Source organism: Pseudomonas lalucatii (assembly GCF_018398425.1).
Taxonomy (GTDB): Bacteria; Pseudomonadota; Gammaproteobacteria; order Pseudomonadales; family Pseudomonadaceae; genus Aquipseudomonas; species Aquipseudomonas lalucatii.
In genome coordinates this window covers 1056225-1168923 of the sequence record NZ_JADPMV010000002.1, presented here as the reverse complement: position 1 = coordinate 1168923, position 112699 = coordinate 1056225, and the positions used below count along the sequence as shown (strand labels likewise).

The 112699-nt window shown below is 66.8% G+C and carries 97 protein-coding genes, 3 tRNA genes and 3 pseudogenes (1 of these 103 running past the window's edge); 66 read left to right on the top strand and 37 right to left on the bottom strand.

The genetic code is table 11. From position 1 onward, the window contains the following. Together I0D00_RS18870 and I0D00_RS18865 are read left to right on the top strand one after the other, a co-directional pair. Positions 1 to 46 carry the final stretch of a type II secretion system F family protein gene (locus tag I0D00_RS18870; protein ID WP_213641347.1) on the top strand. 797 nt of this gene lie to the left of the window's left edge, so only the last 46 of its 843 coding nucleotides appear in the window; the start codon falls outside the window, past its left edge; its stop codon occupies positions 44 to 46. 42 nt (positions 47 to 88) lie between these two features. Beyond that, positions 89 to 1249 (top strand): hypothetical protein, encoded by a 1161-nt coding sequence (locus tag I0D00_RS18865; RefSeq protein WP_213641345.1) that lies wholly within the window; start codon positions 89 to 91, stop codon positions 1247 to 1249. A gap of 398 nt (positions 1250 to 1647) precedes the next feature. Here I0D00_RS18865 and I0D00_RS18860 read toward each other — a convergent pair whose 3' ends face one another. Then, a complete protein-coding gene (locus I0D00_RS18860; protein ID WP_213641344.1) occupies positions 1648 to 3762 on the bottom strand; it encodes a putative bifunctional diguanylate cyclase/phosphodiesterase in 2115 nt (704 codons plus the stop codon). A gap of 293 nt (positions 3763 to 4055) precedes the next feature. On the opposite strand from I0D00_RS18860, the gene I0D00_RS18855 reads away from it, so the two are divergent. From I0D00_RS18855 to I0D00_RS18840, 4 genes are all read left to right on the top strand, one after another. Beyond that, positions 4056 to 4931: a phosphate/phosphite/phosphonate ABC transporter substrate-binding protein gene (locus I0D00_RS18855; protein WP_213641343.1), complete on the top strand. Its 876-nt coding sequence runs from the start codon at positions 4056 to 4058 to the stop codon at positions 4929 to 4931. Beyond that, on the top strand, positions 4928 to 7525 hold the full coding sequence (locus I0D00_RS18850; protein ID WP_213641342.1) for a response regulator: 2598 nt from the start codon (positions 4928 to 4930) through the stop codon (positions 7523 to 7525). The genes I0D00_RS18855 and I0D00_RS18850 overlap by 4 nt, the downstream gene beginning before the upstream one ends. 12 nt (positions 7526 to 7537) lie before the next feature. After that, positions 7538 to 8977 carry a sigma-54-dependent transcriptional regulator gene (locus tag I0D00_RS18845; protein ID WP_213641341.1) on the top strand — a complete coding sequence of 480 codons (1440 nt, stop codon included), beginning with the start codon at positions 7538 to 7540 and terminating at the stop codon, positions 8975 to 8977. 242 nt (positions 8978 to 9219) lie between these two features. Further along, positions 9220 to 11727, top strand: coding sequence for a response regulator (locus I0D00_RS18840; protein WP_213641340.1), 2508 nt, complete (start codon positions 9220 to 9222; stop codon positions 11725 to 11727). Positions 11728 to 11748: 21 nt separating this feature from the next. Here I0D00_RS18840 and trmA read toward each other — a convergent pair whose 3' ends face one another. Next, positions 11749 to 12837, bottom strand: coding sequence for a tRNA (uridine(54)-C5)-methyltransferase TrmA (gene trmA, locus I0D00_RS18835; RefSeq protein ID WP_213641339.1), 1089 nt, complete (start codon positions 12835 to 12837; stop codon positions 11749 to 11751). Positions 12838 to 12913: 76 nt separating this feature from the next. Next, positions 12914 to 14206 (bottom strand): NCS2 family permease, encoded by a 1293-nt coding sequence (locus tag I0D00_RS18830; protein ID WP_213641338.1) that lies wholly within the window; start codon positions 14204 to 14206, stop codon positions 12914 to 12916. A 184-nt stretch (positions 14207 to 14390) separates the two neighbouring features. Here I0D00_RS18830 and I0D00_RS18825 point away from each other — a divergent pair, with 184 nt between their 5' ends. Further along, on the top strand, positions 14391 to 14945 hold the full coding sequence (locus I0D00_RS18825; protein ID WP_213641337.1) for a DJ-1 family glyoxalase III: 555 nt from the start codon (positions 14391 to 14393) through the stop codon (positions 14943 to 14945). Here the strand turns inward: I0D00_RS18825 and I0D00_RS18820 are convergent. Beyond that, the gene (locus tag I0D00_RS18820) at positions 14942 to 15634 is read right to left on the bottom strand and encodes a glutathione S-transferase family protein (RefSeq protein ID WP_213641336.1); all 693 of its coding nucleotides are present in this window, start codon (positions 15632 to 15634) and stop codon (positions 14942 to 14944) included. The genes I0D00_RS18825 and I0D00_RS18820 overlap by 4 nt on opposite strands. Beyond that, the gene (locus I0D00_RS18815) at positions 15631 to 16047 is read right to left on the bottom strand and encodes a DoxX family membrane protein (RefSeq protein WP_213641335.1); all 417 of its coding nucleotides are present in this window, start codon (positions 16045 to 16047) and stop codon (positions 15631 to 15633) included. The genes I0D00_RS18820 and I0D00_RS18815 overlap by 4 nt, the downstream gene beginning before the upstream one ends. Positions 16048 to 16155: 108 nt before the next feature. On the opposite strand from I0D00_RS18815, the gene I0D00_RS18810 reads away from it, so the two are divergent. Continuing rightward, complete coding sequence (locus I0D00_RS18810) at positions 16156 to 17031, top strand: LysR family transcriptional regulator (protein ID WP_213641334.1); 876 nt, start codon at positions 16156 to 16158, stop codon at positions 17029 to 17031. Here I0D00_RS18810 and I0D00_RS18805 read toward each other — a convergent pair. Continuing rightward, positions 17028 to 18275, bottom strand: a complete 1248-nt coding sequence (locus tag I0D00_RS18805; RefSeq protein ID WP_213641333.1) for an MFS transporter — start codon at positions 18273 to 18275, stop codon at positions 17028 to 17030. The two genes, I0D00_RS18810 and I0D00_RS18805, sit on opposite strands and share 4 nt — an antisense overlap. Before the next feature lie 210 nt (positions 18276 to 18485). Here I0D00_RS18805 and I0D00_RS18800 point away from each other — a divergent pair, with 210 nt between their 5' ends. From I0D00_RS18800 to I0D00_RS18790, 3 genes are read left to right on the top strand one after another with little or no spacing between them, the layout of a single operon-like run. Further along, a complete protein-coding gene (locus I0D00_RS18800; RefSeq protein ID WP_213641332.1) occupies positions 18486 to 19919 on the top strand; it encodes a cytochrome ubiquinol oxidase subunit I in 1434 nt (477 codons plus the stop codon). 2 nt (positions 19920 to 19921) lie between these two features. After that, entirely contained in the window at positions 19922 to 20929 is a 1008-nt protein-coding gene (cydB, locus tag I0D00_RS18795) for a cytochrome d ubiquinol oxidase subunit II (protein WP_213641331.1), read from the top strand. A gap of 10 nt (positions 20930 to 20939) precedes the next feature. After that, entirely contained in the window at positions 20940 to 21083 is a 144-nt protein-coding gene (locus I0D00_RS18790; RefSeq protein ID WP_213641829.1) for a DUF2474 domain-containing protein, read from the top strand. An 80-nt stretch (positions 21084 to 21163) separates the two neighbouring features. On the opposite strand, the gene I0D00_RS18785 is transcribed toward I0D00_RS18790, so the two are convergent. Continuing rightward, positions 21164 to 22288, bottom strand: a complete 1125-nt coding sequence (locus I0D00_RS18785; RefSeq protein WP_213641330.1) for a methyltransferase — start codon at positions 22286 to 22288, stop codon at positions 21164 to 21166. A gap of 70 nt (positions 22289 to 22358) precedes the next feature. On the opposite strand from I0D00_RS18785, the gene I0D00_RS18780 reads away from it, so the two are divergent. Further along, the gene (locus tag I0D00_RS18780) at positions 22359 to 23135 is read left to right on the top strand and encodes a ferredoxin--NADP reductase (RefSeq protein ID WP_213641329.1); all 777 of its coding nucleotides are present in this window, start codon (positions 22359 to 22361) and stop codon (positions 23133 to 23135) included. 11 nt (positions 23136 to 23146) lie between these two features. Here I0D00_RS18780 and mscL read toward each other — a convergent pair whose 3' ends face one another. Then, positions 23147 to 23554, bottom strand: coding sequence for a large-conductance mechanosensitive channel protein MscL (gene mscL, locus I0D00_RS18775; protein ID WP_213641328.1), 408 nt, complete (start codon positions 23552 to 23554; stop codon positions 23147 to 23149). Positions 23555 to 23725: 171 nt separating this feature from the next. Here mscL and I0D00_RS18770 point away from each other — a divergent pair, with 171 nt between their 5' ends. Both I0D00_RS18770 and radA read left to right on the top strand, forming a co-directional pair. Next, positions 23726 to 23974 (top strand): HP1242/YdcH family protein, encoded by a 249-nt coding sequence (locus I0D00_RS18770; RefSeq protein WP_213641327.1) that lies wholly within the window; start codon positions 23726 to 23728, stop codon positions 23972 to 23974. A gap of 242 nt (positions 23975 to 24216) precedes the next feature. Continuing rightward, complete coding sequence (gene radA / locus I0D00_RS18765; protein WP_213641326.1) at positions 24217 to 25581, top strand: DNA repair protein RadA; 1365 nt, start codon at positions 24217 to 24219, stop codon at positions 25579 to 25581. A gap of 58 nt (positions 25582 to 25639) precedes the next feature. Here radA and I0D00_RS18760 read toward each other — a convergent pair whose 3' ends face one another. From I0D00_RS18760 to I0D00_RS18750, 3 genes are all read right to left on the bottom strand, one after another. Then, positions 25640 to 26014, bottom strand: a complete 375-nt coding sequence (locus I0D00_RS18760) for a PilZ domain-containing protein (protein WP_213641324.1) — start codon at positions 26012 to 26014, stop codon at positions 25640 to 25642. 140 nt (positions 26015 to 26154) lie between these two features. Beyond that, entirely contained in the window at positions 26155 to 27408 is a 1254-nt protein-coding gene (glyA, locus tag I0D00_RS18755) for a serine hydroxymethyltransferase (protein WP_213641323.1), read from the bottom strand. A gap of 122 nt (positions 27409 to 27530) precedes the next feature. Beyond that, positions 27531 to 31778 carry a sensor domain-containing protein gene (locus tag I0D00_RS18750; protein WP_420850823.1) on the bottom strand — a complete coding sequence of 1416 codons (4248 nt, stop codon included), beginning with the start codon at positions 31776 to 31778 and terminating at the stop codon, positions 27531 to 27533. 309 nt (positions 31779 to 32087) lie between these two features. Here I0D00_RS18750 and ettA point away from each other — a divergent pair, with 309 nt between their 5' ends. Then, positions 32088 to 33752, top strand: a complete 1665-nt coding sequence (gene ettA, locus I0D00_RS18745) for an energy-dependent translational throttle protein EttA (protein ID WP_213641321.1) — start codon at positions 32088 to 32090, stop codon at positions 33750 to 33752. A gap of 74 nt (positions 33753 to 33826) precedes the next feature. On the opposite strand, the gene I0D00_RS18740 is transcribed toward ettA, so the two are convergent. Next, on the bottom strand, positions 33827 to 35047 hold the full coding sequence (locus I0D00_RS18740) for an RtcB family protein (protein ID WP_213641320.1): 1221 nt from the start codon (positions 35045 to 35047) through the stop codon (positions 33827 to 33829). Between the two features lie 159 nt (positions 35048 to 35206). On the opposite strand from I0D00_RS18740, the gene I0D00_RS18735 reads away from it, so the two are divergent. The 6 genes from I0D00_RS18735 (at position 35207) to I0D00_RS18710 (ending at position 40476) form a co-directional block, all read left to right on the top strand. Beyond that, a complete protein-coding gene (locus I0D00_RS18735; protein WP_213641319.1) occupies positions 35207 to 35527 on the top strand; it encodes a TraR/DksA family transcriptional regulator in 321 nt (106 codons plus the stop codon). A gap of 111 nt (positions 35528 to 35638) precedes the next feature. Then, complete coding sequence (locus tag I0D00_RS18730) at positions 35639 to 38098, top strand: Lon protease family protein (RefSeq protein ID WP_213641318.1); 2460 nt, start codon at positions 35639 to 35641, stop codon at positions 38096 to 38098. A gap of 205 nt (positions 38099 to 38303) precedes the next feature. Further along, positions 38304 to 38645 (top strand): PA4575 family protein, encoded by a 342-nt coding sequence (locus I0D00_RS18725; protein WP_213641317.1) that lies wholly within the window; start codon positions 38304 to 38306, stop codon positions 38643 to 38645. A 198-nt stretch (positions 38646 to 38843) separates the two neighbouring features. Continuing rightward, positions 38844 to 39338, top strand: a complete 495-nt coding sequence (locus I0D00_RS18720; protein ID WP_213641316.1) for a TIGR00645 family protein — start codon at positions 38844 to 38846, stop codon at positions 39336 to 39338. Positions 39339 to 39477: 139 nt separating this feature from the next. Continuing rightward, positions 39478 to 39777, top strand: coding sequence for a DUF6482 family protein (locus I0D00_RS18715; RefSeq protein ID WP_213641315.1), 300 nt, complete (start codon positions 39478 to 39480; stop codon positions 39775 to 39777). 81 nt (positions 39778 to 39858) lie between these two features. Then, positions 39859 to 40476, top strand: coding sequence for a BamJ family beta-barrel-assembly machinery protein (locus I0D00_RS18710; RefSeq protein WP_213641314.1), 618 nt, complete (start codon positions 39859 to 39861; stop codon positions 40474 to 40476). An 85-nt stretch (positions 40477 to 40561) separates the two neighbouring features. On the opposite strand, the gene I0D00_RS18705 is transcribed toward I0D00_RS18710, so the two are convergent. After that, positions 40562 to 40789, bottom strand: coding sequence for a PA4570 family protein (locus tag I0D00_RS18705; RefSeq protein ID WP_213641313.1), 228 nt, complete (start codon positions 40787 to 40789; stop codon positions 40562 to 40564). A 130-nt stretch (positions 40790 to 40919) separates the two neighbouring features. Then, positions 40920 to 41888, bottom strand: a complete 969-nt coding sequence (locus tag I0D00_RS18700; protein WP_213641312.1) for a polyprenyl synthetase family protein — start codon at positions 41886 to 41888, stop codon at positions 40920 to 40922. A 245-nt stretch (positions 41889 to 42133) separates the two neighbouring features. Between I0D00_RS18700 and rplU the strand changes: the two genes are divergently transcribed. From rplU to I0D00_RS18675, 5 genes and pseudogenes are all read left to right on the top strand, one after another. Beyond that, the gene (rplU, locus tag I0D00_RS18695; RefSeq protein ID WP_213641311.1) at positions 42134 to 42445 is read left to right on the top strand and encodes a 50S ribosomal protein L21; all 312 of its coding nucleotides are present in this window, start codon (positions 42134 to 42136) and stop codon (positions 42443 to 42445) included. A gap of 39 nt (positions 42446 to 42484) precedes the next feature. Next, positions 42485 to 42742, top strand: a complete 258-nt coding sequence (gene rpmA, locus I0D00_RS18690; RefSeq protein ID WP_213641310.1) for a 50S ribosomal protein L27 — start codon at positions 42485 to 42487, stop codon at positions 42740 to 42742. Positions 42743 to 42912: 170 nt separating this feature from the next. Next, positions 42913 to 44130, top strand: coding sequence for an Obg family GTPase CgtA (gene cgtA, locus I0D00_RS18685; RefSeq protein WP_213641309.1), 1218 nt, complete (start codon positions 42913 to 42915; stop codon positions 44128 to 44130). A gap of 77 nt (positions 44131 to 44207) precedes the next feature. Continuing rightward, a pseudogene (gene proB / locus I0D00_RS18680) lies at positions 44208 to 45324 on the top strand (glutamate 5-kinase). Positions 45325 to 45334: 10 nt separating this feature from the next. Further along, on the top strand, positions 45335 to 45799 hold the full coding sequence (locus I0D00_RS18675) for a CreA family protein (RefSeq protein ID WP_213641308.1): 465 nt from the start codon (positions 45335 to 45337) through the stop codon (positions 45797 to 45799). Between the two features lie 87 nt (positions 45800 to 45886). On the opposite strand, the gene rpsT is transcribed toward I0D00_RS18675, so the two are convergent. After that, positions 45887 to 46165: a 30S ribosomal protein S20 gene (gene rpsT, locus I0D00_RS18670; RefSeq protein ID WP_213641307.1), complete on the bottom strand. Its 279-nt coding sequence runs from the start codon at positions 46163 to 46165 to the stop codon at positions 45887 to 45889. Positions 46166 to 46357: 192 nt separating this feature from the next. Between rpsT and murJ the strand changes: the two genes are divergently transcribed. The 6 genes from murJ (at position 46358) to ispH (ending at position 53742) form a co-directional block, all read left to right on the top strand. Further along, positions 46358 to 47896 (top strand): murein biosynthesis integral membrane protein MurJ, encoded by a 1539-nt coding sequence (gene murJ, locus I0D00_RS18665; protein WP_213641306.1) that lies wholly within the window; start codon positions 46358 to 46360, stop codon positions 47894 to 47896. A gap of 82 nt (positions 47897 to 47978) precedes the next feature. Next, positions 47979 to 48917 carry a bifunctional riboflavin kinase/FAD synthetase gene (gene ribF, locus I0D00_RS18660; RefSeq protein WP_213641305.1) on the top strand — a complete coding sequence of 313 codons (939 nt, stop codon included), beginning with the start codon at positions 47979 to 47981 and terminating at the stop codon, positions 48915 to 48917. Positions 48918 to 48927: 10 nt separating this feature from the next. Continuing rightward, positions 48928 to 51759, top strand: coding sequence for an isoleucine--tRNA ligase (gene ileS, locus I0D00_RS18655; RefSeq protein WP_213641304.1), 2832 nt, complete (start codon positions 48928 to 48930; stop codon positions 51757 to 51759). Next, complete coding sequence (gene lspA / locus I0D00_RS18650; protein ID WP_213641303.1) at positions 51752 to 52261, top strand: signal peptidase II; 510 nt, start codon at positions 51752 to 51754, stop codon at positions 52259 to 52261. Before ileS ends, lspA begins: the two co-directional genes overlap by 8 nt. Further along, complete coding sequence (locus tag I0D00_RS18645; protein ID WP_213641302.1) at positions 52254 to 52691, top strand: FKBP-type peptidyl-prolyl cis-trans isomerase; 438 nt, start codon at positions 52254 to 52256, stop codon at positions 52689 to 52691. Before lspA ends, I0D00_RS18645 begins: the two co-directional genes overlap by 8 nt. Positions 52692 to 52797: 106 nt before the next feature. Beyond that, entirely contained in the window at positions 52798 to 53742 is a 945-nt protein-coding gene (gene ispH / locus I0D00_RS18640) for a 4-hydroxy-3-methylbut-2-enyl diphosphate reductase (RefSeq protein WP_213641301.1), read from the top strand. A gap of 12 nt (positions 53743 to 53754) precedes the next feature. Here the strand turns inward: ispH and I0D00_RS18635 are convergent, their stop codons facing one another. After that, positions 53755 to 54270, bottom strand: coding sequence for a GspH/FimT family pseudopilin (locus I0D00_RS18635; protein ID WP_213641300.1), 516 nt, complete (start codon positions 54268 to 54270; stop codon positions 53755 to 53757). Positions 54271 to 54574: 304 nt separating this feature from the next. Here I0D00_RS18635 and I0D00_RS18630 point away from each other — a divergent pair, with 304 nt between their 5' ends. The 13 genes from I0D00_RS18630 to thiO all read left to right on the top strand — a co-directional run bounded on the left by I0D00_RS18630 (position 54575) and on the right by thiO (position 68773). Beyond that, the gene (locus I0D00_RS18630; RefSeq protein WP_213641299.1) at positions 54575 to 54967 is read left to right on the top strand and encodes a type IV pilin protein; all 393 of its coding nucleotides are present in this window, start codon (positions 54575 to 54577) and stop codon (positions 54965 to 54967) included. A 7-nt stretch (positions 54968 to 54974) separates the two neighbouring features. After that, positions 54975 to 55541 carry a type IV pilus modification protein PilV gene (pilV, locus tag I0D00_RS18625; protein WP_213641298.1) on the top strand — a complete coding sequence of 189 codons (567 nt, stop codon included), beginning with the start codon at positions 54975 to 54977 and terminating at the stop codon, positions 55539 to 55541. Next, on the top strand, positions 55538 to 56740 hold the full coding sequence (locus I0D00_RS18620) for a PilW family protein (RefSeq protein WP_213641297.1): 1203 nt from the start codon (positions 55538 to 55540) through the stop codon (positions 56738 to 56740). Before pilV (I0D00_RS18625) ends, I0D00_RS18620 begins: the two co-directional genes overlap by 4 nt. Positions 56741 to 56796: 56 nt before the next feature. Next, a complete protein-coding gene (locus tag I0D00_RS18615) occupies positions 56797 to 57234 on the top strand; it encodes a hypothetical protein (RefSeq protein WP_246533310.1) in 438 nt (145 codons plus the stop codon). A 25-nt stretch (positions 57235 to 57259) separates the two neighbouring features. Next, positions 57260 to 60301 (top strand): pilus assembly protein, encoded by a 3042-nt coding sequence (locus I0D00_RS18610; RefSeq protein WP_213641295.1) that lies wholly within the window; start codon positions 57260 to 57262, stop codon positions 60299 to 60301. Beyond that, positions 60298 to 60873: a GspH/FimT family pseudopilin gene (locus I0D00_RS18605; protein WP_420850822.1), complete on the top strand. Its 576-nt coding sequence runs from the start codon at positions 60298 to 60300 to the stop codon at positions 60871 to 60873. The genes I0D00_RS18610 and I0D00_RS18605 overlap by 4 nt, the downstream gene beginning before the upstream one ends. A 389-nt stretch (positions 60874 to 61262) precedes the next feature. Then, a complete protein-coding gene (locus tag I0D00_RS18600; protein WP_213641827.1) occupies positions 61263 to 61727 on the top strand; it encodes a GspH/FimT family pseudopilin in 465 nt (154 codons plus the stop codon). Continuing rightward, positions 61727 to 62164 (top strand): type IV pilus modification protein PilV, encoded by a 438-nt coding sequence (gene pilV / locus I0D00_RS18595; RefSeq protein WP_213641294.1) that lies wholly within the window; start codon positions 61727 to 61729, stop codon positions 62162 to 62164. Before I0D00_RS18600 ends, pilV (I0D00_RS18595) begins: the two co-directional genes overlap by 1 nt. A gap of 10 nt (positions 62165 to 62174) precedes the next feature. Next, a complete protein-coding gene (locus I0D00_RS18590) occupies positions 62175 to 63206 on the top strand; it encodes a PilW family protein (RefSeq protein ID WP_274611298.1) in 1032 nt (343 codons plus the stop codon). A gap of 11 nt (positions 63207 to 63217) precedes the next feature. Next, positions 63218 to 63736, top strand: a complete 519-nt coding sequence (locus I0D00_RS18585; RefSeq protein WP_213641292.1) for a pilus assembly PilX family protein — start codon at positions 63218 to 63220, stop codon at positions 63734 to 63736. Between the two features lie 16 nt (positions 63737 to 63752). Beyond that, the gene (locus I0D00_RS18580; RefSeq protein WP_213641291.1) at positions 63753 to 67211 is read left to right on the top strand and encodes a pilus assembly protein; all 3459 of its coding nucleotides are present in this window, start codon (positions 63753 to 63755) and stop codon (positions 67209 to 67211) included. Next, positions 67208 to 67624 carry a type IV pilin protein gene (locus I0D00_RS18575; RefSeq protein ID WP_213641290.1) on the top strand — a complete coding sequence of 139 codons (417 nt, stop codon included), beginning with the start codon at positions 67208 to 67210 and terminating at the stop codon, positions 67622 to 67624. The genes I0D00_RS18580 and I0D00_RS18575 overlap by 4 nt, the downstream gene beginning before the upstream one ends. Before the next feature lie 57 nt (positions 67625 to 67681). Then, a complete protein-coding gene (thiO, locus tag I0D00_RS18570) occupies positions 67682 to 68773 on the top strand; it encodes a glycine oxidase ThiO (RefSeq protein ID WP_213641289.1) in 1092 nt (363 codons plus the stop codon). Positions 68774 to 68826: 53 nt separating this feature from the next. Here thiO and I0D00_RS18565 read toward each other — a convergent pair whose 3' ends face one another. From I0D00_RS18565 to I0D00_RS18555, 3 genes are read right to left on the bottom strand one after another with little or no spacing between them, the layout of a single operon-like run. Further along, positions 68827 to 70164, bottom strand: coding sequence for a sigma-54-dependent transcriptional regulator (locus I0D00_RS18565; RefSeq protein WP_213641288.1), 1338 nt, complete (start codon positions 70162 to 70164; stop codon positions 68827 to 68829). Positions 70165 to 70166: 2 nt separating this feature from the next. Further along, entirely contained in the window at positions 70167 to 71759 is a 1593-nt protein-coding gene (locus tag I0D00_RS18560; RefSeq protein WP_338050438.1) for a two-component system sensor histidine kinase NtrB, read from the bottom strand. After that, on the bottom strand, positions 71749 to 71985 hold the full coding sequence (locus I0D00_RS18555; protein WP_213641286.1) for a PP0621 family protein: 237 nt from the start codon (positions 71983 to 71985) through the stop codon (positions 71749 to 71751). The genes I0D00_RS18560 and I0D00_RS18555 overlap by 11 nt, the downstream gene beginning before the upstream one ends. A 178-nt stretch (positions 71986 to 72163) precedes the next feature. Here I0D00_RS18555 and I0D00_RS18550 point away from each other — a divergent pair, with 178 nt between their 5' ends. Then, positions 72164 to 73795 carry an NAD+ synthase gene (locus I0D00_RS18550; RefSeq protein WP_213641285.1) on the top strand — a complete coding sequence of 544 codons (1632 nt, stop codon included), beginning with the start codon at positions 72164 to 72166 and terminating at the stop codon, positions 73793 to 73795. A 69-nt stretch (positions 73796 to 73864) separates the two neighbouring features. Here the strand turns inward: I0D00_RS18550 and I0D00_RS18545 are convergent, their stop codons facing one another. Then, entirely contained in the window at positions 73865 to 74857 is a 993-nt protein-coding gene (locus tag I0D00_RS18545; protein WP_213641284.1) for an outer membrane protein assembly factor BamD, read from the bottom strand. Positions 74858 to 75270: 413 nt separating this feature from the next. Between I0D00_RS18545 and rluD the strand changes: the two genes are divergently transcribed. The 3 genes from rluD to clpB all read left to right on the top strand — a co-directional run bounded on the left by rluD (position 75271) and on the right by clpB (position 79667). Beyond that, positions 75271 to 76245, top strand: coding sequence for a 23S rRNA pseudouridine(1911/1915/1917) synthase RluD (gene rluD / locus I0D00_RS18540; protein WP_213641283.1), 975 nt, complete (start codon positions 75271 to 75273; stop codon positions 76243 to 76245). Then, the gene (gene pgeF, locus I0D00_RS18535; protein ID WP_213641282.1) at positions 76242 to 76979 is read left to right on the top strand and encodes a peptidoglycan editing factor PgeF; all 738 of its coding nucleotides are present in this window, start codon (positions 76242 to 76244) and stop codon (positions 76977 to 76979) included. The genes rluD and pgeF overlap by 4 nt, the downstream gene beginning before the upstream one ends. Positions 76980 to 77102: 123 nt before the next feature. Continuing rightward, positions 77103 to 79667 carry an ATP-dependent chaperone ClpB gene (clpB, locus tag I0D00_RS18530; protein WP_213641281.1) on the top strand — a complete coding sequence of 855 codons (2565 nt, stop codon included), beginning with the start codon at positions 77103 to 77105 and terminating at the stop codon, positions 79665 to 79667. Between the two features lie 102 nt (positions 79668 to 79769). Here clpB and I0D00_RS18525 read toward each other — a convergent pair whose 3' ends face one another. From I0D00_RS18525 to I0D00_RS21690, 3 genes and pseudogenes are all read right to left on the bottom strand, one after another. Next, positions 79770 to 80102, bottom strand: a complete 333-nt coding sequence (locus I0D00_RS18525) for a PilZ domain-containing protein (protein ID WP_213641280.1) — start codon at positions 80100 to 80102, stop codon at positions 79770 to 79772. 10 nt (positions 80103 to 80112) lie between these two features. Continuing rightward, complete coding sequence (locus I0D00_RS18520; protein WP_274611303.1) at positions 80113 to 81921, bottom strand: DUF1631 family protein; 1809 nt, start codon at positions 81919 to 81921, stop codon at positions 80113 to 80115. Further along, a pseudogene (locus I0D00_RS21690) lies at positions 81831 to 82370 on the bottom strand (DUF1631 family protein); the annotation flags it as partial. The gene I0D00_RS18520 and the pseudogene I0D00_RS21690, both read right to left, overlap by 91 nt. A gap of 319 nt (positions 82371 to 82689) precedes the next feature. On the opposite strand from I0D00_RS21690, the gene I0D00_RS18515 reads away from it, so the two are divergent. The 3 genes from I0D00_RS18515 (at position 82690) to I0D00_RS18505 (ending at position 82932) form a co-directional block, all read left to right on the top strand. Continuing rightward, positions 82690 to 82765: transfer RNA gene (locus tag I0D00_RS18515), tRNA-Asn, on the top strand. A gap of 9 nt (positions 82766 to 82774) precedes the next feature. Continuing rightward, positions 82775 to 82851, top strand: a tRNA-Pro gene (locus I0D00_RS18510). 5 nt (positions 82852 to 82856) lie between these two features. Further along, positions 82857 to 82932, top strand: a tRNA-Lys gene (locus tag I0D00_RS18505). A gap of 18 nt (positions 82933 to 82950) precedes the next feature. On the opposite strand, the gene I0D00_RS18500 is transcribed toward I0D00_RS18505, so the two are convergent. From I0D00_RS18500 to I0D00_RS18480, 5 genes are all read right to left on the bottom strand, one after another. Next, on the bottom strand, positions 82951 to 83673 hold the full coding sequence (locus I0D00_RS18500; RefSeq protein WP_213641279.1) for a substrate-binding periplasmic protein: 723 nt from the start codon (positions 83671 to 83673) through the stop codon (positions 82951 to 82953). A gap of 49 nt (positions 83674 to 83722) precedes the next feature. Next, positions 83723 to 85024 (bottom strand): NAD(P)/FAD-dependent oxidoreductase, encoded by a 1302-nt coding sequence (locus I0D00_RS18495; RefSeq protein ID WP_213641278.1) that lies wholly within the window; start codon positions 85022 to 85024, stop codon positions 83723 to 83725. 63 nt (positions 85025 to 85087) lie between these two features. After that, positions 85088 to 85261 (bottom strand): DUF3094 family protein, encoded by a 174-nt coding sequence (locus I0D00_RS18490; RefSeq protein WP_213641277.1) that lies wholly within the window; start codon positions 85259 to 85261, stop codon positions 85088 to 85090. A 78-nt stretch (positions 85262 to 85339) separates the two neighbouring features. Then, complete coding sequence (locus I0D00_RS18485) at positions 85340 to 85834, bottom strand: MOSC domain-containing protein (RefSeq protein WP_213641276.1); 495 nt, start codon at positions 85832 to 85834, stop codon at positions 85340 to 85342. Then, on the bottom strand, positions 85831 to 86460 hold the full coding sequence (locus tag I0D00_RS18480) for a DUF1780 domain-containing protein (protein ID WP_213641275.1): 630 nt from the start codon (positions 86458 to 86460) through the stop codon (positions 85831 to 85833). The genes I0D00_RS18485 and I0D00_RS18480 overlap by 4 nt, the downstream gene beginning before the upstream one ends. Positions 86461 to 86574: 114 nt before the next feature. Between I0D00_RS18480 and I0D00_RS18475 the strand changes: the two genes are divergently transcribed. Beyond that, a complete protein-coding gene (locus I0D00_RS18475) occupies positions 86575 to 87264 on the top strand; it encodes an energy-coupling factor ABC transporter permease (RefSeq protein WP_213641274.1) in 690 nt (229 codons plus the stop codon). Between the two features lie 68 nt (positions 87265 to 87332). Here the strand turns inward: I0D00_RS18475 and yacG are convergent, their stop codons facing one another. The 5 genes from yacG to pilB form a co-directional block, all read right to left on the bottom strand. Further along, positions 87333 to 87533 (bottom strand): DNA gyrase inhibitor YacG, encoded by a 201-nt coding sequence (gene yacG, locus I0D00_RS18470; RefSeq protein ID WP_213641273.1) that lies wholly within the window; start codon positions 87531 to 87533, stop codon positions 87333 to 87335. Then, on the bottom strand, positions 87530 to 88138 hold the full coding sequence (gene coaE, locus I0D00_RS18465; protein ID WP_213641272.1) for a dephospho-CoA kinase: 609 nt from the start codon (positions 88136 to 88138) through the stop codon (positions 87530 to 87532). Before coaE ends, yacG begins: the two co-directional genes overlap by 4 nt. A 164-nt stretch (positions 88139 to 88302) precedes the next feature. Further along, positions 88303 to 89172, bottom strand: a complete 870-nt coding sequence (locus I0D00_RS18460; RefSeq protein ID WP_213641271.1) for a prepilin peptidase — start codon at positions 89170 to 89172, stop codon at positions 88303 to 88305. A gap of 3 nt (positions 89173 to 89175) precedes the next feature. Continuing rightward, complete coding sequence (locus I0D00_RS18455) at positions 89176 to 90396, bottom strand: type II secretion system F family protein (RefSeq protein ID WP_213641270.1); 1221 nt, start codon at positions 90394 to 90396, stop codon at positions 89176 to 89178. A 3-nt stretch (positions 90397 to 90399) separates the two neighbouring features. Next, entirely contained in the window at positions 90400 to 92103 is a 1704-nt protein-coding gene (pilB, locus tag I0D00_RS18450; RefSeq protein WP_213641269.1) for a type IV-A pilus assembly ATPase PilB, read from the bottom strand. Positions 92104 to 92339: 236 nt separating this feature from the next. Here pilB and I0D00_RS21685 point away from each other — a divergent pair, with 236 nt between their 5' ends. The 5 genes from I0D00_RS21685 (at position 92340) to I0D00_RS18425 (ending at position 95853) form a co-directional block, all read left to right on the top strand. Further along, positions 92340 to 92525 (top strand): prepilin-type N-terminal cleavage/methylation domain-containing protein, encoded by a 186-nt coding sequence (locus tag I0D00_RS21685; protein ID WP_213641268.1) that lies wholly within the window; start codon positions 92340 to 92342, stop codon positions 92523 to 92525. Positions 92526 to 92543: 18 nt separating this feature from the next. Next, positions 92544 to 92990, top strand: a complete 447-nt coding sequence (locus I0D00_RS18440; RefSeq protein WP_213641267.1) for a hypothetical protein — start codon at positions 92544 to 92546, stop codon at positions 92988 to 92990. A gap of 258 nt (positions 92991 to 93248) precedes the next feature. Further along, positions 93249 to 94058 (top strand): ABC transporter permease, encoded by an 810-nt coding sequence (locus tag I0D00_RS18435; RefSeq protein ID WP_338050437.1) that lies wholly within the window; start codon positions 93249 to 93251, stop codon positions 94056 to 94058. A 2-nt stretch (positions 94059 to 94060) separates the two neighbouring features. Continuing rightward, positions 94061 to 94903: a hypothetical protein gene (locus tag I0D00_RS18430; protein WP_213641265.1), complete on the top strand. Its 843-nt coding sequence runs from the start codon at positions 94061 to 94063 to the stop codon at positions 94901 to 94903. Continuing rightward, on the top strand, positions 94900 to 95853 hold the full coding sequence (locus I0D00_RS18425; RefSeq protein WP_213641264.1) for an ABC transporter ATP-binding protein: 954 nt from the start codon (positions 94900 to 94902) through the stop codon (positions 95851 to 95853). The genes I0D00_RS18430 and I0D00_RS18425 overlap by 4 nt, the downstream gene beginning before the upstream one ends. An 88-nt stretch (positions 95854 to 95941) precedes the next feature. On the opposite strand, the gene nadC is transcribed toward I0D00_RS18425, so the two are convergent. Next, positions 95942 to 96790, bottom strand: coding sequence for a carboxylating nicotinate-nucleotide diphosphorylase (gene nadC / locus I0D00_RS18420; RefSeq protein ID WP_213641263.1), 849 nt, complete (start codon positions 96788 to 96790; stop codon positions 95942 to 95944). Positions 96791 to 97198: 408 nt separating this feature from the next. Here nadC and I0D00_RS18415 point away from each other — a divergent pair, with 408 nt between their 5' ends. The 5 genes and pseudogenes from I0D00_RS18415 (at position 97199) to I0D00_RS21905 (ending at position 103217) form a co-directional block, all read left to right on the top strand. Next, entirely contained in the window at positions 97199 to 99490 is a 2292-nt protein-coding gene (locus I0D00_RS18415) for a DUF1631 domain-containing protein (RefSeq protein ID WP_213641262.1), read from the top strand. Positions 99491 to 99563: 73 nt separating this feature from the next. After that, the gene (gene ampD / locus I0D00_RS18410) at positions 99564 to 100127 is read left to right on the top strand and encodes a 1,6-anhydro-N-acetylmuramyl-L-alanine amidase AmpD (protein ID WP_213641261.1); all 564 of its coding nucleotides are present in this window, start codon (positions 99564 to 99566) and stop codon (positions 100125 to 100127) included. Next, positions 100124 to 100960, top strand: a complete 837-nt coding sequence (ampE, locus tag I0D00_RS18405) for a regulatory signaling modulator protein AmpE (protein WP_213641260.1) — start codon at positions 100124 to 100126, stop codon at positions 100958 to 100960. Before ampD ends, ampE begins: the two co-directional genes overlap by 4 nt. 259 nt (positions 100961 to 101219) lie before the next feature. Continuing rightward, positions 101220 to 102359 (top strand): annotated as a pseudogene (locus I0D00_RS21910) (HAMP domain-containing protein); the annotation flags it as partial. Between the two features lie 144 nt (positions 102360 to 102503). Continuing rightward, positions 102504 to 103217: a methyl-accepting chemotaxis protein gene (locus I0D00_RS21905; protein WP_420850835.1), complete on the top strand. Its 714-nt coding sequence runs from the start codon at positions 102504 to 102506 to the stop codon at positions 103215 to 103217. A 48-nt stretch (positions 103218 to 103265) separates the two neighbouring features. On the opposite strand, the gene I0D00_RS18395 is transcribed toward I0D00_RS21905, so the two are convergent. Together I0D00_RS18395 and cra are read right to left on the bottom strand one after the other, a co-directional pair. Beyond that, positions 103266 to 104048 (bottom strand): TatD family hydrolase, encoded by a 783-nt coding sequence (locus I0D00_RS18395; protein ID WP_213641826.1) that lies wholly within the window; start codon positions 104046 to 104048, stop codon positions 103266 to 103268. Between the two features lie 45 nt (positions 104049 to 104093). Next, positions 104094 to 105098, bottom strand: coding sequence for a catabolite repressor/activator (gene cra / locus I0D00_RS18390; protein ID WP_213641258.1), 1005 nt, complete (start codon positions 105096 to 105098; stop codon positions 104094 to 104096). 166 nt (positions 105099 to 105264) lie between these two features. Here cra and ptsP point away from each other — a divergent pair, with 166 nt between their 5' ends. Genes ptsP through I0D00_RS18375 form a run of 3 tightly spaced genes read left to right on the top strand, consistent with a single transcriptional unit; the run spans position 105265 to position 110830 of the window. Beyond that, positions 105265 to 108135 carry a phosphoenolpyruvate--protein phosphotransferase gene (gene ptsP / locus I0D00_RS18385; protein ID WP_213641257.1) on the top strand — a complete coding sequence of 957 codons (2871 nt, stop codon included), beginning with the start codon at positions 105265 to 105267 and terminating at the stop codon, positions 108133 to 108135. Continuing rightward, positions 108135 to 109070 carry a 1-phosphofructokinase gene (gene pfkB, locus I0D00_RS18380; protein ID WP_213641256.1) on the top strand — a complete coding sequence of 312 codons (936 nt, stop codon included), beginning with the start codon at positions 108135 to 108137 and terminating at the stop codon, positions 109068 to 109070. Before ptsP ends, pfkB begins: the two co-directional genes overlap by 1 nt. Positions 109071 to 109090: 20 nt before the next feature. After that, positions 109091 to 110830, top strand: coding sequence for a fructose-specific PTS transporter subunit EIIC (locus tag I0D00_RS18375; protein ID WP_213641255.1), 1740 nt, complete (start codon positions 109091 to 109093; stop codon positions 110828 to 110830). Between the two features lie 62 nt (positions 110831 to 110892). Here I0D00_RS18375 and I0D00_RS18370 read toward each other — a convergent pair whose 3' ends face one another. Beyond that, positions 110893 to 112476 carry a peptide chain release factor 3 gene (locus I0D00_RS18370; RefSeq protein WP_213641254.1) on the bottom strand — a complete coding sequence of 528 codons (1584 nt, stop codon included), beginning with the start codon at positions 112474 to 112476 and terminating at the stop codon, positions 110893 to 110895. Between the last annotated feature and the right edge of the window lie 223 nt (positions 112477 to 112699).

Genomic DNA, 112699 nt, shown 5'->3' with positions numbered 1-112699 from the left:
GGTGCAGCTCTACGACACCGTGCAGATTCTCAAGCACCTGCTGTGAGCGGCGTGCCGCAGCGGCCGATCAATGGAGAGGAGAATGATCATGTCGAGCCCGAATGCCGCGAACCGCCCGCATGCCACGGGGCCGCGCAAGGCCCAGGGCGGCTTCGTCATCACCGTCGAACTGCTGTTACTGGTCACCATCCTGGTGCTGGGCAGCCTGGTCGGCATAGTGGCGATTCGCGACGCCCTGGTTAAGCGCTATGTCAGCCAGCAGGCGCAGAAGGCCATAGTCGTCGATGCCCAGGGCAAGGTACTGGGCGAGGCGGCCGACTTCGACGAGCACGACGCGCCCCGGCTGTTCTATATCGACCGCAGCCAGGCGCGCAACTACCGCACCCTGATCGGCATCCGCGACGATCGCTTCACCAGTCGCGAGCCGCTCTACTACGCCGGCAACAGCTGCGAGGGCGAACCCTGCATCAAGCGCGTCAGCGACGAGTCGAGCGACAACGATGGGGTCGACGGTATCTCTGGGTCGGGTAGCGTCAGCTATTTCAACGCCCTGCAGGGCCAGCCCAACTATGCCGTCGGCCAGGGCGCCGGCGGCTTGCCCGGCGCCCTGTACCGCGAGACGGCGCAGAGCTGCCCGATAGCGGTCGCCGACATAGGCTCGCGCTGGATTTCGCAGAAGGTGGTGGCGGGCTCGCCCTGCGAGGCCATTGCCCTCGAGGCCACAGGCACCGAGCCGGCCTACAGCGCCTGCCTGGTCAGTGTTCCGGAGCCCTGCGACTGCCCGGCCGACTACGAGGACGAGGGCGACGTGCTGGATAACTACCTGCCGGCGATCAACGACCGTATGGACAGCATCCGCACCGGCATCAATCTGCTGCTGCCGCCGGGTCAGCGTCTCGACCCCGTGGAGGTGGGCAGCCTGTGTTGCCCCCAGGCCCTGTCCCTGCAGACCGAAGAGCTGGTCGATGCGGCGGTCTTCGTGGCGATCAACCGGGTGTTGGCGGAGTCGAACGTCAACGACAACGTCAAGCCGCTGATCGATGAGATCCTCGCGCCGCTGCAAGGCGAGATCCTCTGCGAGGCGTTCGTCCAGCTGCAGGCGACCGCGCCGGTCGCCGACCCCAACGATCCCACGCGGAACGCCCTGGAGGCCTTCGCCGCGCCGTTCCGGGTGAACCTGCCAGCGGCAGCTGGCGACAGCGCCTGGCGCACCGTTGCGCCGACCGGCGAGGGCAGCTTCGCCCCCTGAACCCACCCTCGCCAAGGGGTGCCCGAGTTCGTGGCGGGCACCCCGACGGCCTCAACTCGCGCGATTGCTCAGCTCCTTTCGCCCTTCCCGCCGCAGCGTCCGTACGCCTCCCCCTCACTGCCGTATCCAAGTCGGCGTAACGCGCCTTGGTGTTCCGGCCTTGCCAGGTCGTGAGGCCGAGGGCCGGCGTCATCGACGAGACAGATCTGTTGGCGGGGCGAACTTGGGCGCAGGCGTGCGGCGCGTGCAGGCGAGTCCGCTAGAAACGCAGGGAGCGATAGGGGAGAGGGGCGCTGTCGCCGGGAAGATCCGGCGCGGTATTGCGCCATATGCGCGCGGCTGGAACGAGGTTGAAACGCCCGGTGTATCGGCAACCCGGGCGCTGCGGCGAGGGCCCGTCAGAGGACCTGCCGTGGCAGGAGGAACCGCTGTTCGATGTCGTCGGCGCTCATCGGCCGGCCGGTGAGGTAGCCCTGGATCAGCTGGCAACCGCGCTCGCGCAGGTAGTGCAGCTGGTTTTCGGTCTCGATGCCTTCGGCCACCAGGGTCAGCTCAAGCGCATGGCCGAGGGCGATGATGGTGTCGACGATGCTGTAGGTCTGCCGCGCATCGCCGATCTCGCTGACGAAGGCGCGGTCGATCTTCAGGATGTCGATCGGGAAGGACTTGAGCATGCTCAGGGACGAGTGCCCGGTGCCGAAGTCGTCGATGGCGATGCGCACGCCACGGGCCCTGATCCGTTCCAGCAACGCCAGCACATGGCTCTGCTCCACCAGCACGCTCTCGGTGATCTCCAACTCGATCGCCTCAGCCGGCACGTCGCAGCGCTCGAGCAGGCTGAACAGCTGCCGGTCGACCTGGCGCTGGTTGAGTTGGTGTCCCGAGACGTTGACCGCGATCGGCACCTGGGCGTGTCCTGCCTGGCGCCATGCGCGGCTCTGCTGGCAGGCCCGCTCCAGCACGAACTCGCCCAGCGGCAGGATCAGGCCGCTCTCCTCGGCCAGGGGGATGAACTCCGCCGGCGAGATGGCGCCGAGCTCCGGATGGGTCCAGCGGCACAATGCCTCCAGGCTCTTGAGCTGGCCGTTGTGGGCGCAGACCTTGGGCTGGTAGAGCAGCTCCAGTTCACCCTGGGCGATGGCCCGGCGCAGGGCGGACTCCAGCAGCAGGCTGCGCTGGCTTTCGCGCTGCAACGCCGGGGAGTAGACCAGCGGCTCGCTCAACTGCCGCTGGCTGGCCTTCTGTGCCGCCAGCCCGCTCATCTTGAACAGTTCATCGACGTTGCCGTTCGCCGCCTCGGTGCTGACGATGCCCGCGCGCAGAGGCAGGCGGAACTCGTACTGGTCGACCTGGATGGGCTCTTCGACCGCCTGGCACACCCGCCGCAGCAGGGCGTCCAGCGCCTCGCGTTCGTCGCCGAGCAGCAGATGGAAGTCCGCCTCGCCGGTGCGGGCGATAAAGGGCAGGTCGCCGGCGCCGCTGGGATCGAGCTGGCGACTCGCGCCGCTGGCCTCGACCAGGGTGTCGGCCAGCACGCGGATGAGCTGGTCGGCGGTCTTGCTGCCGACGCTTCTGCTGACGCTCGGGTAGCTGGCGAAGCTCAGTTGCAGCATGCACAGGGCCTGCTCCGGCGCGGCGTCCAGCTGGCGCTGGGCCATCTGCAGGAAGCAGGCGCGGTTGGCCAGGCCGGTCTGGCCGTCGCTCAGCGACAGCTGTTCGATGCGGCGCTGCTGGCGCACCTGGCGGCTGATGTCGCGCAGGATGCACATCACGTCGTTGGCGGCACTGGCGACGAAGCGGACCTCGTAGATGCTCTCCTCGGCCCCCGGCCAGGCGATCTGCAGTGCCGTGGTATCGCCGTGCAGGGCCCGCTGCAGGGCCTGGGCGGGGTCGAACCGGGGCACTCCGGAGAAGATCTCGCGGATGCTGCTGCCGATCGCCGAACGCATTCGCAACAGACTCGGACAGGCCTCGGGGAATTTCGAGGCCAGCAGGATGCCCTCGGCATCGAAGCGCAGGATGGTATCGGGGATCGCGTGCAGCAGGGCATTCTGGCTGGCGCGCTGGTTATCCAGCTCGGCGTGGTTGCGCTGCGCCTGGACGATATGGCGCACGCGCTTGGCCAGCACCGTGGCGCTCAGCGGCTTGGTGACATAGTCGATGGCGCCGACCTGGGTGGCGCGGCGGATCGACTCCTGATCCTCCATGCCGGTGAGCATCACCACCGGCGTCGAGGCATGGCCGGGCAGTTGCTTGAGCCGCTCGCAGGCGGCGAAGCCGTCCATGCCGGGCATGCGCACGTCCATCAGCACTATGTCGAAGGCCTGCCGGCTGGCCAGTTCCACGGCCTGCTGGCCGTTGGCCGCCTCGCTGATCCGCAGGCCCTCGTTGGACAGGGCCAGCTGCAGGTGCATGCGGATCAGCTCGTCATCGTCGACCACCAGCACCGACAGCGGCCTTTCCGCGCCCTGTGCCGGCTGCCACAGCCTGGTTTGCGCGTCCGATTCAGCCATGGTCCTTCTCCCGTTCGATAGCTGGACTTGGCAAGGCTTCCAGCGAGAACCATGCCAGGCACTACCGGCAAAGCATAAACCACGACGGAGCGGGGCCAGGTCCTGGCGAGGCGCAGGAGGCGGCCGCAGTTTTTTGCAAAATGGGTCTAGAGTTGCAGGGCCTATTCGCAAAATGCAAAGCAAAGTGCGAAAAATCACGGCTCGGCCGGCCCTTTACGGCGAAAGGCGAGGCGTTCTGCGGCTGGTCCTGAATTTGCTTCGTACTTTTCGACACCGCCATTCGAGCCCCGATCATGAGCAAGCCACGCGTGACCTCCCGCCACCCCTTCCTGCCTCGTGCCGTGCTGCTGCTCGGCCTGGGCCTGGCCCAGACCAGCGGCGCGCAGGTGCTGACCCTGGGGGTGGTGCCACAGCAGCCGGCGGCCAAGCTGTACTCCCTGTGGCAGCCGCTGATCGAGCAGGTCCGCAGCGCCAGCGGGATCGAACTGGTGTTCAAGACCGCAGCGGACATCCCGGCCTTCGAGGATGCCCTGCACCGCGGCGACTATGACCTGGCCTACATGAACCCCTACCATTACTCGGTCTTCAGTCGGGCCAGCGGCTACAACGCGCTGGCGGCGCAGTCGCCGGGGCGGCTCAAGGGGCTGATCGTGGTGCGTCGCGACAGCCGCTTCAAGCGCCTGGAGGACCTGGCCGGCGAGCAAATGGTGTTTCCCTCGCCGGCGGCCTTTGCCGCCTCGCTGCTCACCCGCCGGGAGCTGGCCGCCCGCGGTATCCCGGTCGCGGTGAAGTTCGTGCGCAGTCACGATTCGGTGTACTTCAACGTGCAGCGCGGTTTCGCCGCGGCCGGTGGCGGCGTGCGCCGCACGCTCGATAGCACCAGCCCGGCGGCGCGCGAGTCGCTGCGGGTACTGTGGCAGTCGCCGGGCTACCCGCCCCATCCCATCGCCGCGCACCCCCGCGTAGGGCCAGCGCGCCAGCTGCAGGTGCAGCAGGCGCTGATCGACCTGAGCGCATCGGCGCGAGGCCGGCAGCTGCTGAAAAAACTGAGGATCCACGCCTTTGCCGCGGTCGACCACGGCGATTACGCGGCGATAGGCGCGTTGGACTGGCAGGGCCTGCCGGGCACGCTGGAGGCGCAGGACGGGCCGGGAGGCGAGACGCCATGATCTCCTTCCGGCTGAAGGTCATCCTCGGGATCGCCCTGGTCGAGACCCTGATCCTGATCGGTCTGGTGTGGACCAGCCTGTACTTCCTGCGCGTGTCCAACGAGCAGTCCTTCACCGAGCGTTTCGACGCCGAGGCGGAGGAGTTGGCGGTGCTGGTGCGCGACGCCGTGGTGTCGTCGGACCTGGCGGCGCTGGAGGCGGTGGCCGAGAGCGTGATGGCCAACAGTGACAGCCTGTACCTGCGCATTCGCGACAACCAGCGGGTGCTGGTGGACCGCGGCTCCAGCCCGCAGCATCCGCTCGGCCGGGAGCCGGACCTTAGGGTGGCGGCGGTGGCCGATGGCGTGTTCGATGTGCAGAAGGTGATCTACGTCGACGAATTCCCGGTCGGCTACCTCGAACTGGGTATGGCCACCACCGCGTTCGAGCGGTTGTTCGGCGAGGCCCGCGACCGCCTGATCGTGATCGCCGTGCTGGCGTTGTTGCTGGTGGTGGCGACCTCCTGGCTGATCGGCGTGCTGCTGACCCGGGACCTGAGCAGTCTGCGCGCCGGTCTCAACCGGATCGAGCGGGGGGAAACCGATGCGCCCCTCGGCGTGGTCACCAGTCGCGAGTTCCACGACCTGGCCCTGGCTTTCAATCGTATGTCCCGCGCGCTGAGCCAGCGCGAACAGGAGCGCCAGCAGGCCGAGCAGGGTCTGCTGCAGGCCAAGGAGGCGGCGGAGAAGGCCAACCAGGCCAAGTCCGACTTCCTCGCCCACGTCACCCACGAGATCCGCTCGCCGCTCAACGCCATGATGGGCTGCGTCGATCTGCTGGCCGAGAGCGCGCTTAACGACAGCCAGCAGCTGTACATCGAGTCGGCGCAACAGTCGGCCAGCGTGCTGCTGGCGCTGATCAACAACATCCTCGACTTCGCGCGCATCGAGTCCGGGGCCCTGGACCTGGTCAGCGCGCCTTTCGATCTGGTGGAGCTGTGCGAGTCGGCCCTGGCGGTCAAGGCGCTGCAGCTCAGCGACCGGCAGATCGACCTGGGCATGCTCTACGAGCCCGACCTGCCGCGCCGCTGCCTGGGCGACGAGGCGCGTCTGCGCCAAGTGCTGCTGAACCTGATCGACAATGCCATCAAGTTCACCCGCGAGGGCGGGGTTATCCTGCGCCTGCAGCTGGCCGAGCGCGAGGGCGAGCGCTTCACCCTGGAGTGTTCGGTCAGCGATACCGGGATCGGCATTCCCGCGCTCAAGCAGGCGGCGATCTTCGAGGCCTTCACCCAGGTCGACAGCACCGACGCGACCCTGCATGGCGGCGCCGGTCTGGGCCTGTCGATCTGCAGCCGCCTGGTCGAAGCCATGGGCGGCTCGATTCGCCTCGACAGCAGCCTGGGGCAAGGCTCGACCTTCAGCTTCCGCGTGCCGCTGGGCATCGTCGAAGACGGGCCGGCGCCGCGGCCGTTGTCGGGGAACGCCTGGGTGGTGTCGTCGAATTCGGTGCTGGCCGATGTGCTGGTGCGCCAGCTGAACCTGTTCGGCCTGAGCACGCAGGCGTGCGCCGGTGTGAGCGGGGCGCCGGAGACAGTACCGGGCTGGCTGTTCCTCGACGCCGCCGAGGCGCTGGATGCGCCCGCCCGGCACCGGCTCGAGAGTGTCCAGCGCGCCGGCGCGCGGCTGGTACTGATGGCGGACCGCAAGCGTCTCGCCACCTCGGTCATGGGGCCGGGCAGCGGCAGCTGCGAGGTGATCGAGAAGCCGGTGTGCTACTCGCGGCTGTTGCAGCTGTTGGAACTGGCCCCGCGCCCTTCGCGCTCGTCCGGCACCGCCGCCCCGGCACCGCGCCGGCAGGGGCGGATTCTGCTGGCCGAGGACAGCCCGGCCAATCAGCTGGTGGCGGTCACCCAGCTCGAGCAAGCCGGCTACCAGGTCGCGGTCGCCGAGAACGGCCATCAGGTGCTGGAGCTGCTGGGGCAGGCGTCTTTCGACCTGGTCCTGATGGACGTGCGCATGCCGTCCATGGACGGTCTCGAGGCCACCCGGCGCATCCGCGAGGGGCAGGCGGCCTATGCCGCCATCCCGATCATCGCCCTCACCGCCAACGCCATGCGCGAAGATACCCAGCGCTGCCGGGCGGTGGGCATGAACGGCTTCGTCGGCAAGCCGTTCACCCGCGAATCCCTGCTCCAGGCCATCGACGGCTGCCTGGTGCAGGCCGACCCATCCCACACAGAGGCGGATACCATGTCTGGATTGAAACTGATGGACGAGGCCATTCTCACGCGCCTGGCGGCGGAAACCTCCGATGCGATGCTCGAACGGATGATCGGGCTGTTCGTCAACGAGGCGCAGCGGCGCATGGACGCCATTCACGAGCACCTGGCCCGGCTGGACTGCCACGGCGTGGAGGACGAGGCGCATACCCTCAAGAGCAATGCCGCCACCTTCGGCGCCAGCCAGCTCTCGGCGCTGGCTCGGGAGATCGAGTCGGCGTGCAAGCGCATGGATCGGGAGCGGGTGGCCCAGCTGCTGCCGGAAACCAGCGATACCCTGCGCATTACCCTGGCGGCCTACCGCCAGCGCTTCAATATCAGCCAACCGGCCTAGTGGAGAACATCGATGCGCGAGAGTGGAGCAAACACCTCGGTGCTGTTGGTCGAAGACAGCCTGCCCCTGGCCACCCTGTACCGCGAGTACCTCGACGCCAAGGGCTATGACGTGGTGCACGCGGCAAGCGGCAAGGACGCGCTCCTGGCGCTCGGCGAGGCGCGCTTTCAACTGGTGCTGCTGGACCTCAGCCTGCCGGACATGCATGGCTTCGAGGTCCTGCGTTTCATCAACGAGAAGGCCATAGACGTGGCGGTGGTGGTGGTCACCGCCAACGACTCGGCCAGTGTGGCCATGGACGCGGTGCACCTGGGCGCGGTGGATTTCCTGACCAAGCCCATAGATGCCAGCCGCCTGCTGGTCACCGTCAACAACGTGCTCAAGCAGCACCGCCTCGAGGACATGCTCGACAGCTACCAGCAATGCTACGAACGTGAGCAGTTCGAGGGCCTGGTCGGCGCCTCGCCGGTAATGCAGGGGGTCTACCGGGTCATCGAGAGTGCGGCGTCCAGTCGTGCCAGCATCTTCATCACCGGCGAGAGCGGCACCGGCAAGGAGCTGTGCGCCGAGGCGGTCCATCGCCTCAGTGACAGGGCCGGGCAGGCCTTCCTGACCATCAACTGCGCCGCCATTCCCCGCGACCTGATGGAGAGCGAGATATTCGGCCACGTGAAGGGCGCGTTCACCGGCGCCCACAGCGAGCGCGACGGCGCGGCGACTCTGGCCGACGGCGGCACGCTGTTTCTCGACGAACTCTGCGAGATGGATCTGGACCTGCAGAGCAAGCTGCTGCGCTTCATCCAGTCCGGGACCTTCCAGAAGGTCGGTTCCAGCGTCAGCCAGCAGGTCGATATCCGCTTCGTCTGCGCGACCAACCGCGATCCGCTGGAGGAGGTGCGAGCCGGGCGCTTTCGCGAGGATCTGTACTATCGCCTGCACGTGATCCCCTTGCGCCTGCCGCCGCTGCGCGAACGCGGCGGCGACTGCCTGCTGATCGCCCGCAAGCTGCTCCAGGACATCTGCGCCCGGGAGAACAAGGCGTTCCAGGGCTTCTCCAAGGAGGTGGAGGCGATCATGCGTGCCTATCCCTGGCCCGGCAATGTGCGCGAGCTGGAGAACGTCATCATGAACATGGTGGTGCTCGGCGAGGGCGAGCAGCTGACCGTCGAGATGCTGCCCGAGTCGTTGCACGCCATCCTGCAGAAGGGGGTGGTGGACACGCAGGGCTCGAGCCCCGCGGCCCGCACGCGTCCGGCCGCCTCCGCCGCGGAACGCGAGGACCAGGAGATCAGCCCCCTGTGGCTGGAGGAGAAGCGCATCATCGAGCGCGCCATCGCCATCTGCGGCGGCAACTTGCCGAAGGCGGCGGCGCTGCTGGAGGTCAGTGCCTCGACCCTGTACCGCAAGCGCCAGGCCTGGGAAAAGGCGGCGGTGGACGCGGTGCTTGGCTAAATGCCCAGCAATTTGCTTTGCATTTTGCGAAGCAAATTGCCTGAGGCGCGGTAATGCCGCGCGAAGGGCGCCGCGCGAGATTCCCGCCGGTTATTCGGTTTGTTTAAATAAATTCATATATTTCAGTTGCTTGTCTTGGATGGATAAGGCGTGCGAGGGGACTGGCATTTTGCTTCGCGCGCCTGCGTAGGGCTGGCCTGGGTTTTGCGAAGTACCACTGCATGACAGAGGAGACTTCGTTCATGAGCAGAAACGCCAACGACCCGCTAGCCACACCGCCAGCACGCGCCACGCGCCGTCGCTGGTGGCAGCAATGGTTGGCCGCCGCCTGCCTGGCGGCGTTGCTTGGAGCGGTCAACCTGGTCGCTTTGCAGGCCTATTTCCAGGAGGACGCCCGGGCCAGCCGCCTGGCCGAGGAGCAGGCGGTGCTGCAGCAGTTGTCGATCGTGCGCGCCCAGCTGGAGTCCTACCTCAATGGCGACCTCTACCAGGTGAAGGGCTTGATCGGCCTGCCGATGGCCAGCGCGCAGGTCGACGAGCGCCTGTTCGCGCGCATCGCCGCGGAGCTGGCCGGCAACGACGAGCACATCAGGAGCCTGCAGCTGGCGCCCGACGGCATCGTCACCCATGTCTGGCCCTACGAGGCCAACCGGGGGGCCATCGGTCACGACCTGCTGGGCGACCCGGCCCGCCGCGAAGCCGCGCAACGGGCGATCGACTCGCGGCAGCTGTGGGTGGCCGGGCCGGTCGAGCTGATCCAGGGCGGCACCGCGATCATTGGCCGCTACCCGATCTTCGTCAACGACGACGCCCGCGAGCAAGAGCGTTTCTGGGGCTTCGCCACGGTGCTGATCGACTGGTACTCCATCGTCGAGCGGGCCCGTCAGGCGGCGGGCGACGCCGGCGACATCGAGATCGCCATCCGCGGCAAGGACGGCCTGGGTGCCGACGGCGAGCAGTTGTACGGTCAGCCCGAGGTGTTCGCCGACTCGCCGATCACCATGGACGTGGTGCTGCCCGGCGGCATCTGGCAACTGGCCGGGGTGCCGGCCTCGGGCTGGCTGGCCACGGCGAGCCACCGGCTGGAGTTGCGCGTGCTGCTCTATGTCCTGGCGCTGCTCCTGGCGGGCGGTTTCTATGCCCTGCTGCGTCTGCCGGTGCGCTTGCGGCGCATGGTGGACGAGGCCACCGACAACCTGCGCCGCAGCGAGAACCGTCTGGTCGATGCCATCGAGGCCATTCCCGACGCCTTCGCCATCTTCGACGCCGAGGACCGGCTGGTGCTGTGCAACGCCAACTTCCGCCGTACCTACCAACTCAGTGCACCGGTCATCCAGGCAGGCACCTCGGCCAGCAATATCATCCAGTACGGCATCGAGCAGGGCCAGTTCGCCGCCGTCGAGGGCGAGGGGGCCATGGCCGGGCAGCTCAAGGTCAAGCTGGACCAGCATGTCCGTGGCGAATCCTATGAGGAGCAGCTGAGCGATGGCCGGGTGCTGCGGGTCATCCAGCGGCGCATGCGCGACGGCGGCCTGGCCGGCATCCGCGTCGACATCAGCGACCTCAAGGCCAAGGAGCGCGAGCTGACCGAGGCCAAGCGCCGCGCGGACGCCTCCAACGAGGCGAAGAGCGCCTTCCTGGCCACTGTCAGCCATGAGCTACGCACGCCGCTCAACGTGGTGATCGGCATCCTCTCCGCTTTCGAGTCGAGCCCCCGTCTCTCGTTCGAGGAGCGGGGGCGGCTGTCGGTGGCCAACCGTTCCGGCAAGCATCTGCTGTCGCTGGTCAACGAGATACTCGACCTGGCCCGCATCGAGTCCGGCAAGCTGGAGCTGGAGGTCGCGCCGTTCCGCCTGCTCGACCTGGTGAAGCCGGCGCTCAACTACGCCGAGTCCAGCTGCGAGCGCAAGGGCCTGGCCTTCGACTACCAGGCCGGAACAGGGCTGCCGCTGCAGTGCCTGGGCGATACCGTGCGCCTGCGCCAGATACTCTTCAACCTGTTGGCCAATGCGGTGAAGTTCACCGCGGCTGGCTTGGTGCGCCTGTCCGTCGCTGCCGCGCCGGCGGCAGAGGGGCGGCTGCAGCTGCGCTTCTGCGTCGATGACTCCGGGCCGGGTATCGAGCCGGCGCAGCGCGGCCAGCTGTTCCAGGCCTTCGCCCAGGGCGATGATTCCCTCACCCGCGAGCATAATGGGGTCGGCCTGGGGCTGGCGATCTCCCGCCGCCTGGCGCGAATGATGGGCGGCGATATCGAGGTCGACGACTCGCCGCTAGGCGGCGCGCGCTTCATCGTCAGCCTGACCCTGGCCTGCTCGGCCGTCGAGCCTGTCACCAGGGCGGCGCAGGACCGCGCGCCGGTAACGCACGAACAGGCGAGCCGGCGCATCCTGGTGGTGGATGACTCGCCGAGCAACCAGCTGGTGGTCGAGTGCCTGCTCGAGGGCCAGGGGCACGAACTGCACTATGCCGACAGTGGCACACAGGCCATCGAGCTGGTCCAGCAGCAGACGTTCGACCTGATCCTGATGGACATCTCGATGCCGCAGATGACCGGGGTGGAGGCGACCCGGCGCATCCGCACCCTGCTGGGCGAGCATTGCCCCAAGGTGGTGGCGGTCACCGCACACACCATGGCGGGGGACAGGGAGCGCTATCTGGCCGAGGGGCTGGACGGTTTCATCGCCAAGCCGATCGACAAGCCGGAGCTGCTGCAGGCCATCGCCACTTGCCGGCCTGGCGCCGAAGTCTGAGTCCCTGCTGTCCGGAGCGCCTCAGCGCCGCTCCAGCAGCACCCCGGCTTCCATGTGGTGGGTGTAGGGGAACTGGTCGAACAGCGCGCAGCGCGTCACCTTGTGGGTGTCGCCGAGCTGGGCGATGTTGGCGGCCAGGGTCTCGGGGTTGCAGGAGATGTACAGAATCCTGTCGAAACGCCGGGTCAGCTCGCAGGTGTCCGGGTCCATGCCGGCGCGCGGCGGATCGACGAACACGCTGCCGAACTGGTAGCTCTTGAGATCGACGTCGGCCAGGCGGCGGAACGGTCGCACCTCGTTGAGCGCCTCGGTCAGCTCCTCGGCGGACAGGCGCACCAGGGTGACGTTGTCGACGCCGTTGTCGGCCAGGTTGGCCAGGGCGGCATTCACCGAGCTCTTGCTGATCTCGGTGGCCAGCACCTTGCGCACCCGGGTGGCCAGGGGCAGGGTGAAGTTGCCGTTGCCGCAGTACAGCTCCAGCAGGTCGTCGTCGCGTTCGCCGAGCGCCTCGAAGGCCCAGCCGAGCATCTTCTGGCACACCTCGCCGTTGGGCTGGGTGAAGGCGCCCTCCGGCTGGCGGTAGCGGTAGCTGCGCCCGGCCACCTGCAACTCTTCGAGGACGTGGTCGCGGCCGATGACGATGCGCTTGCCGCGCGAGCGGCCGACGATACTCACCTGTAAATCCGCCGCCAGTTTCTCCGCCTCGGCCTGCCAGGTTTCGTCAAGCGGGCGGTGGTAGCACAGGGTGATCAGCGCGTCGCCGGCCAAAGTGGTGAGGAACTCGACCTGGAACAGCTTGAAGCTCAGCACCTTGCTGGCCTGCCAGGCGCTTTTCAGGCGCGGCATCAGCTCGTTGATCCGGGCGCTGGCGATGGGGAAGTCGTCCAGCAGGATCGGCGCGTGCTTGTCGCCGGCCTCGAACATGGCGTAGTGGCGATCCTCGCCCTCGCGCCACAGGCGGAACTCGGCGCGCAGACGGTAGTGCTCGCGGGGCGAGTCGAAGACCTCCGGTGCCGGTGCGGCGAACGGCGCCAGCAGCTCGATCAGGCGCTGCTTCTTCTCGTCTAGCTGGGCGGCATAGGTGGCGGGATCGAACTGGGGACGGCTCATGGACTACTCGACATTGCTTGCGGCTGAAACGGACAGGAGCGGGACTGGCCCGCTCCTGGAGGGCTGGCTGGGGGGATCAGGCGAAGAAGCCCAGCTTGATCACGAACAGCGCCGAGAGTATCACCAGCGCCGGGTTGAGGTCGCGCCAGCGGCCGGCCAGGACCTTGACCAGGGTCCAGGTGATGAAGCCGAAGGCGATGCCGTTGGCGATGGAGAAGGTCAGCGGCATGGCCAGGGCGGCCGCCGCCACCGGCGCGGCGACGGTCAGGTCGTCCCAGTCGATCTGCGCCAGGCTGCTCATCATCAGCACCGCGACGAACAGCAGCGCCGGGGCGGTGGCGTAGGCCGGCACGGCGCCGGCCAGGGGGGCGAAGAACAGGCTGAGGAGGAACAGCAGGGCGACCACGCAGGCGGTCAGGCCGGTGCGCCCGCCAGAGCTGATGCCGGCCGCCGACTCGATGTAGCTGGTGGTGGTGCTGGTGCCCAGGGCCGCGCCGGCCATGGTCGCGGTGCTGTCGGCCAGTAGGGCGCGCCCCAGGCGCGGCATCTTACCGTCCTTGTCCAGCAGGTCGGCCTTCTGGGCCACGCCGACCAGGGTGCCGGAGGTGTCGAACAGGTCGACGAACAGGAAGGCGAAAATCACGCTGAGCAGGCCGATATCCAGGGCGCCCATGATGTCCAGTTGCAGCAGGGTCGGCATCACCGAGGGCGGCATGGACACCACGGCGTCCAACTGCGACAGGCCGAGGACGATGGACAGGCCGGTGATCAGCAGGATGCCGATCATCACCGCGCCGGTGACGCGGCGGTAGGCCAGGGCGGCGATGATGAAGAAGCCCAGGCAGGCCAGCAGCGGCCCGCCTGCGGTCATGTCGCCGAGGGTTACCAGGGTGGCCGGGTGGTCGATGACGATGCCGGCGTTCTTCAGGGCGATGATCGCCAGGAACAGGCCGATACCGGCGGCGATGCCGGCACGCAGGGCCAGGGGGATGCTGTTGATGATCCATTCGCGGACCTTGAAGATCGACAGCAGGAAGAAGATCACCCCGGAGAGGAACACCGCGCCCAGGGCCACCTGCCAGGTATGGCCCATGGTCAGCACCACGGTATAGGTGAAGAAGGCGTTGAGGCCCATGCCCGGCGCCAGGGCGATCGGGTAGTTGGCCAGCAGGCCCATGATCGCCGAGCCGATGGCCGCGGCCAGGCAGGTGGCGACGAACACCGCGCCGCGGTCCATGCCGGTCTCGGCGAGGATGCTGGGGTTGACGAAGAGGATGTAGGCCATGGTCAGGAAGGTGGTGAGACCGGCGAGGATCTCGGTGCGCACCGTGGTGTTGTGCGCTTTGAGTCGGAATAGGCGTTCCAGCATGGCGTCTCCCTGTGGCGCGGATGGCGCCGTTGATGTGCAGACCGCAAGCAAAGCACATCCGCCCAAGGGCGGCGGTTTTTGCGGGGGGTTCTGGAAAAGGCGCGCATCATATCAGCTAGGCTTTAGCCGGTGAATTTGTGACCGGAAGGTCAGCGGATTTCCCTTCCCTGTCGAGGAGAACAGCATGAGCACACGCGCCGTAATCACCGTAGCCGATGGTGTCGAGGACCTCGAATGCGTGACCCTGATCGACGTGCTGCGCCGCGCCGAGATCGAGGTGGTGGTGGCCAGCATCGAGGGCCGGCGGATGATCACCTGCGCCCGCGGCACGCGCCTGACCGCCGATGCCATGCTGGTCGACGTGCTGGCCCAGGAGTTCGACCTGATCGTGCTGCCCGGCGGCATGCCCGGCGCCCAGCGCCTGGGCGAGCATGAGCCGCTGGCCGAGCGGGTGCGCCAGCAAGCCAAGGCCGGCAAGTTCTACGCCGCCATCTGTGCGGCGCCGGCCATGGCCCTGCAGCCTTTCGGGGTGCTCAGGCAGCGGCGCATGACCTGCTACCCCAGCTTCAGCGATCGCCTGTCCGGCTGCAGCTTCGTCGACGAGCCGGTGGTGGTCGACGGCAACTGCATCACCAGCCAGGGGCCCGGCACCGCCCTGGCCTTCGCCTTGACGCTGGTGGAGCAGCTGCGCGGGCGCGGCCCCCGCCAGCAGGTGGCCGAGGCGATGCTGGCGTCCTAGGCCGGCGTCGCCGCAGCCGCCGTGCGCTGGGCGCGCAGGGTCGCCAGCTGGCTGTCGCGGCGGGCGATGAACTGCCACAGCCGCTCGGGGTAGTCCGCCGGTGCCGCGCCGCGCACCGAAGGCCGCTCGGCCAGGACCCGGCGCCAGCGCTCGACCCCGGCCAGGCCGGCGAAGGTGGCGAAGTCGGCGATGCGCTCGAACACCTGCCAGTAGCGGAACACCGGGGCGAAGGCCGCATCCACCAGGGAGAAGGTCGCCCCGGCGAACCAGGGGCCCTCGCCCAGTGCGTCCTCCAGCTGTTCGAAGCGCCGGCGCAGGGTCTGGTGCTGGGCCTCCAGTTGGGCCGCGTCGGCGGCGTTGTAGAAGCGCGCGACGTCGTTGAGCACGGCCGAGGCGAACTCGATCCAGGCGCGGTGGCGGGCGCGTTCGAAGGCGTCTTCCGGGTGCAGGCGCGGCGCCAGGGTCTCGTCGAGGTACTCGGCGATTACCGCCGACTCGAACAGCACGCCGCGTTCGCTGCGCAGCAGCGGCACCTTGCCCAGCGGCGACAGGGCGAGGAACCAGGCCGGCTTGTCGCCCAGGTCGACGTCGCGGCGACGGAAGGCCACGCCCTTCTCGGCGAGGACGATGGCCGCCCGTTGCACGTAGGGGCACAGCGGGTGACTGATCAACTCCAGGGATGTGTTCATGGGGTGGCTCCTTCGGCTTTCAGGGCCAGCGGGCCGTCGCCGAGCAGGATGTGGACCAGGGACATGGCGGCGAGGAACAGCGGGTATTCCCAGCCGCCGTCGGGGTTGCTGAACACCCAGCCATTGGGCGCATGGATCAGCAGTGCGCCGAGCAGGATCGGCAGCAGCGCCAGGGATACCCAGCGGCCGTAGAAGCCGAGCAGGATCAGCAGGCCGCCGAGGGTCTCGGCGACGATCAGCGGCAGGGCCAGGGCGGACGGCAGGCCGATTCCGCTCAGCCAGCTGCCGAGGCCGTCGACGCCGAAGGTCAGCAGCTTGAGCACCAGGCCGTGGCTGATCCACATGGCGGCCAGGCCGATGCGCAGCAGCAGGCGCGCGGCGGCGGGGGCATAGGGCAGGTCTAGGCTGGGCATGATCGGAACTCCGGTCTGTTGGCTGAGGTGCCGTGAGTCCAGGCTATGCTTTGCAAATCAGCGGATAAATTCTCAATATCCGCAAAATCATTATGCGGATTTGCAGAGATGGACTGGAGCGACCTGCAGTACTTCCTCGCCGTCGCCCAGGGCGGCTCGATCAGCCGGGCGTCGCGCACCCTGCGGGTCAACCACAGCACCGTGCTGCGGCGCCTGCAGCGCCTGGAGGAGCGGCTCGGCGTCGCCCTGTTCCAGCGCCTGCCCGGCGGCTACCAGCTGACCGTGGCGGGGGAGGCGCTGGCCGCCCAGCTGGCCGGTGTCAGCGAGCAGATCGAGCGGGCCGAGCGCCAGCTGCTGGGGCAGGACCTGCAGATTCGCGGCAGCATCCGCCTGACCTCCACCGACACCCTGTTCGCCGGCCTGCTGACCCCGTTGCTGGCCGAGTTCCGTGAACAGCATCCGGGCGTCCAGCTGCAGCTGGTGATCAACAACAGCTTTCTGCGCCTGACCCAGCGCGAGGCGGACATGGCGGTGCGCGGCACCAACCGGCCGCCGGAAAACCTGCTGGGGCGCTGCGTGGGGCGTATCCAGACGGCGCTCTATGCCTCGTCCGCCTACCTGGCCGGGCGGCCGGCGGCGCTGGCGCTGAGTGAGCACCTGTGGGTGGCCCCCGACGAGAGCCTGGCGCACCTGGAGCAGGCTGCCTGGCTGGCCGCGCGGGTGGCCAATGAGCAGGTGGTGGCGCGCAGCGACAGCCTGGTGGGCATGGTCGAGTGCGTGCGCCAGGGCATGGGCGTCGGCCTGTTGCTCTGTCCGTTGGCCGAGGCCCACGACGAACTGGTGCGCCTGGCCGAGCCCGACCCGGCGCTGGACACCCGGGTCTGGGTGCTGACCCATCCGGACCTGCGCGGGGTGGCGCGCATCCGCGCGCTGGGCGAATTCCTCTACCAGCGCCTGAGCGCCGACCCGCGCCTGCTGCACTAAGGGCGCAGTGCCTCGGTCGGCTCCTCGGGCTCCTGCAACCGGTCGCGCCGGGCCAGGCTCGGGAACAGCCTGATCCAGGCGCCGGTCACCAGCAGGGTGCCGACCCCGCCCAGGACCACCGCCGGCACCGTGCCGAACCAGTGGGCGGTGAGCCCCGACTCGAACTCGCCGAGCTGGTTGGAGGCGCCGATGAACAGGCCGTTCACCGCGCTGACCCGGCCGCGCATGGCGTCCGGGGTCTGCAGCTGCACGAAGGCGCCGCGGATCACCATGCTGATCATGTCCGCCGCGCCGAGCACCACCAGCACCGCCAGGCTGAACCAGAAGGAGGTGGACAGGCCGAAGGCGATGGTCGCCACGCCGAACACCGCCACCGCGCTGAACATGGTCCTGCCGACCTGGCGTTCGATGGGAAACCGCGCCAGCCAGAAGGACATCAGCAGCGCGCCGACCGCCGGCGCCGAGCGCAGCAGGCCCAGGCCCCAGGGGCCGGTGAGCAGGATGTCCTTGGCGAACACCGGCAGCAGGGCGGTGGCGCCGCCGAGCAGCACGGCGCACAGGTCCAGGGAGATGGCGCCGAAGATGTCGCGGCGGCTGCGGATATAGCGGATGCCGGCCAGCAGCGAATGCAGCGTCGCGCGCTCCTTGCGTAGCGGCTCCTGGCGTGGCGGCAGGCCGAGCATCAGGGCGCAGGCCAGGCCGTAGAGCAGGGCGGTCGGCGCGTACACCCACAGGCTGCCGAAGGCGTAGAGGAAGCCGCCGAGGGCCGGCGCGGCGATCGTTGCCGTCTGCATGGCCGAGGCCGAGGCGGCCACCGCGGCGGGGAACAGCGCCGGCGGCACCAGGCTGGGCAGCAGCGCCTGGGTCGCCGGCATCTCGAAGGCGCGGGCGGCGCCCAGGAGGAAGGCCAGGACGAAGATCAGCTCGCGGGTCACCTCGCCGCTGCTGCTGCCCAGCACCAGGGCCAGGGCGATCAGCAACTGTCCGGCCTGGCACAGCGCGGCCACCTGGCGGCGGTCGTAGCGGTCGGCGACATGGCCGGTGTGCAGCATGAACAGCACCCGCGGCAGGAACTCGACCAGGCCCACCAGGCCCAGGTCGAGCACGCTGCCGGTCAGCTGGTACATATGCCAGCCGATGGCCACGGTGAGCATCTGGAAGCCGCTGGCGGTGCACACCCGTGCCAGCCAGAAGGCGATGAAGGGGCGCTGATGGCGCAGGAGCAGCTGGCCGTGGACGGACATGGCGAATTCTTTAGCAGGCTAACGATGGCCGCCACAGCCTAGCACGGGCGCCCCGGCGCATGCCCGAGGCGGCGGCCCGTCGCGCGACAAATAACCACAGCGGCGGGCGCCTGGCCGGCGAGTACTCTTTGAGCAGTGCCTGACCCAGGTCAATACCGGTTGCGCACTCGCACGGGGTCGTGCGCCGACTCATCTGATGGAGAACGTTCCATGTTTGGCCTCGAGGCGCTCGATCTCGCCCGCATCCAGTTTGCCTTCACCATCTCCTTCCACATCATCTTCCCGGCCATCACCATCGGCCTGGCCAGCTACCTGGCGGTGCTCGAGGGGATGTGGCTGAAGACCCAGCAAGAGGTGTACCGCGACCTCTACCACTTCTGGTCGAAGATCTTCGCCGTCAACTTCGGCATGGGCGTGGTCTCCGGCCTGGTCATGGCCTACCAGTTCGGCACCAACTGGAGCGCCTTCTCCGACTTCGCCGGGGCGGTCACCGGGCCGCTGCTGACCTACGAGGTGCTCACCGCGTTCTTCCTCGAGGCGGGTTTCCTCGGCGTCATGCTGTTCGGCTGGAACCGCGTCGGCCCGGGGCTGCACTTCTTCTCCACGGTCATGGTGGCGATCGGCACGCTGATCTCGACCTTCTGGATCCTCGCCTCCAACAGCTGGATGCACACCCCCCAGGGCTTCGAGATCGTCGATGGGCGGGTGATCCCGGTGGACTGGCTGGCGGTGGTGTTCAACCCCTCGTTCCCCTATCGCCTGGCGCACATGGCCACCGCCGCCTTTCTCGCCACCGCCTTCTTCGTCGGCGCCTCGGCGGCCTGGCACCTGCTGCGCGGGCGCGACAACCCGGCGATCCGCACCATGCTGTCGATGGCCATGTGGATAGCCCTGATCGTGGCGCCGATCCAGGCCATGATCGGCGACCTGCACGGCCTCAATACCCTCAAGTACCAGCCGGCCAAGATCGCCGCGATGGAGGGCCACTGGAACAACAGCAGTGGCGAGCCGACTCCGCTGATCCTGTTCGGCTGGCCGGACATGGCGCGCGAGGAGACCCGCTTCAAGCTGGAGATCCCGGCCCTCGGCAGCCTGATCCTGACCCACAGCCTGGATCAGCAGGTGCCGGCGTTGAAGGACTTCGCCCCCGAGGACAGGCCCAACTCCACGGTGGTGTTCTGGACCTTCCGCATCATGGTCGCCCTGGGCCTGCTGATGATCGCCACCGGCCTGTGGAGCCTGTGGCTGCGCAGGCGCGGCGCGCTGTACCGCAACCGCGCGTTCCTGCACCTGGCGGTGTGGATGGGGCCCTCGGGCATAGTCGCCATCCTCGCCGGCTGGTTCACCACCGAGGTCGGCCGCCAGCCCTGGGTGGTGCATGGGCTGATGCGCACCGCCGACGCCTCCTCCGGCCACAGTTTCGCGCAGATGAGCCTGACCCTGGCGCTGTTCGTGGTGGTGTATTTCGCCCTGTTCGGCGCGGGCCTGGGCTACATGATGCGCCTGGTGCGCAAGGGCCCGATCACCGACGAGGGCAAGGAAGTGGCCCATGGCGGGCCGGGCCAGCCGCGCACGCCGTCGCGGCCGCTGTCCGCCGCCGAGGACGACGAGGATGGCGACCACCTGCAGACCGAGAGGAGCTGAGCATGGGTATCGATCTTTCGCTGATCTGGGCGGTGATCATCGCCTTCGGGGTGATGATGTACGTGGTCATGGACGGCTTCGACTTAGGGATAGGCATCCTCTTTCCCTTCGTCGGCGACGAGGGCGAGCGCGACGTGATGATGAACACCGTGGCGCCGGTGTGGGACGGCAACGAGACCTGGCTGGTGCTCGGCGGCGCGGCGCTGTTCGGCGCCTTCCCGCTGGCCTATGCGGTGGTCTTGAGCGCCCTGTACCTGCCGCTGATCCTGATGTTGCTGGGGCTGATCTTCCGCGGCGTGGCCTTCGAGTTCCGCTTCAAGGCCAAGGCGGCCAAGCGGCATCTCTGGGACAAGGCCTTCATCGGCGGCTCGCTGACCGCGACCTTCTTCCAGGGCGTGGCGCTGGGCGCCTATATCGACGGCTTCGCGGTGGTCGACCGCGCCTATGCCGGCGGCGCCCTGGACTGGCTGACGCCGTTCTCGCTGTTCTGCGGCCTGGCGCTGATCGCCGCCTACGCGCTGCTCGGCTGCACCTGGCTGATCATGAAGACCGAGGGCCGCCTGCAGCGGCAGATGCACGACCTGGCGCGGCCGCTGGTGTTCGTGGTGCTGGCGGTGACCAGCATCGTCAGCCTGTGGACGCCCCTGGCCCATGCCGAGATCGCCCAGCGCTGGTTCAGCCTGCCCAACCTGTTCTGGTTCATGCCGGTGCCCGTATTGGTCCTCGTCTGCACCTGGGCGCTGCTGCGGGCGGTGGCGCGCAACGCCAACTACTCACCGTTCCTGCTGACCCTGACGCTGATCTTCCTCGGCTACAGCGGCCTGGGGATCAGCCTGTGGCCGCACATCATCCCGCCTTCGGTGAGCCTCTGGGACGCCGCCGCGCCGCCGCAGAGCCAGGGCTTCATCCTGGTCGGCGCGCTGTTCATCATTCCCTTCATCCTGATGTACACGGCCTGGAGCTACTACGTGTTCCGCGGCAAGGTGCGGGTGGAAGATGGCTACCACTGAGGGCGCGGACATGGCTCGGCGCGAGGAGAAGAAACCCCTGTGGCAGCGCCTGGCCTGGCTGGCGCTGATCTGGGGCGCCAGCGTACTGACCCTGGCCGCCGTGGCCGGGCTGCTGCGCCTGTTCATGAGTGCGGCGGGGCTGGGCACGCCGTAGGGTGGATGACGCTTTTTTCATCCACCCACCAAGCACGGGGGAAAACGCTGCGCGGTTTCCCCCCCTATGCCTGATCGACGCTATTTGCTCGCCTTGAGCACCACGAACTTCGGCGTGGCCGCCACCTGCTCGACGCCGCGGAACAGCCGCCCCAGCTTGGCGTGGTAGCCCAGGTGGCGGTTGCCGACTATCCACAGCTCGCCGCCCTTGACCAGCGCGGCGCGGGCCTGCTGGAACATGCGCCAGGCGAGAAAATCCCCCACCACCTGCTGCTGGTGGAAGGGCGGGTTGCACAGCACCAGGTCGAGGGAGTCGGCGGCCTGGTCGGCCAGGCCGTCGCCGGCGCGAAGGCTCACCGGCCGCCCGCCCAGGGCCGCGCGCCAGTTCTCGGCCGCCGACTGCACCGCCATGTAGGACTCGTCCACCAGGCACAGTTCGGCCTGGGGGCTGGCCAGGGCGTAGGCGATGCCGAGCACGCCGTTGCCGCAGCCCAGGTCCGCCACGCGGATGCGCCCCAGGTGCCTGGGCAGGTGCGGCAGGAAGGCGCGGGTGCCGATGTCCAGGCCTTCGCGGCAGAACAGGTTGGCGTGGTTGAGCAGTTCCAGGGCGGGTTTATCCAGGCGGTAGCGGGTCGGGTAGGGCGATACCGGGGCGGCCTTGGTTTCGGGCGTGGCCAGCAGCAGGCGCGCCTTCTTCACCGCCAAGGAGGCCTGCACCGGGCCGATGTATTTTTCCAGCAGGTCGCCGGCGGCCCGCGGCAGGTGCTTGACCATGGCCGCGGCCACCACCCTGGCCCCGGGGGTCAGCTGGCCGTGCAGGCGGATCAGCTGCTCCTCCAGCAGCGCCAGGGTCTTGGGCACGCGGACCAGCACCCAGTCGAACGGCCCCTGGGGCGTCTCGCTGGCCGGGACGAAGGTCACCGCCTCGGCCGGCAGCTGGTTGCGCGCCAGGTTGACCCTCAGCCCCAGGTGCCCCAGGTAGGAGTCGCCGCTGCTGGTCACCCGGGCCCGGCCGACCAGGCTGGCGGCCAGGGCACCGAAGCTGTCGTTGAGCAGCAGTACCCGAGCATCGCTCGCCAGACCCTGCTCGTGCAGGTGGCCCAGCAGGTATTCGTCGGCGGCATCGAAGGCCTGCAGGGGTTCGTTGGCCTGGTCGGGCTGGCGGATCAGGTCGAGTTGGGCGAAGGGCGTCGTCAGAATAGGCATGGAAACCGTCGGTGTTTGCCGGGTGCGCTTTGCGCGACACTGGAGGCAGGGATGAAACGAGGCGAAGATTATGACCGTCAGCGAAGAGAAGTTCACCCGCCAGACCCTGAGCGACGTGCACGTCTGGTCGCCGAGCCTGTTCAGCCTGCGCTGCTCGCGCGCCCCGGGCTTCCGCTTTCGTGCCGGGCAGTTCGCCCGCCTCGGCGTGCAGAAGGCCGATGGCAGCCTGGTCTGGCGCGCCTACTCGATGGTCTCGGCGCCCCACGACGACTTCCTCGAGTTCTTCTCCATCGTCGTGCCGGGCGGCGAATTCACCTCGCAGCTCAGTCGCCTCAAGGCCGGCGACAGCCTGCTGGTGGACAAGCAGGCCTTCGGTTTTCTCACCCTGGACCGCTTCATCGATGGCCGCGACCTCTGGCTGCTGGCCAGCGGCACCGGCCTGGCGCCGTTCCTGTCGCTGCTGCAGGACTTCGAGGCCTGGCAGCGCTTCGAGCGCATCATCCTGGTCTACAGCGCCCGCACCGCCGGCGAGCTGGCCTACCAAGAGCAGATCAGGGGCCTCGGCCAGCTGGAGCACCTGGCCGAGTTCGCCGACCGGCTGACCTATTTGCCGCTGGTGACCCGCGAGCAGGCGCCGGGCTGCCTGACCGCGCGCATCACTACCCTGCTCGAAAGCGGCGAGCTGGAGCGCGCCGCCGGCGTCGAACTGAGCCCCGAGCATTCGCGGCTGATGCTCTGCGGCAACCCGCAGATGATCGACGATACCCGGGCCCTGCTGAAGCAGCGCGACCTGCACCTGAGCCTGACCCGCAGGCCGGGCCAGGTGGCGGTGGAGAACTACTGGTAGGCCTGGAGCCGCTACTTCTGCTGGGCCTTGAGCAGGTCGCGGATCTCGCCGAGCAGTTGTTGCTCCTTGGTCGGCGCCGGCGGGGCGGCGGGGGCGGCCTCTTCCTCGCGCTTGAGGCGGTTGATGACCTTGACGCCCATGAAGATGGCGAAGGCGACGATGGTGAAGTCGAGAATGGTCTGGATGAACTTGCCGTAGGCCAGGGTCACCGCCGGCAGGTCGCCCTCGGCGGCCTTGAGCACTATGGCCAGGTCGGAGAAGTCCACCCCGCCGATCAGGATGCCCAGCGGCGGCATCACCATGTCGCCGACGAAGGAGGACACGATCTTGCCGAAGGCGGCACCGATGATGATGCCCACCGCCATGTCGACCACGTTGCCCTTGACCGCGAATGCCTTGAATTCACCGAGTATGCTCATGCCGTCGTTCCCTGGAGGTTGGTCGACTGAGTGTAATCCAGGCTCGCGCCCCCGCCAGGAAACCGCCGCAGGCGTTCTCGCCGGCCTGCGTGGCGCTGGTCCGGGCGGCCTGTGGAAAGCCCGCAGCTGAGCTAGGCTGATGGTAAATACACCCATCCAGAGGATGCCGCCATGCCACTGCAATATCATCCGCTCAGCCGTGAATTCCCGCAGTTCGAGGCGCAAATGCGTGCCCTGTTCCAGGCTGACGGACATTTCGCCCGGCTGGCCCGGGAGTATGAGGAGCTGGACAAGCGCATCTACGAAGTCGAAGACGGCCGGGTCGCCATGGACGAGATGGAGCTGCTGGGGCTGAAGATGCAGCGGGTCAGCTTGAAGGACGAAGTCGCCGCCATGCTGAGCAACGGTGTCAGCAAATGAGGGGCCGGCCGGGGGCGGCGCCCGGCGCAGGGGATGGGTCGCCCGCCGCCATGCGGTGAGACGGCGCTACGGCTCGCGACGCGCAACCCCCGGTTGCGGACAATTCCACCTACTCGAAGCTTTTCCAGAGTCCTGCCCGCGTCCGCGTTCGGGCGCGGCGGCTAGGTTGCTGGCGGCCGCGGGCGTGCCGCTCGGCCGGCGCGACAGGCTATGATGCGCGTTTTCGTCCGACGGAGTTCGTGATGGCCAAGGCCAAGCGCATGTACGGCTGCACCGAGTGCGGCGCGACCTTTCCCAAGTGGGCCGGCCAGTGCGGCGAGTGCGGGGCCTGGAACACCCTGGTGGAAACCATCCTGGAGGCCAATGCCGTCACCCCCAGCGGGCGCACCGGCTGGGCCGGCCAGCAGGCGCAGATCAAGACCCTGGCCGAGGTCAGCGTCGAGGAGATGCCGCGCTTTTCCACCGCCTCGGGCGAGCTGGACCGGGTGCTCGGCGGCGGCCTGGTGGACGGCTCGGTGGTGCTGATCGGCGGCGATCCGGGCATCGGCAAGTCGACCATCCTGCTGCAGACCCTGTGCAACATCGCCAGCCGCTTCCCGGCGCTGTACGTCACCGGCGAGGAGTCGCAGCAGCAGGTGGCCATGCGCGCCCGCCGTCTGGGCCTGCCGGAAGACCGCCTGAAGGTGATGACCGAGACCAATATCGAGGCGATCATCGCCACCGCGCGCCTGGAAAAGCCCAAGGTGATGGTGATCGACTCGATCCAGACCATCTTCACCGAGCAGCTGCAGTCGGCCCCCGGCGGCGTCGCCCAGGTGCGCGAGAGCGCCGCCTTGCTGGTGCGCTTCGCCAAGCAGAGCGGCACGGCGATCTTCCTGGTCGGCCACGTGACCAAGGAGGGCGCCCTGGCCGGGCCGCGGGTGCTCGAGCACATGGTCGACACCGTGCTGTACTTCGAGGGCGAGTCGGACGGTCGCCTGCGCCTGCTGCGGGCGGTGAAGAACCGCTTCGGCGCGATCAACGAGCTGGGCGTGTTCGGCATGACCGACAAGGGCCTCAAGGAGGTCACCAACCCCTCGGCGATCTTCCTCACCCGCGCCCAGGAGGAGGTGCCGGGCAGCGTGGTGATGGCCACCTGGGAGGGCACCCGGCCGATGCTGGTGGAGGTGCAGGCGCTGGTCGACACCAGCCACCTGGGCAACCCGCGCCGCGTCACCCTGGGCCTGGACCAGAACCGCCTGGCCATGTTGCTGGCGGTGCTGCACCGGCATGGCGGTATCCCGACCTACGACCAGGACGTGTTCCTCAACGTGGTCGGCGGGGTCAAGGTGCTGGAGACCGCCTCGGACCTGGCGCTGATGGCGGCGGTGATCTCCAGCCTGCGCAACCGGCCGCTGGCCAACGATTTGCTGGTGTTCGGCGAAGTCGGCCTGTCCGGCGAGATCCGCCCGGTGCCCAGCGGCCAGGAGCGCCTCAAGGAGGCGGCCAAGCACGGTTTCAAGCGCGCCATAGTGCCCAGGGGCAACGCGCCCAAGGAGGCGCCGGCCGGCTTGCGGGTCATCGCGGTGACGCGCCTGGAACAGGCGCTGGACGCGCTCTTCGAGTAGCGCCGGGCAGAGGCACAAAAGGGCGCCGCGGCGCCCTTTCTTCTGCACGGACTGTCGCTCAGTCCGGTGCTTCGCCCAGCGCCGCCAGCTCGCGTTCCAGCAGGGTCTCGTCGCCGAGGTTGAGCTCGACCAGACGGCGCAGGTGACTGATCGAGTCGAGGTCGATATGGCGGCAGGTGAACCCCAGCAGGTCGCCCTGGCTGCGGGCCAGCTCGACCTCCATCTGCACCTGGATGCCGCCGCCCAGGTCGACAGCGGCGACGAAGGGCTGCTCGCCGTCGCCGTCCCACTGCGCCGGGCGCTTGATCAACAGGCCCTTGAGGGACAGGTCGTGCAGCTCGACCGTCCAGCGCTGGGCACCCTGGGCGATCTCGGTGGGGGCGTCGAAGTCGATGCGCTGGAAGCGTCGACGCTCTTGGCTGATTTCACTCATCTACAGACTCCTGGACGGTTGCGTCCACTATAGCTAAGGCCCGGGCGGCTGACGCGGCATTCTTCGACGTGCGGGCGCGGGGCTGGGGCGGATCAAGAAAAAGCCCGCCGGGTGGCGGGCTCTCGGGCGTGGCGCGTGGCTTAGCGGCCGTACACCGGGAACTGCGTGCACAGCGCCTTGACCTGCTCGCGCACGCGGCCTTCCACGGCCTCGTCGCCCAGGTTGGCGAGGATCTCGCAGATCCAGCCGGCCAGCTGGCGGCACTGCTCTTCCTGGAAGCCGCGGGTGGTCACGGCCGGGGTGCCGATGCGCAGGCCCGAGGTGACGAAGGGCGAGCGCGGGTCGTTCGGCACCGAGTTCTTGTTCACGGTGATGAAGGCGCGACCCAGGGCGGCGTCGGCGTCCTTGCCGGTGATTTCCTGCTTGATCAGGCTGAGCAGGAACAGATGGTTCTGGGTGCCGCCGGAGACCACGTCGTAGCCGTTGTCGATGAACACGCCGGCCATGGCCTGGGCGTTCTTCACCACCTGCTGCTGGTAGGCCTTGAACTCGGGCTGCAGGGCCTCCTTGAAGCACACCGCCTTGGCCGCGATCACGTGCTCCAGCGGGCCGCCCTGGCCACCGGGGAAGACCGCGGAGTTGAGCTTCTTCTCCAGCTCCTCGTTCTTGCGCGCGATGATCAGGCCGCCGCGCGGGCCGCGCAGGGTCTTGTGGGTGGTGGTGGTGACCACGTCGGCGAAGGGCACCGGGTTGGGGTAGACGCCGGCGGCGACCAGGCCGGCGACATGCGCCATATCCACAAAGAGATAGGCACCGACCTTGTCGGCGATGGCGCGGAAGCGCGGGAAGTCGAGGACCTGGGAGTAGGCGCTGAAGCCGGCGATGATCATCTTCGGCTTATGCTCGAGGGCCAGGCGCTCGACCTCGTCGTAGTCGATCAGGCCATTGCCGTCGATGCCGTACTGCACGGCGTTGTACAGCTTGCCGGAGAAGCTGACGCTGGCGCCGTGGGTCAGGTGGCCGCCGTGGGCCAGGCTCATGCCCAGCACGGTGTCGCCGGCGTTGAGCAGGGCCATGTACACGGCGGCGTTGGCCTGGCTGCCGGAGTGCGGCTGGACGTTGGCGTAGTCGGCGCCGAACAGCTGCTTGGCGCGGTCGATGGCCAGCTGCTCGACCACATCGACGTACTCGCAGCCGCCGTAGTAGCGCTTGCCCGGATAGCCTTCGGCGTACTTGTTGGTCAGCACCGAGCCCTGGGCCTCCATGACCGCCGGGCTGGTGTAGTTTTCCGAGGCGATCAGCTCGATGTGTTCTTCCTGGCGCTGGGCTTCCTGCGCCATCACGGCGGACAATTCGGCGTCGAAACGGTCGAGGGTCAAATCACGGCTGAACATATGGCAATCCCCTGGGCAATCGGCTGGGCGGTTGAAAGAGGGGGCGGATTCTACCCTATAGCGGCCGGGGCGGGGGTGAGCGGCGGTCATGGGCGGCGCGAGCGGGATTCATCCAGGCGCTGCTAGCCCAGCATGAACAGCGCGGCGCCGCCGAACTGGGCGGCGAATTGCGCGGCGGGCATGGGCCGGCCGAGCAGGTAGCCCTGTACCTCGTCGCATTCGTGCTCGCGCAGGAAGTCCAGTTGCGCCTGGCTCTCCACGCCCTCGGCGATCACCGCCAGGTTCAGGCTGTGGGCCATGGCGATGATGGCGCGGGCGATCTGCGCGTCCTGCTCGCCGTCGGGCAGGCCGTCGACGAAGCTGCGGTCGATCTTCAGCACGTCGATGGGGAACTGCTTGAGGTAGTTCAGCGAGCTGTAGCCGGTGCCGAAGTCGTCGATCGCCAGGCACAGGCCCAGGCGCTTGAGGTCGGCCAGGGTGCCCAGGGCGCCGGTCACGTCCTGCATCAGGATGCTCTCGGTCAGCTCCAGTTCCAGGCAGGCCGGGGCCACGCCGCTGTCCTCGAGGATCGCGGCGATGCGCCGGCCCAGGTCGCCATCGGCGAACTGCCGCGCCGACAGGTTGATCGACACCTTGGGCACGCGGATCTTCGCCAAGTGCCAGCTCCTGAGCTGGCGGCAGGCCTCGGCCAGCACCCAGTCGCCGACCTGCACCACCAGGCCGAGCTCTTCGAGCACCGGGATGAAGTCGTCCGGCGGCACCAGGCCGCGGCGCGGGTGCTGCCAGCGCAGCAGCGCCTCGACGCCGGTCAGGCGCTGGCCGTTGCCGGCGAACTGCGGCTGGTAGTGCAGCACGAACTCGCCCTGCTCCAGGGCGTGGCGCAGGTCGCTCTCCAGCTCCAGGCGCTCCAGGGCGCTGGCGTTCATGTCGGCCTGGTAGAACTGGAAGTTGTTCTTGCCGCGCTCCTTGGCGTGGTACATGGCGGTGTCGGCGTTCTTCATCAGCTGGCTCAGCTCGTTGCCGTCCTGGGGGCTCAGGGCGATGCCGATGCTGGCGGTGACGAAGAATTCGCGGCCCTCGAGGAGGAAGGGTCGCGCTAGGCTGGCGAGGATCTGCTCGGCCACGTGGACCGCCCGGTTCAGCGCGACGTCCCGGCTGGCGGACGACTGCAGCAGCAGGGTGAACTCGTCGCCGCCCATGCGCGCCACGGTGTCGTCGCCGTCGACGCAGGCGGCCAGGCGCACGGCCACGTCCTTGAGCATGCGGTCGCCGGCGGCATGGCCGAGGGAGTCGTTGATCGGCTTGAAGCGGTCGAGGTCGAGGAACATCAGCGCGACCCACTCCTGGTGCCGTTCGCCATGCTGCAGGGCGGTGTGCAGGCGGTCCTGGAACAGGGTGCGGTTGGGCAGCTGGGTCAGGGCGTCGTAGTAGGCCAGGCGGTGGATGCGCTGCTCGCTGGCCTTGCGCTCGCTGATGTCGCTGAAGAAGCACACGTAGCTGACCAGGTCGCCGTCCTCGTCCTGCACCGCGGTGATGCCGACCCAGGCCGGGTAGGTCTCGCCGTTGCGCCGCTTGAGCCAGACCTCGCCCTCCCAGCTGCCGCGCTGGTTGAGCTGGCCGAGAATGTACTGCAGGTGGCTGGCCTGTTGGCGGTCGGCGGTGAGCATGCTCGGCAGCTGGTCGAGCACCTGGGCCGAGCTGTAGCCGCTGACCCGGCTGAAGGCCTTGTTGACCTGGACGATGTAGCCGGCCGGGTCGGTGACCAGGATCGCCGCGGTGGAGTGCTCGAACACCGTGGCGGCCATGCGCATGTCCTTCTCCGCCCGGCGTTGCTGGGCGACGTCGCGGCCGACCCCGAGCAGGCCCTCGAAGCCCCCGTACTCGTCCCACATCGGCACCAGGCGCACCTCCACCGGCACCTTGCGGCCGTCGGCGCGCAGGCAGTCGAAGACGAAGAGCTGCGGCTGCAGCTGCTGGCGCAGCTCGGCCAGGTGCCGCGGCGTGGCGAGGGCCCCGCGAATCCGTTCGAGCAACTGGTCCAGGCCCACCAACTGTGCCGGGTTGGTGGTCAGGCCGCGGAAGCCGTTGGCCAGCACCCAGTCGCTGCTGTAGCCCAGGGCCGCCTGCACCGAGGGGCTGACGTAGTTCAGGTGCAGGCCGGCGTCGGTGGAGAAGATCATGTCGCTGATGCTCTCGGCCAGCAGGCGGTAGCGCTGTTCGCTGTCGCGCAGCGACTCGCTGCTCTCGATCTGTTCGGTGATGTCCTTGGCGATGCCGAGCAGGCGGCTGACCCGGCCGCTGTCGTCGCGGCGCAGCGCCTGCTCGCGGATGCTGAACCAGCGCCAGGCACCGTCCCGGCGTTGCCAGCGCAGCTGTGACTCGAGCAGCACGCCGTCGCCCACCACCTGCTGCAGGTTGCGGATACGCCAGTAATAGTCGTGGTCGTCCGGGTGCAGGATCTGCTCCCAGAAGGCCTCGCCCATGTCGCTCAGCTCGGCCTGGCTGTAGCCCAGCTGCAGGCCCAGGTGGTGGTTGCTGAACAGCACCTGGCGGTTCTTCACGTCATGCACGTAGAGGGTGTCCGGCACGGCGCGCACCACGTCGGACCAGAAGCGTTCGCGCTCGACCAGCGACAGTTCGATGCGCTTGCGGCTGGTGATGTCGCTGAGGCTCAGGGTCACCGCGTGCAGGTCTTCGGCGGCCTCGGGCAGGCGCAGGACCAGCCAGAAGTGGCGCTCGTGGCCCTGGGGCGTGGTGATCCGGCACTCCAGCTCCAGCTGCGCGGCGCCTTCGAGCAGGGCGTAGAGCAGCTGTTGGCGGAAGCCGTCCGGGCGCAGCGGGCCACTGTCGATCAGGTGCTGCCAGCCTTGCGTGGTGTTGGCGACGCCGAGCAGGCGCAGTGCCACCTGGTTGGTCTCGGTCAGGCGCATGCGTTGCAGCAGTTCGCCGTGGCGCTGCGGGTGCGCCTGCAGCCAGTGCACCAGGCTGGCCCGATCATGCAGCTGCAGCTGGCGCAGATAGGCGCGCAGTTCGTACAGGTCGAGCACGCACAGCGCCGTGCCGGTGCCCTCGAAGATGTCCTGGTAGCGCCGCCGGGTTTCCCTCAGCACGCGGGTGGCCTGCTGCTCCTCGGTGACATCGCGCAGTACCCAGACGAAACCCAGGCGCCTGCCGTCTTCGCCGAGATCGCTGCGGCTGACGGCGAACAAGCGCTTGGCGGTTCCCTGCTGGATCTCCACCAGGTCCGGTCCCTGCTCGCTGTGAAAGGCGGTGTCGTGCAGCAACAGGGGGTCGAGGCGCGGCATCAGGTCCAGCAGGTGGCGGCCCTGGGTGTCCTGGCTGGCCACGCCGAACAGCGTCTCGGCCTGGGGGTTGAGGTAGGCGAGGCGGCCCTGGCCGTCGCTGACCAGGACCCGCTCCTCGATGGCGCTCAGGGCGCTGGCGGCCTGGTGCAGCGAGCGCCGCGAGGCGGCGTTGAGCTCGTGCAGGCGGCGCTGTTCGCGCAGCAGGCGGTACAGGGCGACCAGGGTGAGCAGGGAGCAGAAGCTGAACAGGGCGAACTTGGCGGCCAGTCTCGGCAGCAGCTGCGCGCGCACCTTGCGCTCGTTGAACAGCGCCCGTAGCTGCCAATCGCTGCCCCCGAGAGGGGTCAGCAGGATGGTCTGCGCCAGGTCCTCGGCGGTCACCGGCGGGAAGCTGCTGGTCAGGGGCGTCGGCTGGGCCCGGTGGCGGCTGATCACCCGTTGCTCCAGGCGGTCTTCGAGTAGCCACTGGTGGTCGCTCTGGTGATGTTCGTCGAGCCACTCGCGCAGGGTCGCGCTGGTCATGCGCAGGGCCCAGTAGCCGTCCGGCCCGCTGCCCTCGTCCTGGCGCAGGAGCAGGTAGATGCGGTCGCCGCCGTCGGGGCTGAAGGCGTAATGGTAGGGCGCGCCCTGGCTGCGCTGGGCCAGGCGGCCGAGGAACAGGGCATCGTCGGCCCGGTCCAGGCTGTCGCTGCGGATGCCCCCGCGGGGGCCGAGCCAGGCCAGGCTTTGCAGTGTGGGGAAGACCGAGCGCAGGTTATTCAGGGCGGACGCGCGCCGCTTGGCGGAAAGCGGCGCGCGGGTGAAGGGGGCGAGGATGGCCAGGCCGGCACGGGCCTTCAGCTCCATGCTCAGGCCGAGGTGCTTGGCCAGTTGCGCGTTGAACGCGTGGTTGAGCTGGCGCTGGTTGTCCTGCAGCTGCCGCGACTCCAGGTACAGCTGCCACAGCAGCAGCGCCAGCATGCCCAGTACCAGGGCCACCAGGGCACCCTTGACCGAGCCGCGCAGCGGGGCCGGGGGCGATTCGCCCGGTGCGCTCGGGAGGGGCAGAGGTGGGGCTGTCGACACGGGGTTGATCCTGCGGCTACGGCTCGATGGAGGCAGGCGGGGCTGGGCGCACGCGGCCTGGTACGCACGAAAGCTCGCTAGCATGCCACAACCTCGGCAAAGTGCCAGCGTGGGCGACGAGCGCGGTTTGCCCTGCAAGGCGCATTCCGGTAGTTTTGCCGCACGCGCGCAGGCCTTTGCCGGCGCAGCATGCGCATGGCCGCAGGGCTGCCGGGCGCCTCCGGCGGCCGTGCCCGGCCCGGCCCGATCGGCAGGCGGACTCGCCGCCGAGCGCTCCCCCAGTTTCCTGTCACAGAACCCAGGTTATCCATGGCTCAATACGTCTACACCATGCATCGGCTGAGCAAAGTTGTGCCGCCGAAGCGGGAAATCCTCAAGAACATATCCCTGTCGTTCTTCCCCGGCGCCAAGATCGGCGTGCTGGGCCTCAACGGCGCGGGCAAGTCCACCCTGCTGCGCATCATGGCCGGGGTCGACACCGAGTTCGACGGCGAGGCACGGCCGATGCCCGAGCTCAACGTCGGTTACCTGCCCCAGGAGCCGCAGCTCGACCCGAGCAAGACCGTACGCGAAGTGGTGGAAGAGGCCGTCAGCGTGATCAAGGACGCCCAGGCGCGCCTGGATCAGGTCTACGCCGCCTACGCCGAGCCGGACGCCGATTTCGACGCCCTGGCCGCCGAGCAGGGCAAGCTGGAGGCCATCCTCCAGGCTGCCGACGGCCACAACCTCGAGCGCCAGCTGGAAGTCGCCGCCGACGCCCTGCGCCTGCCGGCCTGGGAGGCCAAGGTCGCCCACCTGTCCGGTGGCGAGAAGCGCCGCGTGGCGCTGTGCCGCCTGCTGCTGTCGGCCCCGGACATGCTGCTGCTGGACGAACCGACCAACCACCTGGACGCCGATTCCGTGGCCTGGCTGGAGCACTTCCTGCACGACTTCCCCGGCACCGTGGTGGCCATCACCCACGACCGCTACTTCCTCGACAACGTCGCCGGCTGGATCCTCGAGCTCGACCGCGGCGCCGGCATTCCCTACGAGGGCAACTATTCCGGCTGGCTGGAGGCCAAGTCCGCTCGTCTGGCCCAGGAGTCCAAGCAGCAGTCGGCCCACGAAAAGGCCATGCGCGAGGAGCTGGAGTGGGTGCGCAAGGGCGCCAAGGCCCGCCAGGCCAAGTCCAAGGCGCGCCTGCAGCGCTTCGAGGAGATGCAGTCGCAGGAGTTCCAGAAGCGCAGCGAGACCAACGAGATCTACATCCCGGCCGGCCCGCGCCTGGGCGACAAGGTCATCGACTTCGTCAACGTGAGCAAGGGCTACGGCGACCGCGTGCTGATCGACGACCTGTCCTTCAGCATGCCCAAGGGCGCCATAGTCGGGGTGATCGGCGGCAACGGCGCCGGCAAGTCGACCCTGTTCCGCATGCTGATGGGCAAGGAGCAGCCGGATTCGGGCCGCATCGAGATCGGCGACACCGTGCAGCTGGCCTGCGTGGACCAGAGCCGCGACGACCTGGACGGCAGCAAGACCGTGTGGGAAGCGGTATCCGGCGGCTCGGACATGATCAAGATCGGCAGCTACGAGGTGCCTTCGCGCACCTACGTCGGCCGCTTCAACTTCAAGGGCGGCGACCAGCAGAAGTTCGTCAAGGACCTCTCCGGCGGTGAGCGCGGGCGCCTGCACCTGGCCCTGACCCTGAAGGAAGGCGCCAACGTGCTGCTGCTGGACGAACCGTCCAACGACCTCGACGTGGAAACCCTGCGTTCGCTGGAGGAGGCACTGCTCGACTTCCCCGGCGCGGCCATCGTCATCTCCCACGACCGCTGGTTCCTCGACCGCGTGGCCACCCACATCCTGGCCTACGAGGACGACTCGCACATCGAGTTCTTCGAGGGCAACTACACCGAGTACGAGGCCGATCGCAAGAAGCGCCTCGGCGAGGCCGCCGCCCAGCCGCACCGGGTCCGGCACAAGAAGCTGGCGTAAGCCGGATCTTCTGCACAGAAAACGGAGCCCCAGGGCTCCGTTTTTTATCGCCTCGACATCGCCTCGGTCCTGCCTCAGCCCTTGACGCAGACCACCTGGCGCAGGGTATGCACCACTTCCACCAGCTCGCGCTGGGCCGCCATCACCGCGTCTATGTCCTTGTAGGCCATGGGAATCTCGTCGATCACCGCCTTGTCCTTGCGGCACTCGACATGGGCGGTGGCACGGATCTGGTCCGCCACGCCGTAGCGCCTCTTCGCCTGGGTGCGGCTCATGCTGCGGCCGGCGCCGTGGCTGCAGGAGCAGAACGCCTCGGGGTTGCCCAGGCCGCGGACGATGAAGCTCCTGGCGCCCATGGAACCGGGGATGATGCCCAGCTGGCCCCGCTGCGCCGACAGCGCGCCCTTGCGGGTCACCAGCACCTCCTGGCCGAAGTGGCGCTCCTTCTGCACATAATTGTGGTGGCAGTCGACCGCTTCCAGGCTGGCCTCGAACGGTCGGCCAAGCGCCCGCCGCGCCGCGCCGATGACCGCCTGCATCATCAGTGCGCGGTTCTGCCGGGCATAGTCCTGGGCCCAGCCCACGGCCTCGACATAATCGGCGAAATGCCGGCTGCCTTCGGCGAAGTAGGCGAGGTCCTTGTTCGGCAGGTTGGTCAGGTGCTGGCGCATGTCGGCCTGGGCCAGTTCGATGAACAGCGTGCCGATGGCGTTGCCGACCCCGCGCGAGCCGCTGTGCAGCATGAACCAGACGCGCTCGGCTTCGTCCAGGCAGACCTCGATGAAGTGGTTGCCACCGCCCAGGGTGCCGAGGTGCTGGCGGTTGTTGGTCTTCTGCAGCCGCGGGTACTTGTCGGTGATGGCCGCGAAGCGCCCGGCGAGGGCGCGCCAGGCCTGGTCGGCGGCGCGCGGCACCTCGTCCCAGGCGCCCTGGTCGTGCTTGCCGAAGCTCTTGCCGTGGGGCACCGCCTGCTCGATGGCGCGGCGCAGGCCGTGCAGGTTGTCCGGCAGCTCGCCGGCCACGAGCGAGGTGCGCACGGCGATCATGCCGCAGCCGATGTCGACGCCGACGGCGGCCGGGATGATGGCGCCGAGGGTGGGAATCACGCTGCCGATGGTCGAGCCCTTGCCCAGGTGCACGTCGGGCATCACCGCCAGGTGCCTGAAGATGAACGGCATCTGCGCGGTCTGCAGCAGCTGCTGGCGTGCCTCCGGCTCCACCGGCACGCCCTGGGTCCAGAGCTTGATCGGCTTGCCATGGGCCTGCTGGAGGACTTCGGCGGTGGGCTGTTTCATCGGTGTCCGGAACCCTGGTGGCGTCCACACCAGCCTACACCCTGGCGGCGCCCGGGGCAGCCGCTCGCCGCCAGGGGCGGGGACAAGTTTTGCCCGGCGGCGTGCAACCCTGGCGCCAGCGTCCACACTTATAGCAAGTGCAAGACGAGGAGTAGCTCCATGTCCGCCTTCGATCCCCGTGCGGCGCTCGATGCGCTGTTGGCCGAGTACAGCGCGCGGGCCAACGCCATCAGCCAGGACCTGGCCCGCAGTCACTCGCCGGACTTCGCCGAGCAGGCCCTGCAACGGCAGAACGACGAGGTGCTCGAGGCCCTGCTGGCCGAGGCCCGGGCCGGCATGCGCCAGGTCGGCCTGGCCAAGTTGCGCCTCGCCGAGGGCCGCTACGGCGAGTGCCTGCGCTGTGGCGAGACGATCGAGGCGGCGCGCCTGCAGGCGCTGCCTGCCGCGGAGTACTGCCTGCGCTGCGCTGACCGCCAGTAGGCGCCGGGGCGGCGCGGCATGCTCATGCCGGCGCCGCTTATGGCTTGTCGCCGCGGCCCGATACGGCCATGATTTCCCCCTGCGAGTGCCCCCTCTGTCCAAGGATTTCCGATGCCTGATTCCGTTGCTGCCCATCTGCGGCTAGCGCCCGATGCTCTAACCCGCCCGTTCTCCGCCACCCAGTTCAACTTCGCCACCACCGATGATCTGGAGCCCTTCCGGGGCGTGCTGGGCCAGGAGCGGGCGGTCGAGGCGCTGCAGTTCGGGGTGGCGATGCCGCGTCCGGGCTACAACGTGTTCGTCATGGGTGAGCCGGGCACCGGGCGGTTTTCCTTCGCCAAGCGCTACCTGAAGACCGAGGCCAAGCGCCTGGCCACGCCGTGCGACTGGGTCTACGTCAACCACTTCGACGAGCCGCGCGAGCCGCGGGCGCTGGAGCTGTCCGCCGGCAGCGCCGGCGAGTTCATCGCCGACATCAATCTGCTGATCGACAACCTGCTGGCGACCTTCCCGGCGGTGTTCGAGCACCCCTCCTACCAGCAGAAGAAGAGCGTCATCGATCGCGCCTTCAACAAGCGCTACGACCAGGCCCTGGACGTGATCGAACGCCTGGCCCTGGAGCGCGGCGTGGCCCTGTACCGCGACAGCAGCAATATCGCCTTCACCCCGATGCTGGAGGGCAAGGCCCTGGACGAGGCCGAGTTCGCCCAGCTGCCGGAGGCCGAGCGCGAGCGCTTCCACGCCGACATCGCCACCCTCGAGGAGCGCCTCAACGAGGAGCTGGCCAGCCTGCCGCAGTGGAAGCGCGAGTCGAGCAACCAGCTGCGCCAGCTCAACGAGGAAACCATCACCGTGGCCCTGCAGCCGCTGCTGTCGCCGCTGTCGGCGAAGTACGGGGAAAACGCCGGGGTCTGCGCCTACCTGCAGGCGGTGCAGGTCAACCTGCTGAAGACCGTGGTGGATCAGCTGGTCGAGGTGGAAAAGGCCGACGTGCAGACCCGCAAGCTGCTCGAGGAGCAGTACTGCCCGAGCCTGGTGGTGGGCCATCACACCGACGGCGGCGCGCCGGTGGTGTTCGAATCGCACCCGACCTACGACAACCTGTTCGGCCGCATCGAGTACAACACCGACCAGGGCGCGCTCTACACCAGCTACCGCCAGCTGCGCCCGGGCGCCCTGCACCGGGCCAACGGCGGCTTCCTGATCCTCGAGGCGGAGAAGATGCTCGGCGAGCCGTTCGTCTGGGATGCCCTCAAGCGTGCCCTGCACTCGCGCCAGCTGAAGATGGAGTCGCCGCTGGGCGACCTCGGCCGCATCGCCACCGTGACCCTCAATCCGCAGGTCATCCCGCTGCAGGTCAAGGTGGTGATCATCGGCGCCCGCCAGCTGTACTACGCGCTGCAGGACCACGATCCGGACTTCCAGGAGATGTTCCGCGTGCTGGTCGACTTCGACGAGGACATTCCCCTGGGCGACGAGAGCCTGGAACAGTTCGCCCAGCTGATGAAGACCCGCACCTCGGAGGAGGGCATGGCGCCGCTGACGGCCGCGGCGGTGGCGCGCCTGGCGACCTACAGCGCACGCCTGGCCGAACACCAGGGCCGGCTGTCGGCGCGCATCGGCGACCTGTTCCAGCTGGTCAGCGAGGCCGACTTCATCCGCCAGCTGGCCAGCGAGCCGGTGACCGACGTCGGCCACATCGAGCGTGCGCTCAAGGCCAAGGCTACCCGTACCGGGCGGGTCTCGGCGCGGATCATCGACGACATGCTGGCCGGCATCATCCTGATCGACACCAGCGGCGCCGCGGTCGGCAAGTGCAACGGTCTGACCGTGCTGGAGGTCGGCGACTCGGCCTTCGGCGTGCCGGCGCGCATCTCCGCCACCGTCTACCCGGGCGGCAGCGGCATCGTCGACATCGAGCGCGAGGTCAACCTGGGCCAGCCGATCCACTCCAAGGGGGTGATGATCCTCACCGGCTACCTGGGCAGCCGCTACGCCCAGGAGTTCCCCCTGGAAATCTCCGCGAGCATCGCCCTGGAGCAGTCCTACGGCTACGTCGACGGCGACAGCGCCTCCCTCGGCGAGGTCTGCACGCTGATCTCGGCGCTGTCGCGCACGCCGCTCAAGCAGTGCTTCGCCATCACCGGCTCGATCAACCAGTTCGGCGAGGTGCAGGCGGTCGGCGGGGTCAACGAGAAGATCGAGGGCTTCTTCCGCCTGTGCGAGGCCCGCGGCCTGACTGGCGAGCAGGGCGCGATCATCCCGCACTCCAACGTCACCACCCTGATGCTCGACGAGCGGGTGCTGCAGGCGGTGAAGGCGGGCAAGTTCCACATCTATGCCGTGCGCCAGGTCGACGAGGCGTTGAGCCTGCTGGTCGGCGAGGACGCCGGTGCGCCGGACGCCGAGGGGCGCTTCCCGGCCGGCAGCGTCAACGCCCGGGTGGTGGAGCGCCTGCGCGAGATCGCCGAGATCGACCTGAGCGAAGACGACAAGCCCGAGGAGGCCAAGGAGGTCGTCGCCGCACCGGTCAAGCAGAAGAAACCACGGGAGAAGACGCCGGCGGCCTGAGCGGCACCGGGAGGGCGTCGAGCGGGCGTGTGGTGACTGGTCGGTCAGTGAGCGCTGCGCCCCTGGTGCCGGAACGCCTGGGGCTGGACGGTTTGCCCACGTCTCCTGCACAGGGTTATCCACAGGCGGCGTGGATAACCCTCGGCTTCCCAGTGCGGGCCTTGCGGGTGTAGGCTGGAGGCCTGATCTAGCGAGGGTCGCCGCCATGCCGCGCAACCTCTGCCTCACTCGTCAGTGCCTGGGTCTGGTCACCCGCATCGAATGCGTGGTTCTGCCCCTGGCCGGTGAGAATGGACTCTGGACGCTGATCTGTGCCGCCGGAATCTCCGGCGAGCAACCTTCCGCCATCAAGGCGCAAGGCCCGTTCTACGGGCCTGTGGTGGCCGAAGGGGTACTCAGCGGAATCGCCGAAAGCCTGGCCGTACAGGGCTACGACGAATGCACCGAGATGCCTATCTGGCGCTTGCATATTCAAGCCGAACTTCGCCGGTTGAACGGCGAACGCTGCCGCCATCTGGGCAATTACCAGTTCCGCCCCGAAACCTGATCGGGTCGCTGGTCGGCTTTTGCGCTGCCGGACCCAGGGCCGGTGGTTGCTGCTGCGCGGCGATCGATCCTCCGGCTCTTCACAGCTTTATCCACAGATTGCGGGGATAACTCGCGGCCACCCGTTGATCTTGTCTGGCGGGGCGCGCTGGGTATACTCGGCCGCTGTTCTGCCTCTATCCGTTATCTGCGAGAACCCATGGAACGCTTTATCGAAAACGCGATGTACGCCTCGCGCTGGCTGCTGGCTCCCATCTACTTCGGCCTGTCCCTGGCCCTGCTGGCGCTGGCGCTGAAGTTCTTTCAGGAGGTCTTCCATATCCTGCCCAGCGTGTTCGCCATGGCCGAGGCAGACCTGATTCTGGTGCTGCTGTCGCTGATCGACATGGCCCTGGTCGGCGGCCTGCTGGTGATGGTGATGATTTCCGGCTACGAGAACTTCGTCTCGCAACTGGACATCGACGAAGGCAAGGAGAAGCTCAGCTGGCTGGGCAAGATGGACTCCGGCTCGCTGAAGATGAAGGTGGCGGCGTCCATCGTGGCGATCTCCTCGATCCACCTGCTCAAGGTGTTCATGAATGCGCAGAACATCGATAACACCAAGCTGATGTGGTACGTGATCATCCATATGGCCTTCGTGGTGTCGGCCTTCGCCATGGGTTACCTGGACAAACTGACCAAGCACGATCACTGAGCGCTGTCCGCGACAGCGGCCGCCGCCCGGGCCTTGCAAAACGGACGGGCGGCATCCTTTCCGCCTTGTGCTTCTAGGCCCTTGTGCAAAGACTGTACAGGTACCGATCCTGTGCGCACTGTCAGTGCGAGGTGGCGTTATGAATCTGCACGACCTTTCCGGACATGCCCGCGCCGGCCATGTCGAGGCCTTGAACCTGATCTCCCTCGAGGGGGGCAACTATTACCTGCTGGAGGCGCGGGTGAGCGGCCGACCCTTCACCCTGGACGACGGCCACGGTCATCTCCTGCACCTGCGTTCGGTGGAGCATGCCCGCGAGGTGCTGCAGCCGCTGCCGCAGCTGCCGCCTTTCCACCTGGTGCAGGCGCCGGTGCATGACGAGATGTGCGGCATGCCCGAGGAGCCGGGCATGCGCCCCGAGGGGGCGGGTAAGCACTGACTCGCGCCGGGGCGGCGGTGGGGCCGGGCGGGCTTCTGTGCTAGTCTGGCCGGCCTTTTTTAGCCCCAGCGGAGCAGTGCCATGTCCGAACTCAATCTCACTACTGACGAAACCCGCGTCAGCTACGGCATCGGTCGTCAGCTCGGCGGCCAGCTGCGCGACAACCCGCCGCCGGGCGTGAGCCTGGAGGCCATCCTGGCCGGCCTGAGCGACGCCTTCGCCGGCCAGCCGAGCCGTGTCAGCGAAGCCGACCTGACCGCCAGCTTCAAGGTCATCCGCGAGGTGATGCAGGCCGAGGCCCAAGCCAAGGCCGAGGCCGCCGCTGGCGCCGGCAAGGCCTTCCTCGCCGAGAACGCTGGGCGTGAGGGCGTCACCGTGCTGCCGTCCGGCCTGCAGTATGAAGTGCTGAGCAGCGGCGAAGGCGCGACGCCGACCCGTGAGGACACCATTCGTGCCCACTACCACGGTACCCTGATCGACGGCTCGGTGTTCGACAGCTCCTACGAGCGCGGCCAGCCGGCCGAGTTCCCGGTCGGTGGCGTGATCGCCGGCTGGACCGAGGCGCTGCAACTGATGAGCGCCGGCAGCAAATGGCGCCTGTATGTGCCGAGCGAGTTGGCCTACGGCGCCCAGGGCGTCGGCAGCATCCCGCCGCACAGCACGCTGATCTTCGACGTCGAGCTGCTGGACGTCCTCTAAGCGCTATCGTCGGGCGCCGGGCTCCGCTCCGCGCCTCGCTCGGCCACTTCGCCGGCCCGCCGGCGCAGTGGCCCGGCAGCCGGCGTCAAGGGCGCAACGCCCGCGCATAGCAGAACAGGAACAGGCTGCGTACCAGTTCCTTGAGCACCACGGGCTCGGTGCAACTGAGTTCCTGCAGGTCCAGGTCGCCCTGCTCGCGCAACTCGCCCAGCGCCTCTTCCTCCAGAACCGCACAGACCTCGCCGGTGTCCCGGTGCAGGATGCGCAGATAGGGCTGGGGCCTATCCAGCCAGGCATCGATCAGGTAGGTCATGGCTCATCTCCCTCTTGAGTGGTTTGATGAGAATAATTCCTATTTCTGTTGTGGCAAGCCTTTATTCGTACTTTTCGTCGCGACATAAAAAAGCCCGTCACGGGGACGGGCTCTTGTGTTCGCGGCGGCGTCAGTGCGTGCGGGCAACGGCGAAGCGGCTCAGCTCCACCAGGGCGTCGCGGTAGTCGCTGGGGGGCAGGGCGTCCAGGCAGGCGATGGCGCGTTCGGCGAAGTCGCGGGCCTTCTGCGCCGTGTAGTCGAGGGCGCCGGCGGCTTCCACGGCGTTGCGGATGCTTTCCAGGTTCTCGATACCACCCTTCTGGATGGCCTGGCGCACCAGGGCAGCTTGTTCGGCCGTGCCTTCGCGCATGGTATAGATGAGTGGCAGGGTCGGCTTGCCCTCGGCCAGGTCGTCGCCGACATTCTTGCCCAGGGTGGTCGCATCGCCGCGATAGTCGAGCAGGTCGTCGACCAGCTGGAAGGCCACGCCGAGGTGGTCGCCAAAGGTGCGCAGGGCTTCGCTCTGTTGTTCCGAGGCGCCGGCCAGGGCCGCGGCGCTGTGGGTCGATGCCTCGAACAGCATGGCGGTCTTGCCGCGGATGACCTCCATATAGGTGTCTTCCGTGGTGCTGGCGTCGCGGATCTTCGACAGCTGCAGTACTTCGCCCTCGGCGATAACCCGGGTGGCCTTGGAGAGGATCTTCATCACCGGCATGGAGCCGAGTTCGACCATCATCTCGAAGGAGCGCGAATAGAGGAAGTCGCCAACCAGCACGCTCGGGGCATTGCCCCACTGGGCGTTGGCGGTGCTGCGGCCGCGGCGCATGTCGGACATGTCGACCACGTCGTCGTGCAAGAGGGTGGCGGTGTGCAGGAACTCGATGGTGGCGGCGAGCAGGCGCAGCTGTTCGTCGTCGCGGCCCAGGGCCTTGCCGCAGAGCAGCACCAGCAACGGGCGCAGGCGCTTGCCGCCGGCCGAGATGATGTAGTCGCCGATTTTCTCCACCAGCGGCACGCGCGAGACGAGTTGTTGACGGATGATGCCGTCGACGGCGGTAAAGTCGTCCGCCACCACGCGGTAGAAAGCCTGGGGTTGCATCGGCGACAAGTGCTCCTCTAAGGTTGCGCGGCATGCTAGGGGCCGGGGTGGGGGCTGTCAAGGCAAGGGACCTGGGTGCTTGCGCGGCGCCCGCGGCTTGCGTACAATCGCGCACCCTGAACTTCCCCCTGGGCATTTCCCTGCCTTACGCAATTGCAAGGGCGTCCTTCCGGCCCCGAGCAGCCATGCCAGCCGATGACCATACCTATAAAGTGCTGGGTGAGCAGGATTAACGGAGATTTACCATGTACGCAGTGATTGTTACTGGTGGCAAGCAATACAAGGTCACCGAAGGCGAATTCCTCAAGATCGAGAAGCTCGAAGTCGCCACTGGCGAGGCCGTGACTTTCGATCGCGTGCTGCTGATCGGCAATGGCGAAGATGTCAAGATCGGCGCGCCGGTTGTAGACGGTGCCAAGGTTGTGGCCGAAGTCGTTGCGCAAGGCCGTCACGACAAGGTTCGCATCATCAAGTTCCGTCGTCGTAAGCACCACATGAAGCGTCAGGGCCACCGTCAGTGGTTCACTGAGATCAAAATCACCGGTATTCAGGCCTGATTCGTTTCGGCCTAATCCCTTAACAGGAGTATTGAACTCATGGCACACAAAAAAGCTGGCGGTAGTACCCGCAACGGTCGCGACTCAGAAGCCAAACGCCTTGGCGTGAAGATGTACGGCGGCCAGGCCATCAAGGCCGGCAACATCATCGTGCGTCAGCGCGGCACCCAGTTCCACGCCGGCTACGGCGTTGGCATGGGCAAGGATCACACCCTCTTCGCCAAGGTCGAAGGTGTGCTCAAGTTCGAAGTAAAGGGCGCGTTCAACCGCCGTTACGTGAGCGTCGTCGCGGCTTAATCGCGAGGCTGCTGGAAGAGCCCTGTCCTTGCGACGGGGCTTTTTTGTTTCTGTATCCTAGGGGTTCTTGCCCGATTACCCGGGTTGCCGCGCTTCGGGCGCGGGGTCATCCGGCAAGAGCCTGGTGTTTTTAGATTCTGTAGACCCGCAGTGCTGCGGGAGGCGTACCCATGAAATTCGTCGATGAAGTATCGATTTACGTAAAGGCCGGCGACGGTGGCAACGGCATGATGAGCTTCCGTCGTGAGAAGTTCATCGAGAAGGGCGGCCCCAACGGGGGTGATGGCGGCGACGGCGGCTCGGTGTATATCGTGGCCGACGAGAACCTCAATACCCTGGTGGACTATCGCTATACCCGGCGTTTCAACGCGCAGAACGGCGAGAAGGGCGGTAGCACCGATTGTACCGGGCGCAAGGGCGATGACCTGATCCTGCCGGTGCCGGTCGGCACCACGGTGATCGACTCGGCGACCCAGGAGGTGATCGGCGATCTGACCAAGGCGGGCCAGCGCCTGCTGGTCGCCCAGGGTGGCTGGCACGGCCTGGGCAATACCCGTTTCAAGTCCAGCACCAATCGTGCGCCACGCCAGACTACGCCGGGCAAGCCGGGCGATGCCCGCGATCTCAAGCTGGAGCTCAAGGTGCTGGCGGACGTCGGGCTGCTGGGCCTGCCGAATGCCGGCAAGAGCACCTTCATTCGCTCGGTTTCGGCGGCCAAGCCGAAGGTGGCGGATTATCCGTTTACCACCCTGGTGCCGAATCTCGGCGTGGTCAGTGTCGATCGCTACAAGAGCTTCGTGGTGGCCGACATTCCCGGGCTGATCGAGGGCGCCTCCGAGGGTGCCGGGCTGGGTATCCGCTTCCTCAAGCACCTGGCGCGTACCCGCCTGCTACTGCATCTGGTGGACATGGCGCCGCTGGATCTGAGCGATCCGGCCGAGGCGGCAGTGACCATAGTCGAGGAACTGACCAAGTTCAGTCCGGCATTGGCCGATCGTGACCGCTGGCTGGTGCTGAACAAGTCCGACCAGATACTCGAGGAGGAGCACGAGGCGCGTGTCGCCGAAGTGGTGGCGCGGCTGGAGTGGGAGGGGCCGGTCTATGTGATCTCCGCCCTGGCCCATGAGGGCACCGAGCGCCTCTGTCAGGACATCATGAATTACCTGGAGGTGCGTGCCGAGCGTGCCGCGGAGAATCCCGAGTTCGCCGCCGAGCTGGCCGAGCTGGATCAGCGCATCGAGGACGAGGCGCGTGCCCGTCTGCAGGCGCTGGACGACCAGCGTGCGCTGCGTCGCGCCGGGGTCCGGAGCGTCGACGATGTCGACGAGGACGACTTCGACGACGAGGATGACGAGGATGGCCCGGAGATTATCTACGTCCGGGATTAAGCAAGTTTTCAGCGCCGCTTAATAGCGGCGTTTTTGTAACGGCTGAACGAGCGCTGTCTGGCTAAGGTTGGAAGATCATGCGTGACAAGGTGACCGGCGCACGGCGCTGGGTGGTGAAGATTGGCAGTGCGTTGTTGACCGCCGACGGGCGTGGCCTGGATCGAGCGGCGATGGCGGTGTGGGTCAAGCAGATGGTGGCGCTGCGCGAGCAGGGCGTCGAGCTGGTGCTGGTGTCGTCCGGCGCGGTGGCGGCGGGCATGAGTCGCCTGGGCTGGAATGCCCGGCCCAGTGCCATGCACGAGTTGCAGGCGGCGGCGGCCATCGGGCAGATGGTGCTGATCCAGGCCTGGGAGTCGAGCTTCGCCGAGCATGGCCGGCATACGGCGCAGATTCTCCTGACCCATGACGACCTGTCGGATCGCAAGCGCTACCTGAATGCCCGCAGTACGTTGCGCACTCTGGTGCAGCTGGATGTGGTGCCGGTGATCAACGAGAACGACACGGTGGTCACCGACGAGATCCGCTTCGGCGACAACGACACCCTGGCGGCGCTGGTGGCCAACCTGGTGGAGGCCGATCTGCTGGTGATCCTCACCGATCGGGATGGCATGTATGACGCCGATCCGCGGCACAATCCCGGGGCTGCGCTGATCGGCGAGGCGCGCGCCGACGACCCGGCGCTGGATGCCGTGGCGGGGGGTGGGTGGTGCGCTGGGGCGCGGCGGCATGCAGACCAAGCTGCGTGCGGCGCGTCTGGCGGCGCGCTCCGGGGCGCATACCGTCATCGCGGGCGGGGCGATCGAGCAGGTGCTGGTGAGGCTCAGGGCGGGCGAGCAGCTGGGTACCCTGCTGGCGCCGGAGCGCGGCCTGCTGGCGGCGCGCAAGCAGTGGCTGGCCGGCCATCTGCAGACCCGTGGCACCCTGGTGCTGGATGCCGGTGCGGTCAAGGCGCTGGTCAAGGATCGCAAGAGTCTGCTGCCGGTCGGGGTCAAGGCCGTGCGGGGCAGTTTCCGGCGCGGCGAGATGGTGGTGTGCGTCGACCCCGAGGGGCGCGAAGTGGCGCGCGGGTTGGCCAACTACAGCGCCCTGGAGGCGCAGAAGATCATCGGCCAGCCATCGGATGCCATTCAGCGGCTGCTCGGCTATGTCGATGAGCCGGAGCTGGTGCATCGGGATAATCTGATTCTGGTGTGAGGGGGTGTGAATGCGCATGGCGAATGGGTTGTCGGTTGCGTTGCTGATGCTGCCGCTGCTGGCTTCGGCCGAGGAAATCGGCGAGGTTTCCACCGTGTTCAAGCTGCTCGGGCCGAACGACAAGATAGTGGTCGAGGCGTTCGACGATCCCGAGGTGGAGGGCGTGACTTGCTACCTGTCGCGCGCCAAGACCGGCGGGGTGAAGGGCGGTCTGGGCTTGGCCGAGGATCGGGCCGAGGCCTCGATCGCCTGTCGCCAGGTCGGCCCGGTGCGCTTCAAGTCCGAGCTGGAGGATGGGGCGGAGGTGTTTCGCGAGCGCACCTCCCTGGTATTCAAGACCATGCAGGTGGTGCGGTTCTTCGATGAGCGGCGCAATACCCTGGTGTATCTGGTCTACAGCGACCGGGTGATCGAGGGCAGTCCGCAGAATGCGGTGACGGCTATCCCGATCCTGCCCTGGCCGCAGCGCCCCTGAGGTCGGTGGCGGCCTGGCATCGGTTCCGGGCTTTTCTCTGGGCAATAAAAAACCGGCCATAAGGCCGGTTCTTCAAGAACTCGCAGCTTAGGCTGCAGCAGCTTCGCCGAGCGCCTTGATGTGGGCGTTCAGGCGGCCCTTGTGGCGGGCGGCTTTGTTCTTGTGGATGATGCCCTTGTCGGCCATGCGGTCGATGACCGGAACGGCCAGGGTGTAAGCGGTCTTGGCCTGCTCGAGGTCTTTGGCGTCGATAGCCTTGACCACGTTCTTGATGTAGGTGCGGACCATGGAGCGCAGGCTGGCGTTATGGCTACGACGCTTCTCAGCCTGTTTGGCGCGTTTTTTGGCAGAAGGTGTATTGGCCACCGTCAAGCTCCTCGAAAACTGGGGGGTTACAAACAAATAAGGCCGCGAATCATGCCGAGCTCAGGGGCGCCTGTCAAGCTTGTTGGCGTTTGTCCCTGCTGGCCTGACCAGTGGCAGGCCGCTACACTCGTCGCCTTCGCGCGCCGGCGGATTGTCCGTTGGCGTGTTCGCTCGCGGAAATCGAATTATTACATGAATCTGCTCAAGTCGCTGGCCGCCGTCAGCTCGCTGACCCTGCTTTCCCGGGTGCTGGGGTTCGTGCGCGACACCATCATCGCGCGGATCTTCGGCGCCAGCGTGGCCTCGGACGCCTTCGTGGTGGCGTTCAAACTGCCCAACCTGTTGCGCCGCATCTTCGCCGAGGGCGCGTTTTCCCAGGCCTTCGTGCCGATCCTGGCGGAGTACAAGACCCAGCAGGGCGAGGAGGCGACCCGCACCTTCGTCGCCTACGTGAGCGGCCTGCTGACCCTGGTGCTGGCGCTGGTCACGCTGCTCGGCATCCTCATTGCCCCCTGGATCGTGTGGATATCCGCGCCGGGCTTCGCCGACGAGCCGGATCGCTTCGGCCTGACCACAGACCTGCTGCGGGTCACCTTCCCCTATATATTGCTGATTTCCCTGTCGTCGCTGGCGGGCGCGGTGCTCAACACCTGGAACCGCTTCTCGGTGCCGGCCTTCGTGCCGACGTTGCTGAACGTCAGCATGATAGTGTTCGCCCTGTGGCTGGCGCCCTATTTCGACCCGCCGATCATGGCCCTGGGTTGGGCCGTGCTGGTCGGCGGCCTGCTGCAGCTGCTCTATCAGCTGCCGCACCTCAGGAAGGTCGGCATGCTGGTGCTGCCGCGGCTGAATCTCAAGGACATGGGGGTGTGGCGGGTGCTCCGGCAGATGGGGCCGGCGATCTTCGGCGTGTCGGTGAGTCAGATTTCGCTGATCATCAATACCGTGTTCGCCTCCTTCCTGGTGGCCGGCTCGGTGTCCTGGATGTATTACGCCGACCGGCTGATGGAGCTGCCGGCCGGTGTGCTAGGGGTGGCGCTGGGGACCATCCTGTTGCCGGCCCTGTCCAAGACCCATGCCAGCGCCGATCGCGAGGAGTACTCGCGGCTGCTGGACTGGGGGCTGCGCCTGTCCTTCCTGCTGGCGCTGCCCAGTGCGGTGGCGCTGGCGCTGCTGGCCGAGCCCCTGACGGTGTCGCTGTTCCAGTACGGCAAGTTCGCCGCCCACGATGCGCTGATGACCCAGCGGGCGCTGATCGCCTACTCGGTCGGCCTGCTCGGCATCATCCTGGTGAAGATTCTCGCCCCGGGCTTCTATGCCCGGCAGAACATCCGCACGCCGGTGCGCATCGCCGTGGTCACGCTGATCGCCACCCAGCTGATGAACCTGGCCCTGATCGGGCCGCTGGCCCATGCCGGCCTGGCCCTGGCCATCGGCCTGGGCGCGTGCCTGAATGCCGGGCTGCTCTACTGGCAGCTGCGCAAGGGCGACTATTTCCAGCCGCAGCCAGGCTGGGCCCTGTTCCTCGGCAAGCTGCTGCTGGCGGTGATGGCGATGGGCGCGGTGCTGCTGGCGGCCATGCACTTCATGCCGGCCTGGAGCGAGGGCAGCATGCTCCTGCGTCTGTTGCGCCTGGGCGGGTTGGTGCTGGTCGGGCTGGCGAGTTACTTCGGCATGCTGCTGGCGCTCGGCTTCCGTCTGCGCGACTTCACCCGCAGGGCGTTGCATTGATTGCCGGCGGCTTGGCGCTGCCGCCTGTTGTCCGTCGGCGGGTGTGCGTATAATCGGCCACTTTATGAGCAAGAAGCGTGCTATGCAGCTGGTTCGAGGTCTTCATAACCTGCGGCCCCAGCATCGGGACTGTGTCGCCACCATCGGCAACTTCGACGGCGTCCATCGTGGCCATCAGGCCATCTTGGCGCGCCTGCGCGAGCGTGCGGCCGAACTGGGGGTGCCCAGTTGCGTGGTGATTTTCGAGCCGCAGCCGCGGGAGTTCTTCGCCCCGCTGACGGCGCCGGCGCGCCTCACCCGGCTGCGCGACAAGCTCGCGCTGCTGGCCGAGGAGGGCGTCGACCGGGTGCTGTGCCTGGCGTTCAACCCGCGCCTGCGCGAGTTGAGCGCGGCCGACTTCGTTCGCGAGGTGCTGGTCGAGGGGCTGGCGGTGCGTCACCTCGAGGTGGGCGATGACTTCCGCTTCGGCTGCGACCGGGCCGGCGACTTCGCCTTCCTGGCGCGGGCAGGGGCCCAGCACGGCTTCACCGTCGAGGCCGCGGCCACGGTCGAGGTCGATGGCGGGCGGGTCAGCAGCACGCGGGTGCGTGAGGCCCTGGCCGGCGGCGATTTCGCCCTCGCCGAGCAGCTGCTCGGTCGGCCGTTCCAGATCGCCGGGCGCGTGCTGCACGGGCAGAAGCTCGGTCGCCAACTGGCGGCGCCGACCGCCAACATCCAGCTCAAGCGTCGTCGCGTGCCCCTGACCGGGGTCTATCTGGTCAGCACCCGGGTGGACGGCCAGGCCTGGCCGGGCGTCGCCAATATCGGCGTGCGGCCGACCGTAGCCGGTGACGGCAGCGCCCACCTGGAAGTGCATCTGCTGGATTTTGCCGGTGACCTGTATGGCCGGCGTTTGACGGTGGCGTTCCACCACAAGCTGCGCGACGAGCAGCGTTTCGCCTCACTCGAGGCCCTGAAGACGGCCATTGCCGCCGACATTGCCGCCGCCCGTGCCCATTGGCAGGGCCAACCGCTTAAGTGAAGAGCCTGAGATGACCGACTACAAAGCCACGCTAAACCTGCCCGATACCCAGTTTCCGATGAAGGCCGGCCTTCCGCAGCGCGAGCCGCAGACCCTGCAGCGCTGGAACGACATCGGCCTGTATCAGAAGCTGCGGCAGCTTGGCGAGGGACGGCCGAAGTTCGTCCTGCACGACGGCCCGCCCTATGCCAACGGCAGCATTCACATCGGCCATGCGGTCAACAAGATCCTCAAGGACATCATCACCCGTTCCAAGACCCTGGCCGGCTTCGATGCGCCCTACGTGCCGGGCTGGGACTGTCACGGCCTGCCGATCGAGCACAAGGTTGAAACCACCCACGGCAAGCACCTGGCCGCCGACAAGACCCGCGAGCTGTGCCGCACCTACGCCGCCGAGCAGATCGAGGGGCAGAAGGCCGACTTCATCCGCCTCGGCGTGCTGGGCGACTGGGGCAACCCCTACAAGACCATGGAGTTCGCCAACGAGGCCGGCGAGATCCGCGCCCTGGCCGAGATGGTCAAGCAGGGCTTCGTGTTCAAGGGCCTGAAGCCGGTCAACTGGTGTTTCGACTGCCGCTCGGCCCTGGCCGAGGCGGAGGTCGAATACGCCGACAAGCAGTCGCCGACCATCGACGTCGGCTTCCCGGTGGAGGATGCCGACAAGCTGGCGGCGGCCTTCGGCCTGGACAGCCTGGCCAAGACCGCCTACGTGGTGATCTGGACCACCACCCCCTGGACCATCCCGGCCAACCAGGCGCTGAACGTGCACCCGGAGTTCGACTACGCCCTGGTCGACACCGGCGACAAGCTGCTGCTGCTGGCCGAGGAGCTGGTCGAGTCGTGCCTGAGCCGCTACGGCCTGCAGGGCGAGGTGATCGCCCGGGCCAAGGGCGAGGCGCTGGAGCTGATCCGCTTCCGCCACCCCTTCTACGAGCGCTTCGCCCCGGTCTACCTGGCCGACTACGTAGCCCTGGACGCCGGCACCGGCATCGTCCACTCGGCGCCGGCCTACGGCGAGGACGACTTCCATTCGTGCAAGCGCTATGGCATGCACAACGACGACATCCTCAATCCGGTGCAGAGCAACGGCGTCTACGCCGAGTCGCTGCCGTTCTTCGGCGGCCAGTTCATCTGGAAGGCCAACCCGGCGATCGTCGACAAGCTGGCCGAGGTCGGCTGCCTGCTGGCCCACGAGAAGGTCAACCACAGCTACATGCACTGCTGGCGGCACAAGACCCCGCTGATTTACCGCGCCACCGCCCAGTGGTTCGTCGGCATGGACAAGCAGTCGGCCCAGGGCAGCACCCTGCGCGAGCGCGCCATCGCCGGCATCGAGCAGACCGCTTTCGTCCCGGCCTGGGGCCAGGCGCGCCTGCACGGCATGATCGCCGGCCGTCCGGACTGGTGCATCTCGCGCCAGCGCAACTGGGGCGTGCCCATCCCGTTCTTCCTGCACAAGGAGAGCGGCGAGCTGCACCCGCGCACCGTCGAGCTGATGGAGGCCGTGGCCCAGCGCGTCGAGCAGCAGGGCATCGAGGCCTGGTTCCAGCTGGACGCCGCCGAGCTGCTCGGCGACGAGGCGGCGCAGTACGACAAGATCAGCGACACCCTGGACGTCTGGTTCGACTCCGGTACCACCCACTGGCACGTGCTGCGCGGCTCGCATTCGCTCGGCCATGCCGCCGGCCCGCGCGCCGACCTCTACCTGGAAGGCTCGGACCAGCACCGCGGCTGGTTCCATTCCTCCCTGCTGACCGGCTGCGCCATCGACGGCCACGCGCCCTACAAGGCGCTGCTGACCCACGGCTTCGTGGTCGACGAGAACGGCCGCAAGATGTCCAAGTCCCTGGGCAACGTGGTGGCGCCCCAGGAGGTCAACGACAGCCTGGGCGCCGACATCCTGCGCCTGTGGGTAGCCTCGTCCGACTACTCCGGCGAGATGGCCGTGTCCAAGGTCATCCTGCAGCGCAGCGCCGACGCCTACCGGCGTATCCGCAACACCGCGCGCTTTTTACTCTCCAACCTCAGCGGCTTCGACCCGGCGCAGCACCTGCTGCCGGCCACCGAGATGCTGGCCCTGGATCGCTGGGCGGTCGACCGCGCCCTGCTGCTGCAACGCGAGATCGAGGAGGCCTACGACAGCTACCGCTTCTGGAACGTCTACCAGAAGGTGCACAACTTCTGCGTGCAGGAGTTGGGCGGCTTCTACCTCGACATCATCAAGGACCGCCAGTACACCACCGCCGCCGACAGCGTGGCGCGGCGCTCCTGCCAGACCGCGCTGTTCCACATCGCCGAGGCGCTGGTGCGCTGGATCGCGCCGATCCTGTCCTTCACCGCCGACGAGATATGGCAGTACCTGCCGGGCGAGCGCAACGAGTCGGTCATGCTCAACGGCTGGTACCAGGGCCTCGACGAGCTGCCGCAGGGCTTCGAGCTGAGCCGCGCGTTCTGGGAGCGGGTCATGGCAGTCAAGGTGGCGGTGAACAAGGAGCTGGAGAACCAGCGCAGCGCCAAGGCCATCGGCGGCAACCTGCAGGCCGAGGTGACGGTGTACGCCGAGGACAGCCTGATCGCCGACCTGGACAAGCTGGGTAACGAGCTGCGCTTCGTGCTGATCACCTCCACCGCCAGTCTGGCGCCGCTGGCCAGTGCGCCGCAGGACGCGGTGGACACCGAAGTGGCCGGCCTCAAGCTCAAGGTGGTCAAGTCCGCCCACGCCAAGTGCGGGCGCTGCTGGCACCACCGCGAGGACGTCGGCAGCCACGCCGCGCACCCGGAGATATGCGGCCGTTGCGTGGACAACATCGAAGGCGCCGGCGAGGTTCGCCACTATGCCTAATGCCGGGCGTTTCGGGCGGCTGGCCTGGCTGTGGCTGAGTCTGCTGGTGTTTGCGGCCGATCAGGCCAGCAAGCTGTATGTCGAGGACGTGCTGACCCTGTACCAGCAGGTGGTGGTGATTCCCGGCTACTTCAGCTGGACCCTGGCCTACAACACCGGCGCCGCCTTCAGCTTCCTGGCCGGCGCGTCCGGCTGGCAGCGCTGGTTCTTCGCCGCCATCGCGCTGGTGGTCAGCGTGGTGCTGGTGATCTGGCTCAAGCGCCTCAAGCCCGAGGAGACCTGGCTGGCCGTGGCGCTGGCCCTGGTGCTCGGCGGTGCTCTGGGCAACCTGGTCGATCGCGTCCTGCTCGGCCATGTGGTCGACTTCATCCTGGTGCACTGGCAGCACCGCTGGTATTTCCCGGCGTTCAACATCGCCGACGCCGCCATCACCCTCGGCGCCATCCTCCTGGCGCTGGATATGTTCAAGAGCAACAAGTCCGGAGACCTCGCCCATGACTGACCTACGCATCGGCCCGGACAAGGAAGTCACCCTACATTTCGCCCTCAAGCTGGAAAACGGCGAGGTGGTGGACAGCACCGAAGGCAAAGCACCGGCCACCTTCAGGGTCGGCGACGGCAACCTGCTGCCCGGTTTCGAAACCGCGTTGTTCGGCTTCAAGGCCGGTGACCAGCGTACCCTGCAGGTGCTGCCGGAGCAGGGTTTCGGCCAGCCCAATCCGCAGAACGTGCAGCAGATGCCGCGCGCGCAGTTCCAGGACATGGAGCTGTCCGAGGGGCTGCTGGTGATCTTCAACGACGCCGCCAACGCCGAGCTGCCGGGGGTGGTCAAGGCCTTCGACGAGAGCCAGGTGACCATCGACTTCAACCATCCGCTGGCCGGCAAGACCCTCAACTTCGAAGTGCAGATCATCGAGGTCAAGGCGCTCTGACGCCCGGCGAGGGACCGGAACGCCGGTCCCTCTGCCCGGCCATTCGCCCGTCGCCTGCGGGCGGCGTTACACTCCCAGTTCCTGCTTCGCGCCGAGATTCACGCCCATGCATATCAAACTCGCCAACCCCCGCGGCTTCTGCGCCGGCGTCGATCGTGCCATCGAGATCGTCAACCGCGCCCTGAAGGTGTTCGGCCCGCCGATCTACGTGCGCCACGAGGTGGTGCACAACAAGTTCGTGGTCGAGGACCTGCGGGCCCGCGGCGCGGTGTTCGTCGAGGAGCTGGACCAGGTGCCGGACGACGTCATCGTCATCTTCAGCGCCCACGGCGTGTCCCAGGCGGTGCGCAACGAGGCCGCGCGGCGCGGGTTGAAGGTGTTCGACGCGACCTGCCCGCTGGTGACCAAGGTGCATATGGAGGTGGTGCGCTACAGTCGCGAGGGTCGCGAGTGCATCCTCATCGGTCACCAGGGCCACCCGGAAGTGGAAGGCACCATGGGCCAGTACGACGCCGGCAACGGCGGCGCCATCTACCTGGTGGAGGACGAGGAGGATGTGGCCAGGCTGCAGGTGCGCAACCCCGAGGCCCTGGCCTTCGTCACCCAGACCACCCTGTCGATGGACGACACCAGCCGGGTGATCGACGCCCTGCGTGCCAAGTTCCCCGGCATCGGCGGGCCGCGCAAGGACGACATCTGCTACGCCACGCAGAACCGTCAGGATGCGGTCAAGCAACTGGCGGCCGAATGCGACGTGCTGCTGGTGGTCGGCAGCCCCAACAGCTCCAACTCCAACCGCCTGCGCGAGCTGGCCGAACGCATGGGCACCCCGGCCTACCTGATCGACGGCGCCGAGGACCTCAAGCGCGAATGGTTCGACGGCATCCACGGCATCGGCATCACCGCCGGCGCCTCGGCACCGGAGGTGCTGGTGCGCGGCGTGGTCGCCCAGCTGCAGGCCTGGGGTGCGGCCGGGGAGAGCGAGCTGGCCGGCCGGCCGGAGAACGTGACGTTCTCCATGCCGAAGGAGTTGCGGGTCAAGCAAGTCTGAAGGGATTGCCCTCTAGCAAGAGCCGGCTGCGCCCTGGCTGCGACGGAGTCTTCCGCTCGCACTCAGTACTAGGCGCCGTATCGCATGGCCGCCGGACGCGTGGCAGATGGTCAGGGTGCCGGCCTGAAAGGCGCCGCCCAGGAGTTGCGCGTTGCCGAGCGGGGTGTAGCGGATATAGCGCCTGACGGGCGTATTGCCTTTGGCGATGACGCCCGAGGGGAGGGCCGCGTCCTGCCTAAGTATCGACTCACCGCCATCCGCTTGGCCGTTGTTGTTCAGATCTACGAATACCTGCCAGCCACTGGCCCAGTCGCCATCCCCATTGTCGATCAGCACCGGCCGCTGCCGTTTGATCGATTCGCTGCGCGCCAAGGCAAGGCTCGTCGCCAGCGTATTGCTGGCGCTGGCCAACTGTTGGTTGGCCCTGAACCGCTGGGCCTCCGGTACGGCAATGCCGAGCAGCAGGCTGACAATGGCAAGCGAGCTGAGCAGCTCATGAAGGGTATAGCCGCGAGTACGAAGGTTCATGGCATCCATGCCTTATTGCGCGAGTTGTTCCCTGCCATCCTGGCAAGGGGCCGGTCGTCTCCGCTCCGGCTACGGTTGTCGTGTGGTCCGGGGCTTTTCTGCGGGAGGCCTATAAGCTCTAGCTTGCAGATCGAATTTTGCAAGCGGATGGCCGTGCTTCTTCGCTAAGGAGCGATTAGCCGCTCAGACGTGGAAAAACGCCAACCGTCGAAACACCGTACTGATCGACGGTATTCGAGCGCAATGATTTGTACCCTACCGTCCAGTGGTAGGGCATCTGGATAAACGGACTGCGAGAGGGAACATGGTGAAGCGAGCCGAGCAGCGTGGGTTCAGTCTGATCGAACTGATGATCGCGATCGCGATCATCGGCATTCTGGCCGCGATCGCCTACCCGAACTATCAGGAATACATCCTCAAGAGCAATCGCGCCGCCGCGCAGGCGCAGATGATGGACATCGCCAATCGTCAGCAGCAATTTCTGCTGGCGAATCGGGCATATGCAACCACGGCGGCGCAACTTAATTACACGTTGTCTGGCGACCTGACAGGTAAGTACACCGTGACCGTCGCCGCAGATAACGCCGCTACGCCGCCGACCTTCACCATCACTTTCGCGGCAATAGGGGCGCAGGCCAGCGATGGGGATCTGACGCTCAACAGTCAAGGGGTCAAGACCCCTGCAGCGAAGTGGTGAAGCATCTATGCGAGCAATTATCAGAACCCAGCGCGGCGTCACGCTGATCGAAGTACTGGTTACCGTCATCATTCTTTCCGTCGGCTTACTGGGGATAGCAGGGTTGCAGTCGCGGTTGCAGACCTCGGAGATGGAGGCCTATCAGCGAGCCCAGGCACTGATATTGCTGAACGATATGGCGAACCGTATCGCCAGCAATCGCAATGATGCGGCGAGTTACAGTGCCAACTACGGGCCCGCCAGCCCGCTGGGTGTCGGCATGACCTGTCCGGATAACACAGGGAGCCGCCGGCAGAGGGATGCCAGCGAATGGTGTGCCGCGTTGCAGGGGGCGGCGGAAACGGTCGGCGGCGGAAATGTCGGTGCAATGCTCGGCGGCCGAGGCTGTGTGGAATCCCTCGGCAGCGGTCAGTACCTGGTCACTGTAGCCTGGCAGGGGCTGGCTCCCATCACCGCGCCGGCGGCGGGGACAGCCTGTGGCGCCAACAGTTACGACGGCCCCGCTGGATCGACCTGCTCGGATGATCGCTGTCGCCGTGTTGTCACCACTATCGTGCGAGTGGCCGCGCTATGACACATTCACCAGCACTCCAGTGGAAGAGCAGTGCCTGCGCCATTGGCCTGCGTGCCCAGTGCGGCTTCAGTTTGATCGAGTTGATGGTCGCCATGGTCATCAGTTTGTTGATCATGGGGGCGGTGCTGACGCTATTTCTCGACCTGACTCGCACCAACGACGAGATGGCCAAGACCAATATTCAGATCGAAAACGGGCGTTTCGCGATCCAGTTGCTGCAGGGGGATCTTGCCCATGCTGGCTTCTGGAACGGTTATATCCCTCAGTTCGATGATTTGGCCGAGAATGCGGCTCCCGGCGATGTGCCTACTGCGGCTCCCGATCCTTGTGCAGCTTACGCTTCGTGGAATCCTGCTTATATAACCAATCTCCTGGGCATTTCGGTACAGGCGTATGAGCAGGATGGCGTTCCAGGAAACTGTGCCGGAGTGGTAGCGAATCCTCAGGCAAGCACCGATGTGCTGGTGGTTCGTCATGCGGAAACCTGCGCCCCAGGCGTGGCCGGCTGCGAGGCGGATACCGCGGGAAAACTGTATTTCCAGGCCTCATTCTGTGGGGATGACGTAGGGGCCTATGTGCTCGACACCAACGGTTTCACCCTCCACCCGCGCACGACTGTGCCGGCGGGGTTGGCAAGCTGCGCCGACCCGGCCTCGACCCTTTTTGCACCCAAGCGTAAGTTCATCTCCAGCATCTATTACATCCGCAATTTCTCGGTTACCCCGGGCGACGGCATTCCCACCCTGATGCGTTCCAGGTTCGATCTAGATACGGTTAGTGGGGAGCTAAAGCACCTTCCGGCACAAGCATTGATCGAAGGTATCGAAGGATTCCGGGTCGAGCTGGGGGTAGATAACCTGAGCAAGACCGGCGCCGCAGTGGATTACACCGCGGCTATCGACTGGGCCGACCCGTCCACTCGAACAACGCCCACCAATCGCGGCGATGGCAGCATAGACGGTGACTTCGTCCGCTGTACCACGGCCAGTCCGTGCACTGTGGCGCAGTTGACCAACGCCGTGGCCGTGAAGATCCATGTGCTAGTGCGCAACCTGACGACTACCCCTGGCTACACCGATGCCAAGACCTACAACCTGGGCGCCACCACGCTCGGCCCGTTCAATGATGGCTTCAAGCGCCATGTGTTCTCCAGCACGGTGCGGTTGGTCAACATCTCCGGCAGGAGGGAAACGCCATGATCCATCCGACATCGCCGCGAGCCCAGCGGGGGGTAACGCTGATAGTGGGGCTCATCATGTTGTTGCTGCTGACTCTGGTAGTGGGCAGCGCCTTTACGCTCAGCGGCACCAGCCTCAAATCGGTCGGCAATATGCAGATGCGTGACGAAGCGATAGCCGCCGCCAATATTGCAATCGAGCAGGTGGTGGGTTCGCCCTTCACCAATGCGCCCACTGCCGAATCCATAGATGTCGACATCAACAATGACGGTGCCACGGACTACACCGTCGCTATCGCGACGCCGGTTTGCATCAGCGAATCCGAGATTCCTGCCGTAGCCACGGGGAAAGAGAGCGGTGTTCGCGCTGGTGTTGTGACGCCTGATTCACAGTGGAGCACCGTTTGGGCGATCAATGCCCAAGTCAATGATCCGGCCAGCGGTGCACTGGCAACCATACGTTCGGGGGTGCGCGTGTTGCTCACCGAGGCCCAGAAAAATACGGTGTGCCCCTAGTAGGGGGGCCTTGCAGGAGACCGCCATGAAGACGCTTTTCCGGTTGCTGGCCGCAACGCTATTGGCTGCACACATGCCCGGTCATGCGGAGGATATCGACCTCTTCGTCGGTACACCGCCGAGCGCGACCGATGTGCCCAATGTGTTGATCATTCTGGATAACACGGCGAACTGGAATACGCCGTTTTCCAATGAGATGGCGGCGCTCAGTTCGGTCATCTCCGGCTTGCCAGCGGATAAGTTTCGGGTGGGCCTGATGATGTATACCGAGACGGGCGGCGGCAACTCGGGGAACGATGGTGCCTACGTGCGCGCCGCGATTCGCTTGTTGGATAGCACCACCAAGACCAAGTACCAGGCGCTGGTAAACAGTTTCGACTCGGGCAATGACAAGGGCAACGCAGGCAAGAGCGCCAAGGCCATGGCCGAGGCCTATCGCTACTTCTCTGCCGGGGCGCCCTATGCCGGTAACAACAAGAACAAAACGGATTACAGCGGGAACGTTTACAACCCCAACCCGGCGGCTGTAGGAGCAGCCCTGGCCCCCTCGCGGGCAGTCTGGGCTCTGCCGGGCAATGCGCTGGCCTCCAAGGCCGGTACGACCTATGCCAATCCTATAGTTTCGGGCTGTGCCAAGAACTTCATCATTTTTATCAGTAATGGTGCCAACCAGGACAGCAGTAACGACACCAAGGAGGCCGAGGATCTGCTGGTGGCCGCCGGCGGTAGCAAGGCGGTAATTCCCATTTCACCCACGGGCTCCCAAGACAACGCCGTGGATGAGTGGGCGCGCTTTATGAAGAAAAGCAGCCTGGGCATCACCACCTACACAGTCGACATCAACAAGGTCACGACCGGCCAGGGGCCAGGCTGGACAGCCCTCTTGAAGAGTGCTGCGAATGTAAGCGATGGCAAGTATTTCGACGTGACCGCAAGCGGCACGCAGATTGCGGATGCCTTGAACTCGATCTTTTCCGAAATCCAGTCGGTCAACAGCGTATTCGCTTCGGTGAGCTTGCCCGTCAGTGTGAACACCCAGGGCACCTATCTCAATCAGGTGTTTATTGGCATGTTCCGTCCCGACCAGGACTCCTTCCCGCGCTGGGCCGGCAACCTGAAGCAGTACAAGCTGGGCCGTACCAACGGTGTGCTCAGGCTGCAGGATGCGGCCGACAATGCAGCCATCAATGCCTCGACCAACTTCATTACCGAGTGCGCCCGCAGCTTCTGGACCCCTACGACAACAGACAACTACTGGGCGTTCAAACCGCAAGGCGCCTGTCTTGCGGTCGCTGACTCGGATGTATCCAATTACCCGGACGGCAACGTGGTCGAGAAGGGCGGGCAGGGCTATCTGCTGCGTAGCAATACTGCGCGTACGGTCAAGACCTGCGATCCATCTTTCGCTTCCTGCACCGGCTTGACCGACTTCAGCACGGCCAATACCGCGATTACTACGGCCTTGCTCGGCGCAGCCGATGCAACTGAGCGCAATACGTTGATCGACTGGGCGCGCGGACAGGACCTGAATGACGAAGACACGGACGCAGTTACCTCGGGGGAAATGCGTCCTTCCTCCCATGGCGACGTCGTGCATTCGCGACCCGTAGCCATCAACTATGGCACCGAGGCTTCGCCCCAGGTGGTGGTGTTTTACGGTGGCAACGATGGTGTGCTTCGCGCCATCAATGGCAATCGCACTGCCAGTAACGGTACTGTAGCCGCGGGGGGCGAGTTGTGGGCTTTTATCCCCCCAGAGTTCTACGGCAACATCAAGCGCCTGCGTGACAACACCACGACTATCAGCTATCCGGGTACTACTGCTGTAAGCCCGCCACCAAAACCGAAGGCGTACGGTATCGATGGCCCCATAACCGCTTTCAGGGGCGCTATCGGGGGCGTCGACAAGACGTTCATTTATACTGGCATGCGCCGTGGTGGTCGGGCGCTCTATGCTTTCGATGTCACCAACCCAGCTAGTCCGTCCCTAAAGTGGAAGAAGGGCTGCCCGAATCTTGCCAACGATACGGGTTGTACGACTGGCTTGAGCGAAATAGGCCAGACCTGGTCGTCAGCAACCGTGATGAAGGCCTCGGGGTACGGCTCTGGTGCCTCCCCCATATTGCTTATGGGCGGTGGTTATGACGCTTGTGAGGATGCCGACCCTAATACCTGCACTGCTTCCAGCAAGGGCAATAAAATTTATGTACTGGATGCTGACTCCGGTAGCCTGTTGCATACCCTGAATACCGATCGCAGCGTGGTCGGGGATGTCACCGTCGTGCCGGACAGCAGCGGCCTGGCTGTCTATGCCTATGCCGCTGATATGGGAGGCAATGTTTACCGGATAACCATCGGCTCGGCAGCTCCTGCAAGCTGGACTATTACCAAGATCGCTTCGCTCGGCTGTGATACCACGGCAAGCTGTACGGCAAATCGGAAGTTCATGTTCGGCCCCGAGGTGGTGCTGTCGGAAGGTGCGTACTTTCTGCAGCTTGGTTCTGGCGACAGGGAGAAACCGCTGACCAGTTTTACCTCGGCAGCAGGGGTTGCCAATTACTTCTTCAACTTGAAAGATGTGCCAACGGATGCCGGCTGGTTGACTTCGGAAAGCTCGACTTGCTCTGCAAGCGTGATATGCATGGACTCGCTGCTGGCTATTGACAGCAGTGCGACGCCCTCTCAGGCGGATCTTAATAGCAAGCCGAAAGGTTGGCGCCTGGGGCTGGCCTCAGGCGAGCAGGTGGTGACCTCCGCCGTTACAGTGTTCGGCCAAGTGGCGTTCAACACCCACCAGCCAACTGCGCCCTCGCCCGGCAGTTGCACAAGTCTTGGTACCAACCGGGCCTATAGTATTTCCTATAGAGATGCCTCGGGCCTTACAGGTGACCGTTTCGTGGTGCTTGAGGGCGGGGGGCTTTCGCCGTCTCCTGTGGCCGGTACGGTCAAGCTCGATGATGGCGAGGAGGTGCCTTTTATATGCATGCTGGATTGTTTCGAGCCGCCTCCTGAATTCTTGTCCGAAGCGCGGCCCAAGGCGCGCGTTTTCTGGAATATCGAACAATGAGTTGGAATCGGCGAATGGGTGGGCCTCCGCGACTTTCCGGGGGGCGCGCGTGGCGAACCTCCAGGCAACTCGGATTTACCCTGGTCGAGCTGATGATCACGCTCGCAGTATTTGCGGTTCTTCTGGCAATCACTGTGCCCTCCTATAACGATATGACGCTCGGTAGCAAGCTGCGCGCCCAAGCCAATGAGCTTGTCTCGGGCGCGGTTTTGGCGCGTAGCGAGGCGATCAAGCGCAACTCTGTGGTGAGCATGTGCGTCTCCGCGGATGGCGCCAGTTGTGTTGCCGGAGGCTGGGAGCAAGGTTGGCTGGTGTTTCACGATGCTGATAACGACGCTGTCCTGGATGTAGGCGAGACGGTGCTCCTGCGTCATGGGGCGGCCCCCTCCGGCTTTAGAATCAGCGGTACGGTCGCTAGCCTGGCATTTCAGGCGACGGGTGTCGGCTCTACTGCTGCGGTCTTGACGGTCTGTCGTGCGCTACCAAGCGCGGGCAGTCAGGAGCGGGTCGTGAGCGTGACTGCGACGGGGCGTGCTTCGGTAGAGCGAACCAACGCCGCCGTCTGCCCGTAAGGTCCTGGCGTGATCGGCTGGGGGGCTAGGACTCCTTGCCCATAACAGAAACGGCACAATCACCGCGGCCGCAGGCGAGTGATCAAGCTATCCGGCTGACATTCCCCCTGTCCTTAGCCCCGTCAAGCCAAGTGTTTGACGGGGCTTCTTGGTTCCGTCCCTCTAGATCAAACACCTCGTCTGTGCGGCCGCTCACACTCAAATGTGGGCTGAGGTCGCAGTTATCTGTGATGGCAATTTAAAACGACCGTACCACTCGGGTATGATCCGGGGGTGCGCGAGAACCGTTGATCTGGAATTTTCGACCGTTTGTCCATGGATGGGCGTTGGCAGGGAAGGGAGAGTCCGGCCCGTGCGCGCTATTTGATGACATCTATGGAGTGGATGCGATGTCGCAGAAAGGCTTTACGCTGATCGAGCTGATGGTCACGCTTGCCGTGCTTGCGGTGCTGCTCGGCTTGGCCGCGCCCAATCTTTCCGAGTTGCTGCGCAACAATCGGGCGGCGACCGAAATCAACTCGTTCGCCAGCATGTTTGCCTATGCCCGCAGAGAAGCGGTGCAGCGAGCCCAAACCACCAAGTTGCAGGGGCCACTGGCTGCCGACGGCAGTTGGCAGGTGCTCAGAAACAGTGACGATCTCGAGCTTCGTCTGTTCCCGGCGCTGACCTCGTTTAACGTCAATCCAGCGGGTGTGCAGACTCTCCTGTTCGATTCCCAGGGCCAGCTGATCAGTGCAGCTGCGGTCACTTTCGACTTGGTGGTCAAGGATGCTGCCCTCAACTGCGCCACGTTCAACCGTACGGTGGTCATCGAACTGTCCGGGGCGGCGTCCATCAGAAAGGGGGGCTGCTGATGGATCGGCAATCCCAGCGTGGCGTCTCGCTGATCGAGGTACTGGTGTCGATTCTGATCTTCTCGGTTGGGCTATTGGGTTTGGCTGCGCTGCAGCTCAATTCGATGAAGTCCAACCAGACCGCTGCCGTACGCTCCCACGCGACTTTTCTGGCCTACGAGATGGGCGATCGCATGCGTGCTGCGCGAGGAGATGCGCTGGCCGGCTTCTATAACCTGGCAGTCGGGGCTGCTCTGCCGTGCAAACCGAAAGAGGAAACGTGCCTTCCCTTTCAGCGCGATCTCGCGGAGTGGCGCGCCAATCTTGCGTCGCAATTGCCGAACGGAGATGGCGGTGTCATGCAAAACGGCGATCAGTTCACCGTCATCGTGCAATGGAGCGAGGAACGCGTAGGTGGCAGTGCCGCTCAGCGCTTTTCCTTTGTCACTCGGATCTGACGGAGAAGATATGCGGACTCAACGAGGCTTGAGCCTGATCGAGCTGATGGTGGCCATGGTCATTGGGCTGTTGATCAGCGGTGCGGTTCTCCAGGTGTTTCTTAGCAACAGGAACACCTTCCTGATGCAGAACGCGAGCGGTCACATTCAGGAGAATGGTCGCTTCGCACTGCAGTATTTGGCTGCCGAGATCAGGCCGGCGGGTGTCGGCATGGGCGTGCGCCTCCCGGAGGAGAGCATCTGCGTCGTCGCCAGCAATGGTGCCACGAGCGAATGGAGCGCCATGAACCGCCCCGTCTGGGCGCAGCGGGTTACGGCCGGGGGGGCGTTGGGGGCTGTCGGCACGGACCAGTTGTCGTTGTTCGTCAACGATAATTGTGGCGCATTTCTAACGGCCGGAGAGATTCTCAAGCCGGCGAGCAACGCCAATATAAAGGTCACCCGTTACTGTCCTAGCATGGCGCAGAATCGCGCGGTGATGGTCATGGACCTGGAAAAGGCAGTGATCATCCGGGTCAGCAACAAGCCTAATTCTACCGGCAATGGCGCAGTTACCCTGACTCACGCTGCAGGCAACAACGACAAGGCCGCCGCCTGTGGTGGCTTCAAGTTTTCCGATATCGCCTTCACTGATCCGGCCCGCGTCGTGGGTTTCAGCAGCAAGATCTTTTATGTGGCCGACACGGGGCGCAAAGATGCCAGCGGGCAGCCGACTCGTGCCCTCTTTGCCCGGGATGTTTCGACTATTCCGGCACAAACCATGGAAGTTGTGGCTGGCGTGGAGTCCATGCGCACTCGCTACGGGGTCGCGAGTGCGAATAGCGTCGGCGTGCAGTCCTATCTCACCCCGGCCGAGGTCGAGGCCTCCAAGCGCTGGGGGGATGTTCGTACGGTGAAGATCGACCTGCTGCTGGTCAGCGATATTCGCGCACCGGGCGCCGAGGCGCAGGACGTCGTGTTCGATGGGCAGGCCGTCGCTGCGGATGGCAGGCTGCGCCAAATATTCAGCACCGTGGTGGCTCTGCGCAACCGGATCGACTAATGAGGCAAAGGATGAGTAAGCGAAAGGAGGAGGGCGCCGTGTTGCTGGTGTGCCTGGTGATGCTGTTGATATTGACGATCATCGGGGTTTCCTCAATGTCGAACAGTACCCTGCAAGAGCGCATGGCAGGGGGCGCGCGCGACTACAACCAGGCGTTTCAGGCCGCCGAGGCAGCGCTGCGGGTGGGCGAAGCCTATGTCCGGCAGCAGGTGGAGGCGAGCGTCGATCCCACTCTGCTGTTTCAGGCGGCCACGGATTGTCCGCTGGTGACGGCGGCGCAGTGGTCTCCGCCGGCCGACCTGATCGGCAAACCAAGGCAGCCGGGCTGTCAGGTGATGAATTTCTACGGCAACTCGGGAGGGGCGACGTCATATGTCTGCGAGACCGATGGCTCGATCGCCGAAAACCGGGCGTTCGACTGTTTGAGCCGGACCTATTTGTTCAATGTCGAGGCCGCCGGTTATGGCAGTGGTGATCTCGAAGTCCGTCTTCGTTCGACCATCGCCATCGCTATTAGCGGTCAGAACTGATCAGAAGGATGCTGAGATGAGTGCGTCGAAACATTTGGGTTCTGCCTGCGCGCTGCTTGCCGGGTTGTTGATGCTCAGCGGTGGACAGGATGCCAAGGCGGCTTTCACGCCTTCGCAAGTGCCTTTGAGCCTGGGCGGCCAGGTTGAGCCCAATATCTTGTTTTTGCTGGATGACTCCGGGTCAATGCGCTATGGCTTCATGCCCGATGAGCTGAAGCCAAGTTACCTTGAGCGTAGCGGCAGGTACTACGACGGTAGCGAGTGTTCGGGGAAAGGCAGCTACGCGGGGAGCGACATCGTCTTCTGTCCGAAGGCCGGGCATCGTTATCTGGCTTCCAGCCATTTGAACAAAACCTATTACGACCCATCGGTTACTTACCTGCCTCCGGAAAAAAGTGATGGCACGCGCTTTCCCAATGCGACGTTCAGTGCGGCATTGGTGGATGGCTATGCGGGGACTGCCTCTGTCAACCTGGGCACTAACTACATGGCGATGATGGATGATTTCTATTCTCCGAATAGCCGGGAGTGTGCGAACTGGAGTTGCAGCAAATACCGCTACTTCAATGGCTTCGCCGTCGGCGCGGTCTCCGGCGGAGTGGCCGCCTTCTATTTCGATTATGTCGGTGGTGCTGGTTGCAGCAGTGATCCGCGCAAGGATGTCTGCTACGTCGAGCGCAGTGTCGGTTTGACGGAGCAACAGAATTTCGCCAACTGGTTCTCCTACTACCGTACTCGCCTGATGATGGCCAAGGCCGGGGTCAGTGAGGCGTTCGTCAAGCAGCCTGCCGATATTCGGCTGGGCTATGGCGCGATCAACCAGTCTGGCAATACGGTCGATGGCGTCGCCAATACCGACTCGATAGTGCGCGGCGTCCGGCGTTTCGAGGGGGCGGGGAGAACGGCATTCTTCGATTGGCTATTTGCCGCTCAGGCGAGTGGCGGCACGCCTTTGCGCAGGGCCCTGGGTGATGCCGGCCAATACTACTCGCGACAGGATCAGCAAGGCCCCTGGAGTTCGACTCCGGGGCTGGCAGGGGGCGATGCCTACGCCTGCCGGCAGAGCTATACGATCCTGACCACCGACGGCTACTGGAATGGCGCAGCGGCCGCGGAGCAGCAGGCTCAGGGCAATGTGGATAACCAGAACGGTCCGAGCATCTCCGGCGCCGATGGCCAGTCGTACAGCTATGTGCCCAAGGCGCCGTTCAGTGATAGCCACTCCAATACCCTGGCTGACGTTGCCATGTATTACTGGAGCCGTGACCTGCATACGGGCCTGGCCAACCGAGTGCCGATCGATCCGGCGGATCCGGCCTTCTGGCAGCATATGGTGACCTTCGGCGTAGGGCTTGGCGTCACGGGCTCCATCGCCCCGCAGACAGCATTCGAGGCGGCCAAGAATGGCACGCTGGTCGACTGGCCCGACCCCGGTACCGACGGCAACAACGCTGCCAAGATCGACGATCTGCTGCATGCCGGGGTCAACGGGCGTGGCGGCTTCTTCAATGCACAGAGCCCTAGGCAGTTCGCCACTGCCCTGAGCGAGACCCTGTCCTCGGTGGCCAATCGCACGGGCTCCAGTACCGCCGCGGTGCCCACGGCCAGGCGGCTGGACGCCAATACCTTGGTCTACGAAGCGCTGTATTCCAGTGCCGACTGGTCCGGAAAACTGCTAGCCAAACGCCCTACGCAGACCAGCAACGGCATGGTGTTCAAGGAGGTATGGGAGGCCGGCAGTCGGCTGAGCTACTTAGGGCGGCGCCTGTACTCCCATGATGGCGCCGGTGGCGTGGTGCTGTCCTGGGGCAGTCTGTCGACGCCGATGAAAGCCCACTTCGGCAACTCCGAGGCGCTGTTCCGCTACCTGATGGGGAGCCGTGTCGATGAGGCTCCAGCAGGGCTCAAGTATCGCAAGCGCAGTACGGTGCTAGGCGATATCGTCAACTCCACCCTGGTGATAGCCAACAAGCAGGACTGGGGCTTTCACGGCCGGGTGCCGGTCCCCAGCAGCGGGCAGACCTATGCACAGTTCCTGGCGACCAAGGCGGCTAGGACGCCGACCCTGTTCGTCGGGGCCAACGACGGCTTCCTGCATGCCTTCAGTGCGGACAGCGGCGACGAACTCTTCGCCTATATGCCCAATGGCGTGCTGCCTGGGGTCAAGGAGTTGGCCGACGGCAACTACAAGCACCGTTACTTCGTCGACGGCAAGCTGCATATCCGTGACGCCGTGCTCGGTGGCGGATGGAAGACGGTGTTGCTCGGCAGTCTCGGGGCGGGAGGCAAGAGTGTCTTCGCCCTGGACGTGACGGACACCAGTGCGGCGGGCTTCGATGCCGGCAAGGTGCTCTGGGAGATCAAGGACGATGCCGACCTGGGCTACAACTTCGGCGAGCCCCTGGTCGGGCGGATGAAGGACGGCAGTTGGGCGGCGATCTTCGGCAACGGTCACGGCAGCGCTAATGACGACTCGGTGTTGTTTGTCGTCAACCTGGCCACCGGCGCCGTCAACAAGGTGCGGGCGGGAAGCGCAACCGGCGGGCTGTCCAGCCCCTCTTTCGTCTATGCGGTGGATGACGGCGGCAATATCTATGTCAAGGACGTATATGCCGGCGACCTCAGCGGCAACCTGTGGAAGTTCAACCTCAAGTCCACTGGCAGCGGGGTCGGCGACTTTCAGGTCAGCCTCAAGTCGGGAGGGCAGCCGCAGCCCCTGTATGTGGCCGCCGATGCCGCGGGCAAGCGGCAGCCGATTACGGTCAAGCCCGAGATCGCCTACCACCCCGATGGTGCAACGAGTGGCGTCATCGTCTACTTCGGAACCGGGCGGATGTACACGGCAGGCGATGTGAGCGACAAGGGCGGGCAGACGTTCTACGGCATCTGGGACAAGCTGGGGGCGGCAGGGGCTTCGACTGCCTTCAGCGGACGCTCTGCCCTGGATGGGCGTTCGATTCGCTTCGAGGGGACGGCGTTCGGGCGCGAGGTGCGGGTGTTGGATAGCACGGCGAGTGCCGATGGCATCGACTGGGCGACAAAGCGCGGCTGGTATCTGGACCTGCGCTCACCGGTCAAGGGCGCGGAGGGGGAGCGGGTGATCTACGCCCCACGTATTCTGCTCAATCGCCTGGTGTTCGAAACGGCCATCCCGTCGGCGGACCCCTGTCAGGCGGGGGGCTCGGGCTGGACCATGGTGGTGGACTTGGCGACAGGCGGTCGTCTGCAGTATGTGTTGTTCGATATGAACGGGGACGGCAAGTTCGATGAGGCCGACAGCGTGATCGATCAGAACGGTGACAGGCTACCGGTCTCGGGGCTCGGTTCGAGCGGCGCTATTCCGACGGGCTCGTTCGATCTGCTCGGTGGCCAGAAGTACTGGCTGTGTCGTGGTACCGGGGTGGATGACTGTATTCCGGCGGCCAATACGCTGGATACCCTCGAAGGGCGTCAGTCCTGGAACCAGATCCGATGAGACGGGACGAGGGCTTCACCCTGATCGAGTTGATGATAGTGGTTGCGGTGCTCGGCATCTTGGCCGCCATCGCTTACCCCAATTACACCGAGTACATGGACCGGGCGCGTCGTGCGGAGGCCAAGACCGCGCTGATGGAGGGCGCCCAGGCACTGGAGCGTTACTACTCGGTCCATGGCTCCTATCTCGACGCCGATGGCAACTTGGCCCAGGTGTTCTCCGCCCAGGCGCCGGCCACCGGCACGCCCAACTACACCCTCGCGGCCGAAGGGGTCGCTACCGCGACCAACTTCATGCTGCAGGCCACGCGGGTCAACAGAATGGCCAACGACCCCTGCGGAGACTTCAGGGTTTCCCATGCGGGGGCGCGCACCCTGGCGGGAGCCACTCGTACAGTGACTGCGTGCTGGTAGGGCTCCCTGGGGTGTCGTATAACGGGCCGCTGTTGCGGCCTGTTTGTTGGAGGAGCTATGCGAGTCTTGGTGGTGGGGGCGGGTGCTATCGGGCTGCTATCGGCGCGGTTACTGGCCGAAGCAGGAGCCGAAGTGTGCCTGGTTGACCAGAGCGTGACGGGGGGGGAGTCTTCCTGGGCCGGGGGCGGCATCGTCTCGCCCCTCTACCCTTGGCGTTACAGTGCGGCGGTCACGGCATTGGCGCACTGGTCGCAGGACTATTACCCGCGGCTGGGGGAGAAGTTACGGCACGACTCGGGAGTCGATCCCGAGGTCCATGTCACCGGGCTCTACTGGCTGGACCTGGAAGATGAGGCGGCGGCCCTGGCATGGGCGGCGCGCATGCAGCGGCCTCTGCTATCTGTGCCGATCGAGACGGTGCGCCGCGCGGTCCCTGCATTGGCCTCGGGGTTCTCCCGGGCGTTGCATATGCCGGATGTAGCCAATGTGCGCAATCCTCGTTTGGTCAAGGCCCTGCGTTTGGCTTTGCTGGCGATGCCCAACGTCACCTTGCACGAGCGCTGCGCCGTGACGGGCTTTATTCGAGAGGCGGATCGGGTCTGTGGTGTGCGCACTGCGGGCGGGGATATCCGGGCCGACCGGGTGGTGGTCGCGGCCGGCGCCTGGAGTGGCGAGCTGCTCAAGGGCCTTGGCATCGAGCTGCCGGTAGAGCCGGTAAAGGGGCAGATGATCCTGTACAAATGTGCCGAGGATTTTTTGCCGAGCATGGTGCTGGCCAAGGGGCGCTATGCGATTCCACGGCGCGACGGCCATATCCTGATCGGCAGTACGCTGGAGCATGCCGGCTTCGACAAGACGCCGACCGAGGCGGCCTTGGCCAGCCTCAGGGCCTCGGCCGAGGCCTTGTTGCCGGCCCTGGCCGAGGCCGAGCTGGTGGGGCACTGGGCGGGGTTGCGTCCGGGCTCGCCGGAAGGGGTGCCCTTTATCGGCCGGGTGCCCGGCTACGAGGGGCTGTGGCTGAACTGCGGCCATTATCGCAACGGCCTGGTGCTGGCCCCGGCATCCTGTCGACTGTTGGCCGACCTGTTGCTGGATCGCACGCCGATCATCGACCCCGCCCCCTATGCGCCGGCAGGGCGTTTGCACTGACGGGCTGAGGCCTCGCGCGACTGCCGCCGCGGTGCTTCAACGGGGCAGCGGCGTCAGTCGATCCCCAGCTTCTTCAGCCGGTAGCGCATCGAGCGGAAGGTCAGGCCCAGGCGCTGGGCGGCGGCGGTGCGGTTCCAGCGGGTCTCTTCCAGGGCCTGCATGATCAGCTTGCGCTCGATGTCCTCCAGGTGGTCTTCCAGGTTGTCGATCTGCGCCAGGCTGGCCTCGCCATTCTCGCCGCCCGGGCTGGCGTCGGCCAGGCGCAGGTCGCCGGCCCTGATGCAGTCGTCCTCGCACAGGGTATAGGCGCGCTCGAGCATGTTCTCCAGTTCACGCACGTTGCCGGGGAAGCGGTAGTTCTTGAGCTTCTCCAGGGCCTCGGTCTCGAGCCGGGCGGCGTTCAGGCCGGTGCCTTCGGCGAGGCGCTTGAGCATGGCCTCGGCCAGGCGGGCGATGTCTTCGCGACGCTCGCGCAGCGGCGGCACGCGCAGTTCGATGACGTTGAGGCGATAGTACAGGTCCTGGCGGAAGCGTTCGGCGGCCACTTCCGCGGCCAGGTCCTTGTGGGTGGCGCAGAGGATGCGCACATCGACCACCGCTTCCTGCTGGCCGCCGACGGCGCGCACGGCCTTCTCCTGGATCGCCCGCAGCAGCTTGACCTGCATCGGCAGCGGCAGGTCGGCGACCTCGTCGAGGAACAGGGTGCCGCCATTGGCGGCCTGGAACAGCCCTTGTTTGTCCTCGACGGCGCCGGTGAAGCTGCCTTTCTTGTGGCCGAAGAATTCGCTTTCCATCAGCTCCGAGGGAATGGCGCCGCAGTTGACCGGCACGAACGGCTGTTCGCTGCGCGGCCCCTGCTCGTGGATCAGGCGGGCGACCAGCTCCTTGCCGCTGCCGGATTCGCCGCTGATGTACACCGGGGCCTGGCTGCGGGCGAGCTTGAGGATCTGCTTGCGCAGCGTCTGCATGGGCGGCGAGTCGCCGAGCAGGCGGCTGTCCACCGGCGTGCTTTCGCCCTCCGTGGTGTGCAGGCGCAGGGCCGCGGCGACCAGCTCGCGCAGGCGGCCCAGGTCCACCGGCTTGGTCAGGAAGTCGAAGGCGCCGGCCTTGAGCGCGTTGATCGCGGTGTCCAGGCTGCCGTAGGCGGTGATCATCGCCACGGGCACCTGGGGGTGGCGCTGCTGGATGTGCTGCACGAGGTCCAGGCCGCTGCCGTCGGGCAGGCGCATGTCGGTCAGGCACAGGTCGAAGGGCTCCTTGGCCAGCCACTCGCGCGCCTCCTTGACGTTGCGCGCGCTGCGGGTGTCGAGCTTCATTCGCCCCAGGGTGATCTCCAGGAGTTCGCGGATATCGGGCTCGTCGTCGACGATCAGGGCTCTCTGGCGGTTCATGTTCAGCTCAGTTTGCGCGGGTGGGCAAAGGTGATGCGAAAGCAGCAACCGCCGCCCTCGCGGGGTTTGTAGTCGAGGCGGGCCTGGTTGCTCTCGCACAGTTCGCGGGAAATATACAGGCCCAGGCCGGTGCCCTTGTTCTCGGTGGTGAAGAAGGGCTCGAAGATGTGATGCAGTTGCTCGGCCGGCACGCCCGGGCCGTCGTCGAGTACCTCGAGTACCGGCAGATCGCTGTCCGGGTCGCGGAACAGCTTGAGCCAGACCTGGCCCTGGCGGTGCTGGCGGGCGCTGTAGCGCAGGCCGTTCTGCACCAGGTTGGTCAGGACCTGGGTCAGTTGGTGCGGGTCCATGCGGGTCTGGATGGTGCCGGCCTGGGTCTCCAGGTGCAGCGTCTTGTCGGGCGAGGCCGAACCGCGGAACTCGCTGGCGAAGCGGTGCAGCCAGTACTTCAGGTCGAGCAGCTGCGGCTCGGCCTGGCGCCGGCGCGACAGCTGCAGGACGTTCTCGATCACCAGGTTCATCCTGCGCGAGTGGTCCTGGATGATCTGCGCCAGGCGCTGGTCGGGGCCCTGCAGGTCTTCCGACTCCTGCAGCAGCTGCGCGGCGTGGCTGATCGCGCCGAGCGGATTGCGGATCTCGTGGGCGATGCCGGCGGTCAGCCGGCCCAGGGAGGCGAGCTTGAGCTGTTGCGCCTGCTGGGCGACCTGGGAGATGTCGTCGAGAAACACCAGGGTCTCGCGCTGCTCGCCGCGTTGCAGGGGAATGAAGCTCGGCTGCAGCACCGGGCCGTCGGCCTGGGCCTGCAGATTGGCCGGGCGCAGGGTCGGGTTGTCCAGCCAGTGCTGCAGGCGCTTGACCAGCTCCGGGCAGTGCGGGTCGAGGATCTTGCCGGCCAGGGCTTCGCGGCCGAGCAGGGTCAGGGCGCCCTGGTTGGCCAGGAGCACGCGGTGTTGGTCGTCCAGCACCAGGATGCCGGTGCGCATGCGTTGCAGGATCAGGGCGTTGAGGGCCTCGAGGCTGGCGACATCGGCGGCCCGTTGCTCGGCCAGGCTCTCGCTGGCGTGCAGGCGCCGGGTGATGCCCTGGACGAACAGGGCTGCGGCGAAGCACAGCGCGCCGAGGGCGCCGACCTGCACGTACTGGGCGGCGGCGGCCGGCCGGCTGAGGCTGAGGTAGAAGGTCAGGTAGATCAGGCTGATGGCGGCGATGGCGGCGATCAGCAGGCCGATGCGTCCACGCAGCATGATATTGGCGATGGCCACCGCGACGATCAGCAGCGCGCCGATGCCGCTGGGAGTGCCGCCCGCGGCATAGAACAGGCCGGACAGCAGGATCACATCGACCAGGGCCAGGCTGAACACCTGGATCAGGCTGCGGGGCCGTTGCACCACCACCGCCACCAGGATGTTGAGGATCAGGTAGAACCAGCTGCCGTTGCGGAACAGGTCCGGGTGGGCCAGGTCCAGCAGTTCGCTGTCCAGGTCGCTGGAGATCAGCAGGACCAGCACCAGGCCGATCGCCAGGCGGTACAGGTGATAGAGCCGCAGAATGCGCCGGCCCTGGACCCCGCCGAGGGACAGGACCTCAGCGCTCACCGGACTTCGGGCCTTGTTCCAGGTGGGCCTGACTGCAGTACCAGCGGGCATCCTGGTTGAGCGCGTCGTCCCGGGGCACGTGCACGCCACAGCGGGCGCAGCGCACCATGGGGGCCGGTTGCGCATCGGTCCTGCCGGACGGGCGGGGCGCGCGGATAAAGCGGCGCCACAGCCAGTAGGCGGTGGCGACGATGGCGATCAGGATCAACAGGCGGAACAGGCCCATAACGCTCTCTTCTCCAGTAAGGCCTGGCAGTTTAGCCAAGCTCGCCGGTGCCGCACAGCCGGCAAAGCCGATGCTGCGCATTGTTTCCACAGGGGGCGATGCGGGACAATGGCGCTCATGCAGCGGTGCCGTCGATAGGCGGTGGCGCGGATGGGAATATTCTGGTGTGGAGACGGCCATGAGCCAAACCCTGCGTGTCGTGATGGCCCAGTTGAACTTGCGCGTCGGCGATGTGCACGGCAACGTCGAGCGGATAATCGAGGCGGCCTGCGGCGCCCGCGATCAGTGGCAGGCGGACGTCATCGTCTTCCCCGAACTGGCGCTGTGCGGTTACCCGCCGGAGGATCTGCTGCTGCGTTCGAGCATGCAGCTGCGCATCGAGCAGGCGCTGCAGCGTCTGCAGGAGCAGGTGCGCGGCATCTATCTGGTGGTCGGTTACCCCTGGCTGGAGGATGAGCTGCGCTACAACGCCTGCGCGGTGATCGCCGATGGCCAGTTGCTGGCCAGTTACTACAAGCAGAAGCTGCCCAACTACCGGGTATTCGACGAGAAGCGCTATTTCGAACCGGGCAACGAACCCTGCGTGGTGGACATCAAGGGCGTGCCGGTGGCGCTGACCATCTGCGAGGACATCTGGTTCGTCGAACCCATGGCCCAGGCGCGGACGGCGGGCGCCCAGCTGATGCTGAGCCTGAACGCCTCGCCCTTCCACCTGGACAAGCAGCGCGAGCGCGAGGAAGTGCTGGCCGAGCGGGCCCGCGAAGGGGCGATGCCGATCGTCTACGTCAACCAGGTCGGCGGTCAGGACGAGCTGGTATTCGATGGCGGCAGTTGCGTGGTCGATGCCGGCGGCGAGGTGTGCCAGCGGGTCGGTGCGTTCAACGAGGGCCTGTACCCGGTCGACCTGCAGGTCGGCGACGAGGGCGTCGTCCCGCGACCGGCCACCCGTGCGCCACTGCCCGAGCTGGAGGCCAGCGTGTACCAGGCCCTGGTCGTCGGGGTGCGCGACTACGTGCGCAAGAACGGCTTCAAGGGCGTGGTGCTGGGGCTGTCCGGCGGCATCGACTCGGCCCTGACCCTGGCGGTGGCGGTCGATGCCCTGGGTGCCCAGCATGTCGAGGCGGTGATGATGCCGTACCGCTACACCGCGCAGATCAGCCTGGAGGACGCCGAGGCCGAGGCCGAGGCGCTGGGCGTCATCTATCGGGTGCTGCCGATCGCGCCCATGGTCGAGTCCTTCATGGGGACCCTGGCGCCGGTGTTCGAGGGCCTGGGGCGCGACACCACCGAGGAAAACCTGCAGGCCCGCTGCCGCGGCACCCTGCTGATGGCCATCTCCAACAAGAAGGGCTATCTGGTACTGACCACCGGCAACAAGAGCGAGATGGCGGTCGGTTACGCGACCCTGTATGGCGACATGGCCGGCGGTTTCGACGTGCTCAAGGACGTGCCCAAGACCCTGGTGTTCCGCCTGTGCGAGTACCGCAATACCCTGGGGGCGGTGATCCCGCAGCGGGTCATCGACCGGCCGCCATCGGCCGAGCTGGCGCCGGACCAGAAGGACGAGGATTCCCTGCCGCCTTACCCGGTGCTCGACGAGATCCTCAAGCTGTATATCGAGCACGACCTGTCGGCCAACGCCATCATCGCCGAGGGCTTCGACGAGGACACGGTGCGTCGGGTGTTGCGCCTGGTCGACCTCAACGAATACAAGCGGCGCCAGGCCGCAGTCGGGGTGCGCGTGACCCAGCGCGGTTTCGGTCGCGACCGCCGTTATCCGATCACCTCGGGCTGGCGCATCGGCGACTGAGGGGGCGCGAACAGCACCCATGAAAAAGGGAGGCCAGAGGCCTCCCTTTTTCATTGCGGCTCGGCACCGTCAGTCGAACAGGCCGAACGTCAGGTAGCTGAACCAGGAGCGCCCCTTCTGCGTCTCGGTCGCCTCCTGCTGTGGCGACTTGAGCTCGTCGGGGATCTGCTCTTCGGCGTCTTCGTACTGGCGGATCACGTCCTGGCTGGCGCGGGTCTCGCCCGGCGGCAGCGGGGTGTCGCTCTCGATCAGGCCGAGGGTGGCCTTGGCCAGCCAGGAGCGGCTGTCGAGCTCTTCCTCGCGCGGCACGAACTGGCCGTCGACCAGGCTCGGGTGGTCCGGGTAGTTGAGCTTGAGGGTCTCCAGGCTGGTGGCCGCCAGCTCGTCCAGGGTCAGGCGCTGGTAGGCCTCGGTCATCACCGCCAGGCCATCGCCGACCGCCGGGGTCTCCTGGAAGTTCTCCACCACGTAGCGGCCGCGGTTGGCAGCGGCGACATAGGCCTGGCGGGTCAGGTAGTAGTGGGCGACGTGGATCTCGTAGGCGGCCAGCAGGTTGCGCAGGTAGATCATGCGCTGCTTGGCGTCCGGCGCGTAGCGGCTGGTCGGGTAGCGGCTGGTGAGCTGGGCGAACTCGTTGTAGGAGTCACGGGCGGCGCCCGGGTCGCGCTTGGTCATGTCCAGCGGCAGGAAGCGCGCCAGCAGGCCACGGTCCTGGTCGAAGGCGGCCAGGCCCTTGAGGTAGTAGGCGTAGTCGACGTTGGGGTGCTGCGGGTGCAGGCGGATGAAGCGCTCGGCGGCCGAGCGCGCCGCTTCCGGCTCGACGTTCTTGTAGTAGGCGTAGATCAGTTCCAGCTGCGCCTGTTCGGCATAGCGGCCGAAGGGATAGCGCGACTCCAGGGCCTTGAGCTTGCTGACGGCGCTGGTGTAGCTGCGGCTGTCCAGGTCGGTCTGGGCCTGCTGGTACAGCTCCGTCTCGCTCAGGTTTTCGTCCACCACCTCGTTGGAGGAACAGGCGGCGGTAAGGGCGAGGATGGCGATCAGCAGCAGGTGTCTCACGTGCATGGCGGCTTGCGTCCCTGTGACGGCGGCTGTCTTGCGCAAAGCCGTCCTGTTATGATGAGCGCCCCCGGTACCCCTGGGGCAAAGACGCCGTATTTAACCACAAGCGTGTAGCCGAAACCAAAAGTCGGGTCGGTTGACGTTTCATTGTGGCCGCGCCGGCGGCTCGCTTTACGCAGGGCAAGGCACGAGGAGAGAAGTTTGGTTGTTCCAAATGAACGACGAGTAACGCCGGCCTGCGTAAAGCGAGCCCCGGCCCTTCGGGTTGCGCGGCAAATTAAGCCAGGCTGTGTTGCGGAACTTGCCAAGGGCGCGACCATTGGCGGCGTTCCGCGCCTTGCCTGGCTTAATTTGTCGCTGCAACGCGGCGCACAATGAAACATCAACCGACCCGTAGGCCCCCGCCGTTGCCGAGCATGTCTTCTATCAATAAGCAGGCCATTCATTTGACCGCCGAGGTGCCGTCCGATCTGGGCGGGCAACGCCTCGATCAGGTCGCCGCCCAACTGTTCGCCGAGCACTCGCGCTCGCGCCTGTCCGCCTGGATCAAGGAGGGGCTGCTGACCGTCGATGGCGAGGTGCTGCGCCCGCGCGACATCGTCCACGGCGGTGCGCAGCTGGAACTCTCCGCCGAGCAGGAGGCCCAGGGCGAGTGGATCGCCCAGGACATCGAGCTGGACATCGTCTACGAGGACGACCAGCTGCTGGTGATCAACAAGCCCGCCGGGCTGGTGGTGCATCCGGCCGCCGGGCACGCCGACGGCACCCTGCTCAACGCCTTGCTGCACCACGTGCCGGATATCGTCAACGTGCCGCGCGCCGGCATCGTCCATCGCCTGGACAAGGACACCACCGGCCTGATGGTGGTGGCCAAGACCATCCAGGCGCAGACCCAGCTGGTCGACCAGTTGCAGAAGCGCACGGTCAGCCGCATCTACGAGTGCATCGTCATCGGCGTGATCACCGCCGGTGGCAAGATCGAGGCGCCGATCGGCCGCAGCTCGGCGCAGCGCCAGCGCATGGCGGTGACCGACGGCGGCAAGCCGGCGGTCAGCCACTACCGGGTGCTGGAGCGCTTCCGTTCGCACACCCATACGCGGGTCAAGCTGGAAACCGGCCGCACCCACCAGATCCGCGTGCACATGAGCCATATCGGCTACCCGCTGGTGGGCGATCCGGTCTACGCCGGGCGCTTCCGCATTCCGCCGGCGGCCAGCCCGACCCTGGTGCAGAGCCTCAAGGAGTTTCCGCGCCAGGCCCTGCATGCGCGCTTCCTCGAGCTGGACCACCCGGTGACCGGCAAGCGCATGAAGTGGGAGTCGCCGCTGCCGGACGACCTGGTCTGGCTGCTGAGCCTGCTGCGCCAGGACCGCGAGGCCTTCATCGGGTGAGCGCCTGGGGCCATGACTGGCTGATCCCGGACTGGCCCGCGCCGGCGCGGGTCAGGGCCTGCGTCAGCACCCGCAGCGGTGGCGTCAGTCTGCCCCCCTTCGACAGCCTCAATCTCGGCGAGCACGTCGACGACGACCCCGTCGCCGTCGCGGAGAACCGTAGGCGCCTGGTCGCCCGGCTGGGCTGCCGGCCGGCCTGGCTGCGCCAGGTGCATGGGCTCGCCGTGGCCCAGGCCGATCCCGGGGGCGTGGCCGAGGCCGACGCCAGCTGGAGCGCGAGCCCCGGCGTCGCCTGCGACGTGATGACCGCCGACTGCCTGCCGGCGCTGTTCTGCGATCGCGCCGGCAGTCGGGTGGCGGCGGCCCATGCCGGTTGGCGCGGGTTGGTGGCCGGGGTGCTGGAGGCGACCCTGGACGGCCTCGGCTGCGCGCCGGAGGACGTGCTGGTGTGGCTCGGTCCGGCCATAGGCCCGCAGAGCTTCGAGGTCGGCGCCGAGGTGCGCGAGGTGTTCGTCGCGGCGCAGGCCCAGGCCGCCGACGCCTTCGTGCCCAGCGCCAACGCCGGGCGCTTCCTCGCCGACATCTATCGGCTGGCGCGCATCCGCCTGGCGGCCCGCGGGGTGACCGCGGTGTCGGGCGGTGGCCTCGACACCTACCATGATCCGCGCTTCTTCTCCTACCGCCGCAACCCGCGCACCGGCCGTTTCGCCTCGCTGATCTGGCTGGCCGACTGACCGGGATCAAGGCCGTGCGGCTTGAAACCCGCACAATCGTCCTTATCTAGTCCTCATCTCGGCAGGTATTTTCTCCGGCCTATTCGGCGTGCCGGCCTGCCCATTTAAAGAAAGGATGACGCCATGCGAATCGAACGTTTGACCAGCAAGCTGCAGCTCGCGCTGTCCGATGCCCAGTCCCTGGCCGTCGGCCTCGACCATGCGGCGATCGAGCCGCTGCACCTGATGCAGGCCCTGCTCGACCAGCAGGGCGGCTCGATCAGGCCGCTGCTGATGCAGGTGGGCTTCGACGTGGCCAGCCTGCGCAAGGCCCTGACCAAGGAACTCGACCAGCTGGCCAAGATCCAGAACCCGACCGGCGATGTGAACCTGTCCCAGGACCTGGCGCGCCTGCTCAACCAGGCCGACCGCCTGTCCCAGCAGAAGGGCGATCAGTTCATCTCCAGCGAACTGGTGCTGCTCGCGGCCATGGACGAGAACACCAGGCTCGGCAAGCTGCTGCTCGCTCAGGGGGTGAGCAAGAAGGCCCTGGAGAACGCCGTCGCCAACCTGCGCGGCGGCGAGGCGGTGAACGATCCGAACGCCGAGGAAGCCCGCCAGGCCCTGGACAAGTACTGCATCGACCTGACCAGGCGCGCCGAGGAGGGCAAGCTCGATCCGGTGATCGGCCGCGACGACGAGATCCGCCGCACCATCCAGGTGCTGCAGCGGCGCACCAAGAACAACCCGGTGCTGATCGGCGAGCCGGGGGTGGGCAAGACCGCCATCGCCGAGGGCCTGGCCCAGCGCATCGTCAACGGCGAGGTGCCGGATGGGCTGAAGGACAAGCGCCTGCTGGCCCTGGACATGGGCGCGCTGATCGCCGGGGCGAAGTTCCGCGGCGAGTTCGAGGAGCGCCTCAAGGCGGTGCTCAACGAACTGGCCAAGCAGGAAGGGCGGATCATCCTGTTCATCGACGAGCTGCACACCATGGTCGGCGCGGGCAAGGCCGAGGGCGCCATGGATGCCGGCAACATGCTCAAGCCGTCCCTGGCCCGCGGCGAGCTGCACTGCGTCGGCGCCACCACCCTGGACGAGTACCGCCAGTACATCGAGAAGGATGCCGCCCTGGAGCGGCGCTTCCAGAAGGTGCTGGTCGACGAGCCGAGCGAAGAGGACACCATCGCCATCCTCCGTGGTCTCAAGGAGCGCTACGAGGTGCACCACAAGGTGGCCATCACCGACGGCGCCATCATCGCCGCGGCCAAGCTCAGCCACCGCTACATCGCCGACCGCCAGCTGCCGGACAAGGCCATCGACCTGGTCGACGAGGCCGCCAGTCGCATCCGCATGGAGATCGACTCCAAGCCCGAGGTGCTCGACCGCCTGGAGCGCAGGATGATCCAGCTCAAGGTCGAGGCCCAGGCGCTGAAGAAGGAGGACGACGAGGCGGCGATCAAGCGCCTGGCCAAGCTCAACGAGGACATCGCCCGCCTGGAGCGCGAGTATGCCGACCTGGAGGATATCTGGAAGTCGGAGAAGGCCGAGGTGCAGGGCTCGGCGCAGATCCAGGAGAAGATCGAGCAGGCCCGCCAGGAGCTCGAGGCGGCGCGCCGCAAGGGTGACCTGAACCGTATGGCCGAGTTGCAGTACGGCGTCATTCCGGACCTTGAACGCAGCCTGCAGATGGTCGATCAGCACGGCAAGACGGAGAACCAGCTCCTGCGCAGCAAGGTCACCGAGGAGGAGATCGCCGAGGTGGTGTCCAAGTGGACCGGCATCCCGGTGGCCAAGATGCTCGAGGGCGAGCGCGACAAGCTGCTGAAGATGGAGGGCCTGCTGCACCAGCGGGTGATCGGCCAGGACGAGGCGGTGGTCGCGGTGGCCAACGCGGTGCGTCGCTCCCGTGCCGGGCTGTCGGACCCGAACCGGCCCAGCGGCTCCTTCCTGTTCCTCGGCCCGACCGGGGTGGGCAAGACCGAGCTGTGCAAGGCGCTGGCCGAGTTCCTCTTCGATACCGAGGAGGCGCTGGTGCGCATCGACATGTCCGAATTCATGGAGAAGCACTCGGTGGCCCGTTTGATCGGCGCGCCGCCCGGCTATGTGGGCTACGAGGAGGGCGGTTACCTGACCGAGGCGGTGCGCCGCAAGCCCTATTCGGTGGTGCTGCTGGACGAGGTGGAGAAGGCTCACCCGGATGTGTTCAACGTGCTCCTGCAGGTGTTGGAGGACGGCCGCCTGACCGACAGCCACGGGCGCACCGTCGACTTCAAGAACTGCGTGCTGGTGATGACTTCCAACCTCGGCTCGACGCAGATCCAGGAGCTGGTCGGCGACCGCGACGCCCAGCGGGCGGCGGTGATGGATGCGGTGGGCAGCCATTTCCGTCCGGAGTTCGTCAACCGCATCGACGAGGTGGTGGTGTTCGAGCCCCTGGCCCGCGAGCAGATCGCCGGTATCGCGCAGATCCAGCTGGGCCGCCTGCGTCAGCGCCTGGCCGAGCGCGAGCTGAGCCTGGAGCTGAGCGAGGAGGCCCTGGACAAGCTGATCGCCGTGGGCTACGACCCGGTATACGGCGCCCGCCCGTTGAAGCGGGCGATCCAGCGCTGGATCGAAAACCCGCTGGCGCAGTTGATCCTCTCCGGCCGCTTCGCGTCCGGCGGCAGTGTGAGTGCGAAGGTGGAGGGCGAGCAGATCGTCTTCGCCTGAGGAGGGGCCGGCGCCCGCTGTGCACCGGCCACCCGCGGCGCCGGGGTGGCCAGGTCCTGGGCTTGAGGTCTGGCGCGCGGGTGGCGGACGCTGAGCGGTTCCTCAGAGGTGCTGCAGCAGCAGCGCCAACGCCTTGGCCTGGTCGTCGGCCAGGTCGATGATATGAAACCCGGCCCAGCAGTGCTGGCCGTCCGCCCCGGGGCGGCTCCACAGGCAGTCAGCGCCCAGGCTGATCTCGCCCACCCCTTCGATCTCCTGTTCGCTGACCAGGCGGCACTCCACCAGCACATCGGCGGTCTGCGGTGTGTCGCTGAACAGCATGAAGCCTTCGGCCGAGAGGTCGACCACGCGGCCCAGGCGTTGGCCGGAGTGCAGGTCGAAGACCTCCAGCTGCAGCTCGGTGCCGTGGCGGCTGTGCTGACGACGATCTTCCATGTGGGGCTCCTTAGGGGGACTCGGTTGTGCGCCCGGTGAAGCGCTGCAGAACCCGGTAGATGGCGGAGAGGGCGCGATCGACCAGGGGCGCGTCGTACTCGTCGGGGAGTATCCGGGCCAGTCCCTGCTCCATTTCGCGGGCCAGCTGGGGGCGTGGCTTGATCGCCGCGCGCTGGCCGCTCTGATCGACGAACATGTAGTTGTGGGTCGTTGGGCTGAACCAGGACAGCTTCAATAGGCGCGGTCGTGCGTCGGTGGTGAACTCGAACCAGGTACCGAATTCGATGTGCGCCAGCTGATTGGCCAGTACCTGGGCGCGGGGGGACAGTGCGGCTCCCTTCGGTGACGGCCGGGCGAGCTCGGCATCCTCGCCGAGCATGGTGCCGAGCGCGCTGTCCGGCAGCGCGGGAGTGAGCCGGGCGGCGACCAGCGGCTGCTTGCCCTGCACGGCGTGCTGGCAGGCGACCAGGTCCTGCAGCAGGCGGCGAATGCCGTCCTCGTGATAGCTGCCCAGCTGCTGCAGGCCCTTGCGCAGGTCGCCCAGCAGGGGCACGCGCAGGGCCTGCAGGCGCTCCTGCCCGGCGGCGTCCAGGGCCGTGCCGCTCCAGGCCAGTTGCTCGGCCACCTCGCAGGCGCGCAGCCACTCGCCGCTCTGCTCGCCGTGGCGCAGGAGGGTGAACACCAGGACGTCGGTCCAGGTCAGTTCGAGGAAGTTGCGGATGATGCTCGGCGGCTCGCGTTCGTGCAGGCTGCTGGCGATGACCTCGAGCGCCTGCTGGCGGGCGCCGAGCAGCTTGTCGCGGCCCTTGGCGGCTTCCACCGCACGTCGCTCGCGCAGCTCGACCTTGTGCTTGAGGGTCGCGGTGAAGGCATTGAACTCCTCGAGCAGGCCCTCGAACAGTTGCAGGTCGCCGTTGAAGTCCTGGATGACTCGCTCCACGGCCCATTGCATCTTCGCCAGCAGGCCGCGTTCGTCGCCCTCGCTGCCATACAGGACGCCGGCCTGGGCCATGGCGTTGAGCAGGCGGCGGGCCGGGTGGTGGTGCTGGGTGAACAGCGCGCGGTCTTGCACGGCGACCTTCAGGTAGGGGGTGTGCAGGTGGGAGAGGATGGTCTTGCAGCTGTCGGGCAGGTTGCCGTCATCCAGGATGAAGTCGAACAGCATGCCGACCAGGTCGACGGTGTCGGCCTCCTGGTCCGCCAGCTTGTGCTGCCCGGGTTGGGGGCTATGGGCCTCCAGCTGCTGGTGCAGGTCGCCCTTCAGGCCCTCGACCGCGAGTGGCTGGTGCAGGCGCTGCGCCAGGTCGGCGGCGGACTGGCGTTGCAGGCGATTGAGCGCGTCGAGCAGGTCGTGGGCGCTGTAGGTGCGTGACGCCTCGCGGGGCGCGAAGCTGGCGATGCTGCGGGTGCCGCCCGGCAGGGCGGCGTCGCGATGGCGCTGGCGGCGCTCGCCCAGCAGGGCGCCCAGGCCGCTGAGCAGCTGGGCCGGGTCCGTGGGGGCGGGCCGGCGAGATCCGGCGGGGGCGGCGTGAGCGGGCCGTGTGGCGTGCCGCTTCCTCCCGTTTCCGGGCCTTGGGCTGCCGGCCTGTCGAGGCTGTTCCGCGCCGCGGTGGTGGGCGCCGCGATGTCCGGTTCGTCCGGGGCCGGGCTCCGGCGCGCGGGCGCGTCCCGGCGTTGGGCGCTGTACTTGAGGTTGGGCAGCACGCCGGCATCGATCAGCAGCTGGTTGAGCGCCGCATACAGGGGGCCCAGGCTGTGCATGACATGCTGGTCGAACAGGCCGTAGAGGATCACCTTGATGCGCAGCGGGAAGGGGCAGGGGGCCAGGGCTTCGCGAAAGGCCTGGGCGATCATCAGCGGGCCGAAGGGGTTGGCGTCCGCGCCGAGCTTCCGGCCGTTGTTGAGCAATGCCAGGCGCTGTTCCAGGCCGAACAGTGCCGGTGCGCAGCGGGCCTTTACCTGGCCGACCATGGTGCTGATCTGCAGGCTTTCCTCGTAGTCCTCGTTCTGGACCAGGGTCAACTGCTCGGCATCGACTTCGGTCGCCCGGGGCGTGGGCTTGAGCTTGCCATCGATGAAATCGGAGAAGTTTCGCGAGATCCCCTGGTGATAGCTGCGTTCGATCTGCGGGCGCTGTTTGCGTATCTCGCGCATGCTGTCGAAGAGCAGGGTCTGTACCTGATTGTTCTCGGCCTGTTCTGCGCACTCGAACAGGGTGTCGTCGACCTGGGCGAAGACACCGGTCAGGTGCTCGGCCAGGCGGTTCATCACCAGTTTCCGGCAGTTCTGTCCCAGCTCACCGAAGCGCGGCTGAATGCCGCGGCTGGCGAGGGTCTGTGCCGAGGTTGGGGTGTCTGGGGGCGTGTCCTGGCTACTCATGCATTTTCCTGGCAGAAGCCTTGCGGCTGGCGCGTCCCGCAACGAACTGAGTGCTAGAAGATATAGCAGCCCGTCTCGCAGCTGCAAAGCATTGTCACAAAAGCAATTTAAAGGGTTGACAGGGCGTTCTGGAACCGTAAAATGGCGCGCCTCTGAGGCGGGAAACGATGAAAGTCGCCGGTCGCTGCAGAGAACCGAAGGTAATAGTTCCGCGATAGCTCAGTCGGTAGAGCAAATGACTGTTAATCATTGGGTCCCTGGTTCGAGTCCAGGTCGCGGAGCCAATCTTCAGCCGGGGTATAGCGCAGTCCGGTAGCGCGCCTGCTTTGGGAGCAGGATGTCGGGAGTTCGAATCCCCCTACCCCGACCATTTTTGGGTCGTTAGCTCAGTTGGTAGAGCAGTTGGCTTTTAACCAATTGGTCGTAGGTTCGAATCCTACACGACCCACCACTTCCCCCCCCCCTCGTGTTACTCGGGCTCTACGCCCAGGGCCAGAATGGCCTGATCCAGGCGCTCCTGCAGCCTTTGATCGAATTCCTTGCTACACATCAGATAGCGTAACTGTCCCGGAGGAATATCCGGCATGTTCAGTTGCGCCAGTCGCGCGTCGCGCAGATCCGCCTCCGCCAGGATATAGGGCAGCTCCCGCTCGTCGATCAGGGTGTAGTCGATACGCTCGGCCGCCAGCATGCGCACGCTCTGGGTGGGTGCGGCGGTGATGTTGCTGCGGCTGGTGCGGGCGAGCAGGGCGTCCAGTTCGCCATAGGAAAAACCATCGATCAGCCCCAGGCGCAGCGGGCTGCTCAGCAAGGCGGTGAGGCTGGCGTAGGCCTTGATCTGCTCGCGCAGGGTGTTTCGCGTCAGCACGACCATGGGCGCGTCGCGATGGATGGCCCGGGAGAACCAGGCATAACGGCTGCGTTGCGCGGTCTTGAACCAGCCGACCGAGCAGGCCGGCTCGCGTCCCAGTTGAAACTCCATCTGAATGCGTTTGGCCGGGCGCGCTTCGAAGTGCACCCCGATGCCGGCTTTGCTGAAGATCGCACGGGTGCGTTCCAGCAGGAAGCCGGTTGGCTCGCCCTGTTCGCTGTGATAGTAGGGCGGTTTCTCGATGTAGAAGACCGTGACGGGTTCCGCCGCGGCCGACAGTGCCGGTAGCAGCAGCGGCCAGAGCCAGGAGAGGCGGCGCATGGGGGGGCCTCGCGGGTGGGTGTCCCATGCGCAGTATAGGTGACGGGACTCAGTGCAGCTTCAGGCGCGGCTCGGTGCTGCGGCCGATGCGGTCGCTGAGCATCAGCAGCATAGTGCGTAGCGGGCCGTACAGCGCCATCTGGTGCATGCGGTAGAGCGACACGTAGAACATCCTGGCCAGCCAGCCCTCGAGCATCACGCTGCCGGTCAGGTTGCCCATCAGGTTGCCGACCGCGGAGAAGCTCGCCAGGGAGATCAGCGAGCCGTAGTCGCGGTAGCGGTATTCCGGCAGGGGCTGGCCGCCGATGCGCAGCTTCAGCGACTTGGCCAGCAGGGAGGCTTGTTGGTGGGCGGCCTGGGCGCGCGGCGGGACATTGCGGCCGTCGCTGCCGGGTTGCGGGCAGGCGGCACAATCGCCGAAGGCGAAGATGTTGTCGTCGCGGGTGGTCTGCAGGGTCGGGCGCACCTGCAGCTGGTTGATGCGGTTGCTCTCCAGGCCGTCCAGCTCCTTGAGAAAAGCCGGGGCGCGGATGCCCGCGGCCCATACCTTGAAGCTGGCGGTGATGGTCTCGCCCTGGGCGGTGTGCAGGGCCTCGTCGGTTACCTGGCTGACCGCGGCGTTGGTCAGCACGGTCACCCCGAGTTTCTCCAGGGTGCGGTGCACCGGCTGGCCGATGCGCTCCGGCAAAGCCGGCAGCACCCGCGGGCCGGCTTCGATCAGGGTGATGCGCATGTTCTCCGGGCGGATGCGGTCCAGCCCGTAGGCGGCCAGCTCGCGGGCGGCGTGGTGCAGTTCGGCGGCCAGCTCCACGCCGGTGGCGCCGGCGCCGACTATGGCCACGCTGATCTGCTCGGTCGTGTCGTCCTGGTTGGCGTGGGCGCGCAGGTAGTGGCTGAGCAGTTGGCGATGGAAGCGCTCGGCCTGTTCGCGGGTGTCGAGGAACAGGCAGTGCTCGGCGGCGCCTGGCGTGCCGAAGTCGTTGGTGGTGCTGCCGACGGCGATCACCAGGCTGTCATAGCTCAGCTCGCGCTCGGGCATCAGCACCTGGCCGCGCTCGTCGAGGGTGGCCGTCAGGGTAATCCGTCGTCCGGCGCGGTTCAGCCCGCTCATGCGGCCGAGCTGGAATTCGAAATGATTCCACTTGGCCTGGGCCACGTAGTTCAGCTCATCTTCCGATGAATTGAGCGAGCCGGCGGCCACCTCGTGCAGCAGCGGTTTCCAGATATGCGTCAGGTTGGCGTCGACCAGGGTGACTTTCGCTTGGCCGCGCTTGCCCAGGGTTCTACCCAGGCGGGTGGCAAGCTCCAGGCCGCCGGCGCCGCCGCCGACGATCACTATTCGATGGGACATGGGACACTCTCACAAGGCTTTGAAAAAAGCGGAGGGCGTGCGGCTGGGCGAGCGCGAAGCAGCTCATAGCACCAGCCCGCTCAGTAGGCGGCTCAGCAGGCCCAGTCCGATCACCGTGGCGAGGATGACCAGCAGCAGGCGCCAGACCCGGAAGGGCTGGCGCGGGACGCGATGCTGCGGTGCGCTCAGGTACTGGTCGACGCGTTGCTGGTCGTCGGGACTCAGGCGGCTGGACATGGTGACCTCGATGGATCGGGCGGGCGGCGCGTTGGCGAGCGCCGGCTCTGGAGATGGGGGCTATTCTAGCCCTGGCGGTTATAAGGGCTCAACGTACAGCTCGTCATTCAGCCTAATAATGCCGCCTTGTACCACGCGCGCGGTGATGCCGCCGTGGCCGCGCACGGCCTGGAAGGTGCCGGGGCCCAGGCGCTGTTCCAGTCGTGCACAGGGCTGGCACCAGCCGGTGGTCTCGAGGATCGCCTGGCCGATGCGAAAGCGCCGGCCCTTGAGGCTGAACAGGTTGATGCCGCTGACGGCGATATTGCGCCGCAGCTCCGCCGCGTGCAGCGGTTGCCCGGCGGGCCGGTCGAGCAGGGCGCCGATCACCGCCAGGTGCTCCCACTGGATCAGCGTCACCTGGCGCGCATTGCGTGGTCCGGGGCGGCTGTGGTCGCCGCTCAGGCCGGCTTCGCGGCGTGCCTCCACGGCCTCCAGTTCGAGCATGGGCGCCCGTGCCTCGGGGCGCACGCCGATCCAGCGGACTCGGCCCCGTTGCGGCACCCTGGCGAGCAGTTCCCGCAGCGGGCTCATAGGCTGATCCCGACGTCGAACAGCACGCTGCGCCCCAGGTTGCCGCGCAGGAAATCGGGGGCGTTCGGGTGGGCGAACAGCACGCGGGCGAAGGTCGGTCCCACCAGCGACAGCGAGCGCCAGCCTTGGCGCAGGTACTCGGTGGGCGGGGGGAAGTGGCTGTTGAAGTCCGGCACGGCGCGTTTCAGGTTGACGTAGGCGAGCAGGTCCAGTTCGCCGAGATCGAGGTCCCGCTCGCTGTAGTTGTGGGCCTTCTTGCGCAGGGTCGGTGCCAGGCGTGCCTGCAGTTCCGCGGCGGGAATGCGTCGCGGCTTGGCTTCACGACGCACCAGCTGTCTCAGCGAGAAGGCGCTGCGGCGGCGCTCCAGCTCGGCGCGCCATTCGTCGTTCAGGCGCCGGCCTTCGTCCAGCACGAAGAACACCTCGAAGCTGGCCTCGCGAAACAGCACGTCGGGCGGCTCCTGTTCCCCGGCGCTGAACTCATCGAGGCGATGATCGATGTTCAGGGCCTGCAGCAGGCGCTGGCAGACCCAGCGCTCGCGCTCCCACTTGCGGGCGTTGGAGAGAAAGGCATTGGCCTGCTCGGCCTGGTGCGTGAGCAGGCGTAGATAGTCGGAATCGTCCATAGCTTCAGCTTAGCCCGCGGGGCGTGGCGCTTGGTACCCCCAAGGGCCTCGCTCGATCGTGCGGGCGGCGGTGTAGACTGGCCGCGTTCATCTACCAAGGGTTGGATCTCCGTCATGATCGCGGCCGCGTTGCTTTCGTCCGGCAGTCTATGGGGCGGCTGGCTGCTGTATCTGCCCGTGTTGCTGTGGGCGCTGTGGCGGGCGCCGTGGCTGGAGCTGTTCAGCGATCTGCGCCGCCAGCACCTGGTGTGCGGCGCGGTGCTCGCGCTATTTCTGCTGTGGCTGGTGCGCCGCGACTTCGATTCGGGGCTGTCCTACCATCTCATCGGCATGACCGTGGTCACCCTGCTGCTCGATTGGCCGCTGGCGATCCTCGCCGGCTTCGCCGCGCAGCTGGGCCTGCTGGCCCTGGGGCGCCAGGAGCTGGCGGCGCTGGGCGTGAACGGCGTGTTGCTGGTGCTGCTGCCGGTGTTGATCGCCGAAGTGTGCGCGCTGCGGGTGGAGCGCGCGCAGCCACGCAACCTGTTCGTCTATATCTTCTGCTGCGGCTTCTTTCCGGCGGCCCTGACCGCCTTGCTGTGCGTCCTGCTCGGGCTCGGGCTGCTCTGGCTGGATGGGCTGTATCCGTTGCCGCCCCGGCTCGGCGATTTCGTCGGCTATCTCTGGCTGGTGATCTTCCCCGAGGCGTTCGTCAACGGCATGTTGGTCACCTCCCTGGTGGTGTTCTATCCGGACTGGCTGGAAACCTTCAATCGCACCCGTTATCTCGCGGCGCCCTGGAGAGACGACGACAGGTGGCGTTAAGGCATCCGCAGGGGGCATGCCTGGACCGACCCGCTCGTCGGGCAAGGCAGAAAGGGGGTGTCTCCCCGTCAGTGCTGACGGGGCGGCAGGTCGCCGGAGAACAGATCGTCCTCCAGTTCGTTGCCGGGGATCGCGTGCTCCTCCGAGGCCCAGGCGCCCAGGTCGATCAGCTTGCAACGCTCGGAGCAGAACGGCCGGCTCGGGCTCTGTGGTCCCCATTCGACGGGGGCGCCGCAGGTGGGGCAGGCGACTGTGGTGGGTGAGCTCATGGTTGGCCTCCGCTTAGGCTGAGATAAAAATTGTGCAGGCGTTCGACTTCGCCGCGCAACCAGTCCAGGTCGCGGTCGTTGACCAGGACGTCGTCGGCGTAGCGCAGTCGTTCTTCCCGGCTGGCTTGCGCCTGGAGGATGGCCTGGACCTGCTCGGCCGTGGTCTGGTCGCGCTGCATGGTGCGCGCGATGCGCAGTCGCTCGGGGGCGTCGACGACCAGTATGCGCTGGGTCAGTTCATGCTGGCCCGACTCGACCAGCAGCGGAGACACCAGAATCGCGTAGGGCGACTCGGCCCGGGCCAGGTAGGCGGTGATTTCCTGGCGGATCAGCGGGTGCAGCAGGGCCTCCAGCCAGCGGCGCTCATGGCCATCGGCGAACACGCGTGCGCGCAGCGCGGGCCGGTTCAGCTGGCCATCGGCCAGGAGCACCTCGCTGCCAAAATGCTCGGCTATCTGCTGCAGCGCCGGCCGACCGGGCTCGACGACCCAGCGGGCGGCCTGGTCGGCGTCCACCAGGTGCACGCCATGCTCGATGAAGTGTTGGGCGACCGCGCTCTTGCCGCTGCCGATGCCGCCGGTCAGGCCGAGAATCCAGGGCTTCATGGGTGGGGCGGCCCTCTAGGGCAACAATGGAGCGGGAATTGTAATGGAGGCGGCTAGGGCCTGGCGAACGGCAAGGGCGGTGCGGCGGCGGTGGGGCAGGCCCCGGGCTCTGGCGGCGGGGCGTGCATTGAGGGTCGGCGCGAGCGCTGCCGGTCTCTGCGCGACTAGCGAAAGCCGGCGAAGTGCAGGTAGCTGCCGGTGATCTGCTCGCCCCAGAGCAGGGCGATCCAGCCGGCGATGGCCAGGTAGGGGCCGAACGGGATGGGCGTGCTGGTCGCGGCGTTGCGCAGGCGCAGCATGATCACCCCGAGCACCGCGCCGACCAGCGAGGACAGCAGGATGGTCAGCGGCAAGACCTGCCAGCCGCCCCAGGCGCCGAGCATGGCCAGCAGCTTGAAGTCGCCGTAGCCCATGCCTTCCTTGCCGGTCACCAGCTTGAACAGCCAGTACACCGACCACAGGCTCAGGTAGCCGGCGACCGCGCCCCACAGGGCGTCGCCCAGGCTGGTGAACAGGCCGAAGTGGTTAGCGATCAGGCCGAGCCACAGCAGAGGCAATACCAGGGCGTCGGGCAGCAGCTGGTGGTCGGCGTCGATCAGGCTCATCGCCAGCAGGCCCCAGGTCAGCAGCAGCATGCCGGCGGTCTGCCAGGTGAAGCCGAAATGCCAGGCGACATAGGCCGACAGCAGCCCGCAGGCCAGTTCCACCAGTGGGTAGCGCTTGCTGATGGGGGTCTTGCAGCTGGAGCATCGGCCACGCAGCGCCAGGTAGCTCAGCACCGGGATGTTCTCCCAGGGGCGGATCTCATGGCCGCACTGCGGGCATTGGGAGTTCGGCAGGATCAGGTTGAAGGTTGTCTGTTGCGGCTCGCCGGGCAGTTCGAGGATCTCGCGGGCCTGCGCCTTCCAGTCGCGTTCCAGCATCAGCGGGAGGCGATAGACGACGACGTTGAGGAAACTGCCGATCAACAGGCCGAAGATCAGGCAGGAGAAAACGAAGGCCGGCAAGTTGCCGGCCAGGAAATCGAGCAGCATAAGTTAGCCGACCACCGCGCCGAGCTGGAAGATGGGCAGGTACATGGCGACGATCAGGCCGCCGACCAGTACCCCGAGTACCGCCATGATCATCGGCTCCATCAGGGTGGTCAGGTTGTCCACGGCGTTGTCCACTTCGTCCTCATAGAAGCCCGCGACCTTGTCCAGCATCTCGTCCAGCGAACCGGCCTCCTCGCCGATGGCGGTCATCTGCACGGCCATGGTGGGGAATACGCCGGTGGTGCGCATGGCGAAATTAAGCTGAGTGCCGGCCGATACGTCGTTGCGAATCTTGAGCACGGCATTGCGGAACACCACGTTGCCGGTGGCGCCGGCCACGGACTCGAGGGCCTCGACCAGCGGCACGCCGGCGGCGAAGGTGGTCGCCAGGGTGCGGGCGTAGCGCGCGACCACCGCCTTGTACAGGATATCGCCGACGATTGGCGCCTTGAGCAGGGTGCGGTCGAGGAAGTCTCTGAATTTCTCCGAACGCTTGTGGCTTTCCTTGAAGGCGAAGGCTGCCGCGAAGACGATGAACAGGACCACGAACCACCATTCCTGCAAGCCGCGGGAAAGATTGACGACCATCATGGTGAAGGCGGGGAGCTCGGCGCCGAAGCCGGCGAAAACGCTCTCGAACTGCGGCACCACCTTGATCAACAGGATGGCGGTGACTATCACCGCTACCACGATCACCGCTATGGGGTAGGTCATGGCCTTCTTGATCTTGGCCTTGAGCGCTTCGGTTTTCTCTTTAAAGGTGGCGATGCGGTCCAGCAGGGTTTCCAGGGCGCCGGACTGCTCGCCCGAGTCGACCAGGTTGCAGTACAGGTCATCGAAGTGCAGGGGCTTCTTGCGCAGCGAGGCGGCGAAGCTGTTGCCGGCGGCGACCTCCTGTTTAACCTCGTCGATCAGCTTGCGCATGTTGGGGTTGTCGAAGCCCTCGCCGATGATGTCGAAGGACTGCAGCAGCGGCACCCCCGCCTTCATCATGGTGGCCATCTGCCGGGTAAACAGCGCGATGTCGACCGGCTTGATCTTCTTCCCGGCGCCGAACAGCGAGACGGGCTTCTTGCGCACCTTGAGCGGGTTGATGCCCTGTTTGCGCAGCTGGGCCTTGACCAGGGCGGGCGATTGCCCGGTTAGCTCACCCTTGATCTTGCCGCCTTTCTTGTCGGTGCCTTCCCAGACAAAGACGCTGGTCTTTAGAGCTTTGGCCGCCATGGATTAGTCCTTGGTTACGCGGTTGACTTCTTCCAGGCTGGTGATGCCTTGCATCGCCTTGAATAGCCCGGAGGTGCGCAGGTCGTTGAAGCCATCGGCCTTCGCCTGCTGGGCGATTTCGATGGAGTTGCCTTCCTCCATGATAAGCCGTTGCAGCGCAGGCGTGATTTTAACCACTTCATAAATACCGACCCTGCCCTTGTAGCCGCCGTTGCAGTTATCGCAGCCCGTCGCGGCGTACAGCTTGAAGCTGCCGATCTTGTCTTCGGGGAAGCCTTCCTTGAGCAGGGCTTCGCGGGGAATCTCCACTGCCTTCTTGCAGCTGTTGCACAGCTTGCGCGCCAGGCGCTGGGCGATGATCAGGTTGACCGAGGTGGCGATGTTGAAGGCCGGCACGCCCATGTTGCGCAGGCGGGTCAGGGTTTCCGCGGCGCTGTTGGTGTGCAGGGTGGACATCACCATGTGCCCGGTCTGCGCGGCCTTGATGGCGATTTCCGCGGTTTCCAGGTCGCGCACCTCGCCGACCATGATCACGTCCGGGTCCTGGCGCAGGAAGGCGCGCAGGGCCTGGGCGAAGTCCATGCCGTGCTTGGGGTTGACGTTGACCTGGTTGATGCCTTCCAGGTTGATCTCCACCGGGTCTTCGGCGGTGGAGATGTTGATATCGACGGTGTTGAGGATATTGATCCCGGTATAGAGGGAGACGGTCTTGCCGGAGCCGGTGGGGCCGGTCACCAGGATCATCCCCTGGGGCTGCTTGAGCGCGTTGAGATACAGCTCCTTCTGATCTTCCTCGTAGCCCAGGGCATCGATACCCATCTGCGCGCTGGAAGGATCGAGGATGCGCATCACGATCTTCTCGCCCCACAGGGTCGGCAGGGTGTTGACGCGGAAGTCGATGGCCTTGTTCTTGGAGATCTTCATCTTGATCCGGCCATCCTGCGGCTTGCGCCGCTCGGAGATGTCCAGCGAGGCCATGACCTTCAGGCGCGCGGAAATGCGGCTGGCAAGCTGGATCGGCGGCTTGGCCACCTCCTGGAGGATGCCGTCGGTGCGAAAGCGCACCCGGTAGGTCTTCTCGTAGGGCTCGAAGTGCAGGTCCGACGAACCGCCCTTGATCGCATCCAGCAGCATCTTGTTGATGAAGCGCACCACCGGCGCGTCGTCCGCCTCGTTGCCCCCGGCCGCCTCTTCCTTGTCCTCGTTGACCGCCTCGACATCCAGGCCGTCCAGGTCGACGTCGGCCAGGTCCTCCATGCCCGTGCTGCCGTTATCGAAAAACCTGTCCAGGGCGTCGCCCAGCTTGTCGTCCTCCACCAGCAGGGCCTCGGTGCTGACGCCGGTGCTGAACTGGATGTCGGTGACCGCCTGGTGGTTGCTGGGGTCGGACAGGGCGATAAACAGCTTGTTGCCGCGCTTGTAGAGCGGCAATACGCGGTGCTGGCGGCAGAGCTTCTCGCTGACCACGTCCCGGGGTTGGCTGTCCTTGTCGATGGCGGCCAGGTCCAGGAAGGGCACGCCGAACTGCTCCGCGGCGATCTCCGCAATCGCCCGGCTCTTCGCCAGCTTGTTCTGCACCAGGTAGGACACCAGGGGGATCTTGTTGCGCTGGGCCTGGGCCTGGGCCTGGCTGGCCGCGCGCTCGTCCAGCAGCTCGGCCGTGACCAGTTGGCGGGCCAGGCCCGTCAGGGCGGGGGTTTCGTTCATTGCGCTTCGCTAGTCGGATGAATAGAGAGGGATGGGCAACTTATAGCCTAATAGTCCGATAAGCCCAAGCGTGGCACGCGCGGCTGACGAAAAGTGTCACTTATTGTCGTTGCCCGTGGCTGTGCAGGTGGGGTGAGACAACAACTTGCCTAGTGTTATGTGGTTTTGCGGAGTTGGCACGGCATCTGCTTGGCTCTACCCAGGTCGCTGACCTTAACCACAATAGGAGCTTGCCCATGAAGTCTCTCAAGAAGCAGAAGGGTTTTACCCTGATCGAACTGATGATCGTGATCGCGATTATCGGTATCCTCGCCGCCATCGCTATTCCGCAGTTCAACGAGTATCGCCAGAAGGCGAACGATACCTCCGCTGTCGCCGATGCCAAGAACGGCATCACCACCATTATCTCGTCCTTGCGCTAATTGAAGGGGAATAGACTCATGAAAAAATTAGCTTTGATTGCAGCCGGCCTGATGATCTCTGGTGCGGCCTCCGCAGTTACGTTGGTCGGCAGCGACGAAGTATTGATGACGGATTGCGAACTCCTGAATGAAGACGTCACCATCAACCTTACCAACGGCGTAGAGGGCGGTGTTAGCTGCAATACTGCGGCGATAGCGCTGACCGTCTGCCACACCGCGGGGAAGTCGGTCAACCGTACCGTTGGCAAGCGGGATGTTGCCGCTTCCGGGAACGTCCCTGCTCATCAAGTCGATTGCACCATTTCCTCGACGGATAACACCTGTGTAGCGACTGAAGTTGATGGTTCGGCCATGCCCAGTGCCTCGACAAACAGGGGCACTGTGAGTGCTGAGTACCCGGGTACCACCTGTTCTGCTGCTAATGCCGAAACTGAGGCGGCTACCCTGCTGCCGGCCGCCAGCTAATCAAGGGCTGTTGTTCGAAGAAGGGAGGCGCGAGTCTCCCTTTTGCACTTTGATACATGACATGTCCGCTTCTGGAGGCGGTGGAGAAAGGATCGTAGGATGGATCGCAAGAGTTGTTTCCGTCGTCTGACGACAGTATGTCGCCGGTCCCGATGTCATTCACTTGAAAAAATAAGGCTATTTTTCTTTTGACGCATTCGGCGAATAGCCTCCTCGGCTACGTCGATTTTTATTTAATCCAGATCCCTCTCTGTAAAAATGCCTATATTCCGCGATTTCCTGACTGCTCTGCGCCTGGCGCTTAAGGCGAAGTTCGCCTGGATGGCCGCCGGCGTCTTGCTGGTGGTGGCGCTGGCCACGCTGTTGTCCGCCTATTTCGGCGGTCGCCAGTCGGCGGCCGTGGCACTGGATGTGGGCATCTCCACCATCCGCCTGCTGTTGCCGCTGCTGATCGTGCTGCTGGTGCAGGAGCTGCTGTCCCGCGAGTTCGACAAGCGCTACTACCTCAGCTCGCTGACCTACCCGCGGGCACGCAGCAGCCTGTTGCTCGGCCGCTTCGCCGCTGTGCTGGCGTTGGTACTGGGGCTGTTGCTGGCCTTGGGCCTGTTGCAGATCGGCCTGGTGCAATTTATCGGCGGCATCTACCCCCAGGCCACCCCGGTGGCGCTGGGGCAGCCCTACCTGATCGTCGGCGCTTTTATGGCGCTGGATCTGCTGGTGCTGGCCACGCTGGCGACCCTGCTGGCGGTGGTGGCCTCGACGCCGAGCTTCGTGCTGATCGGCACCTTCGGCTTTATGCTGGTGGCGCGCTCCTATGGCGCCATTATCGAACTGCTTGGCAGTCAAGCAGGACTGGTGAGCAATACCGAGGGCTATCGCGCCAGTCTCGGCGTGCTGGGCTATCTGCTGCCGGACCTCGGCGCCCTGGATATGCGCATGCTCGCCCTCTACGGCAAGATGGACTTCCTCCCCACCGACTGGCCCTGGTTGCTGTTGAGCAGTCTGGGCTATGCCATCGCCCTGCTGGCGCTGGCGGTGTGGGCGCTGCAACGCAAGCGTTTCGCCTGATCATGGGTAGCCGTGCTTGCGTACCCCTGGTGTTGGCGCTGCTGGGGTTTGGGCTGTTTTCCGCGGCTTCGCAGTGGCGCACCCAGGTGCCGGAGCAGGCGGCGCCGGTAATCGAGGGCCGCGTGGTGATCGCCGCGCCGGTGTTGCTGGCGCTGTTCGGCGGCGACCGCTTCCTCGCCGCCAACCTGGAAACCATGCGCCTGGCCGCCACCGGCGTGGATTTTGGGCGGGCCGATACCGGTTACCTGGTCCGTGCCCAGCAGGAGGTGGCCAAGCTCAATGCCTGCCATGAAGACAACTACTACCTGGCCAACGGCCTGCTCACCTGGGGCGGGGCGGATCGCGAGGGCACCGAGGTGCTGCGCCGGGCCATGCAGTGTCGTTTCTGGGACGAGCTGCCGGCGTTTTTCTATGGCTTCAACCAGGCGTTCTTCAACAAGGATATCGCCGAGGCCAGCCGCGCCTTGGAACTGGCGGCGCAGCGTGCGACCGGCAACGCAGCCGGTTTTCGCAAGCTGGCGGTGATGTTGCAGGCGGAACGCTTCGCCGACGAGAAGCTGGCCCTGGATTATCTGACCGAGCAGCGCGATGCCGCCCGTGACGACCCTAAGCTGCACGCGATGCTCGACAAGCGCGTGGCGCGCCTGCAGGGGTTGGTGGCGTTGCGCGAGGCGCAGCGGCGTTTCGAGGGCGAGCACGGCGCGCTCCAGGCACTGGAGCAACTGGTCGAGTACGAGTTATTGTCCGCCTTGCCGGAGGACCCGCTGCGGCTCGGTTACGAGCTGACAGAGGGCCGGATTGTTTTGAAGAAGCTGAAGGTCGCTGGGATGGAGGAACAGCCTTGAGTGCCGCACTGGAGTTTCACGGCGTCAGCCAGACCTTTCACGTCAAGGGCAAGTCGGTGCAGGCGCTGCGCGAGGTCAGCTTCGACCTGGCCGAAGGCGAGGTGTTCGGCTTCGTCGGCCCCAACGGTGCCGGCAAGTCCACCACCATCAAGGTCATGCTCGATCTGATCAGCGACTATCAGGGTGAGGTGAGCCTGTACGGCATGTCGTCGCGCAACCCCAAGGCGCGCGAAGGCATCGCCTATGTGCCCGAGTCGCCGGCTTTGTACGAGCAGTTCACGCCGCTGGAGATCCTGCGCATGGGCCTGTCCATGTACGGCATCAAGCGCCCGGATGCCGATGCCTGGTGCCTGCACTGGCTGGAGCGCTTCTCCATCGGCGCGGCAGCCAGGCGGCGGATTCGCGAGCTGTCCAAGGGCACCGCGCAGCGCGTGGCCCTGGCCCATGCCATGGTGGTGCGGCCGAGGCTGCTGATTCTCGACGAGCCGCTGTCCGGCCTCGACCCGGTCGGGCGCAAGGATGTGGTGGATATCCTCACCGAGTACAAGCAGCAGGGCGGCGCGATCTTCTTTACCTCCCACGTGCTGCACGACGTCGAGCGCATCGCCGACCGTTTCGGCTTCATCAACAAGGGCGAGCTGCTGACCGTGCGTTCGCCGCGCGAGCTGGCGGCGGAGCGGGCCGACCATATGCTGGTGCGGTTCACTGCCGAGCAGCCACTCGTGCCTGATGCGCGACAGCTGCGCGAGGGGGAGTACGAGTGCGAGATCACCCAGCAGGCGCTGCCGGCCTTTATCGCGCACTTGAACCAGGTGGGCGGCCATCTGCTCACGGCCAAGCCGGCGGTATCGTTGGAGACCGTATTCTTCAAGATATTGGATGAGGCCGGGCACCAGGCCCAGGCGCCGAAAGAGTCGGCGCCGGCGTCGCGGCGCAACGTGCCGGCGTGAGTCGGCGGGTATTCGGCGTTGCTTTGCTGCGGGGTATTCGAGCGGCGGGCGGGGTGCGGTAGATCGCTCAAAGTGCCGTTCAGGCCATCTACAGGCTCAGGCGCATCGATAGATCCACCGCCTTCACATCCTTGGTCAGCGTGCCGATCGAAACGTAGTCCACCCCGGTCTCGGCGATGGTGCGCAAGGTGCTCTCGTTGACCCCGCCGGAAGCCTCCAGCTTGGCGCGGCCCTGGGTGATGGCCACCGCCTGGCGCATGTCCTCCAGCGACAGTTCGTCGAGCATGACGATGTCGGCGCCGGCCGCCAGGGCTTCGCGCAGTTCTTCCAGGCTTTCCACTTCCACCTCGATCGGCTTGCCCGGGGCGATCCGCTGGGCGGCCTGTACCGCCTGGACGATGCCGCCGCAGGCGGCGATGTGGTTTTCCTTGATCAGGAAGGCGTCGTACAGGCCGATGCGGTGGTTGTGGCAGCCGCCGCAGGTGACCGCGTATTTCTGCGCCAGGCGCAGGCCGGGCAGGGTCTTGCGGGTGTCGAGTAGTTTCACCGCGGTGCCCTGCACCAGGTCGGCGTAGTGCTGGCAGCGGCTGGCCACGGCCGACAGCGTCTGCAGGAAGTTCAGGGCGCTGCGCTCGCCGCTGAGCAGGGCGCGGGCCGGGCCTTCCAGGTGGAACAGCGCCTGGTTGGCGACGACCCGCTCGCCGTCGGCGACTTCCCAGTGCACCGTGACCCGCGGGTCGAGCTGGCGGAATACCGCGTCGACCCAGGCAGTGCCGCAGACCACCGCCGTCTCGCGGGTGATCACCGTGGCGTGGGCCAGGCGCTGGGCCGGGATCAGCTGGGCGGTGATGTCGCCGCTGCCGATGTCCTCGCTCAGGGCGCGGCGCACGTTGGCCTCGATTTCGGCGGTCAGGTCGGCGAGGGTAAGGTTGGGCATGACGGGCTCCGCTGTCTGGGTGGGGCGATTATAGAGACAGCCGGCTCGGCTTGCAGCGGGATCGAGCGGTTGCATGGGTGGGCGGCTGTCCGTATTTCGGCCGGGTCGAGCGGCCTGCTGCTATCGTTAAAGGGTTGCGCCTGCGTCGTTGTGCGGTGGCTCGAGGGTGCCGCATGGCTTTGCAGGGTGCGCTTGTCGAGTGCCGCTGGCCGTCGGGAGGCTGGCGCGATACATCTGTGACCTGGGTCATATCTGCAGTAGAAGGCTGCTCGGTGCGCGCCGGGGTGTCCCTATAATGCCTTTACTTTTCGGATTGTTGGCGCCAGTAAATTGACTCCATGGACGGCGCCCAGTTGATCGCTGTGCAGATCGCTATGCCCTCGAGATGCGATCTGCAGGAGGCTTGCAATGAAGACTGATGCGAAGGTGGTGCACCTGAACAAGGTGGCCGCTGAGCAACCGCCCACTTCGCCGGTAGGAAGACTGCCCGTGGCGCTCATCCAGATGCGTGACCAGGCTGCGCACCAGCTCAAGCAGGCGCTGCAGGCGCTGTTCGACAATGCCGACGATACGTTGTTCGAGATGGCCGACCGGGCCACCAGCAACGCCGAGCAGAACGCTTTCTTCGAGGCCATGCGCGACCTGCGCCTGAAACGCAAGAATATCGAGCGCGGCTTTTTTCAGCGGGTCTTCGAGTCCTTTTCCGTCCTCAACCAGTACGAGCCCGCCGCGCCTCCGGCGCTGGACGCGGTGTCGTTCGACAACCTGTCCCTGGTGCAGAACGACGAGCTGGAGGAGACGGTGGCGCTGGACGCCATGGTCGCCAAGGTCATGAGCCGAGACGGCTCGGCGGTGACTCACCTGAGCACGCGGCTCAATGCCATGGTCAGCAGGAAGCTCGACGACCGCAGCAACCCGCTCGGGCCGACCGCCCTGTGCGAGGCCTTCCTGGAGGCGTGCGGCGGCCTGGGCGTGGAGATCAAGGTCAAGCTGATCATCCTCAAGCTGTTCGAGAAGTATGTGCTGGGGAGTCTCGACCAGCTCTATGCCGAGGCCAACCAGGCCTTGATCGCCGCGGGCGTGCTGCCGGAGTTGAAGTCGCCCGCGCCGCGCCGTCAACCCGGGCGCGCGGCAGCGCCGCTGCCGGGGGAGGGGGGCGCGGCGCAGGCTGCTCTCGGCGAGCAGGCCGAGCAGAGCGTGCAGGAGGTGTTCGGTGCCCTGCAGCAGCTGCTTTCCCAGGCCCGCGGCAGCGCCATGCCGCGGCGCGAGTTGCCGGGCGATGCCCTGCCCATTTCCAGTCACGACCTGATGCGCCTGCTGTCCTACATGCAGCAGCGGGCGCCGACGCAGGACGGCGCTGATTTCGACCTGCGCGAGCAGCTGGGCAGCCTGTTGACCCGCGCCAGCGCCAAGAGCGGCAAGGCCCGGGTGGTCGGCGAGGTCGACGAGGATGTGATCAATCTGGTGGCGATGCTGTTCGAGTTCATCCTCGACGATCGCACCCTGCCGGATTCGTTGAAGGCGCTGATCGGCCGCTTGCAGATTCCCATGCTCAAGGTCGCGGTGCTCGACAAGACCTTCTTCGGCCGAGGCAGTCATCCGGCGCGGCGCCTGCTCAACGAGATCGCCTCGGCGGCGCTGGGCTGGAGCGAGCAGGGCGACGCCCAGCGCGACAGCCTGTACCAGAAGATCGAGCAGGTGGTGCAGCGCCTGCTCAACGACTTCGTCGACGATCCGGCGATCTTTTCCGAGTTGCTCGCCGATTTCCTCGCCTTCACCGGCGACGAGCGCCGCCGCAGCGAGTTGCTCGAGCAGCGTACCCGCGACGCCGAGGAGGGCAGCGCCAGGGCCGAGCTGGCCCGGCGCCAGGTCGAGCAGGCGCTCAACCAGCGGCTGCTCGGCAAGACCCTGCCGGAGGTGGTGGTGCGCCTGCTGCGGGAGGCCTGGAGCAAGGTGCTGATGCTGGCCTGCCTGAAGCACGGGGTGGAATCGGCCGAGTGGCAGGAGGCCCTGGCGACCATGGACGACCTGGTGTGGAGCGTGACGCCGCACGAAGACCAGCAGGCGCGCCTGCGCCTGCTGGAGCTGGTGCCCGGGCTGCTCAAGGCCCTGCGCGAGGGCATGGCCAGCGCGGCGTTCGACCCCTTCTCCACCGGGGACTTCTTCAGCCAGCTGGAGGCCCTGCATGTTCAGGCGTTCCAGCGGTTCAAGCGGCCGCCGGTCGGGGCGGAGGTCGACGACGCCCAGCGCGCCGCCCTGGCCGAGGTCGGTATCGACCTGCCCCTGCTGGAGTTGCCGGCCGAGGCGGCCGAGCCGGACGCCGCTGCGCCGCAGATGGTCGCGGTGGTCGAGGAGATCGTCCTGCAGGCGCCGGGCGCGCCGCGGCCGCTGGAGGCCGAGGTGGTGCTGGCGGACGACGACGAGTCGCTGCAGCAGGTCGACAACCTGCGGGTGGGCAGCTGGGTCGAGTTCCAGGAGGACGACGAGCACAAGCTGCGCTGCAAGCTGGCGGCGGTGATCAGGCCGACCGGCAAGTACATCTTCGTCAACCGCACCGGCATGAAGGTGCTGGAGAAGAGCCGCATGGGCCTGGCCGTGGAGTTCCGCCGCTGCGCCGTCCGCCTGCTGGATGACGCGCTGTTGTTCGATCGTGCCCTGGAGTCGGTGATCGGCAATCTGCGCAGGCTCAAGGGCGCCTGATTCCGGGCCGCTCGACGAGGCTTGGCCGCGCTGCCCGGCTGCTCTAGAGTGGGGGCTCATTCAAGGAGCCGTTATGCAGCTGGATCCTCGCAGTGGCTGGTGCAGCGGCATTCGCCACTGTCCCTCGCCCAACTTCAACGCGCGCCCGCAGGGAGAGGTGTCCCTGCTGGTGATCCACAATATCAGCCTGCCGCCGGGCCAGTTCGGCACCGGCAAGGTGCAGGCGTTCTTCCAGAACCGCCTGGCGGCGGACGAGCACCCCTACTTCGCGACGATCGCCACGCTGCAGGTGTCGGCGCATTTCCTCATCGAGCGCGACGGCGCCGTCACCCAGTTCGTCTCCTGCAACGAGCGCGCCTGGCACGCCGGGCAGTCCAGCTACCGGGGGCGCGAGAACTGCAACGATTTTGCCCTCGGCATCGAACTGGAGGGGACCGACGATGAGCCGTACAGCGAGGCGCAGTACGCGGCCTTGCAGGCGTTGATCGAGGAATTGCAGAGGGGGTATCCGGCGCTCACCCCGGAGCGCATCTGTGGGCACAGCGACATCGCCCCGGGCCGCAAGACCGATCCCGGTCCGGCTTTCGACTGGCCGCGGTTGCGCGCCGCGCTGAAGGAAAAGAAGGAGGCGTTATGAGTTTTCTGGTGCTGTTGCTGGTGCTGTGGGTCGAGAAGTTTTCCTCCTGGCGCAATGCCATCCAGCAGGATGGCCCCTGGTTGCGGCTGCTGGCGAAGGCCGAGCGCCAGGCGGACTTCATCGAGAGCCCGTGGCTGGGCATCGCCCTGCTGGTGGTGCTGCCGCTGCTGGCCCTGACCCTGCTGCTGTCGCTGCTGGAGCCTGTGGCCTACGGCTGGCTGGCGTTGCCGGTGCATCTGGTGGTGCTGATCTACAGCCTCGGGAGGGGCGACCTGCTGGCGGCGCTCGGCCCGTTCCGCGACAGCTGGCGCCGCGGCGACAGCGAGGCGGCGTACCTGGTGGCCAAGCGCGACCTGGCCCTGGAGGCCGAGAACGAGGGCGCACTGCTGCAGCAGGTGCAGGGGCACATGCTGTGGCAGGCCTACCAGAGCTTCTTCGCCGTGATCTTCTGGTATGTCCTGCTCGGGCCGCTGGCCGCGCTGGCCTACCGCTTGCTGGCAATGCTCGGCGAGCACGCCGAGCAACCCGCGTTGCGCGAGCGGGCGGTGCACCTGCGGCACGCCTTCGACTGGTTGCCGGCGCGGGTGCTGGCGGCGAGCTTCGCCCTGGTCGGCAATTTCGTCGCGGTCAACCGGGCGCTGCTGCATGAGCTGCTGAGTTGGGATATCGCCGCCGCGCAGCTGGTGATCAACGTCGGGCGTGCGGCCTGCGAGACTCCCGCCCCCGAGCTGGGCAGCGCCGGCGTCGCCAGCCTGGACAGCCTGTGGCAGCTGCTGGTGCGCGCCGCGGTGCTCTGGTACGCGGTGTTCGCCCTGTGGACGCTGTTCCTGTAGGCGCGTCCGGCTGAGCGCGGGGCCGCGGCGACGCGGCCCCGCGCGCTTAACCTTAAGTTACAGAGAAATGCGTCGATAACGGGTATATAGGACGTCACGCCTGACCGCGTGCAGTGCCAGGACTCATGCCGGGTGCGGATCGGGCCGAAGAGGCGCGACTGCCATAGCCCGCAAGGCGGTGCAGGGAGTCGCCAAACACCACAATAATTAGAACGGGAGACGTCCTGTGAAGACCGTGTTGTATCCGGCCATCGCGCTGATGAACCGCCTCAGCTTCGGCATGAAGTTCAGCCTGATCAGCGTCTTGTTCTTCCTGCCCATGCTGGTCACCAACTTCTACCTGGTGCGCGACTCCTATCGCCAGTTCGTCGGCACCGAGGCGGCCCTGGCCAGCCTCGACCTGCTCGGCGATAGCCTGGCGCTGCGCCGCGACCTGGAGAGCTTTGCCGACCTGGTGAAGATCAACGAGATGATCGGCCAGTCCGGCCAGGCCGGGGACCTCGAGCATCGCCTCGGCCAGCTGCACGGTCGTCTGGCCGAGGCCTTGCAGGCCTTGGCGCCGGTGGTGCGGGATGCCGAGCAGGTCGAGGAGTTCACGGCCAAGCGCGACGAAATGATCGCCGGGTTGCAGACGATGCAGCAGGAGACCTCGCTGCAGGGCAAGACGGTGATGGCCAGGAAGCTGCTGGGCAGCTCCCAGGTCTTCATCAAGCTGGTCGCCAGCCAGGCCGGGCTGAGTCAGGACCGCCAGCGCGAGGTGCGGCAGATGACCGAACTGGTCACGGCGGTGACGCCCATGGTGACCGCGCCGCTCAGCGAAGGGCGGGCCACCGGCGCCTATTCCCTGGGCCAGGGCTTCCTCAACTCGGCGGCCAGCACCCAGTTCGATGAGCTGCTGCTCGAACTGGAGAAGCTCCACGCCGAGTACGGCATCAATCTGCAGGAGGCGCTGGGCGCCAGCCCGGATGCCCGTGCGGCGCTGGCCGGCCTGGCCGAGGCCAGTCGCGCCAGCCTGAAGGACAGCGCCGTGCTGTTCGAGGACCGGGTGGTGGTGGCCGACAGCCTGGACATGCCCTGGCAGCAGTTCTACGACCAGGTCAGCGCGGCGCTGGGCAAGACCTATGCCTTCAACGATGCGGTGCTGGTCTTCCTCGACCGCCAGCTGCAGGAGCGCCTGCAGGAAAACCGCGGGCAGATGGTGCTGCTGGTCGCGGCCTTGCTGCTGGTGTTCCTGCTGATCGTCTATCTCTACAGCGGCTTCTACGTCTCCACCCGCGCGACGCTGAAGAGCCTGGGGGAGGTCATGGACAAGGTCGCTGCGGGCGACATGACCGTCAGTTTCGCGGCGCAGAGCAAGGATGAGCTGGGCGAGCTGGGGCAGGTGTTCAACCAGACGGTGGGCAAGATCCACGACCTGATCGAGCGCGTCGGCCACACCGTTACCGAGGTCGAGCGTCAGGCCGAGCGGGTGCAGGAGGTGTCCGGCGAGAGCAACCAGGCGGTGGCCGGCCAGCGCAGCCAGATCGAGCAGGTGGCGACGGCGATGAACCAGATGTCCGCCACCGCCCAGGAGGTGGCGCGCAGCGCCGCCGCGGCGGTGGGCAGCGCGCAGAGCGTCAACCAGGAGACGGTCAGCGGGCGCGCCCTAGTCGAGTCCCAGGTCGGCAGCATCCAGCGCCTGGCCGGCGAGATCGACCAGTCGGTGGTGGTGATCAATCAGCTGGCCAGCGACAGCGACTCGATCAGCAAGGTGCTGGACGTGATCAAGGGCATCGCCGAGCAGACCAACCTGCTGGCGCTCAATGCCGCCATCGAGGCGGCGCGGGCCGGCGAGCAGGGGCGCGGCTTCGCCGTGGTGGCCGACGAGGTGCGCAGCCTGGCCAAGCGCACCCAGCAGTCCACCGAGGAGATCGAGACGATGATCAGCCGGCTGCAGGGCGGCGTCGGCGCGGCGGTGAAGACCATGAGCGTCAGCCACCAGATGGCCGACGGCACGGTCAGCGAGTCGGGCAAGGTGCAGCTGGCGCTGGAGAACATCCTCGGCGCGGTGGGCATGATCGTCGACCAGAACCAGCAGATCGCCGCGGCCGCCGAGCAGCAGACCGCGGTGGCCCAGGATATCGACCAGAACATCGTCGAGATCAACCACGCCGGCGAGCGCACCGCCGCGGGCGCCAGCCAGACCGAGCAGGCCAGCCGCGAGCTGTCCGCGCTGGTCTCGCGCCTGAAGCAGCTGATCGGCGCCTTCCGCGTCTGAGGCGTGCGGCGTGACGCACAGGCCCGCCGTTCGGCGGGCCTGTGCGTTTCAGCGACTCCAGCCGAACAGGTCCGCCGCGTTGCGGCTGCTGGCCGCGGCCAGTTCCTCGGGACTCACGCCGAGCAGCGGCGCCAGTTCCGTGCAGATGTCCGGCAGGTACTCCGGGCTGTTGCGCCGGTTGGGGTGCATGGCCGGGGCCATGTCCGGCGCGTCGGTCTCCAGGACCACGGCGTCCAGTGGCAATTGGCCGATGACCTTGCGCAGGCGCCTGGCCTGGGGCCAGGTCGGCGCGCCGCCGAGGCCGAGGCGAAAGCCCAGCTTGAGGTATTCGCGGGCCTCCTCGTAGCTGCCGGCGAAGGCGTGGATGATGCCGCCGCGCTTGAGCCTGAAACGCTTCAGGGTGGCGATGGTCGGGGCATGGGCGCGGCGCACATGCAGCAGCGCCGGCAGCTCGAACTCGGCGGCCAGGGCCAGCTGGGCCTCGAACAGCGCCTGCTGGCGCTGGCGGTCGAGGTGCTCGAGGAAGTAGTCCAGGCCGAACTCGCCGACCGCACAGAGCTGCCGGTGACCGGCCAGGCGCTGCAGCCAGTCCCGCAGTGCGTCCAGGTGTTCCGGCCGGTGCTGGTCGAGGTAGACCGGGTGCAGGCCGAAGGCGGCATACTGCCCGGCGTCGCCCTGGACCAGGTGCCACAGGCGCTGCCAGTTGTCCCGCTGGACGCCGAGCACCACCAGGCGCTCCACACCGCGGGCGCGGCAGCGCGCCAGCAGCTCGTCGCGGTCGGCGTCGAAGTCGGGAAAGTCCAGGTGGGTGTGGGTGTCGATCAGGCGCATGGCCAACAGCATCGGCGATTTACCCACCGTGCGCCAGCCGGTCGCTCAGCCCGGCTGGGGCCCCTGGCGGTTGCGCAGGACCCGGGGGATGGCCTCCACGCCGGGCTGGTAGTGGCTCCGTTCGATGGCCTGCAGTGCCCAATCCAGTACCCGCTCGGCGATCTGCGCGTGCTGCTGGGCGATGGCGTTGACCCGCTGCGGCAGGAAGTCCAGCAGCTGGGTATCGCCGAAGGTGGCCAGGCGCGGCTCGATGCGGGCCGGGTTGCGGCGTTCGCGCAGGGCGTCGAACACTCCCTCGAGCAGCACGTAGGCGGTGGTGATCAGCGCGTCTGGCAGCTCGCCGGCGCCGTCCAGCAGGGCGCACATCAGCCGGTAGCCGCAGGCGCGGCTGAACTGCTCGCCGTGGCTGACGCTGACGATGCCGTCATAGCCCTCCAGCGCCAGGCGAAAGCCTTGCTCGCGGGCCTGGCTGATCGGCAGCTCGGCGCGTGCGCCGAGCAGGGCGATATGCCGCGGCGCCGGGTGCAGCAGGCTGGCGGTGAGCAGGCTGCCGGCCTGGCGGTCGTCGCTGACCACCGAGCGGATGGTGGCCGGGTCGAGGGCGCGGTCGACGGCGATCACCGGCAGGCCGCCGGCGACCAGCTGGCGATAGAGCGGGTCGTCCTGGGGCAGGCAGCTGGCGACGATCAGCGCGTCGCAGCGCCGCGAGCGGAACAGCTCGAGCAGCTGCCGCTCGCTGTGCGGATCGTCGTCGGAGCTGGCGATCAGCAGCTGGTAGCCGGCTCCCCGGGCGCGCTGCTCGAGCAGCTTGGCCAGGCGTGCGTAGCTGGGGTTCTCCAGATCCGGCAGGATGAAGCCCAGGCAGCGGCTCTGCCCGCGGCGCAGGCCGGCGGCCTGCTGGTCGGGACGATAGCCGTGGGCTTCGACCACCTCCAGGACCCGTTGCACCGTGGCCGGGCTGATCCGCCGTTGCGTGGCCTGGCCGTTGACCACATAGCTGGCGGTGGTGACCGAGACTCCGGCCAGGCGGGCGATATCGGAAAGTTTCAAGGTGGGCCTGCGCTGGGCGGCTGACGATCGGGCTTCAAGGATCGCCGATTATGGAGTAACGTTCCAGCTCTTGATGAAACGATTCAGCAGGCGCCCCGATTGGCTATCCTCGTACGAGGCTTCGGGCGCCGGCAGCATGTCCGCTGCGGCGGCCGGAGGAGAGTCCATGCTCGAACTGAATGCCAGGCAGATCCAGATGGGGGGGCGCGCGCCGAACAAGCAGGCGGCGCTCGAGCTGTTGGCCGCCAGCCTGGTCGGTGAGGGCCTGGTGGCTCCCGGCTACCTGGCCGGCATGCAGGCCCGCGAGGCCCAGGGCTCGACCTATCTGGGCCAGGGCATCGCCATCCCCCATGGCACCCCGGAAACCCGCGACCAGGTCTACCGCACCGGGGTGCGCCTGATCCAGTTCCCCGAGGGCGTGGACTGGGGCGATGGCCAGAGGGTCTACCTGGCCATCGCCATCGCCGCGCGCTCCGACGAACACCTGCGCCTGTTGCAGCTGCTCACCCGCGCCCTGGGGGAGGGCGATCTCAGTCAGGCGCTGCGCGAGGCCGAGCATCCGGAGGCGATAGTGGCGCTGCTGCAGGGCGCGCCCCAGGCGTTGCGGCTGGACAGCCAGCTGATTGGTTTGAATGTGATCGCCGAGGACTTCGACGAGCTGCTGTGGCGCGGCGCCCGGCTGCTCAAGCGCGCCGCCTGCGTCGAGTCGGGTTTCATCGCCAGCCTGGTGCGCAGCGAGCCGCTGCCGCTGGGCAACGGCCTCTGGTGGCTGCACGGCGAGCAGGCCGTGTTGCGCCCCGGGCTGGCCTTCGTCACCCCGGCGCAGCCGCTGACGCTGAATGACCAGCCGCTGACCGGGCTGTTCTGTCTGGCCAGTCTCGGCGAGGCTCCGCAGCAGTTGCTCGAGCGCCTCTGCGACCTGCTGATCGCGGGGCAGGGCGCCAGCCTCAGCCAGGCCAGCTCCACGCGCGGGGTACTCGAGGCCCTGGGCGGCGAGGTGCCGGCGGACTGGCCGCTGCTGCGCATTAGCCTGGCCAACGCCCACGGCCTGCACGCCCGCCCGGCCAAGGTACTGAGCGAGGTTGCCCAGGCCTTCGCCGGCGAGGTGCGGGTGCGCCTCGCCGGTGAGGCGGGCCCCGGGGTCTCGGTGAAGAGCCTGAGCAAGCTGCTCGGCCTGGGTGCACGACGCGGGCAGGAGCTGGAGTTCAGCGCCGAGCCGGAGATCGCCGCCGATGCCCTGCCGGCCCTGAAGGCCGCGGTGCGAGCTGGCTTGGGCGAGACCGTGGAGCCGCTGCCGGCGGCCGGCCTGGCGCCGCTGGCGGGTGCAGCGCTCGAACAAGCGCCCGCGGTGCCGGTGCCGACGCCCGGCATGCGCATTCAGGCGGTCGCCGCGGCCCCCGGCATCGCCATAGGCCCGGCCCTGGTGCGTGTCGCGCCGAGCTTCGACTATCCCGAGCACGGGCAGGGGGCGGCAGCCGAACGCCAGCGCCTCGGGCTGGCGCTGGAGCAGGTCGGCGTGGATATCCAGGAGCTGATCGAGACGACCGAGGCGGACAATATCCGCGAGATATTCGTCACCCACCAGGCGCTGCTGCGCGACCCGGCGCTGCATGAGGATGTCGATGCCCGCCTGGCCGAGGGGGCCAGCGCCGAAGCTGCCTGGTACGGTGCGGTGAGCGCCGCGGCGCAGCAGCTGGAGGGCTTGCACGACGAGCTGCTGGCCGAGCGTGCCGCCGATTTGCGCGACATAGGGCGGCGGGTGCTGGGCCGGCTGTGCGGCGTCGAGGCGCCCCGGGAGCCTGACGCGCCCTACATCCTGGTGATGGACGAGGTGGCGCCTTCGGATGTTGCCAGCCTCAATCGCCAGCGCGTCGCCGGCGTGCTCACCGCCCGTGGCGGCGCCACCGCGCACAGCGCGATCATCGCGCGGACCCTGGGCATTCCCGCGGTGGTCGGTGCCGGAGAGGCGGTCCTGGCCCTGGCCCAGGGCACCGAACTGCTGCTCGATGGCGACCACGGCCTGGTGCGCGTTGCGCCGGACGCGCCGACCCTGCTGCAGGCCCGGCGCGAGCGCGAGGTCGCGCTGCAGCGCCGTGAGCGGGCCCATGCCGAGCGCCTGCGGCCGGCGGTGACCGGCGATGGCCATGGCGTGGAGGTGGCGGCGAACATCGGTGCCGGCGGCGCCACCGCCGAGGCGGTCGAACTGGGGGCCGAGGGCGTCGGCCTGCTGCGCACCGAGCTGGTGTTCATGGACCTGGCCCAGGCGCCGGACCAGGCCACCCAGGAAGCGGAGTACCGCCGCGTGCTGGATGCCCTCGACGGACGCCCGCTGGTGGTGCGGACCCTGGATGTCGGCGGCGACAAGCCGCTGCCCTACTGGCCGCTGCCGGAGGAGCGCAATCCCTTCCTCGGCGTGCGCGGCATCCGCCTCAGCCTGCAGCGCCCGGATATCCTCGAGACTCAGCTGCGCGCCCTGCTCGCGGCGGCCGAGGGGCGGCCGCTGCGCATCATGTTCCCGATGGTCGGCACCGTCGAGGAGTGGCGTGCGGCCCGCGACCTGACCCTGCGCCTGCGCCAGGAAATCCCGCTGGACGACCTGCAGCTCGGGGTCATGGTCGAGGTGCCCTCGGCGGCCCTGTTGGCGCCGGTGCTGGCGCGCGAGGTGGACTTCTTCAGCATCGGCACCAACGACCTGACCCAGTACTGCCTGGCCATCGACCGCGATCACCCGAGCCTGTCGGCCCAGGCCGACGGCCTGCATCCGGCGGTGCTGCGGCTGATCGACATGACGGTAGCGGCGGCCCATGCCCATGGCAAGTGGGTCGGCGTGTGCGGCGAGCTGGCCGGCGACAGGCTCGCGGTGCCCGTGCTGGTGGGCCTGGGGGTGGATGAGCTGAGCGTGTCGCCGCGGGCCATCGCCCTGGTCAAGGCGCGGGTGCGCGAGCTGGACTACCGCCACAGCCAGGCCCTGGCGCAACAGGCGCTGATGCTGGAGAGCGCGGCGGCGGTGCGTGCCCTGGTCGGGGAGACGCTCTGATGGCGCGCATTCTCTGCCTGACCCTGAATCCGGCCCTGGACCTGACCCTGAGCCTCGAGGCGTTGCAGCCCGGGGCGGTCAACCGCTGCCAGGGCTTGAGCAGTCGGGCCGCCGGCAAGGGCCTGAACGTCGCCCAGGTGCTGGCCGACCTCGGCCACAGGGTCACGGTCGGCGGCTTTCTCGGCGCCGCCAATCCCCAGGCCTTCGAGCGCCTGTTCGAACGCCGGGGCTTCGTCGATGCCTTCGTCCGCGTGCCCGGGGAGACGCGCAGCAACATCAAGCTGGCCGAGCGCGACGGTCGGGTCACCGACCTCAACGGCCCGGGACCGCAGGTCGAGGCCGAGCATCGAGCGGCGCTGCTCGACGCGCTGGAGCCGATAGTCGCCGGTCACGACGCCCTGGTGGTGGCCGGCAGCCTGCCCCAGGGCGTCAGCCCCGAGTGGTTCGCCGCGCTGCTGCGGCGCCTGCAGGCCTTCGGCCTGCCGCTGGCGCTGGACAGCAGCGGCGCCGGTCTGCGCGCCGGGCTGGCGCTGGCGCCCTGGCTGGTCAAGCCGAACGAGGAGGAGCTGGCCGAGGCCTGCGGACTGGCGTCGTTCGATTCGGCCGCGCTGCTGACGGCGGCGCTGCGCCTGCACCGCCAGGGCGTCGAGCACCTGCTGCTGTCGCGCGGCGCCGCCGGGGTCTGCTGGCTCGGTCCGGGCTTCGCCCTGCAGGCCACGCCGCCCTCGGTCCGGGTGGCCAGCACGGTGGGCGCCGGCGACTCGCTGCTGGCCGCCACCCTGCACGGCCTGCTCAGCGGCTGGCCGGCCGAGCGCACCTTGCGCCTGGCCACGGCGATCGCCGCCCAGGCGGTGACCCAGCTCGGCATCGGTATTCACGACCGGGAACAGCTCGCCCGCCTGGAGGCAGGTGTGGCGGTGACGGCCCTGGCTTAAAACAATAAGAGGCTCTCTACATGAATCTGCTGATCGTCACGGCCTGCCCCAATGGCATGGTCACCAGCGTGCTCTGCTCGCGGCTGCTGGAGGCCGCGGCCCAGCGCCTGGGCTGGACCACTCGCGTCGAGGTGCATGACCCCAGGGCCATCGGCTCGTCGCTCAGCGAGGCGGACATCGCCGCCGCCGAGCTGGTGGTGGTGGTCAAGACCGGCGAGCTGGCGCTGCAGCGTTTCGTCGGCAAGCGCCTGCTGCAGTCGACCCCGGCCGCCGCCCTGGTCGATCCGCAACAGTTCCTGCGCGATGCCGCCGAGCATGCCGAGGTCTTGCAGCAGGGGACGCCGGCCGTCGTCGCGGCCGCTAGCCGGCCGCGGCTGGTGGCGGTGACCGCCTGTCCGACCGGCGTGGCGCATACCTTCATGGCCGCCGAGGCCCTGCAGCAGGCGGCCGTACAGCTCGGCTACGAGCTGCAGGTGGAGACCCGCGGCTCGGTGGGGGCGCGCAACGTGCTGGATGAGGCCGCCATCGCCGCCGCCGATGCGGTGCTACTGGCCGCCGATATCGAGGTGGACACGGCGCGCTTCGCCGGCAAGCGGGTGCTGCGCTGCGGCACCGGGGTGGCGCTCAAGCAGCCCCAGCAGACGCTGCAGCGCGCCCTGGCCGAGGCGGCGCCGCTGGCCGAGGCGACCAGGCAGGACGGCGCCCAGGCGAGCCAGCCGGCGGGGCAGGGCGGGCCCTACAGGCACCTGCTGACCGGGGTGTCCTACATGTTGCCGATGGTGGTGGCCGGCGGCCTGCTGATCGCCCTGTCGTTCGTCTTCGGCATCGAGGCGTTCAAGGAGGAGGGCAGCCTGGCGGCGGTATTGATGCAGATCGGCGGCGATGCCGCGTTCAAGCTGATGGTGCCGGTGCTGGCCGGCTATATCGCCTACTCCATCGCCGACCGCCCGGGCCTGGCGCCGGGGATGATCGGCGGGCTGCTGGCCAACTCCCTGGGCGCCGGTTTCATCGGCGGGATCATCGCCGGCTTTCTCGCCGGCTACGCCGCCCGCGCGCTGAACCGCTGGCTGCAGCTGCCGGCCAGCGTCGAGGCGCTCAAGCCGATCCTGCTCATCCCGCTGCTGGCCAGCCTGTTCACCGGCCTGGTGATGATCTACCTGGTCGGCCAGCCGGTGGCCGGCATGCTCGCCGGCCTGACCGCGTTCCTCGACGGCATGGGCAGCACCAACGCCATTCTCCTCGGCCTGCTGCTCGGCGGCATGATGTGCGTCGACCTCGGTGGGCCGATCAACAAGGCCGCCTACGCCTTCTCGGTCGGCCTGCTCGCCTCGCAGAGCTACGCGCCCATGGCCGCGACCATGGCCGCCGGCATGGTGCCGCCGATCGGCATGGCCATCGCCTCGCTGCTGGCGCGGCGCAAGTTCGCCGAGAGCGAGCGCGAGGCCGGCAAGGCCGCCGGCGTGCTGGGGCTGTGCTTCATCTCCGAGGGGGCGATTCCCTTCGCCGCCAAGGACCCGCTGCGGGTGATACCGGCGTGCATTGCCGGCGGTGCCCTGACCGGCGCACTGTCGATGTACTTCGGCTGCAAGCTGATGGCGCCCCACGGCGGGCTGTTCGTGCTGCTGATCCCCAACGCCATCAACCTGGCGGCGCCGTACCTGCTGGCGATAGGCGCCGGCAGCCTGCTGACCGGGGTGAGCTATGCCCTGCTCAAGCGGGGCGAGGCGGTGGGGCTGGTGGTGGCCGAGGAGAAGGGCTAGGAACGGGCGACGCCCGCAGGGACAGCGCTCGGCGCCTCTGTCGAGGCGCCGAGCGGCAGGGCTCAGTGGTGTTCGCGGGTGGCGCGGAACTTGACGTCCGGCCAGCGTTCTTCCATCAGGCTGAGGTTGACCCGGGTCGGCGCCAGGTAGGTGAGGTGGCCGCCGCCGTCGATGGCCAGGTTTTCCGCGGCCTTGTTGCTGAACTCCTCGAGCTTCTTCTTGTCGCTGCACTCGATCCAGCGCGCCGACCACACGGTGATCGGCTCGTAGGCACACTCGACCTTGTATTCCTCCTTGAGGCGGCTGGCGACCACGTCGAACTGCAGCACGCCGACCGCGCCGAGGATGATGTCGTTGCTGCGCTCGGGGAAGAACACCTGGGTGGCGCCTTCCTCGGCCAGCTCCTGCAGGCCCTGGCGCAGCTGCTTGGACTTCAGCGGGTCCTTCAGGCGCACGCGGCGGAACAGTTCCGGGGCGAAGTGCGGAATGCCGGTGAAACCGATGCTCTCGCCCTCGGTGAAGGTGTCGCCGATCTGGATGGTGCCGTGGTTGTGCAGGCCGATGATGTCGCCGGCGTAGGCTTCCTCCAGCTGCTCGCGCTCGCTGGAGAAGAAGGTCAGGGCGTCGGCGATGCGCACGTCCTTGCCCAGGCGCGCGTGGCGCAGCTTCATGCCCTTCTCGTACTTGCCCGAGCAGATGCGCATAAAGGCAATCCTGTCCCTATGTTTCGGGTCCATGTTCGCCTGGATCTTGAACACGAAGCCGCTGAACTTCTCCTCCACCGGTTCCACCACCCGCTCATGGGCGGCGCGCGCCAGGGGCATGGGCGCCCAGTCGACCACCGCATCGAGCACGTGGTCGACGCCGAAGTTGCCCAGGGCGGTGCCGAAGAACACCGGGGTCAGCTGGCCGCCGAGGAACTCCTCCTGGTCGAATTCGTGGCAGGCGCCCTGCACCAGTTCCAGCTGCTCGATGAAGCGCTCGTACTCGTCGCCCAGGTGGGCGCGGGCCTCGGCGGAGTCCAGGTGCCGGATGATCTTGGTCTCGGTGCGCTCGTGGCCGTGGCCCGGGGTGTAGACGATGATGTAGTCGCCGGCCAGGTGGTACACGCCCTTGAAGTCGCGGTAGCAGCCGATCGGCCAGGTGATGGGGGCGGCCTTGATCTTCAGCACCGCCTCGATCTCGTCGAGCAGCTCGATCGGGTCGCGGATGTCGCGGTCGAGTTTGTTGACGAAACTGACGATCGGCGTGTCGCGCAGGCGGCACACGTCCATCAGGGCGATGGTCCGTGGCTCCACGCCCTTACCGCCGTCGAGCACCATCAGCGCGCTGTCCACCGCGGTCAGGGTGCGGTAGGTGTCTTCCGAGAAGTCCTCGTGGCCGGGGGTGTCGAGCAGGTTGATCATGTGCTCGCGGTAGGGGAACTGCATCACCGAGGTGGTGATGGAGATGCCGCGCTGCTTCTCCATCTCCATCCAGTCCGAGGTGGCGTGGCGGTCGGACTTGCGCGACTTGACCGTGCCGGCCACGGCGATCGCCTTGCCCATCAGCAGCAGCTTCTCGGTGATGGTGGTCTTACCGGCGTCGGGGTGGGAGATGATGGCGAATGTGCGCCTCTTGGCGACTTCGGCGGCCTGGATGCTCATGCGTGGGGGAACCCGTCGACTGAATGTCGGTCTGTCAAAAAAGGCCGCGATTATACCGGGAAACGCCGGGTCGCGCGGCGCCCTGTGGGGCAGCCGACAAACCGGAGCCAGCGCCGGCGTTGTGCAGCATTTCAGGACGCTTCGTTGCGAATCCCCCACGGCTGGCCGCGGGGCGACAAAAAGGGTCGAAATCCCGGCATTTTTTATTGATCTCAGCTCCCCC

Bases quoted from the DNA above. Each gene is read 5' to 3' on its own strand.
- I0D00_RS18865 (WP_213641345.1), top strand. From the start codon at position 89: ATGTCGAGCCCGAATGCCGCGAACCGCCCGCATGCCACGGGGCCGCGC.
- I0D00_RS18860 (WP_213641344.1), bottom strand. From the start codon at position 3,762: ATGGCTGAATCGGACGCGCAAACCAGGCTGTGGCAGCCGGCACAGGGC.
- I0D00_RS18855 (WP_213641343.1), top strand. From the start codon at position 4,056: ATGAGCAAGCCACGCGTGACCTCCCGCCACCCCTTCCTGCCTCGTGCC.
- I0D00_RS18850 (WP_213641342.1), top strand. From the start codon at position 4,928: ATGATCTCCTTCCGGCTGAAGGTCATCCTCGGGATCGCCCTGGTCGAG.
- I0D00_RS18845 (WP_213641341.1), top strand. From the start codon at position 7,538: ATGCGCGAGAGTGGAGCAAACACCTCGGTGCTGTTGGTCGAAGACAGC.
- I0D00_RS18840 (WP_213641340.1), top strand. From the start codon at position 9,220: ATGAGCAGAAACGCCAACGACCCGCTAGCCACACCGCCAGCACGCGCC.
- trmA (WP_213641339.1), bottom strand. From the start codon at position 12,837: ATGAGCCGTCCCCAGTTCGATCCCGCCACCTATGCCGCCCAGCTAGAC.
- I0D00_RS18830 (WP_213641338.1), bottom strand. From the start codon at position 14,206: ATGCTGGAACGCCTATTCCGACTCAAAGCGCACAACACCACGGTGCGC.
- I0D00_RS18825 (WP_213641337.1), top strand. From the start codon at position 14,391: ATGAGCACACGCGCCGTAATCACCGTAGCCGATGGTGTCGAGGACCTC.
- I0D00_RS18820 (WP_213641336.1), bottom strand. From the start codon at position 15,634: ATGAACACATCCCTGGAGTTGATCAGTCACCCGCTGTGCCCCTACGTG.
- I0D00_RS18815 (WP_213641335.1), bottom strand. From the start codon at position 16,047: ATGCCCAGCCTAGACCTGCCCTATGCCCCCGCCGCCGCGCGCCTGCTG.
- I0D00_RS18810 (WP_213641334.1), top strand. From the start codon at position 16,156: ATGGACTGGAGCGACCTGCAGTACTTCCTCGCCGTCGCCCAGGGCGGC.
- I0D00_RS18805 (WP_213641333.1), bottom strand. From the start codon at position 18,275: ATGTCCGTCCACGGCCAGCTGCTCCTGCGCCATCAGCGCCCCTTCATC.
- I0D00_RS18800 (WP_213641332.1), top strand. From the start codon at position 18,486: ATGTTTGGCCTCGAGGCGCTCGATCTCGCCCGCATCCAGTTTGCCTTC.
- cydB (WP_213641331.1), top strand. From the start codon at position 19,922: ATGGGTATCGATCTTTCGCTGATCTGGGCGGTGATCATCGCCTTCGGG.
- I0D00_RS18790 (WP_213641829.1), top strand. From the start codon at position 20,940: ATGGCTCGGCGCGAGGAGAAGAAACCCCTGTGGCAGCGCCTGGCCTGG.
- I0D00_RS18785 (WP_213641330.1), bottom strand. From the start codon at position 22,288: ATGCCTATTCTGACGACGCCCTTCGCCCAACTCGACCTGATCCGCCAG.
- I0D00_RS18780 (WP_213641329.1), top strand. From the start codon at position 22,359: ATGACCGTCAGCGAAGAGAAGTTCACCCGCCAGACCCTGAGCGACGTG.
- mscL (WP_213641328.1), bottom strand. From the start codon at position 23,554: ATGAGCATACTCGGTGAATTCAAGGCATTCGCGGTCAAGGGCAACGTG.
- I0D00_RS18770 (WP_213641327.1), top strand. From the start codon at position 23,726: ATGCCACTGCAATATCATCCGCTCAGCCGTGAATTCCCGCAGTTCGAG.
- radA (WP_213641326.1), top strand. From the start codon at position 24,217: ATGGCCAAGGCCAAGCGCATGTACGGCTGCACCGAGTGCGGCGCGACC.
- I0D00_RS18760 (WP_213641324.1), bottom strand. From the start codon at position 26,014: ATGAGTGAAATCAGCCAAGAGCGTCGACGCTTCCAGCGCATCGACTTC.
- glyA (WP_213641323.1), bottom strand. From the start codon at position 27,408: ATGTTCAGCCGTGATTTGACCCTCGACCGTTTCGACGCCGAATTGTCC.
- ettA (WP_213641321.1), top strand. From the start codon at position 32,088: ATGGCTCAATACGTCTACACCATGCATCGGCTGAGCAAAGTTGTGCCG.
- I0D00_RS18740 (WP_213641320.1), bottom strand. From the start codon at position 35,047: ATGAAACAGCCCACCGCCGAAGTCCTCCAGCAGGCCCATGGCAAGCCG.
- I0D00_RS18735 (WP_213641319.1), top strand. From the start codon at position 35,207: ATGTCCGCCTTCGATCCCCGTGCGGCGCTCGATGCGCTGTTGGCCGAG.
- I0D00_RS18730 (WP_213641318.1), top strand. From the start codon at position 35,639: ATGCCTGATTCCGTTGCTGCCCATCTGCGGCTAGCGCCCGATGCTCTA.
- I0D00_RS18725 (WP_213641317.1), top strand. From the start codon at position 38,304: ATGCCGCGCAACCTCTGCCTCACTCGTCAGTGCCTGGGTCTGGTCACC.
- I0D00_RS18720 (WP_213641316.1), top strand. From the start codon at position 38,844: ATGGAACGCTTTATCGAAAACGCGATGTACGCCTCGCGCTGGCTGCTG.
- I0D00_RS18715 (WP_213641315.1), top strand. From the start codon at position 39,478: ATGAATCTGCACGACCTTTCCGGACATGCCCGCGCCGGCCATGTCGAG.
- I0D00_RS18710 (WP_213641314.1), top strand. From the start codon at position 39,859: ATGTCCGAACTCAATCTCACTACTGACGAAACCCGCGTCAGCTACGGC.
- I0D00_RS18705 (WP_213641313.1), bottom strand. From the start codon at position 40,789: ATGACCTACCTGATCGATGCCTGGCTGGATAGGCCCCAGCCCTATCTG.
- I0D00_RS18700 (WP_213641312.1), bottom strand. From the start codon at position 41,888: ATGCAACCCCAGGCTTTCTACCGCGTGGTGGCGGACGACTTTACCGCC.
- rplU (WP_213641311.1), top strand. From the start codon at position 42,134: ATGTACGCAGTGATTGTTACTGGTGGCAAGCAATACAAGGTCACCGAA.
- rpmA (WP_213641310.1), top strand. From the start codon at position 42,485: ATGGCACACAAAAAAGCTGGCGGTAGTACCCGCAACGGTCGCGACTCA.
- cgtA (WP_213641309.1), top strand. From the start codon at position 42,913: ATGAAATTCGTCGATGAAGTATCGATTTACGTAAAGGCCGGCGACGGT.
- I0D00_RS18675 (WP_213641308.1), top strand. From the start codon at position 45,335: ATGCGCATGGCGAATGGGTTGTCGGTTGCGTTGCTGATGCTGCCGCTG.
- murJ (WP_213641306.1), top strand. From the start codon at position 46,358: ATGAATCTGCTCAAGTCGCTGGCCGCCGTCAGCTCGCTGACCCTGCTT.
- ribF (WP_213641305.1), top strand. From the start codon at position 47,979: ATGCAGCTGGTTCGAGGTCTTCATAACCTGCGGCCCCAGCATCGGGAC.
- ileS (WP_213641304.1), top strand. From the start codon at position 48,928: ATGACCGACTACAAAGCCACGCTAAACCTGCCCGATACCCAGTTTCCG.
- lspA (WP_213641303.1), top strand. From the start codon at position 51,752: ATGCCTAATGCCGGGCGTTTCGGGCGGCTGGCCTGGCTGTGGCTGAGT.
- I0D00_RS18645 (WP_213641302.1), top strand. From the start codon at position 52,254: ATGACTGACCTACGCATCGGCCCGGACAAGGAAGTCACCCTACATTTC.
- ispH (WP_213641301.1), top strand. From the start codon at position 52,798: ATGCATATCAAACTCGCCAACCCCCGCGGCTTCTGCGCCGGCGTCGAT.
- I0D00_RS18635 (WP_213641300.1), bottom strand. From the start codon at position 54,270: ATGAACCTTCGTACTCGCGGCTATACCCTTCATGAGCTGCTCAGCTCG.
- I0D00_RS18630 (WP_213641299.1), top strand. From the start codon at position 54,575: ATGGTGAAGCGAGCCGAGCAGCGTGGGTTCAGTCTGATCGAACTGATG.
- pilV (WP_213641298.1), top strand. From the start codon at position 54,975: ATGCGAGCAATTATCAGAACCCAGCGCGGCGTCACGCTGATCGAAGTA.
- I0D00_RS18620 (WP_213641297.1), top strand. From the start codon at position 55,538: ATGACACATTCACCAGCACTCCAGTGGAAGAGCAGTGCCTGCGCCATT.
- I0D00_RS18615 (WP_246533310.1), top strand. From the start codon at position 56,797: ATGTTGTTGCTGCTGACTCTGGTAGTGGGCAGCGCCTTTACGCTCAGC.
- I0D00_RS18610 (WP_213641295.1), top strand. From the start codon at position 57,260: ATGAAGACGCTTTTCCGGTTGCTGGCCGCAACGCTATTGGCTGCACAC.
- I0D00_RS18605 (WP_420850822.1), top strand. From the start codon at position 60,298: ATGAGTTGGAATCGGCGAATGGGTGGGCCTCCGCGACTTTCCGGGGGG.
- I0D00_RS18600 (WP_213641827.1), top strand. From the start codon at position 61,263: ATGTCGCAGAAAGGCTTTACGCTGATCGAGCTGATGGTCACGCTTGCC.
- pilV (WP_213641294.1), top strand. From the start codon at position 61,727: ATGGATCGGCAATCCCAGCGTGGCGTCTCGCTGATCGAGGTACTGGTG.
- I0D00_RS18590 (WP_274611298.1), top strand. From the start codon at position 62,175: ATGCGGACTCAACGAGGCTTGAGCCTGATCGAGCTGATGGTGGCCATG.
- I0D00_RS18585 (WP_213641292.1), top strand. From the start codon at position 63,218: ATGAGTAAGCGAAAGGAGGAGGGCGCCGTGTTGCTGGTGTGCCTGGTG.
- I0D00_RS18580 (WP_213641291.1), top strand. From the start codon at position 63,753: ATGAGTGCGTCGAAACATTTGGGTTCTGCCTGCGCGCTGCTTGCCGGG.
- I0D00_RS18575 (WP_213641290.1), top strand. From the start codon at position 67,208: ATGAGACGGGACGAGGGCTTCACCCTGATCGAGTTGATGATAGTGGTT.
- thiO (WP_213641289.1), top strand. From the start codon at position 67,682: ATGCGAGTCTTGGTGGTGGGGGCGGGTGCTATCGGGCTGCTATCGGCG.
- I0D00_RS18565 (WP_213641288.1), bottom strand. From the start codon at position 70,164: ATGAACCGCCAGAGAGCCCTGATCGTCGACGACGAGCCCGATATCCGC.
- I0D00_RS18555 (WP_213641286.1), bottom strand. From the start codon at position 71,985: ATGGGCCTGTTCCGCCTGTTGATCCTGATCGCCATCGTCGCCACCGCC.
- I0D00_RS18550 (WP_213641285.1), top strand. From the start codon at position 72,164: ATGAGCCAAACCCTGCGTGTCGTGATGGCCCAGTTGAACTTGCGCGTC.
- I0D00_RS18545 (WP_213641284.1), bottom strand. From the start codon at position 74,857: ATGCACGTGAGACACCTGCTGCTGATCGCCATCCTCGCCCTTACCGCC.
- rluD (WP_213641283.1), top strand. From the start codon at position 75,271: ATGTCTTCTATCAATAAGCAGGCCATTCATTTGACCGCCGAGGTGCCG.
- clpB (WP_213641281.1), top strand. From the start codon at position 77,103: ATGCGAATCGAACGTTTGACCAGCAAGCTGCAGCTCGCGCTGTCCGAT.
- I0D00_RS18525 (WP_213641280.1), bottom strand. From the start codon at position 80,102: ATGGAAGATCGTCGTCAGCACAGCCGCCACGGCACCGAGCTGCAGCTG.
- I0D00_RS18500 (WP_213641279.1), bottom strand. From the start codon at position 83,673: ATGCGCCGCCTCTCCTGGCTCTGGCCGCTGCTGCTACCGGCACTGTCG.
- I0D00_RS18495 (WP_213641278.1), bottom strand. From the start codon at position 85,024: ATGTCCCATCGAATAGTGATCGTCGGCGGCGGCGCCGGCGGCCTGGAG.
- I0D00_RS18490 (WP_213641277.1), bottom strand. From the start codon at position 85,261: ATGTCCAGCCGCCTGAGTCCCGACGACCAGCAACGCGTCGACCAGTAC.
- I0D00_RS18485 (WP_213641276.1), bottom strand. From the start codon at position 85,834: ATGAGCCCGCTGCGGGAACTGCTCGCCAGGGTGCCGCAACGGGGCCGA.
- I0D00_RS18480 (WP_213641275.1), bottom strand. From the start codon at position 86,460: ATGGACGATTCCGACTATCTACGCCTGCTCACGCACCAGGCCGAGCAG.
- I0D00_RS18475 (WP_213641274.1), top strand. From the start codon at position 86,575: ATGATCGCGGCCGCGTTGCTTTCGTCCGGCAGTCTATGGGGCGGCTGG.
- yacG (WP_213641273.1), bottom strand. From the start codon at position 87,533: ATGAGCTCACCCACCACAGTCGCCTGCCCCACCTGCGGCGCCCCCGTC.
- coaE (WP_213641272.1), bottom strand. From the start codon at position 88,138: ATGAAGCCCTGGATTCTCGGCCTGACCGGCGGCATCGGCAGCGGCAAG.
- I0D00_RS18460 (WP_213641271.1), bottom strand. From the start codon at position 89,172: ATGCTGCTCGATTTCCTGGCCGGCAACTTGCCGGCCTTCGTTTTCTCC.
- I0D00_RS18455 (WP_213641270.1), bottom strand. From the start codon at position 90,396: ATGGCGGCCAAAGCTCTAAAGACCAGCGTCTTTGTCTGGGAAGGCACC.
- pilB (WP_213641269.1), bottom strand. From the start codon at position 92,103: ATGAACGAAACCCCCGCCCTGACGGGCCTGGCCCGCCAACTGGTCACG.
- I0D00_RS21685 (WP_213641268.1), top strand. From the start codon at position 92,340: ATGAAGTCTCTCAAGAAGCAGAAGGGTTTTACCCTGATCGAACTGATG.
- I0D00_RS18440 (WP_213641267.1), top strand. From the start codon at position 92,544: ATGAAAAAATTAGCTTTGATTGCAGCCGGCCTGATGATCTCTGGTGCG.
- I0D00_RS18435 (WP_338050437.1), top strand. From the start codon at position 93,249: ATGCCTATATTCCGCGATTTCCTGACTGCTCTGCGCCTGGCGCTTAAG.
- I0D00_RS18430 (WP_213641265.1), top strand. From the start codon at position 94,061: ATGGGTAGCCGTGCTTGCGTACCCCTGGTGTTGGCGCTGCTGGGGTTT.
- nadC (WP_213641263.1), bottom strand. From the start codon at position 96,790: ATGCCCAACCTTACCCTCGCCGACCTGACCGCCGAAATCGAGGCCAAC.
- I0D00_RS18415 (WP_213641262.1), top strand. From the start codon at position 97,199: ATGAAGACTGATGCGAAGGTGGTGCACCTGAACAAGGTGGCCGCTGAG.
- ampD (WP_213641261.1), top strand. From the start codon at position 99,564: ATGCAGCTGGATCCTCGCAGTGGCTGGTGCAGCGGCATTCGCCACTGT.
- ampE (WP_213641260.1), top strand. From the start codon at position 100,124: ATGAGTTTTCTGGTGCTGTTGCTGGTGCTGTGGGTCGAGAAGTTTTCC.
- I0D00_RS21905 (WP_420850835.1), top strand. From the start codon at position 102,504: ATGAACCAGATGTCCGCCACCGCCCAGGAGGTGGCGCGCAGCGCCGCC.
- I0D00_RS18395 (WP_213641826.1), bottom strand. From the start codon at position 104,048: ATGCGCCTGATCGACACCCACACCCACCTGGACTTTCCCGACTTCGAC.
- ptsP (WP_213641257.1), top strand. From the start codon at position 105,265: ATGCTCGAACTGAATGCCAGGCAGATCCAGATGGGGGGGCGCGCGCCG.
- pfkB (WP_213641256.1), top strand. From the start codon at position 108,135: ATGGCGCGCATTCTCTGCCTGACCCTGAATCCGGCCCTGGACCTGACC.
- I0D00_RS18375 (WP_213641255.1), top strand. From the start codon at position 109,091: ATGAATCTGCTGATCGTCACGGCCTGCCCCAATGGCATGGTCACCAGC.
- I0D00_RS18370 (WP_213641254.1), bottom strand. From the start codon at position 112,476: ATGAGCATCCAGGCCGCCGAAGTCGCCAAGAGGCGCACATTCGCCATC.